Origin of the sequence: Mycobacterium sp. OTB74, assembly GCF_029892685.1 — a bacterium.
Classification (GTDB): Bacteria; Actinomycetota; Actinomycetes; order Mycobacteriales; family Mycobacteriaceae; genus Mycobacterium.
Map to the genome: position 1 here is coordinate 1 of NZ_JARXVD010000007.1, position 114242 is coordinate 114242.

Annotated in this window: 115 protein-coding genes and 2 pseudogenes (1 of these 117 running past the window's edge); 30 read left to right on the top strand and 87 right to left on the bottom strand. The window is 65.1% G+C overall.

Annotated features, from left to right (window positions below; translation table 11 throughout):
- Positions 1–139 precede the first annotated feature (139 nt).
- The 15 genes and pseudogenes from M2432_RS11495 to glmS form a co-directional block, all read right to left on the bottom strand.
- On the bottom strand, positions 140–412 hold the full coding sequence (locus M2432_RS11495) for a hypothetical protein (RefSeq protein ID WP_280826948.1): 273 nt from the start codon (positions 410–412) through the stop codon (positions 140–142).
- A 197-nt stretch (positions 413–609) separates the two neighbouring features.
- Complete coding sequence (locus tag M2432_RS11500) at positions 610–2112, bottom strand: adenylate/guanylate cyclase domain-containing protein (protein ID WP_280826949.1); 1503 nt, start codon at positions 2110–2112, stop codon at positions 610–612.
- A 78-nt stretch (positions 2113–2190) separates the two neighbouring features.
- A complete protein-coding gene (locus M2432_RS11505; RefSeq protein ID WP_280826950.1) occupies positions 2191–2778 on the bottom strand; it encodes an HD domain-containing protein in 588 nt (195 codons plus the stop codon).
- Positions 2779–2953: 175 nt separating this feature from the next.
- Complete coding sequence (gene groL / locus M2432_RS11510) at positions 2954–4573, bottom strand: chaperonin GroEL (RefSeq protein ID WP_280826951.1); 1620 nt, start codon at positions 4571–4573, stop codon at positions 2954–2956.
- A 137-nt stretch (positions 4574–4710) separates the two neighbouring features.
- Positions 4711–5013, bottom strand: a complete 303-nt coding sequence (gene groES / locus M2432_RS11515) for a co-chaperone GroES (RefSeq protein ID WP_280827132.1) — start codon at positions 5011–5013, stop codon at positions 4711–4713.
- 240 nt (positions 5014–5253) lie between these two features.
- Positions 5254–5379, bottom strand: a pseudogene (locus M2432_RS11520) (nuclear transport factor 2 family protein); the annotation flags it as partial.
- Entirely contained in the window at positions 5376–6401 is a 1026-nt protein-coding gene (tsaD, locus tag M2432_RS11525; protein ID WP_280826952.1) for a tRNA (adenosine(37)-N6)-threonylcarbamoyltransferase complex transferase subunit TsaD, read from the bottom strand. The gene tsaD and the pseudogene M2432_RS11520, both read right to left, overlap by 4 nt.
- The gene (gene rimI / locus M2432_RS11530) at positions 6398–6850 is read right to left on the bottom strand and encodes a ribosomal protein S18-alanine N-acetyltransferase (protein ID WP_280826953.1); all 453 of its coding nucleotides are present in this window, start codon (positions 6848–6850) and stop codon (positions 6398–6400) included. The genes tsaD and rimI overlap by 4 nt, the downstream gene beginning before the upstream one ends.
- Positions 6847–7479 carry a tRNA (adenosine(37)-N6)-threonylcarbamoyltransferase complex dimerization subunit type 1 TsaB gene (tsaB, locus tag M2432_RS11535; protein WP_280826954.1) on the bottom strand — a complete coding sequence of 211 codons (633 nt, stop codon included), beginning with the start codon at positions 7477–7479 and terminating at the stop codon, positions 6847–6849. The genes rimI and tsaB overlap by 4 nt, the downstream gene beginning before the upstream one ends.
- Positions 7476–7967: a tRNA (adenosine(37)-N6)-threonylcarbamoyltransferase complex ATPase subunit type 1 TsaE gene (gene tsaE / locus M2432_RS11540; RefSeq protein ID WP_280826955.1), complete on the bottom strand. Its 492-nt coding sequence runs from the start codon at positions 7965–7967 to the stop codon at positions 7476–7478. Before tsaE ends, tsaB begins: the two co-directional genes overlap by 4 nt.
- On the bottom strand, positions 7960–9093 hold the full coding sequence (locus M2432_RS11545) for an alpha/beta hydrolase (protein ID WP_280826956.1): 1134 nt from the start codon (positions 9091–9093) through the stop codon (positions 7960–7962). Before M2432_RS11545 ends, tsaE begins: the two co-directional genes overlap by 8 nt.
- Before the next feature lie 5 nt (positions 9094–9098).
- Positions 9099–10265, bottom strand: a complete 1167-nt coding sequence (alr, locus tag M2432_RS11550; protein ID WP_280826957.1) for an alanine racemase — start codon at positions 10263–10265, stop codon at positions 9099–9101.
- Positions 10266–10342: 77 nt separating this feature from the next.
- Entirely contained in the window at positions 10343–11722 is a 1380-nt protein-coding gene (locus tag M2432_RS11555) for a glutamate decarboxylase (protein WP_280826958.1), read from the bottom strand.
- Between the two features lie 15 nt (positions 11723–11737).
- Positions 11738–13150 (bottom strand): NAD(P)H-hydrate dehydratase, encoded by a 1413-nt coding sequence (locus M2432_RS11560; RefSeq protein ID WP_280826959.1) that lies wholly within the window; start codon positions 13148–13150, stop codon positions 11738–11740.
- Between the two features lie 132 nt (positions 13151–13282).
- Entirely contained in the window at positions 13283–15151 is a 1869-nt protein-coding gene (gene glmS / locus M2432_RS11565) for a glutamine--fructose-6-phosphate transaminase (isomerizing) (RefSeq protein ID WP_280826960.1), read from the bottom strand.
- Positions 15152–15236: 85 nt separating this feature from the next.
- Between glmS and M2432_RS11570 the strand changes: the two genes are divergently transcribed.
- The 3 genes from M2432_RS11570 (at position 15237) to M2432_RS11580 (ending at position 20639) form a co-directional block, all read left to right on the top strand.
- Complete coding sequence (locus tag M2432_RS11570; protein WP_280826961.1) at positions 15237–16088, top strand: hypothetical protein; 852 nt, start codon at positions 15237–15239, stop codon at positions 16086–16088.
- A 64-nt stretch (positions 16089–16152) separates the two neighbouring features.
- The gene (locus M2432_RS11575; protein WP_280826962.1) at positions 16153–18771 is read left to right on the top strand and encodes a LuxR family transcriptional regulator; all 2619 of its coding nucleotides are present in this window, start codon (positions 16153–16155) and stop codon (positions 18769–18771) included.
- Positions 18772–19079: 308 nt separating this feature from the next.
- Entirely contained in the window at positions 19080–20639 is a 1560-nt protein-coding gene (locus tag M2432_RS11580; RefSeq protein WP_280826963.1) for a hypothetical protein, read from the top strand.
- A 19-nt stretch (positions 20640–20658) separates the two neighbouring features.
- On the opposite strand, the gene M2432_RS11585 is transcribed toward M2432_RS11580, so the two are convergent.
- Positions 20659–21084, bottom strand: coding sequence for a hypothetical protein (locus tag M2432_RS11585; protein ID WP_280826964.1), 426 nt, complete (start codon positions 21082–21084; stop codon positions 20659–20661).
- A gap of 30 nt (positions 21085–21114) precedes the next feature.
- On the opposite strand from M2432_RS11585, the gene M2432_RS11590 reads away from it, so the two are divergent.
- Positions 21115–22539 carry a PLP-dependent aminotransferase family protein gene (locus tag M2432_RS11590; RefSeq protein ID WP_280826965.1) on the top strand — a complete coding sequence of 475 codons (1425 nt, stop codon included), beginning with the start codon at positions 21115–21117 and terminating at the stop codon, positions 22537–22539.
- On the opposite strand, the gene M2432_RS11595 is transcribed toward M2432_RS11590, so the two are convergent.
- From M2432_RS11595 to eccCa, 14 genes are all read right to left on the bottom strand, one after another.
- Positions 22519–24012, bottom strand: a complete 1494-nt coding sequence (locus M2432_RS11595; RefSeq protein ID WP_280826966.1) for a hypothetical protein — start codon at positions 24010–24012, stop codon at positions 22519–22521. The genes M2432_RS11590 and M2432_RS11595 overlap by 21 nt on opposite strands.
- Positions 24012–24314, bottom strand: coding sequence for a type VII secretion target (locus M2432_RS11600; protein ID WP_280826967.1), 303 nt, complete (start codon positions 24312–24314; stop codon positions 24012–24014). The genes M2432_RS11595 and M2432_RS11600 overlap by 1 nt, the downstream gene beginning before the upstream one ends.
- Before the next feature lie 55 nt (positions 24315–24369).
- Positions 24370–25707, bottom strand: a complete 1338-nt coding sequence (gene glmM / locus M2432_RS11605; RefSeq protein WP_280826968.1) for a phosphoglucosamine mutase — start codon at positions 25705–25707, stop codon at positions 24370–24372.
- A 148-nt stretch (positions 25708–25855) separates the two neighbouring features.
- Entirely contained in the window at positions 25856–26305 is a 450-nt protein-coding gene (rpsI, locus tag M2432_RS11610) for a 30S ribosomal protein S9 (RefSeq protein ID WP_280827133.1), read from the bottom strand.
- Positions 26306–26328: 23 nt separating this feature from the next.
- Positions 26329–26772: a 50S ribosomal protein L13 gene (gene rplM / locus M2432_RS11615; RefSeq protein WP_280826969.1), complete on the bottom strand. Its 444-nt coding sequence runs from the start codon at positions 26770–26772 to the stop codon at positions 26329–26331.
- A gap of 265 nt (positions 26773–27037) precedes the next feature.
- The gene (eutC, locus tag M2432_RS11620) at positions 27038–27808 is read right to left on the bottom strand and encodes an ethanolamine ammonia-lyase subunit EutC (protein ID WP_280826970.1); all 771 of its coding nucleotides are present in this window, start codon (positions 27806–27808) and stop codon (positions 27038–27040) included.
- Between the two features lie 2 nt (positions 27809–27810).
- Positions 27811–29220 (bottom strand): ethanolamine ammonia-lyase subunit EutB, encoded by a 1410-nt coding sequence (locus M2432_RS11625; RefSeq protein ID WP_280826971.1) that lies wholly within the window; start codon positions 29218–29220, stop codon positions 27811–27813.
- Positions 29217–30665: an ethanolamine permease gene (eat, locus tag M2432_RS11630; protein ID WP_280826972.1), complete on the bottom strand. Its 1449-nt coding sequence runs from the start codon at positions 30663–30665 to the stop codon at positions 29217–29219. The genes M2432_RS11625 and eat overlap by 4 nt, the downstream gene beginning before the upstream one ends.
- Positions 30666–30856: 191 nt before the next feature.
- Positions 30857–32380, bottom strand: coding sequence for an aldehyde dehydrogenase (gene adh / locus M2432_RS11635; RefSeq protein WP_280826973.1), 1524 nt, complete (start codon positions 32378–32380; stop codon positions 30857–30859).
- Positions 32381–32494: 114 nt separating this feature from the next.
- Complete coding sequence (locus M2432_RS11640; RefSeq protein ID WP_280826974.1) at positions 32495–33778, bottom strand: transcriptional regulator; 1284 nt, start codon at positions 33776–33778, stop codon at positions 32495–32497.
- A gap of 154 nt (positions 33779–33932) precedes the next feature.
- On the bottom strand, positions 33933–34229 hold the full coding sequence (locus tag M2432_RS11645) for a WXG100 family type VII secretion target (RefSeq protein ID WP_280826975.1): 297 nt from the start codon (positions 34227–34229) through the stop codon (positions 33933–33935).
- Between the two features lie 13 nt (positions 34230–34242).
- Positions 34243–34566, bottom strand: a complete 324-nt coding sequence (locus tag M2432_RS11650; RefSeq protein WP_280826976.1) for a WXG100 family type VII secretion target — start codon at positions 34564–34566, stop codon at positions 34243–34245.
- A 73-nt stretch (positions 34567–34639) separates the two neighbouring features.
- Positions 34640–35821 carry a type VII secretion-associated protein gene (locus tag M2432_RS11655; RefSeq protein WP_280826977.1) on the bottom strand — a complete coding sequence of 394 codons (1182 nt, stop codon included), beginning with the start codon at positions 35819–35821 and terminating at the stop codon, positions 34640–34642.
- A complete protein-coding gene (gene eccCa, locus M2432_RS11660) occupies positions 35803–39468 on the bottom strand; it encodes a type VII secretion protein EccCa (protein WP_280826978.1) in 3666 nt (1221 codons plus the stop codon). Before eccCa ends, M2432_RS11655 begins: the two co-directional genes overlap by 19 nt.
- A 122-nt stretch (positions 39469–39590) precedes the next feature.
- Between eccCa and eccD the strand changes: the two genes are divergently transcribed.
- Both eccD and mycP read left to right on the top strand, forming a co-directional pair.
- On the top strand, positions 39591–40868 hold the full coding sequence (gene eccD, locus M2432_RS11665; RefSeq protein WP_280826979.1) for a type VII secretion integral membrane protein EccD: 1278 nt from the start codon (positions 39591–39593) through the stop codon (positions 40866–40868).
- A 38-nt stretch (positions 40869–40906) separates the two neighbouring features.
- The gene (gene mycP, locus M2432_RS11670) at positions 40907–42208 is read left to right on the top strand and encodes a type VII secretion-associated serine protease mycosin (protein ID WP_280826980.1); all 1302 of its coding nucleotides are present in this window, start codon (positions 40907–40909) and stop codon (positions 42206–42208) included.
- On the opposite strand, the gene eccB is transcribed toward mycP, so the two are convergent.
- The 3 genes from eccB to M2432_RS11685 all read right to left on the bottom strand — a co-directional run bounded on the left by eccB (position 42197) and on the right by M2432_RS11685 (position 45827).
- Positions 42197–43576: a type VII secretion protein EccB gene (gene eccB, locus M2432_RS11675; RefSeq protein ID WP_280826981.1), complete on the bottom strand. Its 1380-nt coding sequence runs from the start codon at positions 43574–43576 to the stop codon at positions 42197–42199. The two genes, mycP and eccB, sit on opposite strands and share 12 nt — an antisense overlap.
- Positions 43577–43641: 65 nt before the next feature.
- On the bottom strand, positions 43642–45159 hold the full coding sequence (glpK, locus tag M2432_RS11680; RefSeq protein ID WP_280826982.1) for a glycerol kinase GlpK: 1518 nt from the start codon (positions 45157–45159) through the stop codon (positions 43642–43644).
- Between the two features lie 119 nt (positions 45160–45278).
- Entirely contained in the window at positions 45279–45827 is a 549-nt protein-coding gene (locus tag M2432_RS11685) for a CGNR zinc finger domain-containing protein (RefSeq protein WP_280826983.1), read from the bottom strand.
- 114 nt (positions 45828–45941) lie between these two features.
- Here M2432_RS11685 and M2432_RS11690 point away from each other — a divergent pair, with 114 nt between their 5' ends.
- From M2432_RS11690 to M2432_RS11705, 4 genes are all read left to right on the top strand, one after another.
- The gene (locus M2432_RS11690; RefSeq protein ID WP_280826984.1) at positions 45942–46928 is read left to right on the top strand and encodes an EamA family transporter; all 987 of its coding nucleotides are present in this window, start codon (positions 45942–45944) and stop codon (positions 46926–46928) included.
- A gap of 29 nt (positions 46929–46957) precedes the next feature.
- Complete coding sequence (locus M2432_RS11695; protein ID WP_280827134.1) at positions 46958–47614, top strand: cutinase family protein; 657 nt, start codon at positions 46958–46960, stop codon at positions 47612–47614.
- Positions 47615–47718: 104 nt separating this feature from the next.
- The gene (locus M2432_RS11700) at positions 47719–48324 is read left to right on the top strand and encodes a cutinase family protein (protein WP_280827136.1); all 606 of its coding nucleotides are present in this window, start codon (positions 47719–47721) and stop codon (positions 48322–48324) included.
- Positions 48325–48436: 112 nt separating this feature from the next.
- The gene (locus tag M2432_RS11705) at positions 48437–49039 is read left to right on the top strand and encodes a cutinase family protein (RefSeq protein ID WP_280827137.1); all 603 of its coding nucleotides are present in this window, start codon (positions 48437–48439) and stop codon (positions 49037–49039) included.
- Positions 49040–49114: 75 nt separating this feature from the next.
- Here the strand turns inward: M2432_RS11705 and truA are convergent, their stop codons facing one another.
- The 8 genes from truA to infA all read right to left on the bottom strand — a co-directional run bounded on the left by truA (position 49115) and on the right by infA (position 53707).
- Entirely contained in the window at positions 49115–49975 is an 861-nt protein-coding gene (gene truA / locus M2432_RS11710; RefSeq protein WP_280827138.1) for a tRNA pseudouridine(38-40) synthase TruA, read from the bottom strand.
- 16 nt (positions 49976–49991) lie between these two features.
- Positions 49992–50555 carry a 50S ribosomal protein L17 gene (gene rplQ, locus M2432_RS11715; protein WP_280826985.1) on the bottom strand — a complete coding sequence of 188 codons (564 nt, stop codon included), beginning with the start codon at positions 50553–50555 and terminating at the stop codon, positions 49992–49994.
- 58 nt (positions 50556–50613) lie between these two features.
- Entirely contained in the window at positions 50614–51666 is a 1053-nt protein-coding gene (locus M2432_RS11720) for a DNA-directed RNA polymerase subunit alpha (protein WP_280826986.1), read from the bottom strand.
- Positions 51667–51744: 78 nt separating this feature from the next.
- On the bottom strand, positions 51745–52350 hold the full coding sequence (gene rpsD, locus M2432_RS11725) for a 30S ribosomal protein S4 (RefSeq protein WP_280826987.1): 606 nt from the start codon (positions 52348–52350) through the stop codon (positions 51745–51747).
- 14 nt (positions 52351–52364) lie between these two features.
- Positions 52365–52787: a 30S ribosomal protein S11 gene (rpsK, locus tag M2432_RS11730; RefSeq protein WP_280826988.1), complete on the bottom strand. Its 423-nt coding sequence runs from the start codon at positions 52785–52787 to the stop codon at positions 52365–52367.
- A 4-nt stretch (positions 52788–52791) separates the two neighbouring features.
- Positions 52792–53166 (bottom strand): 30S ribosomal protein S13, encoded by a 375-nt coding sequence (gene rpsM / locus M2432_RS11735; RefSeq protein ID WP_280826989.1) that lies wholly within the window; start codon positions 53164–53166, stop codon positions 52792–52794.
- A gap of 159 nt (positions 53167–53325) precedes the next feature.
- On the bottom strand, positions 53326–53439 hold the full coding sequence (gene rpmJ / locus M2432_RS11740) for a 50S ribosomal protein L36 (RefSeq protein ID WP_003879483.1): 114 nt from the start codon (positions 53437–53439) through the stop codon (positions 53326–53328).
- A 46-nt stretch (positions 53440–53485) separates the two neighbouring features.
- The gene (infA, locus tag M2432_RS11745; RefSeq protein WP_003886926.1) at positions 53486–53707 is read right to left on the bottom strand and encodes a translation initiation factor IF-1; all 222 of its coding nucleotides are present in this window, start codon (positions 53705–53707) and stop codon (positions 53486–53488) included.
- A 264-nt stretch (positions 53708–53971) separates the two neighbouring features.
- Between infA and M2432_RS11750 the strand changes: the two genes are divergently transcribed.
- The 6 genes from M2432_RS11750 (at position 53972) to rfbC (ending at position 60559) form a co-directional block, all read left to right on the top strand.
- Positions 53972–55672, top strand: a complete 1701-nt coding sequence (locus M2432_RS11750; RefSeq protein ID WP_280826990.1) for an FAD-dependent oxidoreductase — start codon at positions 53972–53974, stop codon at positions 55670–55672.
- Between the two features lie 9 nt (positions 55673–55681).
- Positions 55682–57151, top strand: a complete 1470-nt coding sequence (locus M2432_RS11755) for an ATP-binding protein (protein ID WP_280826991.1) — start codon at positions 55682–55684, stop codon at positions 57149–57151.
- Positions 57152–57242: 91 nt separating this feature from the next.
- Positions 57243–58079, top strand: coding sequence for an LLM class F420-dependent oxidoreductase (locus M2432_RS11760; RefSeq protein WP_280826992.1), 837 nt, complete (start codon positions 57243–57245; stop codon positions 58077–58079).
- An 18-nt stretch (positions 58080–58097) separates the two neighbouring features.
- Complete coding sequence (locus M2432_RS11765) at positions 58098–58943, top strand: LLM class F420-dependent oxidoreductase (protein ID WP_280826993.1); 846 nt, start codon at positions 58098–58100, stop codon at positions 58941–58943.
- An 18-nt stretch (positions 58944–58961) separates the two neighbouring features.
- Complete coding sequence (gene rfbB, locus M2432_RS11770; protein WP_280826994.1) at positions 58962–59963, top strand: dTDP-glucose 4,6-dehydratase; 1002 nt, start codon at positions 58962–58964, stop codon at positions 59961–59963.
- Positions 59960–60559 (top strand): dTDP-4-dehydrorhamnose 3,5-epimerase, encoded by a 600-nt coding sequence (gene rfbC / locus M2432_RS11775; protein WP_280826995.1) that lies wholly within the window; start codon positions 59960–59962, stop codon positions 60557–60559. The genes rfbB and rfbC overlap by 4 nt, the downstream gene beginning before the upstream one ends.
- A gap of 21 nt (positions 60560–60580) precedes the next feature.
- On the opposite strand, the gene M2432_RS11780 is transcribed toward rfbC, so the two are convergent.
- Both M2432_RS11780 and M2432_RS11785 read right to left on the bottom strand, forming a co-directional pair.
- A complete protein-coding gene (locus M2432_RS11780; RefSeq protein ID WP_280826996.1) occupies positions 60581–60910 on the bottom strand; it encodes a metalloregulator ArsR/SmtB family transcription factor in 330 nt (109 codons plus the stop codon).
- Between the two features lie 294 nt (positions 60911–61204).
- On the bottom strand, positions 61205–61696 hold the full coding sequence (locus tag M2432_RS11785) for a universal stress protein (protein ID WP_280826997.1): 492 nt from the start codon (positions 61694–61696) through the stop codon (positions 61205–61207).
- Between the two features lie 235 nt (positions 61697–61931).
- Here M2432_RS11785 and M2432_RS11790 point away from each other — a divergent pair, with 235 nt between their 5' ends.
- Genes M2432_RS11790 through mmsB form a run of 3 tightly spaced genes read left to right on the top strand, consistent with a single transcriptional unit; the run spans position 61932 to position 65523 of the window.
- Positions 61932–63449 (top strand): CoA-acylating methylmalonate-semialdehyde dehydrogenase, encoded by a 1518-nt coding sequence (locus M2432_RS11790; protein WP_280826998.1) that lies wholly within the window; start codon positions 61932–61934, stop codon positions 63447–63449.
- Positions 63450–63464: 15 nt separating this feature from the next.
- A complete protein-coding gene (locus tag M2432_RS11795; RefSeq protein ID WP_280827139.1) occupies positions 63465–64628 on the top strand; it encodes an acyl-CoA dehydrogenase family protein in 1164 nt (387 codons plus the stop codon).
- Positions 64629–64647: 19 nt separating this feature from the next.
- A complete protein-coding gene (gene mmsB, locus M2432_RS11800; protein WP_280826999.1) occupies positions 64648–65523 on the top strand; it encodes a 3-hydroxyisobutyrate dehydrogenase in 876 nt (291 codons plus the stop codon).
- A gap of 14 nt (positions 65524–65537) precedes the next feature.
- Here the strand turns inward: mmsB and M2432_RS11805 are convergent, their stop codons facing one another.
- Entirely contained in the window at positions 65538–66344 is an 807-nt protein-coding gene (locus tag M2432_RS11805; protein WP_280827000.1) for an HAD-IA family hydrolase, read from the bottom strand.
- A 127-nt stretch (positions 66345–66471) separates the two neighbouring features.
- Between M2432_RS11805 and M2432_RS11810 the strand changes: the two genes are divergently transcribed.
- Together M2432_RS11810 and M2432_RS11815 are read left to right on the top strand one after the other, a co-directional pair.
- Positions 66472–67140 carry a response regulator transcription factor gene (locus M2432_RS11810; RefSeq protein WP_280827001.1) on the top strand — a complete coding sequence of 223 codons (669 nt, stop codon included), beginning with the start codon at positions 66472–66474 and terminating at the stop codon, positions 67138–67140.
- Positions 67137–68363, top strand: a complete 1227-nt coding sequence (locus M2432_RS11815; protein WP_280827002.1) for a GAF domain-containing sensor histidine kinase — start codon at positions 67137–67139, stop codon at positions 68361–68363. Before M2432_RS11810 ends, M2432_RS11815 begins: the two co-directional genes overlap by 4 nt.
- On the opposite strand, the gene M2432_RS11820 is transcribed toward M2432_RS11815, so the two are convergent.
- The 10 genes from M2432_RS11820 to secY form a co-directional block, all read right to left on the bottom strand.
- Positions 68360–68866, bottom strand: a complete 507-nt coding sequence (locus tag M2432_RS11820; protein WP_280827003.1) for a MarR family transcriptional regulator — start codon at positions 68864–68866, stop codon at positions 68360–68362. The genes M2432_RS11815 and M2432_RS11820 overlap by 4 nt on opposite strands.
- A gap of 27 nt (positions 68867–68893) precedes the next feature.
- The gene (locus M2432_RS11825; protein WP_280827004.1) at positions 68894–69919 is read right to left on the bottom strand and encodes an aminotransferase class I/II-fold pyridoxal phosphate-dependent enzyme; all 1026 of its coding nucleotides are present in this window, start codon (positions 69917–69919) and stop codon (positions 68894–68896) included.
- On the bottom strand, positions 69916–70926 hold the full coding sequence (locus tag M2432_RS11830; RefSeq protein WP_280827005.1) for a 3-oxoacyl-ACP synthase III family protein: 1011 nt from the start codon (positions 70924–70926) through the stop codon (positions 69916–69918). Before M2432_RS11830 ends, M2432_RS11825 begins: the two co-directional genes overlap by 4 nt.
- Before the next feature lie 7 nt (positions 70927–70933).
- On the bottom strand, positions 70934–71581 hold the full coding sequence (locus M2432_RS11835; protein WP_280827006.1) for an SRPBCC family protein: 648 nt from the start codon (positions 71579–71581) through the stop codon (positions 70934–70936).
- Positions 71562–73274 carry a thiamine pyrophosphate-dependent enzyme gene (locus tag M2432_RS11840; RefSeq protein ID WP_280827007.1) on the bottom strand — a complete coding sequence of 571 codons (1713 nt, stop codon included), beginning with the start codon at positions 73272–73274 and terminating at the stop codon, positions 71562–71564. Before M2432_RS11840 ends, M2432_RS11835 begins: the two co-directional genes overlap by 20 nt.
- A 72-nt stretch (positions 73275–73346) precedes the next feature.
- A complete protein-coding gene (locus M2432_RS11845; RefSeq protein WP_280827008.1) occupies positions 73347–74087 on the bottom strand; it encodes a zf-HC2 domain-containing protein in 741 nt (246 codons plus the stop codon).
- Entirely contained in the window at positions 74084–74599 is a 516-nt protein-coding gene (locus M2432_RS11850) for a sigma-70 family RNA polymerase sigma factor (RefSeq protein WP_280827009.1), read from the bottom strand. Before M2432_RS11850 ends, M2432_RS11845 begins: the two co-directional genes overlap by 4 nt.
- A 52-nt stretch (positions 74600–74651) precedes the next feature.
- A complete protein-coding gene (map, locus tag M2432_RS11855; protein ID WP_280827010.1) occupies positions 74652–75455 on the bottom strand; it encodes a type I methionyl aminopeptidase in 804 nt (267 codons plus the stop codon).
- Positions 75456–75485: 30 nt separating this feature from the next.
- Positions 75486–76031 carry an adenylate kinase gene (locus M2432_RS11860; protein WP_280827011.1) on the bottom strand — a complete coding sequence of 182 codons (546 nt, stop codon included), beginning with the start codon at positions 76029–76031 and terminating at the stop codon, positions 75486–75488.
- Positions 76028–77353 carry a preprotein translocase subunit SecY gene (gene secY / locus M2432_RS11865; protein ID WP_280827012.1) on the bottom strand — a complete coding sequence of 442 codons (1326 nt, stop codon included), beginning with the start codon at positions 77351–77353 and terminating at the stop codon, positions 76028–76030. Before secY ends, M2432_RS11860 begins: the two co-directional genes overlap by 4 nt.
- A gap of 292 nt (positions 77354–77645) precedes the next feature.
- On the opposite strand from secY, the gene M2432_RS11870 reads away from it, so the two are divergent.
- The 4 genes from M2432_RS11870 (at position 77646) to M2432_RS11885 (ending at position 81408) form a co-directional block, all read left to right on the top strand.
- On the top strand, positions 77646–78575 hold the full coding sequence (locus M2432_RS11870; RefSeq protein ID WP_280827013.1) for a class I SAM-dependent methyltransferase: 930 nt from the start codon (positions 77646–77648) through the stop codon (positions 78573–78575).
- Between the two features lie 12 nt (positions 78576–78587).
- On the top strand, positions 78588–79490 hold the full coding sequence (locus tag M2432_RS11875) for a class I SAM-dependent methyltransferase (RefSeq protein WP_280827014.1): 903 nt from the start codon (positions 78588–78590) through the stop codon (positions 79488–79490).
- A 27-nt stretch (positions 79491–79517) separates the two neighbouring features.
- Entirely contained in the window at positions 79518–80426 is a 909-nt protein-coding gene (locus M2432_RS11880) for a class I SAM-dependent methyltransferase (RefSeq protein ID WP_280827015.1), read from the top strand.
- Between the two features lie 61 nt (positions 80427–80487).
- Positions 80488–81408: a class I SAM-dependent methyltransferase gene (locus tag M2432_RS11885; RefSeq protein WP_280827016.1), complete on the top strand. Its 921-nt coding sequence runs from the start codon at positions 80488–80490 to the stop codon at positions 81406–81408.
- Between the two features lie 174 nt (positions 81409–81582).
- Here the strand turns inward: M2432_RS11885 and sppA are convergent, their stop codons facing one another.
- From sppA to M2432_RS11965, 16 genes and pseudogenes are all read right to left on the bottom strand, one after another.
- Complete coding sequence (gene sppA / locus M2432_RS11890; RefSeq protein ID WP_280827017.1) at positions 81583–83361, bottom strand: signal peptide peptidase SppA; 1779 nt, start codon at positions 83359–83361, stop codon at positions 81583–81585.
- 555 nt (positions 83362–83916) lie between these two features.
- Positions 83917–84360 (bottom strand): 50S ribosomal protein L15, encoded by a 444-nt coding sequence (gene rplO, locus M2432_RS11895; RefSeq protein WP_280827018.1) that lies wholly within the window; start codon positions 84358–84360, stop codon positions 83917–83919.
- Positions 84361–84540: a 50S ribosomal protein L30 gene (gene rpmD / locus M2432_RS11900; RefSeq protein ID WP_280827019.1), complete on the bottom strand. Its 180-nt coding sequence runs from the start codon at positions 84538–84540 to the stop codon at positions 84361–84363.
- A 3-nt stretch (positions 84541–84543) separates the two neighbouring features.
- Positions 84544–85215 (bottom strand): 30S ribosomal protein S5, encoded by a 672-nt coding sequence (gene rpsE, locus M2432_RS11905; RefSeq protein ID WP_280827020.1) that lies wholly within the window; start codon positions 85213–85215, stop codon positions 84544–84546.
- Between the two features lie 31 nt (positions 85216–85246).
- Positions 85247–85615: a 50S ribosomal protein L18 gene (gene rplR, locus M2432_RS11910; RefSeq protein ID WP_280827140.1), complete on the bottom strand. Its 369-nt coding sequence runs from the start codon at positions 85613–85615 to the stop codon at positions 85247–85249.
- 35 nt (positions 85616–85650) lie between these two features.
- Positions 85651–86190 carry a 50S ribosomal protein L6 gene (gene rplF, locus M2432_RS11915; protein ID WP_280827021.1) on the bottom strand — a complete coding sequence of 180 codons (540 nt, stop codon included), beginning with the start codon at positions 86188–86190 and terminating at the stop codon, positions 85651–85653.
- Between the two features lie 12 nt (positions 86191–86202).
- Complete coding sequence (gene rpsH / locus M2432_RS11920; protein ID WP_020101424.1) at positions 86203–86601, bottom strand: 30S ribosomal protein S8; 399 nt, start codon at positions 86599–86601, stop codon at positions 86203–86205.
- Positions 86602–86975: 374 nt separating this feature from the next.
- Positions 86976–87161 carry a type Z 30S ribosomal protein S14 gene (locus M2432_RS11925; RefSeq protein ID WP_074854126.1) on the bottom strand — a complete coding sequence of 62 codons (186 nt, stop codon included), beginning with the start codon at positions 87159–87161 and terminating at the stop codon, positions 86976–86978.
- 2 nt (positions 87162–87163) lie between these two features.
- Positions 87164–87727 carry a 50S ribosomal protein L5 gene (gene rplE / locus M2432_RS11930; protein ID WP_138232192.1) on the bottom strand — a complete coding sequence of 188 codons (564 nt, stop codon included), beginning with the start codon at positions 87725–87727 and terminating at the stop codon, positions 87164–87166.
- A 1-nt stretch (position 87728) separates the two neighbouring features.
- On the bottom strand, positions 87729–88046 hold the full coding sequence (rplX, locus tag M2432_RS11935; RefSeq protein WP_020101421.1) for a 50S ribosomal protein L24: 318 nt from the start codon (positions 88044–88046) through the stop codon (positions 87729–87731).
- Positions 88046–88414 carry a 50S ribosomal protein L14 gene (gene rplN / locus M2432_RS11940; RefSeq protein ID WP_020101420.1) on the bottom strand — a complete coding sequence of 123 codons (369 nt, stop codon included), beginning with the start codon at positions 88412–88414 and terminating at the stop codon, positions 88046–88048. The genes rplX and rplN overlap by 1 nt, the downstream gene beginning before the upstream one ends.
- Before the next feature lie 187 nt (positions 88415–88601).
- Positions 88602–88946, bottom strand: coding sequence for an RNA polymerase-binding protein RbpA (locus M2432_RS11945; protein WP_280827022.1), 345 nt, complete (start codon positions 88944–88946; stop codon positions 88602–88604).
- Between the two features lie 371 nt (positions 88947–89317).
- A pseudogene (locus M2432_RS11950) lies at positions 89318–90382 on the bottom strand (YeiH family protein); the annotation flags it as partial.
- 376 nt (positions 90383–90758) lie between these two features.
- Entirely contained in the window at positions 90759–91631 is an 873-nt protein-coding gene (locus tag M2432_RS11955) for a formylglycine-generating enzyme family protein (protein WP_280827023.1), read from the bottom strand.
- 8 nt (positions 91632–91639) lie between these two features.
- Positions 91640–93988 (bottom strand): arylsulfatase, encoded by a 2349-nt coding sequence (locus tag M2432_RS11960; RefSeq protein WP_280827024.1) that lies wholly within the window; start codon positions 93986–93988, stop codon positions 91640–91642.
- Between the two features lie 141 nt (positions 93989–94129).
- On the bottom strand, positions 94130–94258 hold the full coding sequence (locus M2432_RS11965; RefSeq protein ID WP_280827025.1) for a LuxR C-terminal-related transcriptional regulator: 129 nt from the start codon (positions 94256–94258) through the stop codon (positions 94130–94132).
- A gap of 755 nt (positions 94259–95013) precedes the next feature.
- On the opposite strand from M2432_RS11965, the gene M2432_RS11970 reads away from it, so the two are divergent.
- The 3 genes from M2432_RS11970 (at position 95014) to M2432_RS11980 (ending at position 100449) form a co-directional block, all read left to right on the top strand.
- Entirely contained in the window at positions 95014–97533 is a 2520-nt protein-coding gene (locus M2432_RS11970; RefSeq protein ID WP_280827026.1) for an arylsulfatase, read from the top strand.
- Positions 97534–97880: 347 nt separating this feature from the next.
- Positions 97881–99068, top strand: a complete 1188-nt coding sequence (locus M2432_RS11975) for a lipase family protein (protein ID WP_280827027.1) — start codon at positions 97881–97883, stop codon at positions 99066–99068.
- A gap of 19 nt (positions 99069–99087) precedes the next feature.
- Positions 99088–100449: an alpha/beta hydrolase-fold protein gene (locus M2432_RS11980; RefSeq protein ID WP_280827028.1), complete on the top strand. Its 1362-nt coding sequence runs from the start codon at positions 99088–99090 to the stop codon at positions 100447–100449.
- A 12-nt stretch (positions 100450–100461) separates the two neighbouring features.
- On the opposite strand, the gene M2432_RS11985 is transcribed toward M2432_RS11980, so the two are convergent.
- From M2432_RS11985 to rpsJ, 15 genes are all read right to left on the bottom strand, one after another.
- Positions 100462–102147: an ABC transporter gene (locus M2432_RS11985; RefSeq protein ID WP_280827029.1), complete on the bottom strand. Its 1686-nt coding sequence runs from the start codon at positions 102145–102147 to the stop codon at positions 100462–100464.
- The gene (locus M2432_RS11990) at positions 102144–103622 is read right to left on the bottom strand and encodes a glycosyltransferase (RefSeq protein WP_280827030.1); all 1479 of its coding nucleotides are present in this window, start codon (positions 103620–103622) and stop codon (positions 102144–102146) included. Before M2432_RS11990 ends, M2432_RS11985 begins: the two co-directional genes overlap by 4 nt.
- Positions 103619–105151, bottom strand: coding sequence for a hypothetical protein (locus M2432_RS11995; protein WP_280827031.1), 1533 nt, complete (start codon positions 105149–105151; stop codon positions 103619–103621). The genes M2432_RS11990 and M2432_RS11995 overlap by 4 nt, the downstream gene beginning before the upstream one ends.
- The gene (locus M2432_RS12000; protein ID WP_280827032.1) at positions 105148–107073 is read right to left on the bottom strand and encodes a hypothetical protein; all 1926 of its coding nucleotides are present in this window, start codon (positions 107071–107073) and stop codon (positions 105148–105150) included. Before M2432_RS12000 ends, M2432_RS11995 begins: the two co-directional genes overlap by 4 nt.
- A 168-nt stretch (positions 107074–107241) precedes the next feature.
- Positions 107242–107538: a 30S ribosomal protein S17 gene (gene rpsQ, locus M2432_RS12005; protein ID WP_280827033.1), complete on the bottom strand. Its 297-nt coding sequence runs from the start codon at positions 107536–107538 to the stop codon at positions 107242–107244.
- Between the two features lie 2 nt (positions 107539–107540).
- Complete coding sequence (rpmC, locus tag M2432_RS12010) at positions 107541–107771, bottom strand: 50S ribosomal protein L29 (protein ID WP_280827034.1); 231 nt, start codon at positions 107769–107771, stop codon at positions 107541–107543.
- The gene (gene rplP / locus M2432_RS12015; protein ID WP_020101406.1) at positions 107771–108187 is read right to left on the bottom strand and encodes a 50S ribosomal protein L16; all 417 of its coding nucleotides are present in this window, start codon (positions 108185–108187) and stop codon (positions 107771–107773) included. Before rplP ends, rpmC begins: the two co-directional genes overlap by 1 nt.
- Before the next feature lie 2 nt (positions 108188–108189).
- On the bottom strand, positions 108190–109011 hold the full coding sequence (gene rpsC, locus M2432_RS12020; protein WP_280827035.1) for a 30S ribosomal protein S3: 822 nt from the start codon (positions 109009–109011) through the stop codon (positions 108190–108192).
- Positions 109011–109487, bottom strand: a complete 477-nt coding sequence (gene rplV, locus M2432_RS12025) for a 50S ribosomal protein L22 (RefSeq protein WP_280827036.1) — start codon at positions 109485–109487, stop codon at positions 109011–109013. Before rplV ends, rpsC begins: the two co-directional genes overlap by 1 nt.
- Positions 109487–109768 carry a 30S ribosomal protein S19 gene (gene rpsS / locus M2432_RS12030; protein WP_020101403.1) on the bottom strand — a complete coding sequence of 94 codons (282 nt, stop codon included), beginning with the start codon at positions 109766–109768 and terminating at the stop codon, positions 109487–109489. Before rpsS ends, rplV begins: the two co-directional genes overlap by 1 nt.
- Positions 109769–109786: 18 nt before the next feature.
- The gene (gene rplB / locus M2432_RS12035) at positions 109787–110623 is read right to left on the bottom strand and encodes a 50S ribosomal protein L2 (RefSeq protein WP_280827037.1); all 837 of its coding nucleotides are present in this window, start codon (positions 110621–110623) and stop codon (positions 109787–109789) included.
- A 29-nt stretch (positions 110624–110652) separates the two neighbouring features.
- On the bottom strand, positions 110653–110955 hold the full coding sequence (rplW, locus tag M2432_RS12040; protein ID WP_280827038.1) for a 50S ribosomal protein L23: 303 nt from the start codon (positions 110953–110955) through the stop codon (positions 110653–110655).
- Complete coding sequence (gene rplD / locus M2432_RS12045) at positions 110955–111602, bottom strand: 50S ribosomal protein L4 (RefSeq protein ID WP_280827039.1); 648 nt, start codon at positions 111600–111602, stop codon at positions 110955–110957. Before rplD ends, rplW begins: the two co-directional genes overlap by 1 nt.
- Positions 111602–112255, bottom strand: a complete 654-nt coding sequence (gene rplC, locus M2432_RS12050; RefSeq protein ID WP_280827040.1) for a 50S ribosomal protein L3 — start codon at positions 112253–112255, stop codon at positions 111602–111604. Before rplC ends, rplD begins: the two co-directional genes overlap by 1 nt.
- 13 nt (positions 112256–112268) lie before the next feature.
- Entirely contained in the window at positions 112269–112574 is a 306-nt protein-coding gene (rpsJ, locus tag M2432_RS12055; RefSeq protein ID WP_003883485.1) for a 30S ribosomal protein S10, read from the bottom strand.
- Between the two features lie 409 nt (positions 112575–112983).
- Between rpsJ and M2432_RS12060 the strand changes: the two genes are divergently transcribed.
- Both M2432_RS12060 and M2432_RS12065 read left to right on the top strand, forming a co-directional pair.
- A complete protein-coding gene (locus tag M2432_RS12060) occupies positions 112984–113457 on the top strand; it encodes a hotdog fold domain-containing protein (RefSeq protein ID WP_280827041.1) in 474 nt (157 codons plus the stop codon).
- A 74-nt stretch (positions 113458–113531) separates the two neighbouring features.
- Complete coding sequence (locus M2432_RS12065) at positions 113532–113759, top strand: hypothetical protein (protein WP_280827042.1); 228 nt, start codon at positions 113532–113534, stop codon at positions 113757–113759.
- On the opposite strand, the gene M2432_RS12070 is transcribed toward M2432_RS12065, so the two are convergent.
- Positions 113756–114109, bottom strand: coding sequence for a nuclear transport factor 2 family protein (locus M2432_RS12070; protein ID WP_280827043.1), 354 nt, complete (start codon positions 114107–114109; stop codon positions 113756–113758). The genes M2432_RS12065 and M2432_RS12070 overlap by 4 nt on opposite strands.
- 90 nt (positions 114110–114199) lie before the next feature.
- Positions 114200–114242: the 3' portion of a carboxylesterase family protein gene (locus tag M2432_RS12075; protein ID WP_280827044.1), read on the bottom strand. Its footprint extends 1580 nt past the window's final position; only the last 43 of its 1623 coding nucleotides appear in the window; its start codon lies off the right edge, out of view; the stop codon is at positions 114200–114202.

Here is a 114242-nt window from a genome sequence, read left to right on the forward strand (position 1 = left end):
TCCAAAACGTCCGCATCCGCGCACGCAAACCCGGTCGAGAACCCACAACACTCCTCAATCAGAAGGGGTGTTGCATCGATCCCTTGAACCCGCCGACGAATTCTCGTACACAGCCCTCACATTCGAGCGCGGGAACTACCTACTGGTCGTCTTCCTCGTCCTCATCTTCGTCTTCGTCCTCTTCTTCCTCGTCCTCGTCCTCGTCCTCATCGAAGTCCAGGTCGAGCGGGTCATCACTGTGGGGATCCACGGAGTACTGCTGCCAGTAGGACGGGCTGAAGTAGATCGTGTCTGAATGGTCGGCATCCTCCCCGACCTGGACCCAAAGAACCTGGTCCGAAATCCCAAAGCTCAGTGCATTGGAGTACCGGATGCTGCTGTCGGCGGTGCGGATGTGAATGTCGTGTGTCACGCCAAAAGTCTTGCACCCGAACACGTCCGCGTCTGTTTGAGAATTACGCCCACAGCGTATCGACACACAACAAAGACAGAACTTGTCCGAATCCGCACGCAGATGTCACGCGTAGTTGGGCGAGGTGTTACGCGGCCTCCTTCCGGCCTGCCGACGGGGCCGCCGCCCCGACCTGATCCGCCTGGGTTTGCATGTCTCTACGAAGCCGGGTCGAGGCCGAAGACTTGCACCTGAGTTGACTTGCCTTTCAACACATGCGATCCGCGGTCGGTGAGCCCGGCCCGCCGCGAAGCCAGCGCCTCAACAGTCTGCTGGGTGAGAAGTATCGCGTCGCCGGTGACCTTGGTGAGCTGCTCGACACGCGAGGCAACGTTGACGGCGTCACCGATCAAGGCGAATTCGAAGTGGCCTGAGCAGCCGACTGTACCGGCGATCACTTCGCCGGTGTTGATCCCGATACCGATTCGAAGCGCGTCTTCGAATCGTTCCGCTGTCAGACGCTGGATCTCCACGGCAGTACGCAGGGCAACATCGGCGTGGTCAGCAAGGTCGTTCGGCGCACCGAAAACAACCATCGCCCCGTCGCCGAGGAACTTGTTGACGTGTCCGCCGGCCTTGACGACGGCAGGCACCACGATGTCGAACAGCTCGTTGAGCCGAGCGACCGTGTCCTCCGCAGTGTTCGCCTCCGCGAACGGCGTGAAATCTCGGACGTCGATGAACATCACCGTCAACTCTCGACGCTCGCCGGTGAACACGTCGTCGCCCTGCGCCAGCAGACGCGACGCCAGGACTGGATCGACGTACGTCCCGAACGCTGCCTGAAGTCGTTGTCGCTCGGCCAAACCCGCCTGCATGCGGTTGAACGACGCCGCCAACGCACCCAGGTCGTCGTCCTGCACCACCGGCAGACGTCGGCTGTAGTCGCCCGAAGCGACCCGTTCAGTCCCCTCGGTGAGGTCGCGAATCGGTCGCAAGAACGGCGACATCGTCATAACCGCAATCGGGCCCGAGATCAGCGTCAACGCAAGCCCGATCACAACGGAGACACCGGGGTCCTCGCGGGCGCGCTCGAAAACGGACGCCGTAAGAGCGGCCCCAGTGGCGAATCCGAACGCCACCCCGACCGTGGTGATGTTGGACCACGTGGCGAAAGTCGGGTGAGAGCGTGGCAGTGCGTCGCCAATACCGGTGTCACCGGCGATGGCGGTTCGCGCTGGACGCAGCCCTCCTTCGGTGAAGCTGTATATGGCGATCACCCCGATGGCCGCTCCGTATGTGAGGCCGATGATCGCGTATTGGACGAGTCGCCATTCACTTGCGCCCACGATCGTGCCGACAACGATCCCAAGGCACGGCCCCCACACCACATCGATGACGAACACGCGGCGACATGCCCTCCGCGCGTAGCGGAACGTGCCGTATAGCGCCGTCAACGGATCAACCTCGTAACCTGCTGCCCACTTTTCGATCAGCCGCAGCGGCGGCGAGCCAGGAAGAACCTGAAGGTAAGCCCGCACCAACATGCCAACGCACACGATGACGGTCGCCTCGATGTAGCGATCGGAGTGCTCGAAGGCGACGATGAGCCACGGAAAGACAAGGTAGACCGACAAACCAATGAGGTACACCAGGGCATAGATCACCCACGAATACCTCGGTCCGTACCGGTCCCACATCCATTGGAAGAAACGGTCCATTCGGCGAGACTAAACGTCAATAACGGTTGAGCTGCGGTTATTGGTATTCGTGGTATTCGTCGCGCCGAGTGTGAGGCCTCATCCGTCGAGCGGATTGTTCTTGATGCGTTCGGCGGCATTGTTGGCAACAGATGCGGCGGCGGCTCCAGTTGGCTTGCGGCGCGCTTGGTCTTCGAAGCAAGCCAGAAATTCGCTTCCGAACCCCAGCCGGGGATAGCGAGCGAGTACCTCTGCTCTCACCTCGGCCGAGAACTCCTCCGGCCGCTGCCCGACAACGTCCCAGCTCGTTGCAACCTGCAGCAGGTGTGACTCCGGATCCTCGGCCGCCGAGACGTCGTCGCGCATGTGCAAGACGATGATCTCCATCGCCCTGGCCGCGCGATCAGCAGTCCAACCGGCCGCCAGCCCGAACACCCATGCCAGTTCCCCGCCCGCCTCTTCAAAGGGGACTCGGTGGCTGTCGAACGGTCTGGTAAGGCCGGTGTCGTGCAGCATCGCCGCGACGTAGTAGAGCTCGTCATCGAAGACGATCCCGTGCGCAGGGCCGTACGCCGTCCCCCACAGGTACGAACGGACACAGTGGTTGAGCAGAGCGGGCGAGTGCAAGCGGGTGGCCACTGAAAGTGCAGCAGCGCTCGCCGGGGTCTGCGGGCACATCCAGTCCATCGCACCTCATCTCCTCGATCGCCAAATCAAGATAGCGCCGCGCCGCGCACACCCGACACATGAAAACGCCCCCGACCGTCTAGCCGGGGGCGTTCGTCGTGGCACCGACTGTGTGGTTTAGCACGGAATTCGATGAATCTTCGTACATAGCCCACACAGTCGGGCACGGAACTACTTAGTGGCCGTGACCGTGGTGGCCGTGCCCGTGGTCGGCCTCTTCAGCCGGCTTGTCCACAACTGCGGTCTCCGTGGTCAGGATCATCCGAGCCACCGACGCGGCATTGAGCACCGCGGAGCGGGTCACCTTGGCCGGGTCGACGACGCCGTCGGCCTGCAGGTCACCGTAGGTGAGGGTGGCGGCGTTGAAGCCCTGCCCGGCGGGCAGCTCGGACACCTTGTTCACCACGACCGGGCCATCGAGGCCGGCGTTGGTGGCGATCCAGTACAGTGGGGCCGACAGCGCCGAGGCGAAGACCTCGACGCCGGTCAGCTCGTCACCGGTCAGCGAACCGCGTAGCGCGTCCAGGGCGCTGCCGGCCTGCACCAGCGCAGCACCACCACCGGTGACGATGCCCTCTTCCACCGCGGCCTTGGCTGCGGCGACGGCGTCCTCGACGGCTTCCTTGCGCTTCTTCAGGTCAGTCTCGGTGGCCGCGCCGACCTTGATGACGGCCACGCCGCCGGCCAGCTTGGCCAGCCGCTCTTCGAGCTTCTCGCGGTCCCAATCAGAATCGGTGGCCTCGATCTCAGCGCGAAGCTGCGACTTGCGGCCGTCGATGGCCTCAGCGGTGCCGCCACCATCGATGATCACCGTGCTGTCCTTGGTGACGATGACGCGGCGCGCAGTGCCCAGCACCTCAAGGCCGACCTCACGCAGCAGCAGGCCCACGTCCGGGTTGACGACCTGACCGCCGGTGACAACGGCCAAGTCATCCAGGAACGCCTTGCGCCGGTCACCGAAGAACGGCGCCTTCACCGCAACGGCCTTGAGGGTCTTACGAATGGCATTGACCACCAGGGTGGACAGCGCCTCGCCCTCGATGTCCTCGGCGACGATCAGTAGCGGCTTACCGGCCTGGGCAACCTTCTCGAGCAGCGGCAGCAGGTCGGGCAGCGAGCTGATCTTGTCGCGGTGCAGCAGCACCAGCGCGTCCTCGAGCACCGCTTCCTGCGAATCGAAGTCGGTGACGAAGTACGCCGACAGGAAGCCCTTGTCGAAGCCCACACCCTCGGTGACGTCCAGCTCGGTGTTCAGCGTCGAGGACTCCTCGACAGTGACCACACCGTCGGCGCCCACACGGGTCATGGCCTCGCCGACCAGCTCGCCGACCAGCTCGTCGCGCGACGAGACGGTGGCAACCTGCGCGATGGCGGTCTTGTCCGAGACCGGCTTGGCCACGGCCAGCAGCGCCTCGGAAACCGCGTCGGCGGCCTTCGAGATGCCCGAGCCCAGCTCGATCGGGTTGGCGCCGGCGGCGACATTGCGCAGGCCGGCCTTGACGATCGCCTGAGCCAGCACGGTCGCGGTGGTGGTGCCGTCACCGGCAACGTCGTTGGTCTTGGTCGCTACGGACTTGACCAGCTGGGCACCCAGGTTCTCGAACGGGTCTTCCAGGTCGATGTCGCGCGCGATGGTGACACCGTCGTTGGTGACCTGCGGTCCACCAAAGGCCTTGGCCAGCACGACATTCCGGCCACGCGGGCCGAGCGTGACGCGTACCGCGTCGGCGAGCTTGTCGACGCCCGCCTCCATGGCCCGGCGTGCAGTCTCGTTGAATTCAATCTGCTTGCTCATAAAAGTCTTTCTCTTGGATTTTCCCCGTCGCTTCGCTCGCCCTGACCAAATGCCAACAGGGCAGAACGCATACCGCCCCGGACATCACCCGCACATGCGGGGATGACCGGGGCGGGTTACACAAGGTCCTTACAGGACTACTTTGCGACGACAGCCAGCACGTCGCGAGCCGAGAGGATCAGGTACTCCTCGCCGCCGTACTTGATCTCGGTGCCGCCGTACTTGCTGTAGATGACGGTGTCGCCCTCGGCAACGTCCAGGGGGATCCGCTTCTCGCCGTCCTCGTCCCAGCGGCCGGGGCCAACTGCGACGACGGTGCCTTCCTGCGGCTTTTCCTTGGCGGTATCGGGGATGACCAGACCCGAAGCGGTCGTGGTCTCGGCCTCGTTGGCCTGAACGAGGATCTTGTCCTCGAGTGGCTTGATGTTGACTGCCACGATGGAAGCCCTCCACTTGTTGGGGTTTCGATCCAGGGCCAATCCCCGGATGTCAGGTGTTCGGCAAGCGCCCTGACCACGCACCGTCGTCGCGGGTGCCGGAGCGGGGTTGGCCGCATGCCACCTAGCACTCTATACAGGCGAGTGCTAGCACTCAAGGGTGGGTCAGTGCCCGCTCATCCGAACTCGCTGAGGGCTGAAACCGGACTTCACCGGCACCTTCGGCAACGGAACGTGACCAACCCCCATGAAGGTGCCGCGCCCCAACAATTCCCCGACCCCGTCGAAGTCGCCGGCATCGATAAGCTCGGCGTAGCGGTAGAGCAATTCGGCAATGGCCACCTTGTCGCCCACATCCTGACCGGTCATGCCACCTGACCCTTCAACACGGGCAATCCCGGGTCACTGGGCACATCCAGCGGTGACGGCTTGGCACCGGCTGCAATCAGGTGCGCGGCGAAGGAAGCGATCATGGCCCCATTGTCGGTGCACAGCCGGGGTCGGGGGACCCGTAGCGTCAAACCTACTGCTGCGCAACGTTCTTCAGCCAGTTCACGCAGCCGGGAATTGGCCGCAACTCCCCCGGCAATCAACAGAGTCGAGACACCGAGATCCGTGGCAGCACGAACAGCCTTGCGGGTCAACACATCTGCAACGGCCTCCTGGAAGCCAGCCGCCACATCGGCGTGCGAAGCATCAGGATGATGTTCCATGTGCCGGGCCACCGCAGTCTTGAGCCCCGAGAAGCTGAACACGTACAGATCATCGCGCGGGCCGGTCATGCCGCGCGGGAAGACGATGGCATCGCGATCACCGGTACGCGCCAGCTCATCGAGCACCCGACCACCCGGATACCCCAGTCCGAGCAATCGGGCCACCTTGTCATACGCCTCGCCCGCCGCGTCATCGACGGTACTGCCGAGTTCCTCAATCGGTTCACCCAGCGATCGCACATGCAGCAGATGGGTGTGCCCGCCGGAAACCAGCAGACCCACGCTTTCCGGTAACCGACCATGCTCATAGACGTCGGCCGCCAGGTGCCCGCCCAGATGGTTGACGCCGTAGAACGGCACCCCCCACGCAGCCGAATAGGCCTTGGCCGCAGCCACTCCCACCAACAGCGCCCCAGCCAGACCAGGGCCGATAGTGGCCGCGACCACGTCAGGCCGCTCGATGCCGGCGACGGACAAAGCACGACGCATGGTGGGCCCCAAGGCTTCCAGGTGGGCCCGCGAAGCGATCTCGGGTACCACGCCGCCGTACCGTGTGTGCTCGTCGACGCTGGAGGCCACCTCGTCAGCCAGTAACGTGACGGCTCCGTCGTCAGCGAGTTCGCAGATGCCGACTCCTGTTTCGTCACAAGAACTTTCGATCGCCAGGATGATCGTCACGAGATCTCCCTTCGCATGGTGTAAGCATCCGCCCCACTGATCCGGTAATACCGTTTGCGCACACCCATTTTCACGAATCCGACGCTCTCGTACAGACCGATCGCAGGTTCATTGTCTGTGCGGACTTCCAGGTAGATGGTGTCACTGCCGGCGATGGCCAGTAACCGGTCCAGCAATTCCCGGCCGATGCCCCGACCCTGATACGACGGATCGACACCGATCGTGTGAATCTCGTACTCATACGGCGCGTTACGGCCCAAGCGACTGATTCCGCCATAACCGACCAATACCCGGCCATCGCGGGCCGCGACGTAATAGTTGTGCGCAGAGTCCAATTCGCGGATGAAGGCCACGGCCGGCCACGGATCATCCCCGGGGAACAGGGTCGATTCCAATTCTGCACAGCGATCAGCATCACCGGCAACCAGCGGACCGTACTCGGTACTCACGACTTCCCTCGCTCCGCAAGGGTTTTCGCATCGGGCCGACGTAGGTATAGCGGCACCAGAGCACCCGGCGGTTGATCCCAGTCCACGGCAGCGACCAGGCCGGACACCGTGGGAAACTCAGCATCCAGCCGCGGCAGATCGAACAGCGCCGCCTGCGCCGCAGGACCGGCCACCACACCCGAGCCCGGCTCCACGTCGGACGGAGCATCGACGGCCGGGCCTGCCACCCGAACACCGTCGCGGTAGCGCGCCCAATACACCTCACGCCGACGAGCGTCGGTGACTACCAACAGTTCTCCCGGGACAGCGCCGGCAACGGCGTCCAGGCTGCACACCCCGTACACCGGGATGCCCAGGGCGTGACCATAGGCCGCAGCGGTGGCCATGCCGACCCGCAGCCCGGTGAACGGACCCGGGCCGCAACCGACCACCACGGCCGCCAGATCGTCGAATGCGGCACCCGCATCAGCCACGGCCCCAACCACATTGGGCGTCAACTGCTCGGCATGCGCACGCGCGTCAACGGTGATCCGGGAGGCCAGCACCTCGATCCCGCAATCTGTGCGACGCGTAATACCCGCGGTGACCGCCGGTGTAGCGGTGTCGATGGCCAGAATCAAACCAGTCACGCGCGGCTCCAGTGCCAGACGGCGGTGCGTGTGTCATTGTCGGCACGCTCCAACCGGATATCGAGATGGCTGTCGGACAATCTCTCTGCGAGCCCCTCGCCCCACTCCACGACAACCACCGCGTCATCCAGGTCGGTATCCAGGTCCAGCGAGTCGAGTTCACCGATGAGGTCCGTGCTTCCGGAGTCCAGCAGCCGGTACATGTCGACGTGGACCATCGCGGGCCGACCCAGACGCCGGGCCGCATGCACCCGCGCCAGCACGTACGACGGTGAGGTCACCGGCCCATCGACATCCATACCTACGGCAATCCCCTTGGCCAGCATGGTCTTTCCAGCGCCGAGCGGTCCGCTCAGTACCACCACGTCGCCTGCGTTCAACTGCTCGCCGAAGCGTGCGCCCAGCTCCCTGGTGTCGGCCTCGGTGGCCAGTTCGGCGCTGCCGCGCAGGAGGCTGTCTTCAGGGCGCCGTTCTTGTGAATCATCCATCGCTACGTGCCCTTTTTCGCAGTCGCCGGGTGAGGGCCACCAACCGGGAAGGCGTCGCCCGCTCGACGAACCGCACCAGTGCGTCGTTGATCAACTCGGGTTGTTCCATATGCACCATGTGCCCGGCACCCTCTGCTATCACGAGTTCGGACTTCGGCAACTGGCGCGCCATCGCCTTCGACTTGGCCAGTGGCGTCAGCAGATCCTGGTCGCCGCAGGCGATCAGCGCCGGCAGCTTCGCCAGCACCGGCAGCGCGCCCGCTTCGTCGTGTACCTCAAGTGCGTGCAGAAACTCCACCATGGTCCGAACCGGAGTGTCGTGCATCATCTTTTCGGCGTAGGCCACCACCGCGGGGCTGACCAGCGTGTCACCGAATGACGCGGCCTTGAGCACCGGACTGATCACCGCACGCGCCGCACCGCGCCCTCTGGTCACCGCACCAGGCGCGAACCGAACAGCGGCTTTGGCCGCCTCCAGCGCGGGGTTCTGCAGCACCTCGCCCAGTGGAGACCGCGAAACACCTTGCGCGGCAGAGGCGATGATCGCCACACCGCACACCCGGGAGGGATAGCGCTGAGGGAACTGGCGGGCATGGGACAACACAGTCATGCCACCCATCGAGTGCCCGACCAGCACCACCGGACCGCGCGGAACCATCACCCGCAGTATCGATTCCAGATCCTGACCGAGCTGCGGCACGTTGTAGGAGCGTGCCGGCCCCGACGACGAGCGGCCGTGCCCCCGCTGGTCGTAGAACACCATGCGAACCTGATCACCCCACCGCTCAGCCAACCGATCTCGCTGAAAGTGAAAGGACCCCATGCTGTTACAGAAGCCATGCGCGAACACGACGGTCAATCGGGCATCGCTGGGACCGACCTCACGTACCGCCAGCGGCACACCATCATTGGCAGTGATGACACAACCACGATCGGCGTCCAACAGCGTGAAATCCTCACCGGCGTAAGGATCCTCGCCAATCCGACGTCGGATCGATCGTGCCAGGCTGACCCCGGCGACCGACCCGACTGTCGTGATGCCGGCCACCCCGGCCAACCAACGAACATCTTTGCGGTCGTCACGTCGCCCTGAGATCTTGTTGGCGCCTATCTTGTTGTCGCTCATCGCATTTAGCCCGCCGACCCGCGATATGTGCGCGTCACTCTGCCCTTCGGACTGGTGACAATCTCGTAGTTGATGGTGCCGAGCGCATCGGCCCAATCCTGCGCGGTCGGCTCTCCGTCGGCTCCGGACCCGAACAGAATCGCCTCGTCGCCCACGTTCACGCCACCACCACCGGGACCGAGCTCGATGACGAACTGGTCCATACAGATTCGGCCGACGTTGCGGAAGCGGGCACCGTTGATCATCACCTCGATGCGGCCGCTGAGGTTACGGAACACCCCGTCGGCGTAGCCCATGGGGATCAGCGCGACGGTGGTGTCCCGGTCAGCGACCCAGGTCAGCCCATATGAGACCCCGTCACCAGCATGGATCGAACGCACGGCTGCGACCGGAGCTTTCAACGTCATGGCCGGCCGCAGTCCCATGTCACCGAGATGCGGTATGGGCGTCTGCCCGTACACCGCGATGCCGGGTCGGACCATGTCGAATGCCAGGTCGGGTCGAGTCAGGGCGGACGGCGAGTTGCTCAAGTGGGCCACCTCGAATCTCACCCCGGCCTTTGACGCCTGCTGACGGGCCGCAGTCAGTCGCGCTGCCTGCAGGTCGTTCATCGGGTGGTCGGGCTCGTCGCCGCAGGCCAGGTGGCTCATGATGCCGCGGGGTCGCACAGCTCCCTCGGCCGCCGCCCGACCAAGTGCCACCAGCAGATCGGGGTACTCGGCGGGACTGACACCATTGCGGCTCAGACCGGTGTCGATCTTGACGCTGACGACTGCGCTGACGCCGGTGCGTCGCACGGCGTCGAGGAGGTCCTCGAACTGGCGTACCGATGACACCGCGATCTGGACATCGGCGGTCAGCGCCTCGGCGAAATCCGTCCCGGGCACGTTCATCCAGGACAACACCGGCGCCGTGATGCCGGCCCGGCGCAGGGCCAGCGCTTCGGTCACGCTCGTGACGCCCAATTCGGCCGCGCCTGCCGCCACTGCGGCGCGTGCCACTTCCGCTGCGCCGTGCCCGTAGCCGTCCGCCTTGACCACGGCTATCACCTCTGCGCTACCGGCCCGCTCCCGCAGCAGTCGCACATTGTGCACAATGGCACCTAGGTCGACCAGCGCTTGCGTGGTCAGAGCGGGGGCCAGCAAATGATCTGGGTCGAAGTGCGCGGTCATGTTGGCACGATTCTCCCAGACGCCGCCGCACCTGCGTCGGCATCAGTGCCGTGGCACGCCCCACCCGGGCTGGCAGATCAGTGCGCAAACGGCTGCTGTTTGTCGAAGTGACCCTGCGGTTTGAGCTCATCCAGGCCGGTCAGGACGGTGATCAAGTCGTCGCGCAGGGCCCGCGCCAGGTCGGCGGAGAACCCTTCGCGCACCACAATCCGCAGTACCGCGATATCGGTCACATCGTCGGGCATTGTGTAGGCGGGCACCTGCCAGCCGTATGCCCGCAACGCGTGCGACACGTCGAACTCGGTGTAGGGACGTTTGCCTTTGAGCCGGCAGGCCACCACCGGGATGGCCGAGCCGTCGGTGATGACCTCGAAATGTTCGCTGGTGCGCAGCTCATCGCCGATCCACCGGGCGGTGTTGGACAGACAGTGCATGATCTGGGTGTAGCCGGCCCGGCCCAGCCGTAGGAAGTTGTAGTACTGACCGACCACCTGATTGCCGGGCCGGGAGAAGTTCAGCGTGAAGGTCGGCATGTCGCCGCCCAGGTAATTGACCCGGAACACCAGGTCCTCAGGCAGGTGCTCCTTGCTGCGCCAGACCACGAAACCGATGCCGGGATAGGTCAGCCCGTACTTGTGGCCGCTGACGTTGATCGACACCACCCGCGGCAGCCGGAAGTCCCACTCCAGGTCCGGATGCAGGAACGGCACGACGAAGCCGCCACTCGCACCATCGACATGCACCGGGACGTCCACGCCACCGTCAGCCGCCAGCTTGTCCAACGCTGCACAGATTTCGGCGATGGGTTCCAGCTCGCCGGTGAACGTGGTGCCGAGGATGCCGACCACACCGATGGTGTCCTCGTCGACGGCGGCCAGCACCTGCTCGGGGGTGATGACGTAGCGCCCTTCGGCCATCGCTAGGTAGCGCGGCTCGACATCGAAGTAGCGGCAGAACTTCTCCCACACCACCTGGACGTTGGAGCCCATGATCAGGTTGGGTGTCCGGCCTTTGTGGTCGCCAACCTTCTCGCGCCAGCGCCACTTGAGTGCGAGGCCGGCCAGCATCACCGCCTCACTGGAACCGATGGTGGACACCCCGGTTGCCGATGACGAGTCGTCATCACGCAGATCCTCGGCATGGAACAAGTCGGCCACCATGGCCACACAACGGGCCTCGATCGCTGCGGTGGCCGGGTACTCGTCCTTGTCGATCATGTTCTTGTCGAACGTCTCGGCCATCAGCTTCTCGGCCTCTGGGTCCATCCAGGTGGTGACGAAGGTAGCGAGGTTGAGCCGCGAGCTGCCGTCCAGCATCAGCTCGTCGTGGATGAAGCGATACGCAGCCTGCGGGTCCATAGGATCGTCGGGCAAGCGCAGTGATGGCACCGGCGCGGTGGACAGCCGTCCGGTGTACGCGGGGGTGATGGTCGGTGTATGAACGTACCTGCGCGGCATGGGAATTCCTTTCCTCTAGAGCGATGCGATGGCGGCCCGGATATGGGCCAGGATGCGTAATGCCGAGGTAGGGGCGGGACGGGGCCCGGGATCTTCTGCGGAGAGCGCGGCGGCACGGGCGTGCACGAAGGCGGCCATCGCGGCGGCCTCCCCCGGCGCAAGGCCGGATGCCAGCAGGGCACCGATAACTCCGGAGAGCACATCACCCGAACCTGCTGTGGCGGCCCAGGATTGGCCTGACGGGTTCAGGTAGGTGGGGCCATCTAATTCGGCGACGATGGTCACGTTGCCCTTCAAGAGGACCGTGGTTCCGAGGCGCTGTGCCAGCGCCCGGGTGGCGGCCACGCGATCACTTCCCGGCGGATGGCCTGCCAGCCGGGCGAATTCACCGGCGTGCGGGGTCAGTACGGTCGGCGCCGCCCGGTCGATGACCAGGTCGGGCTCTCTGGCCAGCACCGTCAACGCGTCGGCGTCGACGATCACCGGTAGTTCGGTGCCCAGCGCGAAGCGCAAGGCTTCGTCACATGCCTCGTCGACTCCCAGACCCGGACCGACCACCCAGGCCTGAACCCGGCCGGCCGTCGAAGCCAATGCTGCCACAACAACTTCCGGCCAGTGCGACACCACTTCTGCGTGCGCGGCACCGGCGTAGCGGACCATGCCAGACGTGGCGGCGACTGCTGCCCCGGTGCTCAGCAGCGCCGCACCCGGGTAGGTCGACGACCCGGCCAGCACCCCGGTGACGCCCTGACTGTATTTGTCGTCATGCGGACCGGGTACCGGCCATCGGGCGTGGATATCCGCCGCCTCGAACCCCAGCATCGCCGGTTGCGGTAGGTCCAGGCCGATGTCGATGAGTTCGACCCGACCGCAATCCCCCAGCGCGTGAACGGGTTTGAGGCCGCCGAAGGTGACGGTGACAGCGGCCTGGACGTGCGGGCCGTCAGCGGAGCCGGTTTGGACGTCGATACCGCTGGGGATGTCGACGGCGACGACCGGCGCGGTGTTGGTCTCGAATACCGCAGCGGCATCGGGGCGTAGTGGCCCGGTAGCGCCGATGCCGACCACCCCGTCGACAACCAAATCTGTTGTCGGCGGGATGGATTCGACGACCCGACCGCCGGAACGGCGGAATGCGGCCAGCGCCTTGGCGTGCGCGTGTTCCGGATTGAGCAACACCGCCGATGCCGCGGCGCCACGGCGGCGCAGGAACGTGGCGGCCCAGAGCGCGTCACCGCCATTGTCACCGGAGCCGACGACCGCACACACCTGACGGCCGGCTACACCTCCGGTCCGAGCCCGCAACTCAGCGGCGATCGCGCCGGCCAGCCCATAGGCGGCCCGACGCATCAGTACTCCGTCTGGCAGGGACGCGAGCAGTGGCGCCTCGGCCGTGCGAATTTGCTCGGCAGTGTAGTAGTGCCGCATCGGTCCCCGTCCGCTCGTTAGACGCGCGCCAACAGGTTACGCGGATCCGGCCGACCAGTGTCGGCTTGTGCGCGAGATTCGCCCTGGCGGTCTCGCACACAAGCGCACACTCGGCAGATAAACGTCGAGCCTCTACTCGACGGTGACCGACTTCGCCAGGTTCCGCGGCTTGTCTACGTCGTAACCCCGCTCCCGGGCCACCGACGCGGCGAAAACCTGCAGCGGGATGGTCGACAGCAACGGCTGGAAAAGCGTTGAGGTCGAAGGGATTTCGAAGATGTGGTCAGCGTACGGCCGAACCGCCTCGTCGCCCTCTTCAGCGATCACGATGGTCACCGCACCGCGGGCCTGGATCTCCCGGATGTTCGACAGCAGCTTGGCGTGCAGCATCGAGGCACCCTTGGGCGAGGGCATCACCACGATCACCGGCAGCCCGTCCTCGATCAGCGCGATCGGACCGTGCTTGAGCTCGCCGGCTGCGAAACCCTCGGCGTGCATGTACGCCAATTCCTTGAGTTTGAGCGCTCCTTCGAGCGCCACCGGGTAACCGACATGGCGGCCCAGGAACAGCACGGTCGGCGACGCCGCGAATTGACGACCCAGGTCAGCGACGGGCTCAAGGTGGGCCAGCACCTGGCTGACCAGGTCCGGCATGGCCTCCAGCTCGCGGTATTCGCGGGCTACCTCGTCCGGGTACTTGGTGCCGCGGGCCTGCGCCAGCGCCAGCCCGACCAGATAGTTGGCAGCCACCTGAGCAAGGAAGGTCTTGGTTGCCGCGACACCGATCTCCGGCCCGGCCCGGGTATAGAGCACGGCGTCAGCCTCGCGCGGAATCTGCGAGCCGTTGGTGTTACAGATCGCCAGAACCTTGGCCTTCTGGTCCTTGGCGTGCCGGACGGCCTCCAGGGTGTCCGCAGTCTCACCGGACTGCGAGATGGCGATCACCAGGGTGCTGCGGTCCAAAACCGGGTCGCGGTAACGGAATTCGCTGGCCAGTTCAACCTCGACCGGCAGTCGCGTCCAGTGCTCGATGGCGTACTTGGCCAGCAGTCCCGAATGGTAGGCCGTACCGCACGCGACGATGAAAACCTTATCGACATCACGCAATTCGCCGTCGGACAGCCGCTGCTCGTCAAGCACGATGCTGCCGTCGACGAAGTGACCCAGCAGGGTGTCGGAGACTGCCGTGGGCTGCTCGGCGATCTCCTTGTACATGAAGTAGTCGTAGCCGCCCTTCTCGGCGGCAGACAGGTCCCAGTCGATATGAAAAGGCCGAGCATGGGCGGTCGCATCATTGCCATGGAAGTCCATGACCCGGTAGCTGTCGGCCGTGATGATCACAGCCTGGTCCTGGCCTAGTTCGACCGCCTCGCGGGTGTGCTCGATGAAGGCCGCGACATCCGAGCCGACGAACATCTCGCCCTCGCCGACACCGACGACCAGCGGCGTGGACCGGCGCGCCGCAATGATGGTGCCGGGCTCGTCCGCGTTGGCGAACACCAGCGTGAAATGGCCCTCCAACCGGCGGAGCACCGCCAGCACCGAGGCCTCGAAATTGCCCGCGGTCGGCCCGTGCCGATACCGCTCGGACACCAGGTGCACCGCCACCTCGGTGTCGGTGTCGCTGTGGAACTCGACGCCCACGGCTTCCAGTTCGGCACGCAGCATCGAGAAGTTCTCGATGATGCCGTTGTGGACCACGGCGATCTTGCCCGTGGAGTCCCGGTGCGGGTGGGCATTGCGGTCAGTGGGACGGCCGTGGGTCGCCCACCGGGTGTGCCCCATGCCAGTGCTGCCGCCGAGCAATGCGTCATCGGTCTCGACGAGCGCTTCTTCCAGATTGGCCAGACGCCCGGCGCGCCGCCGGATGGTCAGGCCGCCGTTACCGTCGACCAGTGCGACACCAGCGGAGTCATAACCGCGGTATTCCATCCGGCGCAGCGCGTCGACCACGATGTCGCGGGCAGGCCGCTGCCCGACATAGCCGACGATTCCACACATAGCCCCTCAGCGTAGTGCAGTAATCGAATGCGCCCGGCGCACGCGACTGCCCTACGAACAACCGGCGCTGCGCTACGGTCATCGGGTGGCCAAGACCAAGCAGCTCTTCGCTGCCCTGACTCGACGGGGTCCGCACCGCGCTCTACGCGGTGACCTGGGATTTGCAGGGCTGCCGGGCGTTGTCTATACCCCCGAGTCGGGGATGAACCTGCCCGGCGTGGCATTCGGTCACGACTGGCTCGCGGGTGTCGCACGTTACAACGGCACGCTGGAGCATCTGGCGTCGTGGGGCATCGTGGCAGCCGCGCCCGACACCGAGACCGGTATCGCGCCATCGGTACTCAATCTGGGCTTCGATCTGGGCACCACCCTGGACATCATCACCGGCGTGCGCCTGGGGCCCGGCAAGATCAGCGTGCACCCGACCAAGCTGGGCCTGGTCGGCCACGGTTTCGGCGGGTCAGCGGCCGTCGTCGCCGCCGCCGGCTTGCGGTCAGCCCCCAACGCGCCGAAGGCGGTCGCCGCGCTGTTCCCCACAGCCAGCAAGCCCGACGCCGATCAGCCCGCCGCAGGTCTGAGCACACCAGGGCTGATTCTCACCGCACCCGGCGCCGACCTGACCATCCATTCCAACGCCGACAAACTTGCCGCGGCGTGGAAGTCGGCCACCGTACGCACCGTCGTCAAGGCCGAGCCCGGTGGTTTGGCCGAGGGCTTCCGGCTCGGCCGTATCGTCGGGTTGCCGGGCCCCGATCGCCGCACCCAGAAGACCGTGCGGGCCCTGCTGACTGGGTATCTGCTGTACCAGCTGACCGGCGACAAGACATATCAGGACTTCGCGAACGCCGATGTTGTGCTGCCCAAGACGCTCGCCGCCGCGGCCGACGCGGAGCGGCCAGCATTAGAGGACAAGGTCACAACATTGTTGAAGGGCTGAATTTTTCGCCATTTTTCGGCAATTTTTTCAGTATTTTTCGGCCGGACACTTCTAAGATTTGGCGATGCGATTGACGTGGCCACTGACCGGTCGCACAAAGGAGATGAACGTCATCGAGGCCGCGCTGTCGGCTTCAGGTGTGTCCGGGATTCTCCTTTGCGGAGCAGCAGGTGTGGGCAAGAGCCGGATCGCGCGTGAAACGTTGGCGACCGCCGCGTCCCGGGGATACGAATGCCGATGGGTGGTGGGCACGGCCACTGCGCAGTCCATCCCGCTCGGGGCCTTCACCGCATGGGCGACGTCGGGTGCCACCGACACCATCCAGTTACTTCAGGACGTGGTCAAGTCACTGACGTCGACGCCGTCCGGAGCCCCGGTTGTAGTGGGCGTGGACGATGCCCACTTGCTCGATGAACTGTCGATCTTCGTCGTGCAGCAGATCGTCCAGCGAGGTGCGGCGAAGGTCATTCTCACCGTACGCGATGAGCCGAATTCGGCTGCCCTACTGGACATGTTGAAGGTTGGCCAGTTCGACCGGCTGGACATTCAGCCACTGACCGTCGAAGAAACAAAGCGCCTGCTGTCGAGCACTCTAGGCGGACCCGTAGACCCCCATTCTGCGCGGCGCCTGTGGGCATTGGCCCAGGGCAACGCGCTGTACCTGAGGAACATTGTCGAACGCGAGGTCATCGACGACCGGCTGGTGAAACTGCGTGAGTGCTGGCAGTGGACCGGCGATCCGGTCATGCCACCCGGTCTCGTCGAGCTGATCGAATCCCGAATCGGAGATCTTCCAGAGACCGTCGGCGATGTGGTCGACACGGTGGCTGTCGGAGAACCCATCGGACTTGCTGCGCTGCAACGCATCACCGAACCATCGGCCGTCGAGGAAGCAGATCTCCGGGGTCTGATCACGCTCGAACCGGTCGCCGACGGCGTTCAGGTGCGGGTGGCGCATCCGCTCTACGGTGAGGTGCGCCGCAGACGCACACCCACTACCCGCCTTCGCCGCCTGCGCGGACTGGTCGCAACCGAGCTCGGCGCAGCCGATGACCACGACGACATCCGGGTCGTGGTGCGGCGGGCGACCCTCAGCATCGATTCCGACCTTGCACCCGACGGCGACCTACTGGTCAGGGCAGCCCATGGCGCTATCTGGCTGGCCGACCTGCAACTCGCCGACCGCCTCGCCAAGGCAGCAATCCTCGCTGACGCGGTACCCGAAGCGAATTTCATTCGTGCACACGCTCTTTCCTGGTTGGGCCACGGCGAGCAGGCTGAAGCGGTACTCGCCCGGGTTAATCCGGGCTCGCTGAGCGAAACCGAACGGGCCAGGCTCGCCTTCTTGCGGGCCAGCAACATGCTGTGGGCGCTCGGCTCCCCCACAGAAGCCAAGCGCCTGATCGACGACGCTGCGCGCGGCCTGTCACCACAGGCCCGCACCTACACCGATGCCTTCCTCACGGTGCTTTCGTTCGCGACAGACGAACCCCATGCAGCGATGAAATATTCGGACCACCTTGCGCTCGAACAACTTCCCGCAATCGTCGGCGCAGAGGTCGCCTGGGTTCTCTCTGCAATAACCGCAGACGCAGGACGCACCAGCGCTGCCATCGCTCATGCCGAAACCGGCTACACCGTCGCAGACCGATCCTTTGACGCACCTCAGATGCGGTTCAACATCGTCGATGCCCACGTCAGCGCGCTGGTGCTGTCCGGCGACCTCGGGGATGCGCTCCGGGTAAGCGGGCAGGTGCGTGAACAGGCAGCCAATCTCCCGGGCACCGCCCCGTTGTTGGGAGCCGCCGTCGCCGGACGAGCGGCCCTCGGTGCAGGTGACCTTGCCACCGCATCTTTGCTTTTGGAGCAGGCGACAACGGGTTTGACCAACGCGGGGTACTCGACCGGCTGGGGATTCCGGTACCAGGTCGCACACGCGACCGCGCTGGCTGTACGCGGTGCAACGGCCGAGGCCGCCACCCAACTGGACGCCCTGGACGGGCGACCGCGGACGTTCCGATCGTTGGATTACGAACGCAGCATCGCCCAGGCCTGGGTCGCGGCGGGCCAGGGCGTCATCAGCGAGGCTATTTCCCTGGCCCGAGCGGCAGCCGAACGTGCTTGCACCAAAGGACAATTCGCTGCCGAGGTGCTATGTCTGCAAACCGCCGCCCAATTCGGCGACCGCACCTGCACCGCGCGGTTACGAGAGCTCGAATCGATCGTCGAGGGGCCTCGCGTCGCCGTCGCAGCCCGTTTCGCCCACGCCCTGCACCGGTCCGATGCAGCGAAACTGGCCACCTTGACAAGGGAATTCGAGAACATAGGCGATCTTGTCGCCGCTACCGACTGTGCCGCCCACGCGGCTCTGATCTATCGCGGTCAGGGTCTGCGAGGGTCGGCCCTCGCATGCTCGACGCGCGCAACCACCCTTGCCGAGAAAGGCGGCGGCATCAGCACTCCCGCATTGCTCGCGGCTACCGAAACCCTCCCGCTGACCAATCGAGAACGAGAGATCGTGATGCTGATAGCCAGCGGTCTGTCCAACCAGGCGATCGCGGCACGGCTGACGTTGTCGGTGCGCACCGTAGAGAGCCACATCTACCGGGCGATGCTCAAGACCGAAACCACCAGTCGTGAGGAACTTGCAGGCCTACTGTCCGACAAGAAGGCCGACAGCTGAACGGGGTCGCGAGAGCACACTGGTCGCAGAACTTGACCTTCGGCCGCAACACAGTGCCACAGGACCCGCACACCACGCCCACTGCCGTCTCAATCCACCGATCCCGGGTACCCGCAGGCCCAGACTATGGCGGTAGTCAGCAAATGACAGCGATTTCTCAGCAAATAACAGCGATATTGACAGCTGCGTAATAGCATCCAGGAATCGGGCCAGGACTGCAGTACCGCTTACTGAACTCATCACGCCGCGTTGGGATCACCCTTGTTCCGGCACCGCGCTGATTTCGCCAGCAGCCCGTGGGAGGAGCAATGATGATTCGGTCTCGCCTCAATGCCGGTGGCGCGCTCGCAAGCGCAGGCATGGTCGCTGTCGCATTGACAGTGGTTCCGCCACCGGACTCCGGCAGCCCGAGCACCACTACTTGGTCGGTGCCGATCAAGCCTGTCGCATATTCCTCGGCGATGCCTTCGGTTGGGGCCATGCAGGTGTACCGCATCGGCGATCACCTCGCATACGTCCTGCCGCTCAATGCATCCTTGCCCACCAAGCCAGCTGCCAGCACCACAGCCGGTCAACCGGTGACCGCTGCCGCACTGGCAACGACCTCGACATCTCCCAGCCTGGATTCGACCTGGTGGGATGACTTGACTGCGCAATTCTGGCAGGCGGTCGCCCCTGTCGTCGGCCCGGTGATATTGGTTGGCGCACTGCTGTTCGGCGTCCTCGTCGTGGCCCCGGTGGAGTGGGTAATCGAGACCATCTATGAAGCGATTGCCGGTCCTCTGAGCCTCCCGCCGACGCTGCTGTCAGCCACCGCTCCCGCAGCCGCGACCGCCCGTACCCTGGCCGCAACACCACCCGACCCGGTGACGTACTTGAGCGAGAACGCTCAAATCCTTTCGGACGGACTTCAGAAGTCGTCTACCCAAGCCGGTATCGCCCTGCAAGGAGTGCTGCCGTTGCTGTTCTCGGTGACTTTCTTGTCCCTGCTCTCGCCGCCGCGAATCCCAACGGTTCTGGAACTGGGGGCAGAGTCGTTGGACTCCATCTGGACCGGAACGCTGAACCGCGCCTGGGGTTTGGGCTATGACCAAGTTGTTCCCGGCTTCTACATTCCGACCGACGTCAAGCCCACAGGCAATCCCGCCGATGCCCACGACGTTGCCCTTCAGCATGTCGTCGATGGTTCAGTTCTGCCCGCAACTGTTGCCGCTGTCAACCAGGTGGCAAACAACCTCACCAACGCTGGTCTGCCGAGGTTCTTCGAACAAACGCTACTGTCGTCGGAGAAGGTCGGCGTGGCGCTCTGGCAGGCTGGCACATTGGCCCGAGCTGGATTAGTGGCTGCAATTCAGGAGCCCATCCTGGCTGCTGCAGAGGGCGGCGACGTGGGCGCCGCCATCCAAACCGGTGCCACGCTGTTGCAGAAGGCGGTGTTCGGCGATCCACAAGCGCCCGATGTCCACGTGGACCCGTATGACAACACGAGCCCGATGGCCCCGTCGATGGCGAAACTCGGCGGCCTCGGTTCAGTGGGCACCGCCGTCCAGCAGGCGTTCACGGACGTGATCAGTTCAATCACTCCCGCCGCCTCAGTTCAGCGCACGGCGCTCACCGCAACGACCCAACAGCCCTCAGCAACAAAGGGTTTGGTGAAGAACTCTGCCAGTGCGGCGCAATCAACGCTCGGCAATGGCACGACGACCCTGCGTTCGGCCGGCGTTGACAAGTCGACCCCCAAGACCACCGAGCCCACCGGGAAAAAGTCCGCGTATGCGTCGTCAGCCAAGAACCGCAAAGCCGTCACGCGCGTCGGCGGCAATCTGAAGAAGAAGTCGAACGGCGACAACAACAACGGAACGCCATAGCGTGACGAGACTTACCCCGTCACGAGCGCTCGACGATCCAGTCCTGCGCTCGCCGCAGAGTCTCGCCGGGGATGAACATTTCGGCTTCCCAACTGGTCGACCGCACGCTGCCGCGGTCTCGGTAACGCGCCATGATGTCGAGGTGGCGCGGCAGGGTGATGAACTGCTGCAAGGCATCTGAGCTGGTCCAGACTGAGATCGAGCCGCAGCGGCCATCCGCCGGCAGACTCCACAACCACATCCCGACGGCCCCGGGCATGGCGTACCAGCCTTCCCGCATCCGCAGCCCGCGGTAGGCGATACCGGGGAGGTCTCGCCGCTGGGACGACGTGTAGTCGGTCACGCTGACCATCACCGGGCGCTCGCCGGGGTCCACCGACCCCGGCATCCAGCCAGTGACGACGGGCTGAGCCCATGGAGTCGCGACATGATTCAAAGCGGTCATGACACTCAGGGTGCCGTCTACGATTGGTATGTGTCATGGTCCAATTCTGAAGATTCAGAGCAGACCAATCCTGCTGGCTTCCCGGCCGATATCCTGCTGGACCTCGATCGGTCGGCGCGCAGCGGCCTGGCCGCCCAACTGCAGCACCAATTGCGCACCGCCATCCAACAAGGTCGGCTCGCTGAGGGCACATTGCTGCCGGCCTCCCGAATCCTGGCCCAGCAGTTGGGTGTTTCGCGCAGTGTCGTGGTCGCCGCCTACGAGAACCTGACCGCGGACGGCTACCTCACCGGGCAGCAGGGTTCGGGTACCAGGGTCCGGCAGTCAGGCCACACAGTGCCCCCACCACAGCCGGCCGTGCGAGCTGGCAAGGCCATTCGGCTGATCGGTGGACTGCCCGACCCGGCATTGTTTCCACGCGCCGAGTGGCTGCGGCACTACCGCGCCGCACTCAACACCGTGCCCAATGATGACCTGAGCTACCCCGGCCCACTCGGCGCAGCGGAGTTACGCCAGACCCTCACCGATTATCTGGCCCGAGTCCGCGGAGTGGCCACCAGCGCCGAATACGTCCAAGTGACAACAGGAATCACCCAGGCGGTGGCCCTTCTGGTGCGGGCGCTACGAGCCCGAGGAGACCGAACCATCGCGGTGGAAGACCCGTGCTTCGGGTTCCACCGTGACGCCATCACCAATGCCGGGTTGGTTGCGGTTCCCGTGCCGGTCGACGACGACGGACTCGACGTGGAGATACTGGCTGACCTCGACGCCGACGCGGTCCTGGTCGCACCGGCCCATTCCTACCCTACCGGTGTAGTGCTCAGCCCTAGCCGACGCGCGGCCCTCATCGCCTGGGCCCTGCGCCGGCAAGCCCTGATCATCGAGGACGATTACGACGCCGAGTTCCGCTATGACAAACGTCCGATCGGCGCCCTACAGGGTCTGGCGCCCGATCTTGTCGCATACACCGGTTGCGCCAGCAAGACCCTGACCCCGGCGCTGCGACTCGGCTGGATTACCGTGCCGCCCTGGCTGATCCACGACATGACGCAGCAGAAGCTCTACGACGACATGGGCAGCACGCTGCTCGAGCAGTTGGCGTTCGCCCGTTTCGTGTCCAATGGCGGGATGGCCCGCCACCTGCGGCGAGTCCGCCCGACGTACCGACGACGCCGGGACGCCCTGCTGGCCGCACTGGCGGTTTGGTTTCCCGGCACCAACCCAACGGGCATCGCCGCGGGGCTGCACCTACACCTACAACTGCCCGACCATTGCGATGAGGACGCCATGGTCGACGCCGCATTCCACCGTGGTGTCCTGGTCGGCGGTGCGCGCTGGAACTGGGCCGACCCATCGACGGCACGCCCGGCGCTGGTGATCGGCTACGGTTCGGCCACCGAATCCGATATCGGCCGCGCCGTCGCGGTACTGGGCTCACTCGCCGACTTGAGGTAGCTGGTCGGCGGCGATCTGACACGGTGTCTTTTCGGTCGAAGGTTGCTGCGCGGCAACCGATTCCGCGGACTGCTCCGCGGCCGGTGCGTGATCGACCGGCGGTGCCGCAGCCACCGGCTCAGGTGGCGGTGCGGGTGTCGGTGCCTCAGACTGCGCAGGCGCCTGGCCGGCTACATCCTCTGCGGGCCGGACGCCCTCGGTCCCGGATTTATCGTCGGCCGGTTCAGCATCGTCGTCTTTGGTGTCCTCGCCGCCCTTTGCCTCCTCGCCGTCCTTGTCCGCTTCATCCTTCTTGTCATCGAGATCACTTGTGGTGTCAGTATTTTCACCGGCAGTATCGGGTCTCAACTCGTCGGCAGCGTCAGCGCCAAGCTCGCCCAATCCACCGATGCCGTCCGCGCCGAGGCCTGATCTGCCGGACACCAAGTTCCCGACCGCACCCAGCATCCCACCAACCACGTCGGACAGCTGTTGGCCGAGACCGCCCATCCCCGAACCGAATCCGAGACCGTCAGGCAGGCCGGCCGATGTCGCGGGAGGGGCTGCAGCTGGCGGCTCGGCGGCCGAGAGTGGCGCCGCAGTGGACGCATCTGATGCCACGCCAGAGGCCGGTGGTGCCGCAGGGCTGCCGGTCGGCTGCGCGACCCCCAACGCCGCGGCCGGCCAGGCCGACATATCCGCGGGGCCCCAGGATGGCACCGCGGCAACCGACCCGGGTGTCTGGGTTGCCGAAAATACCACTGCGGGAAGCCTTTCCGCGCTCGACGGCCATGCATCGGGGTGGTAACCACCAGGGGACAGCAAGGGCGATCCTGGCGTCCCGAACTCCAACGGAGTCGACGTCACCGCGGCCAGCGCCGAATCATATTCCGCAACAACAGCATCCGATGCTGCCTGTAAGGCGGGCAGCACCTGGCCGCAGATGACCTGGTCCACGAACGGCCACACCTGTTGGTCGACGACTTCACTGGCAGCAGCTAGATCGCCTGCGCCACCGATGACCACCCGCGCGGCAGCTGTCCACTCCGCCCGATGACCCACAGCCTGGTCGTCCGCCCACAGCACCGCCTCGACCTTGGCGTCGACCGCGCGGGACAGCCCGTCGCGCAAACCAGCGACCGCTGCAGCAGACCGGCACAATTGCGCCACCGCCGATCGCGCGTCGGCGCCGTGGCGGTCCAGATAGCCTGACGCCGCCTCCCCGCCTGCACCCGACCAGTCGGCGTTCACCGCGTGAGCACCGTTGTCCTGCAAGGACAATGCTTCCTTCGCAACTCGGGCGGCCGCGGCCAGGGACCGTGCGTCGGCATCCAATGCCGCCAGGTCCAGCCCCTTCTCGGCGTTGTACAGCTCCCCCAGCGAGGCCGCCCGATACTGATGCCCCAGGCACTGACAGGCCTCGACGTAGGTCTGGAAGGTGCTGACCGCTAGTTCCCCGGCGGCAAGACGGCCAGCGCCGTCGACGGTCATCATCAGACCAGCCGCCGTGAGAAGTCGGCATCGACACCGGTGTACCGATCGGCCGAGACCCGCAGAGTCGATGCGACCTCGGCAGACGTCTGGGCCCACGCCCGGATCTGGTCAGCCGACTGGTCCAGTGCGGCGCGCAGCGCCGAGGCCCGCGCAGCATGGTCACGGCCGCCGCAGTAGCCGTCGAAGTACCAGGTCAGCAGTGGTATCACGCCGGAACCGAGGGCATCGGCAACCGATTCGTAGCGCCGGGCGACCTCACGCACAACCAGTGGATCTATTCGAGCGGTGTCAGCTTCTCCCATGCCCAGTTTTGACGCACGGGAAGGCGGTTCGGTTCCACCTAGTTCCGAGAAATTCTCAGCGTTGCCTGCTGACCGACTCGGCCACCCGCACCGCCACCATGCGGGCGGTGTCCTCATCGGCGGCTTCCACCATGATGCGCACCACCTGCTCAGTTCCGGAGGGGCGCAACAGGATTCGGCCGGCATCACCCAGTTCGGCTTCGGCTTCGGCCACCGCCGTCTGCACAGCTGGGGCCTGGGCCACCGTCGCCTTGTTCGCCACCGCGACGTTGATCAGCACTTGAGGCAGCGTCCTCATGGGCTCGGCCAGCTCAGCCAGTGACTTCCGGGTTTGCGCCATCCGGGACATCAGCCGCAGACCCGTGACCACCCCGTCGCCGGTGGTGCCCAGGTCAGGCATGACGATGTGGCCGGACTGCTCGCCACCCAACGAATACTTGCCGGCCCGCAGCTCCTCCAAGACATAGCGGTCGCCGACGCCGGTGGTCCGCACGTCGATGCCGGCTTCGCGCATGGCCAGGTGTAGCCCCATGTTGCTCATCACCGTCGCCACCAAGGTGTTGGAGGCCAACTCCCCGGCGTCCTTCATGGCCAGCGCCAGCACCACCATGATCGCATCGCCGTCGACCAGCGTTCCGGAGGAGTCGACAGCGAGGCAGCGATCAGCATCGCCGTCGTGGGCCAGTCCCAGGTCCGCACCATGCTCAACGACGGCCCGCTGCAGCTGGGCCATGTGGGTGGAGCCGCACTCGTCGTTGATGTTCAACCCATTGGGCTCGGCGTTGATGGCGACGACATTCGCGCCCGCAGCCCGATAGGCCTGAGGAGCAGCAGCCGACGCGGCGCCATGCGCGCAGTCGACGACGACGGTCAACCCGTCCAACGGCGCGACGGCAGCCTTGGTGGCATGGGTGAGGTAGCGATCCACAGCGTCGGCCGCATCGATAACCCGGCCGATACCCGATCCGGTGGGACGAGCGCCCGGCCCGCCAGAGACCAGCTCGGCGATGCGGTCCTCGGTGTCGTCGTCGAGCTTGTGCCCGCCGGCCCCGAAAATCTTGATGCCGTTGTCCGGCATGGGGTTGTGCGACGCGGAGATCATCACGCCGAGATTGGCGTCGTAAGAGCCGGTCAAGTAGGCCACCGCGGGGGTCGGCAGTACGCCGACCCGCAGTACGTCGACACCCTCGCTGGTGATACCGGCGATGACCGCAGCTTCCAGCATCTCGCCGCTGGCTCGCGGGTCGCGTCCGACCACCGCGATGCGGCGTCCGTTGCCTGCCGTGGCGCACAACCGGCGGGCCGCAGCGGACCCCAGCGCCAGCGCCAGTTCAGCGGTTAGGTCACGGTTTGCGACGCCACGGACTCCATCGGTGCCGAACAGCCGACTCATCGACCTGCTTTCCTCCTCCTGCCCAGACTGCACGTCCGGACCACACGCGTGCTTGAAATGCCCCAAAAAGATGGCGGGGATAGTCCCCATGAAACGCCGAAGGCGGGCGTGTCCATACTGCGACACGCCCGCCCACGAGCGGAAACGATCAGCGCTTGCTGTACTGAGGCGCCTTGCGGGCCTTCTTGAGGCCGTACTTCTTGCGCTCGATGGCACGCGGGTCACGGGTCAGGAACCCGGCCTTCTTGAGTGCCGGACGATCCTCGGGCTGAACCAGGATCAGCGCACGGGCGATGGCCAGACGCAGCGCGCCAGCCTGCCCGGACGGGCCGCCACCATCGAGGTGGGCGTAGATGTCCACGGTGTCGACCCGGTCAACGGTCACCAGCGGAGCCTTGATCAGCTGCTGGTGCACCTTGTTCGGGAAGTAGTCCTCCAGGCTGCGGCCGTCCAGGTTGAACTTGCCGGTGCCGGGCACCAGACGAACGCGGACGACGGCTTCCTTGCGGCGGCCAACGGTCTGGATGGGACGGTCGATGTGCACGGGCTCGCGCGGTGCCGACTCTTCGGTCACCTCGACCGCAGAATCTTCAGCCACTTCAGCCGCTTCAACGATTTCAGTCACTGGGCCACCTGCTTGATCTCGTAAGGAATCGGCTGCTGAGCGGCGTGCGGATGATCGGGACCCGCGTACACCTTCAGCTTCTTCTGCACCTGGCGCGACAGCTTGTTGTGCGGGAGCATGCCGACGATCGCGTTCTCAACGGTGCGAGTCGGGTGCTTCACCAGCTGCTCGGCGATGGACCGCTTGCTCAGACCGCCCGGGAAACCCGAGTGACGGTAAGCAAACTTGTCGGTGAGCTTCTTGCCCGACAGGGCAATCTTCTCGGCATTGATGACGATGACGAAGTCACCTTCATCGGAATTGGGCGTGAACGTCGGCTTGTGCTTGCCGCGCAGCAGGTTGGCTGCTGCAACGGCGAGCCGGCCGAGCACCACGTCTTCGGCGTCGATGACGTACCACTGACGCGTGGTGTCACCCGCCTTCGGCGTGAATGTAGGCACAGCTATACCTCTTCTTCTCGGGTGGTTCCCGGAGCTACCGGGTGCCGGTCAAGTACGCGACCTGCTATTTCCCGGCGACCGACGGTGACCCGGGAACCACTGACCTCTCGGCCTGCAGCGCACCAACGAAGCAGCTTACCTGCGGGCGTCGCCGCAGGTCAAAACGCGTGGACGACCGCCCCCACCCTCGCCCAAATGGACAAACGGGCCGGAAAGTGCGAGTAGAACCGGCCAGAACGTAGATCGAGGCGCGGTAGCGCGGAACTCAGGTCAGCTCAGTGACGCCGGGGGCAGTCAACGCAGTGTCGCGCGAGGTGTCCTTCAGGTCGACGCCTGACCGGCCCAACGCCCGAGCCCCGGCCACCAGCCCCGCGGCAACCCGCGCGGCCTCGGCGTAGCCCAACCCTTCCGGCGGGTGGATGTTCGAGATGCAGTTGCGGTCGGCGTCGGTTCGTCCCGGCATCGGCAAATGCGTGAGGTAGATGCCCAGACTGTCCGCGACGGACAAGCCTGGCCGCTCCCCAATGATCACCAGGAGCGTCCGCACCCGTGCGGCTGCGCCGATGTGGTCCCCCAATGCGACCCGGGCCTGGGTCGCGATCACCGGCGGAGCAAGGGTGTAGTCGTCACGCAGTGCAGCGACAAGTTCGGCCAGCAGCGCGGGTCCGTGTTTGGCCAGGGCGTACGGCGATAGTCCGTCGGCGAGCACAAACCCGATGTCGGCGGGGGTTTCCGGGACCTCGAGCGGTTCGTCCGGTATCCGGCCCAGGTCAGGGCGGCGCAGGTACTCACTGCGGGACTCGGCCCGGCTACGCACCGCGGCCGGCTCGCCGATACCGACCTCGCGTACCCGGGTAATCATGTCCTCGACGTCCAGCGGTTCGTGCACGGCATCGCGGGCTGCCGCGTGGGCCGCGGCCAGTTCCAGAACCTGCCGCGTCGGCAGGGCGTTGCCCGCCCGCCCCAATCCAATCCGGGCCTGGGTGGTCTTGCGCAATTCGTCCCAAAACTCTTGGACCGCAACATCTTCAGTCATGTTCACCCTGCCTGGGTCAGTGCCCGCAGCGGCGAGTGCCGCAGGTCGAATTGGGTCAGGCGCCCGGCCTGGTCCATCATGCCGGTCTGCTGCAGCCAGACCTCGAACTCGGGCGCCGGGCGCAGCCCCAGAGTGCGCCGGACCGCGAGCACGTCGTGGAAGGACAGGCTCTGGTAGCCCAGCATCACGTCGTCGGCACCGGGGACGGTGATCACGAAGGCGCACTGCGCGGCCGCCAACAGGGTCAGCAGGGTGTCCATGTCGTTCTGGTCGGCCTCGGCGTGGTTGGTGTAGCAGACGTCGACACCCATCGGCAGGCCCAGCAGCTTGCCGCAGAAGTGGTCTTCTAACCCGGCCCGGATGATCTGCCGTCCGTCGTAGAGGTATTCCGGGCCGATGAACCCGACGACGGTGTTGACCAGCAATGGGTCCAGCGCGCGACCCACTCCATAGGCGCGGGCTTCCAAGGTCTGCTGGTCGACGGGCCTGCCTCCGGTACCCAGGTGGCCACCGGAGCTCAAGGCCGAACCCTGCCCGGTCTCCAGGTACATCACGTTGTTGCCGACGGTGCCACGGTTCAGCGACCGGCCTGCCTCGTTGCCTTCGAGCAGCAGTGCCATGTCGACGCCGAAGGCCTTGTTCGCGCTCTCGGTGCCGGCCACCGACTGGAACACCAGATCCACCGGTGCGCCGGCCTCGATCAGTCCGATGGTGGTGGTGATGTGCGACAGCACGCAGGACTGCGCCGGGATGTCGTAGCGGCTGCGGATGTTGTCCAGCAGGTGCAGCAGGTCCGCGGTGGCCTGCGGCGAATCGGTGGCCGGGTTGATGCCGATGACGGCGTCGCCGCACCCCATCAGCAGACCGTCCAGTACCGCAGCCGCGATGCCGCGCGGGTCGTCCGTCGGGTGGTTGGGCTGCAGCCGGGTGGCCAGGGTGCCCGGCAGACCCACGGTGGTGCGGAAGGCGGCCCGAACCTGGGTAGCCGCGGTGACGGCGATCAGGTCCTGGTTGCGCATGATCTTCGAGACGGCAGCGGCCATCTCCGGGGTGATGCCCGGGGCGACGGCCGCAATGCGGGCCGCCGCGTCGTCCCGGGCCACGGTGTCCAGCAGCCAGTCCCGGAAACCTCCGACGGTCAGGTGAGAGATTTCCGAAAATGCCTGCCGGTCATGGGAATCCATGATCAGCCGAGTGACCTCGTCGGTCTCGTACGGCACCACCGCATCGTTGAGGAAGGTGTCCAGCGGGAGCTCTGCCAGTGCCCAGGCCGCCGCCGCGCGCTCGGCGTCGCTGCCCGCGGCGCATCCGGCGAGCTCGTCGCCCGAGCGCAGCGGCGTGGCCTTGGCCATCAGGTCCACGAGCCCGTCGAAGGTGTAATTCACCCCCGAAATCCGCTGGTGGTATTTCATTTCAGCTCGTCCTCGGCTTCCGCGAGCATTGCGAACTCCTCATCAGGCGAGTTTGCCACCAAACGGTGCCTGCTGTAGAGCGCGAAGTACAGCATGAAGGCGGCGAACACCGCCAGGCACAGGCCTGCAGCGACGGGGTTGACCACGAAGGTCGAGATCACTGCCACCACCGCAACCACCAGCGCGAAGCCCGTGGTGACAATGCCGCCCGGCGTGCGGTACGGCCGGTGCATACCGGGCTCGCGGACCCGCAGCACGATGTGGCTGACCATCATCAGGACGTAGCTCAACGCAGCACCGAAAACAGCCATGTTGAGGATCAGGTCACCGTGACCGGTCAGCGACAGCAGGAAGGCGACGACGCCCGGAACGATCAGGGCCAGTGTCGGGGCTTTTCGCGAGTTGGTGACCGACAGCCGCGTCGGCAGGTAGCCGGCCCGGGACAGCGCGAAGGTCTGCCGCGAGTACGCGTAGATGATCGAGAAAAAGCTGGCGATCAGACCGAACAAGCCGATGTAGTTGACTGCCTTGGCCGCCATGCCGTGTCCACCGAGCGCCTGCACCAGCGGGTCGTCGACATGTGACATCGCCTCCGCGCCAGTGGCGCCGGTAGCCAGGAACAGCACAGCCGCACAGGTGACGATCAGCACCAACATCGCCGCGATGATGCCGCGGGGCACATTCTTTTCCGGGTTGGCAGTTTCCTCGGCAGCCAGCGGCACACCCTCGACCGCCAGGAAGAACCAGATCGCGAACGGAATCGCGGCCCAGATGCCCAGGTATCCGTGCGGCAGGAAGGACGATGCTCCGGCCGCAGCGGCGTCGGGCGCGATGTTGGTCAGGTTCGCGACGTCGAAGCTGCCAATGGCGTTGACCGAGAAGATGACCAGGCCCAGCAGCGCGACGGCGGTGATCACGAACATCAGCCGCAGCGCTTCACCGACGCCGGCGAGGTGGATGCCGATGAAGATGACGAACGCCGCCAGGTACACCCACCAGCCTTTGTGAATCCCGAAGAGCCCCAACGATTCGACGTAGCCGCCGATGAACGTGGCAATGGCCGCCGGGGCGATCGAGTACTCGATGAGAATCGCAGTGCCGGTGGCGAAACCACCCCATGGACCCAATGCACGGCGGGCGAAGGTGTAGCCGCCGCCGGCCGCGGGCAATGCCGAGGACAGTTCAGCCAGGCCCAGCACCATGCAGAAGTACATGGCGGCGATGATCACCACGGCGATCAGCAGGCCGCCGAAACCGCCTTGCGCGAGGCCGAAATTCCAGCCGGAGAAGTCGCCGGAGATGACGTAGCTGACGCCGAGGCCGGCGAGCAGCAGCCAGCCCGCGGTGCCCTTCTTCAGCTGGCGCTTCCGGAGGTATTCGTCGCTCTCGATGTGCTCTTCGACACCGTGAGCGGCGTGCTCACTCGGTGGATTGGTAATTGACACTTCAAACTCCTATGGGAATGGCGGAACGCCACGGTCGCCTGCCCCCAGAAATGCCTGGTGCCGACGTGGATTGATTTGTCGCCGAACGCTTTAGGGCAGCGCCGACCAAAGTGCCCGGTGTGAGCGCCCGCCCCCAGGGGGGCGCTCGTCACAGGGAGATCAGAAATCTCGCTTCCTCGCGCGAGCGCCTGTCAGAAGAACCCTTGGGCCTTGGTCGAATACGACACCAGCAGGTTCTTGGTCTGCTGGTAGTGATCCAGCATCATCTTGTGGTTTTCCCGGCCGATGCCGGACTGCTTGTAGCCGCCGAACGCCGCGTGTGCGGGATACATGTGGTAGCAGTTGGTCCACACCCGACCGGCCTTGATGTCGCGTCCGGCCCGGTACGCGGTGTTGCCGTCGCGGCTCCACACCCCGGCACCCAGGCCGTACAGGGTGTTGTTGGCGATCGAGATGGCGTCGTCGTAGTCCTTGAATGACGTCACCGAGACCACGGGGCCGAAAATCTCCTCCTGGAAAATCCGCATGCCGTTGTTGCCGGCGAAGATGGTCGGGCTGACGTAGTAGCCGCCGTTGAGGTCGCCACCGAGCTGAGCCCGCTCGCCACCGGTAATCAGCTGCGCCCCTTCGGATTTGCCAATCTCGATGTAGGACAGGATCTTCTCCAGCTGGTCATTGGACGCCTGGGCGCCGACCATGGTCTCGGTGTCCAGCGGGTCGCCCTGGCGCACTGCCTTGGTCCGGACCGCGGCAAGTGCCAGGAACTCGTCGTAGATGTCGGCCTGGATCAGGCTGCGCGACGGGCAGGTGCACACCTCACCCTGATTCAGGGCGAACATGGTGAACCCTTCCAGAGCCTTGTCCTGGAAGTCGTCGGCGGCGGCCAGCACGTCGTTGAAGAAGATGTTGGGGCTCTTGCCGCCCAGCTCGAGCGTGACCGGAATCAGGTTCTGGCTGGCGTACTGCATGATCAACCGGCCGGTGGTGGTCTCACCGGTGAACGCAATCTTGGCGATCCGGTTGCTCGACGCCAGCGGCTTACCAGCCTCGACGCCAAAACCGTTGACCACGTTGACAGTACCCGGCGGCAGCAGGTCGCCGATCACCGAGAACAGGAACATGATCGAGGCCGGGGTCTGCTCGGCCGGCTTGAGCACAATCGCGTTGCCTGCGGCCAGGGCCGGTGCCAGCTTCCAGACCGCCATCAGGATCGGGAAGTTCCACGGGATGATCTGTCCGACCACGCCGAGCGGCTCATGGAAGTGGTAGGCGACGGTATCGTCGTCGATCTCAGAGATCGAGCCTTCCTGAGCCCGCAGCACGCCGGCGAAATACCGGAAGTGGTCAACCGCCAACGGAATATCGGCGGCCAGGGCCTCACGCACCGGCTTGCCGTTGTCCCACGACTCGGCGACGGCGATAGCCTCGAGGTTCTGTTCCATCCGGTCGGCGATCAGGTTCAGCACCCGGGCGCGGGCGGCCGGCGCGGTCTTGCCCCAGGCGGGGGCGGCGGCATGGGCGGCATCGAGTGCCTTCTCGATGTCGGACTCGTCCGAACGGGCGATCTCGCAGAACACCTCACCGGTCACCGGGGTGCGGTTTTCGAAGTACCGGCCCGCATTGGGAGCCACCCACTCGCCGTTGATGTAGTTGTCGTAGCGAGCCGGATACGTCATCACCGAGCCCTCAGCTCCGGGACGCGCGTAAACAGTCATGGGTCTCACTCCTAGCCGTATTGATGACACTGCCGTTTAGCCGACACTGTGTTGCTGATCACCAACGGTAGTCCGTCATGCGTTGCATCACAGTTGCATCGTTTCGGCCCGTCGTCAGGCCAGTTCTGCATCCAACCCGGCCAGGTGCCCGACGGCCTGCGCACGGACCACCGCATCAGCCGACGGGTGGTTCTGCAACAGCTGCCAGCCGTGCCGGTCGTCGCGGCCGTCAGGCAGAGCTAACCAACGGCGAAGCAACCCAACGTGTCCGGCAGCCGAAGCCGAGAGCACTGCGCTTCTCATGCTCTCGCCCAACTCGGTACGCAACCGGGCGACCGCAGGAGAGGCCGACTGCGGCAGCAGTGCACCCGAGTAGTACGTCAACGCGGCGTCGACATCGCCACGTTGCAACGCCGCGAACACGTCCGCCAGATCACTGTCCACCGGGGCCAGCAGCCGGTAGGGCCGCGACGCGACAAACTGCGCGCCGATCACCCGCCGCAACCGCGACATCTCGACTCTGATGGTCACCGCGTCAAGATCGTTGTCGTCCAACAACATTGCCAGGTGGTCGGCTGTCAGTCCTTCCGGATGCCGAGTCAGTAGCACCAGGATGTCGGCGTGACGGCCAGTGAGCGCGTGCTGTCTGGGCTGGCCGTCGTCACCAGTCACGACCCAGCACGGCCGGTTTGCGCCCAGCACCGTGAGCCGGGGTTGCGCGGAGACGGCAACTGGCTGGATCAGGCGCTGCAGCGCCAGGTGGTTCTCGATGGCCATCACCGTGGCACGCAGCAGGGCAAGTGTCTGAGTCGAGGCAACCTCACTGTCCCCGGTCAGATCTATGCAGCCGATCTGCGCACCACTGACCGGATCGTGCACCGGCACCGCGGTACAGGTCCAGGGTTGCACCAGCCGGGAGAAATGTTCGGACCCGCAGATCTGTAGCTCCCGGTCCAGCGCCAGTGCGGTACCCGGCGCATTGGTGCCCGCGCCGCGTTCGCTCCAGTCGGCACCTGGCACGAAGTTCATCGTCTCGGCCTTCGCGATGGCTTCCGAGTCGCCCTCCACCCACAGCAGCGTGCCGTCGGCGCCGGTGACCGCAACCACGACACCGGTGTCCTTGGCATCGTCGACCAGGAGCTTGCGGATCACCGGCAGCGCCGGGGCTAGCGGCTGAGCAGCCCGGATCTGATCCAGCGCGACCGCAGTTGATGCGGTCTGTGCGCCGCCGCGGTCCGGATCCACGCCGGTTGCCAGGCTCCGCCGCCAACTCTCGGCAATGATCGGGCGGACAGCGGAATCGAGGTGGTCGGCGTCCAGTTCACCGGTGATGAACCGTTGGTGCACAGCCACCAATTCTGAGCCGGCCGACGGCTCCGTGAACCGGCTGGTTACCACGGCAATCACACTCCTCGCGGGCCCAGTATGGCCACCCACGTCGCCGTTAGGGTAGTCGACCTGGCGGGCAGATCAGCGGGAGTTCGCCCTGACTGTGTGGTCTTGCCCCCAGCTCTCCTTCCAGGGGCAAGACCACACAGAGCTCGTGGTGGGCCTAGAAGGCCCAGTCGCCGGCAGCCCGACGATCAGTGGCCGCGACGTCGTCGGCGCCGTCCCGCACCGCGTTTCCCAGGCTGTGCAGGATGTCATTGAGCGCCGCCGCCGACTGATTCCAGCGCGCCTGCTCGGCACTGAATGCCTCGGCGGCCTCGCGCGTCCAGGTGGCCTGCAGCGGAGCGACCAGTTGGCGCAACTCCTCTAGAGCGGTGTTAAGCCGCGACGAGGTTGTGTGAATCTGCTGACGAACGGTGAACTCGATCTCGCCAAAGTTGTACGAAAGTACCGATGCCATGACCGCCTCGACTTCAGATGGTGTGTCCGGTGGCGCCAATGCGCTGCGAATGCGCCTCCGCCGAGTATCGAAGCGACTCGGCGTTGGCTCGGATGGTCTCGGCGATGCGCTGCAACGAGGCATGCAGCCTGATCGACTCGGTGTTCCAGCGATTGACCACGTCCTGAAACCGCGTGGCCGCTGCGCCACCCCAGACGGTCGGCGGAATCGCGGTCATCTGGCCGATGAAGCTGCCCAGCATGGCCCGAATCTCCTCGTTGCGCCCATCGATCTTGGTCGAGACACCCGCCATCTGATCGAAATCGGCATTCAGGGCGCCACTTTCCGGTGCTGTCATGGTGTTCCTCTCTGTTGTTTGATTGATTGGACGCACCGGTCGGCGATTCGGTTCCATCTTTTTCGGGGACTCTTCAGCCGACCCGGTGCGCCGAGCGCACGGCCGTCTCGCAGTGCGGGCGTGCAGCGGCGCCCTGGCAGCCGATGGCGATCCGCACTGGCCCGTCGAGCACCACCGACCAGTCGACGACCTTGCCGGCCCGTACCTCGCGATAGGTGACGGCGGATCGGCCTGCGCTGGTGCCGCCGCCATTGAAGTCGACGACGACGCCGACCGGCAGCCCGGAGGCGGCATCGCGCAGCGACCGCGCGGCCTGCTCCAATGTGTGCCCTGGCGGAACCAGCGTCTGGGTGATGTGAAGGGCTTGCGCTGGATCCGTGGGTGAAATCACCTGCACCCGTGCCGAACCCGAGCCTGACGCCACCCGGTCCACCGCCCACTGCGCCGGAACCTGGACGGCCACCCGGCCCTCCACCATCCAGGTCAGTTCGGTCGGAGTGGCGACGGCCACCGGGTCTGGGTGAGCACCGCCATCATGTGGCACCGCGAGCACCAATGACCCGGCCACTGATATGACACCGACACCGATCACCGCGGTTCGGGTCCAGAATCGACGCCTGGAAATGTCGGTGTCAGGCGGTGTCGTGGACTCCATATCGACATGCTCCAAGAGGTCGGGGCATCGCAGAATCCGAGCCTGCACTCCCCTATTCCTCAGTTGCTCAGCGATTTCCGACGCCAGCTCGGCAGCTCCTGGAACCGCCGCAGGCGCATCGACCACCACGTCATCGGTGGCCCGCACATGGGCGAGGACCGCGTCGGACATACTCATCGTCCTGCGCAGCGGCACCGCCGCCACCCCTGGCCGTGCGATCCGCACCAGGTCCTGCCCCACCTCTACCACCACGCACGTCGGCCAGCCAGCTACCGCACGGAGCACATCATCACGCTGCTGTGCAATGACATTCGCTGCGCAATGCTGCGCGGACCGCTGCACTCGGCGTATCCGCACCGATGTCCACCACGTCGGGAACACCACGGTCACGGCGCCGGCCTCGCCACCGACAGCCGCGGATATCACCGCACACCAAATCCGGTCAGAATCGACCACTGCCCTACCCTGTAGCCCCAACGGGTCATCGATGCAGTCGAGGGCTTGCGAAACCAACTCGCCGTCAACGCTTTCCGGACCCGTGATGGTCGCCGGCCCCACAACCACCGTCGCGTGCGACCGCATCACGGCGGATCGGTCCATGCGAGCTGGACCAGTCGATCAGGCTGGCCGTGCCGCACCACAACAGCGCGCCCAGGAGGCAACGGCATCGGGCGGGCAGCGCCCAGCAGCACCCCTTCCTCGGGACCCGCGCTCATCATCAGCCCGGCGGCACCCAGATCACGCAGGCGCGCCAGAATCGGGTCGAACATGGCGCGCGCAGCACCCCCTGAACGCCGTGCCACCACCACATGCAGTCCGATGTCTTGGGCATGTGGCAGTAGGTCCAGAAGCGGGTTCAGCGGATTGACTGCCGACCCCGCAACCAGGTCGTAATCATCCACCACGACATAGATTTCGGGGCCTGACCACCACGATCTGTCCCGAAGCTGCCGTTGGGTGACACCCGGGCCGGGCATCCGTGCCGCCAGTTCCTCCAGCACCAGTGCCAGCTCAGTCTGCACGGTGGAAGTCGACATCGCATAGCCATACAGGTGCGCGGTCTCGACGACTCCCAGCAATGTCCGCCGGAAGTCGACGATCAGCAGTCGGGCCTGGGTCGGATCGGCCTGGTCGGCAATCACTCGGCATAACAGGCGTAGTGCCGCGGTTTTACCGCAACCGGTCTCACCCAGCACGATCAGATTCGACTCGGTGGCCAGATTCACCGCAAACGGCCGTAATTCCTCCTCGGACACACCGATGACCAGGCCCGGCGGCTGGTCGTCGGGGCCGGCGCGCAACTCGTCGAGGCCGACCCGCAACGGCAGCAGCTCGATCGCCGGTGCGCACACGTCGCCCGGAAGGCGCCGGGGACAGGCGTTGAGCTCAGGTAAGGCAACAGCGAATTCCTTTCCATCGCCGGTTATTCCGCGACCGGGTGGACTTCCGCTCAACAGCTGCGCGCGGCGGCGGTCCATCTCGGATTCCGAAGGGTCACCGAGCCGAAGCTCGATCCGCGTGCCGAGGTGGTCCTTCAACATGGGCCGCAATTCGGCCCAGCGACCGGCCGTCAACACCAGGTGAAGACCAACCGAAAGTCCCTGTGCCGCCATGGCAGTGATGCTGTCTTCGAGAATCTCGAACTCACGACGCAGCGCACCCCAACCGTCGACGGCAAGCACCACCTCCCCGTAGCCATCTTGGAACGGAGTCTGGGGCCCGTATCGCTGCCGGAAGTCCAATCGACGCCGACACAGCGCGGACAGCTGAGACACGATCCGCCGCACAAGTTCCGGTTCATGCCGTCCCGCCACGGTCCCAACGTGCGGCATCTCTGACAGCGCCATCAGTGCACCTTCACTCAAATCCAGACCATAGATGCTCAAGTTACCGGGCTGCTGGGTGCGGGCCAGCCCCATCAGCAAGGTCTGCGCGACCGTCGATTTGCCTGAGCGCGGACCCCCGACAATCGCTACGTGTCCACCGGCACCGTTGAGGTCGACCGTCAGCAGGTCGTGTCTCTGGTGAAACGGGTTGTCCACCAACCCGATCGGAATACGCAACCCAGCCCAGCCGGATCTGCCTCCCAGCAACTCTGACAACGCAGGCGGCTTGTCCAACGGCGGCAGCCACACCCGGTGGGCCGGCGTGCCGCGCCCGGCCACGGCTTGTAGCACGGTGTTCAGCAGTGTCGGTCCGGGACGCGCATCGCTGTCTGCTTGAACCGGCGGCGACGTGGTGAACAGGCAGGGCACGTGCGCCTCGTCCTCGGCACGCGGGAGACCGCCGGAGACGAACGCCGTGCGGAACCGGAGCAATCTTCCGTCTGCTGTCTTGAGGTAGCCGGCACCCGGTGTGCCCGGCAACTCGTGAGCGTCAGCAACACCGAGCACGGCTCGCGACTCGGATGCCGAGAAGGTCTTGAGGCAGACCCGGTAGGACAGATGAGTTTCCAAACCACGAAGTCGACCCTCGTCCAACCGCTGACTGGCCAGGAGCAGGTGGATACCCAGTGACCGGCCGAGCCGCCCGATCGCCACGAACAACTCGGCGAAATCCGGATGCTGACTGAGCAATTCGGAAAACTCGTCGATCACGATGAACAAGGTCGGCAGCGGCGGCAGGTCGGCGCCGATCGCCCGTGCTCGACGATAATCAGCTATACCGGCCAGGTTCCCGGCGGCCCGCAACACCGCCTGTCGGCGGGTCATCTCTCCGGAAAGGGCATCGCGCATACGAGCCACCAGAGGAGCCTCCTGCGCCAGATTGGTGATCACAGCCGCAACATGGCTGGCCTTCTCGAATCCGAGAAATGTTGCACCCCCCTTGAAGTCGACCAAGATCAGGTTCAGATCATCCGGCGAGTGCGTGGCGATCAGGCCGAGCGTAAGCGTTCTCAGGAACTCTGATTTTCCCGAACCTGTTGCACCGATGCATAATCCGTGCGGACCCATACCGTGTTCGGCCGGCTCCTTCAAATCGAGATCGACCGGCTCCCCGCTTTCCGTCGTCCCGATCGGAACTCGCAACCGCGCCCCCTCAGCCCGTCGCCGCCACATCAGCTCCAGTTCGACCGCTATCTGTGCGTCAAAGCCCAACAACGCCGGCCAATCCCGGGACGCATCCGCGGATCCCGCGGCCAACCGGAATCGGGCCAGCCTGCGGGCGCAATTCTCTGCTTGCAGCACCGTGAGTTGATCTGCCCGGGTGTCAGCGGATACCTCAGCGCATCCCAGTGCTCTCAGCTCGCCTGATTGCACCACCATTGATGGTTCTCCGAGGGCCGAATCCGGTTCGGCCACAACGAGCACCGTCACGCTGTCGCAATCGTCCACACCGTTCATGGGAACCCCATCCACCACCATCACGAGGTGACAGCCGGCTGCCAGCGCATCACCGGATGCGACGGCCCTGCCAGGATCTTCAAACCGCAGTAGTGGACCGCCGAGACGTCCAGAATGGTGATGGTGCGGCAGCCATTTCAGCCACTCCCACTCTGCTGACCCAGTCGCAGCCGCAACCCTCACCTGGTCAGGGCCGTGCAGCACCGCCAGCTGACAGATCATCGCGCGCAGCAGCCCGCGGGCTCCGTCACCGCCGATATGCATCTCGCGGTACCGATTCAGTGCGATGGTGACCGGCGCGTCGGGCACGGTGGCACAGTCCCGCAACAGCCGTTGCAAGGCTTGTTCTGTCACCGGATCTCGTACTTCCCCACCGGTGCGCGGTCCGGTGACGAGGCGGGTGCTCAGCGTCTGACTGCCCAGACCGACCCGGATCTCGGTGAAATCTCGGTCACTGCAAAGGCGTTCCCACATCCGCGGGCTGCCGACCAGCGTCCACAGGGCGCCCGGAGCCGGATGGTCCTCATGCAGTCGACGGTATTGCTCCGCCGCAGTCAGCTCCGCGCAGTCTCCGATCGCGTCGAGGTACACCAGGTAATCGCGGCGATCGGCATCGATCTCGCCGGACCGTTGCACACCGCGCGAGCCATAGACCAGGCTGCCGACCATCGACAGCGCCATCGTCGCCGGGAACAGTAGGAACACCGGACTGCGTCCGGCTGCGGCTCCAGACCGGAAGTAGAAGACGAACATTCCAGCCATGGCAAGCAGCATCAGTATTGGCAGCACACGGCTGACCATGCTGCCTGAAGCGGCCTGCGGTATGGCCGGCGGCAGGCGCAACTCGATGTCGTCCGTTGCGGGCATGACCACCGGACGTCGCACAACCCTGGTGAACTCCATCGACTATCAGACGCGGCACGCGGCCGTTCGGTTCCATGATTTTGCCGTGAATTTTGCCGTCCGAGGCCCGGTTCGACTGCGGTTAGGGTGATGGCGGGCTCGTCGATTCGGGGGGTGGTGCGATGCCCGATGCAGTTTGCCGACTGTCCGTACAGGCCGCTGGTACTCATACCGAGCGGGCCGTCGACCTGGTATTACCCGCGGACACCGCGCTGGAGTTGCTGCTGCCCATGGTCGTCACGCTGGCCCACGATGAGGTGGACGCCACCGGCCATGACTGGCGACTCGATGACGCCGCCGGTACGCCGATCGACCGGTCACAGTCATTGGTGCAGAACGGTATCCATGATGGTGCCCTGCTGTTCCTGCGGCGTGCGCCCGCACCGATCTTCGGGGGGCTCCGATCGCGGCCCGTCACCGATGCTGCCGACGCCGACGCGGCTGCCGCACCGAACCGACTGCTGACCCACGTGTTGTGCGCATGGGCGGTAGCCCTGGCCTGCGCCGTTCTAGCCTGGTCTGGCGCCCGCGCTGACAAGCCGACGACGGCCGCAATCGCCTGCGGCACCGCACTTGTTGCCTTGGGCCTGGCGCTGCGGCAGGGGCACCACCGCACCATCGCCTTCGGCGGCACTGCGCTGGCCCTGGGCGGGGTTACCGGATTCCTGGCTGTGCCTGCTGGACCAGCGGCAGCCAACGTCCTGCTCGGGTGTTCGGTGGTGCTTTCCGTCGCCGTGGTGTTGTTGCGAACGGGTGAGCTCCTGTTACCGGTTGCCGCAGTGGCCTTTTCGGTTCCATTGGCGCTGTCGGCCGCGTTGGCAACATGTCTGACGCTGTCGCTGTCCGCCATAGGAGCCGCGGTCGCGGCCCTGGCGTTGGCCGGATTGACCCTGGCACCGCGAATCGCGATCACCATTGCCGGGCTGGCACCGGAGTCCGCAGATCCGCTCGATAGCGACACAGCACATACGGACCTCGCCCAGTCGGTACTGACCGGAACCGTGTTCGGATCAGCTGCCGCCGCCGCAGTCGGCGCGTGCACTGTCGCCGTCGGAAGCCCGCATGCGCGATTGGCCAGCCTGGCGTTCATTTGGGCGCTGGCCGCCGCACTATTACTCCGGGTACCTTCATACCACGACCCGGGCCGCCGATGGGCGGTTTTACTCTCTGGAATATGCTGCACCACTACAGCTTTCGCAGTCTCCGCCGCGGGTGCTCCGCAGAGCGCTCCGTGGCTTGGTCTGACGCTTATCCTCGCGACACTGGCCGCACTGCGGACGGGGCCGCCCGGTGCCGTCAGAGCGCGGTGGCTGGTCCGCGCCGAATATGTTGCGCTGGTTGCGGTTATACCTACAGCGTTATGGGTTTGCGGAGTCTATTCACTGGCGCAGGGCCAGTGAACCGGCCTTCTTTGCGGCCAGCTCACCGGGCGAGGCAAATGGCGGCCATCGCCTTGACCGTAGCGGCCACGGGTTCGATTCCGGCCGCAGGCGCAGTGGCACCGGCACCGGTCGATCACGCTCAGCTCCCCGGACCCGCGGCCCCGTCACCACCCGGCAGGACCGAGCAGAGCGACCGCTGCGCGGCAACCGCGACGCGGACCGTCCAAACCCGCAAAACTCATCTGGAAGCGCTGAAACTTGAGCAGGTTTGGCCACTGTCGCGCGGCAGCGGCCAATCGGTAGCCGTCATCGACACCGGTGTCGCACGGCATCGCCTGCTACCGCACCTGAGACCCGGCGGCGATTTCGTCTCTTCGGGAGACGGGACGCAGGACTGCGACGGGCACGGCACCGCGATCGCCGGGCTGATCGGGGCCAGCCCCGCCGAGGGCACACCGGACGCATTCAGCGGCGTGGCACCTGAGGCCACGATCATCGCTATCCGTCAGTCCAGCAACAAGTTCCGGCTGATCGATGATCCCGCCGTATCCGGTGTCGGTGACGTGGCGACCCTGGCCCGGGCTGTGCGCTTGGCCGCCGACGCCGGCGCCACCGTCATCAACATCTCCTCGGTGGCCTGTATGCAGGCACCCGATCCATTGGACGACCGGGCACTGGGGGCGGCCCTGGCCTACGCCGTCGACGTCCGCAACGTCGTCGTAGTGTCAGCGGCCGGGAACGCCAGTGGCGATTGTTCGCAGCAGAATCCACTTGGCGACCCAAAACGTCCTGGCATACCCGATTGGGACACCGTACGCACGGTGGTCAGCCCGGCCTGGTACGACGACTACGTGCTCACGGTCGGTTCGGTCGGTCCCGACGGCGCGCCCTCACCGTTCAGTTTGGCCGGGCCATGGGTGGACGTCGCGGCTCCGGCAGAGGCCGTGGTGTCGCTGGGCATCCAGGGTGACGGTCTGGTCGGCGAGCACCCCGACGGTCGCCCACTATCCGGCACTAGTTACGCCGCACCAGTAGTCAGTGGTGTTGCGGCACTGGTTCGTTCACGTTTACCCCAGTTGTCAGCCCGCCAGGTGATGGCCCGCATCAAAAACACTGCCCACCATCCGGCAGGCGACTGGAACCCCCAGGTCGGCCACGGCGTCGTCGATCCGCTGGCCGCGGTCAGCGCTGACAGTCCGGTTGCGGCCGCGGCCTCGACATCGGCAGCGTCGGTGGTCCCGGCAGCGGCACCGCCAGAAGATCACCGGCGTGCCCGCAGGATCGCATTCATGGGTACCGCCGTCTGCGTTACCGTGGCAGCCATCGCAGTCACCGGCGGACGTCGGCTACGGCGCTAAGCCATCGCGCAACACCGATGCTGCCTCCACGCTCAGCTCCGGTCCACGCGGTAGTCGCGCCAGCATAGGCCATGGGACGGGAATCGGATCACCCTGCACACCAAGATATTTCCCCGCCTCTGCATCGTGCACCCCATACCGCACGCCGGCATCGCTGATCAGGTACAACGGCCCTATCGCAGCTACGCCGGTAAGTCCGGTGGCCCGCACGTAAGCATGTCGCCCAGGCGGAATCTCGACGGTATCGACGTTCGGCCCTACGCCGTCGGCCTGCACCATGTCCGCTGCATTCCGGTTACTACCCCGCAGATTGCCCGACCGCACAACGGTTTTCGCGTCAACGCCCGCCGCTTCCGGGCTCCAGTGCGCACACACCGACCCGCCGAATTCGTCACCCAGCGGTGGCCGAGCCCTATCCGGAAAGCTCGACACCGCAAGCTCAGTGACCGCCGATAGGCCCGCAATGACCGAAGGCGCTACGACCGGCAGGTCACCACCTCCCACACCGTAGGAAAACCGGATCAGGTCGGCGGCCACGTCGCCCACCCGCTGCACCCCGGTGCCGAGCACCACGTAATGGTCCACGGTGTCGGCGCGGGTCACCCGCAATACCTGGCCGATGCGGTAACCGCCCTGGCCGCGCGCACCCGACCCTGCCAGCGGCGGAGGCGCTATCGCCGGTAATTCGGGCAGCATGTCGAGCACTGCCTGCGAAATCTCGCGTGGCACAACACCGTCGATACGCAACGCTCGCACTGTCGCCATATTGCGCAGGTCTACCTCGGCACGTCTACCGTCGTACAGCAGATAGGTGACAGCACGGTTTTCGCCGGCTGCGGTGGCCAGGATCGCCCGCGACGAGTCGAGGCCTTCAACATCCCCTGAATCTGGGCCGGCGGTCAACGTGGTGCGGTCCGCGTCGCAGATCATCCACGAGGTCGCTGCCATCGAGGTACCGATTTCCGAAGGCGCACCGGGTATTCCGACCAAAGGACCACGTGATGCGGCGGCTATTGCAGCGGCTCGGACCACAGTCGGGTCAGCCGCGGTCCGTGCGATCAGCCGGGCCGAGGCTAGATTCAGCACCGGGTGCAGCGTCGGGCCCATCCGTACATAGAGTGCGCCGGTTTCGCGTGCCATCACGATGGGGGCGTCGCCCAGCGAGCCCGACGGCGAAGCGACTGCCACCAGCACGCAGACCGCGGTCAGCAACAACCCGGCCGCACCGCCCAGCAGATACGAAATCGTTTGTGCACGAACGGGTTCGTCGACCATGGCGGAATCACCGCGCACCAGGACGTGGATCAGCCGACGCATCTGGAAACGGCGGCCACTGGCCTGCAGCTGTGCTTCGATCCCCCGCGCCATGAACATCCCCCGACAAGCAGCCTAACCAAGGCCGCGCCGGCGCCCCGACACCAATTCACTACGCCTCAGTCGACGTCGACCCAGTCCAGGGTCCGACTCACGGCCTTCTGCCACCCGGTGTACCCCGCCGTCCGCTGGGCGTCGTCCCACGACGGCGTCCAGCGTTTGCCCTCCTGCCAGTTGGCGCGCAGCTCGTCCGGATCAGACCAGAAGCCGACGCCCAGCCCGGCCGCGTATGCCGCACCGAGCGCAGTAGTCTCGGCAACAACGGGTTTGACCACCTCGACCCCCAGCACGTCGGCCTGAATCTGCATGCACAGTTCGTTCACGGTGATACCGCCGTCGACTTTGAGGACCTCCAGGTGCACACCGGAGTCGGCTTCCATCGCGTCGACGACATCACGGCTCTGGTAGCAGATGGCCTCCAACGTCGCCCGCGCCACGTGGGCGTTGGTGTTGAAGCGAGACAAGCCGACGATGGCGCCGCGGGCATCCGAACGCCAGTACGGCGCAAACAATCCCGAGAATGCCGGCACGAAGTACACGCCACCGTTGTCGGCGACCTGCCGGGCCAGCGTCTCACTGTCGGCGGCGCCAGAGATGATGCCCAGCTGATCCCGCAGCCACTGCACCGCCGAACCGGTGACGGCGATCGAACCCTCCAGCGCGTAAACGGGTTTTGCGTCCCCGAACCGGTAGCACACCGTGGTCAGCAGGCCATGTTCGGAGCGCACGATCTTCTCGCCGGTGTTCAGCAGCAGGAAATTGCCTGTGCCATAGGTATTTTTGGCCTCCCCAGCGGACAGGCACACCTGCCCCACCATGGCGGCCTGTTGATCGCCCAGAATTCCCGTGACCGGCACCGCACAACTCAGCGGGCCGTCGACACCGGTCACGCCGTAGGGCTCGGATACCGACGACGACGCTATGGTCGGCAGCATCTGCCGCGGAATCCCGAAGAACGACAACAACTCGTCGTCCCAATCCAGGGTCTCGAGGTTCATCAGCATGGTGCGACTGGCGTTGGTGACGTCCGTGACGTGTACGCCGCCGCGGGTGCCACCGGTGAGGTTCCACAGCACCCAGGTGTCGCAGGTTCCGAAAATGGCCTCACCGCGCTCGGCGGCTTCCCGGACACCGGGCACGTTCTCCAGAATCCACTGAATCTTGCCGCCGGAGAAGTACGTCGCCGGCGGCAGCCCGGCCTTGCGCCGGATGACGTCGCCGTGTCCGTCGCGTTCCAGGGCGGCGGCGATCCGGTCTGTGCGGGTGTCCTGCCAGACGATGGCGTTGTAGTACGGGCGACCGGTGTCGCGGTTCCACACCACGGTCGTCTCACGCTGGTTGGTTATCCCCAGCGCAACCAGATCGGACGCCGACAGTCCGGTGTTGATCAGAGCGCTCTGCAACACCACGCCGGTGCGCTCCCAGATTTCCACCGGGTTGTGCTCGACCCAGCCCGCCTGCGGCAGGACCTGCTCGTGCTCCAGTTGATGACGCCCGACCTCGCTACCTGAGTGGTCGAAGATCATCGCCCGGGTGCTGGTGGTGCCCTGGTCGATAGCCGCTACGAATTCAGCCATGTGCCTTACCCTTTCACGCGCACCGTGCGTCTTGCCCGCACCCGTCGATAGCATGTCACCGTCGGCGCTCTCACACGTAGGGTATGAGTGAGCGCAACGATCCGGGCCAGACGCGCAGATCAGTGGCGGCGACGCTCGCGGTAAGCGGCGACGTGCTGCCGGTTGCCGCAGTTTCCGGTGTCGCAGAAAATGCGAGATCGGTTGCGCGACAGGTCGATCAGCGCCGCATCACAGTCCGGTGCCGCGCAGATTTTGAGCCGACGCAGCTCGCCCGCCCGAATGAGGTCAGCCAGTGCCATCGCCATCTCGGCGCCCATCCGCTGCCACAGCGGATCTTCGCGGGAAGCCAGATGAAGGTGCCATTCGGGCATCTCCGGGTGACGGGTGAGCCAGGGCGAGGCCTTCGTGTCACTCAGCAGGGCGTTGACCGCTTCGACCACTTGCTCCTCGTCGCCGGCAAGGGCCCACAGCTCGCCTAGCCGTTTGCGCAGCCGGTGCACCGAGCGCAACTCCGCTGCATCCCCGTCGCGCCGTCCGGTCCACCCGAAACTGTCCAGATACGCGTCGAGGGCACCTAGGTCCGCAAGTCGCTCGCCGTCCGCGCGATCGCTATTGACCAGCACGCACGCTGCTCGCAGTGTGAGTTCCGTGTCATTACTGAAAATCATTTGACTCGTTACACCCGAACTTCATAGGGTCATTACCGATATCTCTTTTACTCATTACACCATCGGGGGTGAACTGTGCGTGCGACGAGTGGATCCGACCATTTCCGGGTCGGCATGCTTTTTGCCGTCGCATCGGCGTTCACCTTCGGGATGTCCGGGTCGCTGGCTAAATCGCTGATCGAAGCGGGTTGGAGCCCCACGGCCGCGGTCGTCGCCCGGTTGGCTGGTGGCGCCTTGGCGCTGGCCGCAGTCGCAACCGTCATCCGCCCTGGCTGGTTCCAGGAAGCGCGCCAGCACGCCGGCACTGTGGTCCTCTACGGCCTCATCCCGATAGCGGGCTCCCAACTGTGCTTCTTCAACGCCGTCGCTCATCTTTCGGTCGGCGTAGCGTTGCTGCTCGAATACACCTCACCCGTTCTGGTCGTCGGCTGGTTCTGGGCGACCACCCGACTCCGTCCCGGCACCCTCACCCTCGGCGGGGTCGCGCTTGCCGTCGCGGGCATCACCCTGGTGCTGGGGCTCATCGGACCGCACGGACCATCAAACGCCAGCGTCAATCTGATCGGCATCGGCTGGGGCTTGGGCGCTGCGGTCTGTGCGGTCTGCTACTTCGTGATGTCCGACAAAGCCAGCGCCGACGGCACGGGCCTGCATTCGATCACCCTGGCGACCGGCGGCCTGATCATCGGCGCCGTCGCGGTCGGCCTGTTCGCCGCTACCGGGGCCATGCCGATGACCTTTACCGGGCAGAACGCCGTTTTCGCGCACGCGACGGTGCCGTGGATCGTTCCGGTGATCGCGCTGGCGATCATCCCGACCGCATTGGCATACACCCTGGGCGTCATGGCCATTGCGCGGCTGCAGCCCCGATTCGCGTCGTTGGTCGGCCTGGCCGAGGTTATGTTCGCGGTACTGACCGCCTGGGCGCTGCTCGGAGAGGCCATCACCCCGACCCAGGCCCTCGGCGGGGCCGTGGTACTGGCCGGTCTGGCCCTGGCCCGGCTCGGCGACCGCAGCGAGCGCCCTACCGAGCCCTCGACGCAGCAAGAACCCACGCCACCACAGGCGAGCGCCGACGCACAAACGATTGGCCGCGGCTGAGTGCGGTATGTGAAGATTGCGCGGTGAGCCTGCTCAGCACGTCGGTCCGTGTGGCCGCAATCGCCGCCGCCGTGATCTCCGGAACGACCCTGTTGGCCGCCGCCCCGGCCTCTGCTGACGATGCCTGCCCGGGTGTCGAGGTGGTGTTCGCCCGCGGTACCAGCGAGGACCCGGGAATCGGACGGGTTGGCGATGCCCTGGTCAACGCGCTGCAGCCGCTTGTCGGGGGCCGCACCGTCGGCAGCTATGGCGTCGACTACCCGGCGACGTATGACTTTCTGATGGCCCAGGACGGCGCCACCGATGCCGCGAGCCACATCGCCGCCATGGCGCAGCAGTGCCCACACACCCGCTTTGTGCTGGGCGGCTACTCGCAAGGCGCCGCGGTGGTCGACATGCTGGCCGGTGTTCCGCCGTTGGGTGACAAGGTCGGCGAGGTCGGCTCGGCGCCTCCGCTGCCCGCCAACCTCGCCAACAAGGTCGCGGCCGTCGCGGTGTTCGGCAATCCCTCGAGCAAGTTCAGCCACCCGCTCACTTCCTCGGGCCAGTTCGCGAGCCGCTCGATCGACGCGTGCGCCGACGGTGACCCGATCTGCTCCCGCGGCCGAAACCCCTTCGCCCACACCCACTACGAGACGTCCGATTGGGTACCTCAGGCGGCGGCATTCGCTGCCCGGTTCCTCTGACGTCGGGCGAGATGGGCTGCTGCCGCCGCTGACCGGCGCTAGGATTCGGTGTGATCTTTGAACTTCTGCGCCGGACCCTGAGCGGCGCCGCAACCACCGTCGTCATGGCCGGAGCGGCCATCACAACCCCCGCCCTGGGCACTTTGGCTGTGGCCAACGCAGCCTGCCCCGATATCGAGGTGACGTTCGCCCGCGGCACCGGCGAAGCGCCCGGCCTGGGCTTGGTCGGCGGCACCTTCGTCGATCAGCTTCGAGGGAAGGTCGGCGGTCGCTCCGTGGGCGCCTACGGCGTCAACTACCCGGCGACCTACGACTTCCTCGCTGCCGCCGACGGCGCGAACGACGCCAGCGCGCACATCCAGTGGATGGCCGACAACTGTCCGGATACCCGGCAGGTGCTCGGCGGCTATTCGCAGGGCGCGGCGGTCATGGATGTGATCGGCGCCGTACCGGTGCCGGGCGTCGGATTCAGCAACCCGCTACCGCCGGACGCGGCCGGACATGTGGCCGCAATCGCTGTGTTCGGTAATCCGTCGGCAAAGCTCGGCCTGCCGCTGACGGCCAGCCCTGTGTGGGGTGGCAAGGTGATTGACCTGTGCAACGGTGGCGACCCGATCTGCCAGACTGACGGCAGGGACGTGCCGGCGCACAGCGCTTATGCGGGCGCACAGACCAACAACGCGGCCAACTTCGTCGCCGGATTGTTGTAGCACTGACGCCAATTCGTCTTCGGAGCCGTTAATTTGTTGGGCTAGCCTCGAATTCGTGGTCCGTCGTCTGTTCGCCGCGATCATCGTCGCTCTGGCCGCCGCCGTCGTACCGATGACGGCGGCGCCCAGTGTGATCGGTGCCGCCCACGCCGCCGGGTGCCCACCTGCCGAAGTTGTGTTCGCCCGCGGCCGGATGGAGCCACCCGGGCCAGGTCAGGTCGGCGCCGCGTTCGTCAACTCGCTACGCAGCCTCCGTGGCCCGAACATCGGCTTGTATCCGGTGAACTACCCCGCGGATACCCAGGTCGACATGGGGGCCAACGACATGAGTCGTCATGTGCAATGGATGACCCGCAACTGCCCCAATACCAAGCTGGTCCTCGGCGGATATTCGCTGGGCGCTGCAGCAACCGATCTGGTTCTGGCAGTGCCCATTTCAGCATTCACCTTCAACAGTCCGCTGCCCAAAGGAACTGACCAGCACATTGCGGCCGTCGCGCTGTTCGGTAACGGTTCCAACTGGGCAATGCCCATCACCGCATTGAATCCCGTCTATCAGGACCGCACCATCGACCTGTGCCACACCGACGATCCGATCTGCAATCCGAGCAGCCCCTACAAGTGGCGCTCAGAATGGCAGGACCATCTGGCGCCGGGCTACATCCAGTCGGGCATGGTCGCCCAGGCGGCCAAGTTCGTCTCGGCACGCCTGTAATTTGTCGCCCAGATCGACGAAAAAGCCGGCTTCACTCGCACTTTCCGGCCCATATATCCGTATCGGCGGGAGGGATCAAAGGGTGCGGAGGTCTCGGGTGACCGCGATGCGGGCCTGCAGTTGGTCATCAGGCGGGTAGTCCACCGCCACCAGAGTCAGGCCCCGCGCCGGTGCGGCAGCGAAGTCGCTGGACCGCTGATCGGCCGCCAAAAGCCCAGCGATCCACGAGGGTTCGCGCCGCCCCTCACCCACCGCCAAGAGCGCCCCGACCAAAGAGCGCACCATGTTCCAGCAGAACGCATCTGCGGTGACATGAGCCGTCACCAGATCGCCTGTGCGGTCCCACTCCAGCCGCTGCAAGTCCCGAATGGTGGTCGCACCCTCACGGAACCGGCAGAACGCGGCAAAGTCCTGCAACCCCAACAGCTCTCGTGATGCTGCGGTCATCGCAGACAAGTCCAGCGGCCGCGGCCATGGCATGACGAAGCGGGACTGTTGCGGGTCCACCCCGTAGGGCGCCAACGACAGCCGGTACTCGTAGTGCCTGCGCAGCGCCGAGAATCGGGCATCGAAACCGGCCGGCGCCCTGATGATCTCGCGCACCCGCACGTCCGCGGGCAAGAACCGTGCCAGCCGACGTACCAACGGCAAGAATTCGGGGTCGTCAGGACGCGGCGTCCGCGGAAAGGCGTAACCCAGTGCGTCACAAGGCACATCGACGTGCGCCACCTGACCGGTGGCGTGCACACCGGTGTCGGTGCGCCCGGCTGTCACCAATCGCACCGGCTCACGGAACACTGTCGACAGCGTCTCCTCGATGACCCCGGCCACCGTGCGTTGTCCGGCTTGCGGTGCCCAGCCGGCGAAGTCGGTGCCGTCGTAGGAGATGTCCAGCCGCAAACGAACATGCCCGCCACCGGATTCGGTGGCGGGCATGTCGTTCACAGCCTGATTATGACTTGGCGTCATCCTCGGTCGCCTCAGCCTCGGCGGCAGGAGCCTCAGCTTCAGTGGCCTCAGCTTCAGGAGCCTCGACCTCAGCAGCCGCTTCCTCCGCCGGAGCTTCCTCCGCCGGAGCTTCCTCGACAACCTCAGCCTCGGCAGCCTTGGCCTGAGCCGCGGCGGCACGACGAGCGCGGTCGGCCTCGGAAACGACGGTCTTCTCCCGGACCAGCTCGATGACCGCCATCGGAGCGTTGTCGCCCTTGCGGTTCTCGACCTTGATGATCCGGGTGTAGCCACCGTCGCGGTCCGCGAAGAACGGCGCGATCTCGGCGAACAGGGTGTGGACCACGTCCTTGTCGCGGATCTTCTTCATCACCTCGCGCCGGTTGTGCAGCGCACCCTTCTTGGCGTGGGTGATGAGCTTCTCCGCGTACGGCCGCAACGCCCGGGCCTTGGGCTCGGTCGTCGTGATCCGGCCGTGCTCGAACAGCGAGGTGGCCAGGTTGGCCAAGATCGCCTTCTGGTGCGAGGACGAACCGCCGAGGCGGGCACCCTTTGTGGGCTTGGGCATTGCACTATCTCCTAATTGGGGCCGGCCCCCGTGTCAGGTAGGGCCGGGACGGAATTCTTTACAGCTGTTCGGTTTCGGCGTAGTCCTGGTCAGCGTCGAGGTCGTAGTTGGCGTCGCTGTTCCAGGTGCCGGTGGCCACGTCGTAGCCGGCAACCTGAGACGGATCAAACGTGGCCGGGCTGTCCTTCAGCGACAGACCCAGCTGGTGCAGCTTGATCTTGACCTCGTCGATGGACTTCTGGCCGAAGTTGCGGATGTCCAGCAGGTCGGACTCGGTACGCGAGACCAACTCGCCGACGGTGTGCACACCCTCGCGCTTGAGGCAGTTGTACGACCGCACGGTCAGTTCCAGATCGTCGATCGGCAGTGCGAACGAAGCGATGTGGTCGGCCTCGGCCGGCGACGGGCCGATCTCGATGCCCTCGGCCTCGACATTGAGCTCCCGGGCCAGACCGAACAGCTCGACCAGCGTCTTACCGGCAGAAGCCAGCGCGTCACGCGGGGCGATCGAGTTCTTGGTCTCGACATCCAGGATCAGCTTGTCGAAGTCGGTGCGCTGCTCGACGCGGGTGGCCTCCACCTTGTAGGTGACCTTGAGGACCGGCGAGTAGATCGAGTCGACCGGGATACGGCCGATTTCAGCACCCGAGGCCTTGTTCTGCACAGCCGGGACGTAACCGCGGCCGCGCTCGACGACGAGCTCGACCTCCAGCTTGCCCTTGTCGTTGAGGGTGGCGATGTGCATGTCCGGGTTGTGCACCGTCACACCGGCCGGGGGCACGATGTCACCGGCGGTGACGGCACCGGGGCCCTGCTTGCGCAGGTACATGGTGACCGGCTCGTCCTCTTCCGAGGAAACGACCAGGCCCTTGAGGTTCAGGATGATGTCGGTGACGTCTTCCTTGACCCCGGGGACGGTGGTGAACTCGTGCAGCACACCATCGATGCGGATGCTGGTCACCGCTGCGCCCGGGATGGACGACAGCAGCGTGCGCCGCAGCGAGTTGCCCAGTGTGTAACCGAAGCCCGGCTCCAGCGGTTCGATGGTGAACCGGGACCGGTTGTCGGCCAGCACGTCCTCGGACAGTGTGGGTCGCTGAGAGATCAGCATGATTTCTATCTCCTTCTCGGCACCCGCTATTTGATGCCGGTTTGGTGGTGCTGGGCCCTGATGGCCCAGCAACCGGTGTTACTTCGAGTAGAACTCGACGATGAGCTGCTCGGTGAGCGGCACGACGATCTGAGCGCGCTCGGGCAGCTGGTGCACGAGGATGCGCTGACGCTCGCCGACAACCTGCAGCCAGGACGGCACCGGACGATCGCCTGCGACCTCGCGGGCGAGCTGGAACGGCAGCGTGTTCAGCGACTTCGGCCGGATGTCGATGATGTCGTACTGGGACACCCGGTAGCTCGGGACGTCCACCTTGACACCGTTGACAGTGAAGTGACCGTGGCTGACCAGCTGACGGGCCATGCGGCGGGTACGGGCCAGGCCGGCGCGGTACACGACGTTGTCCAGGCGGCTTTCCAGGATCTGCAGCAAGTTCTCACCGGTCTTGCCAGCCTTGCGGTTGGCTTCCTCGTAGTACTTGCGGAACTGCTTCTCCATGACGCCGTAGGTGAAGCGAGCCTTCTGCTTCTCCTGCAGCTGGGTGCGGTATTCGCTCTCCTTGATCCGCGCGCGACCGTGCTGGCCGGGCGGGTAGGGGCGCTTCTCGAACGACTGATCGTCACCGACGAGATCGACGCCGAGGCGGCGCGACTTGCGGGTGGCGGGTCCGGTATAACGAGCCATTAGTCAGATCCTCCCTAGACCCGGCGCCGCTTGGGCGGACGGCAGCCGTTGTGCGGCTGCGGAGTGACATCGGAAATGGCGCCAACCTCGAGGCCGGCAGCCTGCAGCGAACGGATCGCGGTCTCGCGGCCCGAGCCCGGGCCCTTCACGAAGACGTCGACCTTCTTGACACCGTGCTCCTGCGCTTTGCGGGCAGCGTTCTCGGCAGCGAGCTGCGCGGCGAACGGGGTGCTCTTGCGTGAACCCTTGAAGCCGACGTGACCCGACGAGGCCCAGGCGATGACGTTGCCCTGCGGATCGGTGATCGAGACGATGGTGTTGTTGAACGTGCTCTTGATGTGAGCGGCGCCGTGCGGGACGTTCTTCTTTTCCCGGCGACGAGTGGGCTTGCCGCGCTTCGAGGCGGCGGCTTGCCCTGACTTCTTGGTGGGTGCCATTTACTTACCTGGCCTTCTTCTTGCCGGCGATGGTGCGCTTCGGGCCCTTGCGGGTACGCGCGTTGGTCTTGGTGCGCTGGCCACGCACGGGCAGGCCACGACGGTGGCGCAGGCCCTGGTAGCAACCGATCTCGATCTTGCGACGGATGTCAGCCTGAACCTCGCGGCGCAGGTCACCCTCGACCTTGATGTTGCCTTCGATGTAGTCGCGCAGCTGGGTCACCTGGTCGTCGGTGAGGTCCTTGGTACGCAGGTCCCGGTCGATGCCGGTAGCAGACAGGATCTCCTGGCTGCGGGTACGGCCGATGCCGTAGATGTAGGTCAGCGCGATCTCCATGCGCTTGTCGCGCGGGAGATCAACGCCCATGAGACGTGCCATCAGGCAGTGTTCCTTTTCGTTGCGGAGGTCTGTTCCCAGTCCGTTCCCCGTCTATCGGGGTCCGGCCTCCGTGCCGGACGTGGTTGAACGACGTATTCGCTCATTGGTACTGGGAGGTCTGCATTCAGTTGTGGGTGTTGCCTACTGCTTGAGCTGGGGCTAGCCCTGCCGCTGCTTGTGCCGCGGATCAGAGCAGATCACCATGACCCGCCCGTGCCGGCGGATCACCCTGCACTTGTCGCAGATCGGCTTGACGCTCGGGTTCACCTTCACGGCTTCGCGATCCTTTTCTCGGTTCTGAATTGGTGTTGCTGGGCGCTTACTTGTAGCGGTAAACGATGCGACCACGGGACAGGTCGTATGGAGACAGCTCCACCACGACACGGTCCTCGGGCAGGATGCGGATGTAGTGCTGCCGCATCTTGCCGCTGATGTGGGCGAGAACCTTGTGACCGTTCTCCAGCTCAATGCGGAACATCGCATTGGGCAGAGGCTCGATCACGCGACCCTCGACCTCGATGGCGCCGTCTTTCTTTGCCATACTCTTCGGTAATCCTCTGGTTCTTCGGTTTCGTATCTCGTACGCCCGTGCATGACACAGCGTCTGCCCCGACTACAAACGAACCGAGAGTCATGAGAAATTCCGGAGAACTTCAAAACAGGGCACGCGAGAAGCCGGCACGGATGCCGCACCGTTGTTCCACGATACCCGCTCTGCGGCCAGGCTCCAAAACCGCGGGGGTGACCGGGCGAACAACGGGTTCGCCACACAGTATGCGCAAGTCAGGGCGCATAATTGCAGGCGATGACTGGACCAGCCCCGCAGGCCCGCAATCCTGTGATTCTCACCGTCGACGACGATCCGGCGGTTTCCCGAGCAGTCGCCCGTGACCTGCGCAAACACTACGGCAATCGATACCGGATCGTGCGCGCCGAATCCGGGCAGGACGGCTTGCTCGCGGTCAACGAGCTGCAGCTCCGCGGCGACACCGTTGCGGTGTTCATCGCGGACTACCAGATGCCCGAGATGAGTGGCATCGACTTCCTCGAGGAAGCGATGGCCGTGTTCCCGCTGGCTCGCCGCGTGTTGTTGACCGCATACGCCGACACCCACGCCGCGATCAACGCCATCAACCTGGTCGACCTGGACCACTATCTGCTCAAGCCGTGGGACCCGCCCGAGGAGAAGCTGTACCCCATCCTCGACGGTCTACTGACCCAGTGGCACGCCGTCGGCGACCGCGGCATTCCGCACACCAAGGTAATCGGCCACCGCTGGAATGCCCGATCCTGGGAAGTCCGGCAGTTCCTGGCCCGCAATCAGCACTACTACCGGGCGTTCTCCTCTGACGACGTCAAAGGCGGGCAACTGCTGGCGGCAGCCGGGCTGGACGGGCTGCAGCTGCCGGTCGTGATCACCGAGCAGGGTGAGGTGCTGGTCGAACCGACCGATGCACAGCTGGCCGAGATGCTCGGGCTGTCCACCAACCCGTCACTGGACATGTACGACTTGGCGGTCATCGGCGGTGGCCCGGCCGGACTGGCGGCCGCCGTGTACGGCGCCTCGGAGGGCCTGCACACAATCCTTATCGACCGCACGGCCACCGGTGGGCAGGCGGGCCGCAGCTCACGGATCGAGAACTATCTCGGGTTCGAGACCGGCATCTCGGGCGCGGAGCTGACCACCGCGGCGCGTCGGCAGGCCGAACGCTTCGAAGCCGAGGTCATCACCACGCGCGAGGTGGTCGGGCTCGAGATCAACGGACTGGCCGCCAAAACACTGACGTTCGATAACGGCCACACCGTGGCCGCCCGCGCGGTCATCCTGGCCACCGGCGTCGACTACCGGCACCTGCAGGTCAGCGGGTGCTGGGAGAACCCCGACGACGTCGGCAATCACTACGTCGGCAACGGGGTGTACTACGGCGCTTCGGTGTCCGATGCCTCCGAGTGCGCCGGCGAGAACGTCTACATCGTCGGCGGCGCGAACTCGGCCGGCCAAGCTGCCATGTTCATGTCGCAACAGGCCAAGTCGGTGACGCTGCTGGTACGGGGACCGTCGCTGGAAGCGTCGATGTCCTACTACCTGATTCAGCAGATCGAAAACAACCCGAAAATCGAGGTTCGCACCTGCACCGAGGTGGTCGACACCTGCGGCGAGGATGGGCACCTGACCGGATTGTGGTTGGTGGACCGCAGGACCGATGAACGCGAGTACGTCGAGTCGTCAAGGCTGTGCTGCTTCATCGGCGCCACGCCACGCACCACATGGCTGGAGAACGCCGGCATCGCCCGGGACGATCACGGTTTCATCCTGACCGGCCCGGATCTGAAGGACGTGTGCGGCTGGACGCTGGACCGGCCACCGCATCACCTGGAAACAAGTGTGCCCGGAGTTTTTGTTGCAGGAGACGTACGGGCCGACTCCGCCAAACGGGTGGCTGCAGCCGTGGGCGAGGGCGCGATGGCAGTGATGCTGGTGCACCGCTATCTGGCGGAGACGTAAGGAGCTGTAGTGGGCGAGAAGTGCGTACGCGAGGAATTGCGGACCCTGTTCCTGTTCGAGTCGTTGACCGACGAACAGCTGGACACCTTGTGCGCCAACGGCCATATCGCGACTTTCGAGCCCGGCCCGGTGTGCATCGAAGGTCAACCCGCGAGCTGCTTCTACGTGATGCTCGAAGGCGAGCTGGTGATGTCGCAGAAGTCCGGAGGTATCGACATCGAGACCAACCGGACGTCGATGCGCGGCGTGTACTGCGGCGCCTGGTCGGCGTACATCCCCGACCAACAACCGGTCTACGAGGCTTCGGTGCGGGTGACCAAACAGTCGCGATTCTTCGTGCTGGACGCCGACGCCTACCGGGACTTCATGCAGACCGAGTTCCCGATGGCTGTGCACCTGCTCGAAGGACACAAGGTCGGCGGCATGCGGCGTCGCCAGATCGTCGGCCAGCGCGAGAAACTGCTTGCCCTGGGCCAACTTTCGGCCGGTCTGACCCATCAGCTGAACAATCCGGCGGCCGCCACCGCCCGTGCCGTGGCAGACCTGCACGAGCGGATCGGCAAGATGCGGCACAAGCTGGCGATGCTGGCCGACGGCAAGCTCTCGGTGGAGTCCCTGCGGGTGCTGGTCAGCATCCAGGACGGCATCCCCGAACAGGTGGCCAAGTCCCGGGGCCAGGAGCTGACTGCCATGGAGACCTCCGACCGCGAGGACTCAATCGGTGAGTGGCTCGAAGACCATGACGTCGCCAGTGCGTGGGAATATGCACCGACATTCGTCGAAGCCGGCCTGGATATCGATTGGCTGGAACGTGTCTCCACCCTGGTCGGTGACAGCAACGAGCCCGAGATGCTGCCAGGCGCGGTGGGCTGGCTGAAATACACCATCGACACCGAACTGCTGATGTGCGAGATTTCCGAAGCCAGCAAACGGATTTCGTCGCTGCTGGCAGATGCCAAACGGTACTCCCAGATGGACCGGGCGCCGTATCAGAGCGCCAATCTGCATGAGCTTCTTCGCAGCACTTTCATGATGTTCGGTGACCGGATCGGCAAGGACGGCACCACGGGCGTCAAGGTGGTCAAGGAATACGACCCGGCCCTACCCGAATTGCAGTGCTACCCGGCCGATCTCAACCAGGTGTGGACCAACATCATCGACAACGCGCTGCAGGCGATGAAGGGCTCGGGCGTGTTGACGGTGCGCACCATGCGGGTCGACGATGACACCGTGCGCGTTGAGATCAACGACACCGGCCCGGGCATTCCCCCGGACGTCATCGAGCGGATCTTCACCCCGTTCTTCACCACCAAGCCGTTCGGCGAGGGCACCGGCCTGGGGCTGGACCTGGCCTGGCGGATCGTATGCGAAAAGCACCACGGCAACCTCTATGTCGAGTCGGTGCCGGGCAATACGACGTTCATCGTGACGCTGCCTGTGAATGCACCGGCGCCCGACGAGACTGCGGTTTCCAGCTGATTCCAGGTATGCCCGCGCGGGCGACTGCGCGAGTTCGGTTCACGGCGAACCGAACGGAATAGCGACGGCCACCGATGTGGTTGACCTCACCATGACGGACTCCTCCCCCGATCTCGGACGTTTTGGTGTATTCGGCCGCGGCGCCACCCCCGAACAAGCCCAACAAATCGAAGCGCTCGGTTACGGCGCCCTGTGGGTCGGCGGTTCTCCGCCGGCTGAATTGGATTGGGTCGAGCCGATCCTCGCCGCGACCACGACGTTGCAGGTGGCCACTGGCATCGTCAATATCTGGACCGCGCCGGCCGATGCCGTCGCCAAATCGTTCCACCGCATCGATGCCGCATACCCCGGGCGATTCCTGCTCGGTATCGGCGTCGGACACCCCGAAGCGCATACGGAGTACCGCAAGCCCATGGACGCGCTGTCCGAATACCTCGACAAGCTCGATGAGCACGGCGTCCCGAAGAACCGCCGCGTGGTGGCGGCGCTGGGTCCGCAGGTGCTCAAGCTGTCGGCTCGGCGCAGCGCCGGCGCACATCCGTATCTGACCACCCCGGAGCACACCGCGCAGGCCCGCGAGATCATCGGCCCCGACGCTTTCCTGGCCCCGGAACACAAGGCTGTACTCACCACCGACGCCGAGCGCGCCCGGGCGATAGGTCGCAAGGCCCTGGAGATTTACCTCAATCTGAACAATTACCTCAACAGCTGGAAGCGGTTGGGGTTCACTGACTCTGACGTCGCCAAGCCGGGCAGTGACCGACTCGTCGATGCCGTGGTCGCCTACGGCGCCGTGGACGCGATCGCTGCCCACCTGCGGCAGCACCTCGATGCCGGCGCCAACCACGTGCCGGTGCAGGTGCTGACGTCGCCGGACAAGTTGATACCCGCACTGACCGAACTCGCGGGTCCCCTGGGCCTGCGCTAGCCGAGAGGGATTAAGCACATGACCCTGAATCTGGGTCGCTTTGGGGTGTGGACGTTTGGCGCCCCCAAACCCGAACAGGCCGCCGAGATCGAGAAGCTGGGCTACGGCGCTGTCTGGCCGGGCGGCTCGCCGGCCGCCGACCTGGCGTTTGTCGAACCGATCCTGGCCGCGACCGAGCATCTGACGGTGACCACCGGCATCGTCAACGTCTGGACTGCGCCGGCGGCAGAAGTCGCCGAGTCCTACCACCGCATCGAGGCCGCGTATCCGGGCCGGTTCGTACTGGGGGTCGGCATCGGTCACCCCGAGCACACCCAGGAGTACCGCAAGCCGTACGACGTGCTGGTGGAATATCTCGACGAGCTGGACGCAGCCAATGTCCCAGTCGCCCGCCGAGTGCTGGCCGCGCTGGGCCCCAAGGTCCTGCGGTTGGCCGCCGATCGCAGCGCCGGTGCACACCCGTACCTGACCACCCCGGAGCACACCGCGTCAGCGCGCAAGCTGATCGGACCGGACGTGTTCCTGGCGCCCGAGCACAAGGTGGTGCTCACAGATGGATCTGCTGAGGGTGCCGAGCAGGCCCGCGCCATCGGCCGCAAGACCGTCGACTTCTACCTGAATCTCAGCAACTACCTGAACAACTGGCGTCGGCTGGGCTTTGCCGAAGAGGACATCGCCAAGCCGGGCAGCGACCGACTGATCGACGCGGTGGTGGCACACGGGACCCCGGAAAACGTCGCCACCCGACTGACCCAGCATCTGGACGCGGGTGCTGATCACGTGACCATTCAGGTGCTCGGCGGCTGGGACAAGCTGGTGCCGACCCTGACAGCACTGGCCGGGCCGCTGAGTTTGAAGGGGTAGCCCGTTAGAGTTGGACCCATGCGGTTGCTGGTCACCGGTGGGGCGGGCTTCATCGGGTCGAATTTTGTGCACAGTGCGGTGCATGACGGCATTGCCGTCACTGTGCTCGATGCGCTGACCTACGCGGGCAGCCGAGAGTCGCTTGCCCCTGTCGCGGACGCCGTCGAGCTGGTGCATGGCGACATTGCCGATGCCGATCTCGTCGACGAATTGGTCGCCGGTCTGGACCCGGAACGCGACGCAGTCGTGCACTTCGCCGCGGAGAGCCATGTCGACAATGGGTTGGCCGACCCGGGACCGTTTGTACAGACCAATGTCGTGGGTACGTTCACCATCCTGGAGGCCGTGCGCCGCAACGGAATCCGACTGCACCACGTATCCACCGACGAGGTGTACGGCGACCTGGAACTCAACGACCCCGCCCGGTTCACCATGGCCACTCCTTACAACCCGTCGAGCCCGTACTCGTCGACCAAAGCCGCAGCCGATCTGCTGGTGCGGTCCTGGGTTCGGTCCTACGGGGTGCGCGCGACGCTGTCGAACTGCTCCAACAACTACGGCCCGTATCAGCACGTGGAGAAGTTCATTCCACGACAGATCACCAACCTGCTGACCGGCCGTCGCGCCAAGCTGTACGGCACCGGGGCCAACGTGCGGGATTGGATCCACGTGCACGACCACAACCGGGCAGTGCGCCGCATCCTCGAGCAGGGCACCATCGGCCGCACGTACCTGATCGGCGCCGATGGCGAGCGGGACAATCTGTCGGTGCTGCGTACGCTGCTGCGCTTGATGGACCACGATCCGGACGACTTCGACCACGTCACCGACCGGGTTGGCCACGACCTGCGGTACGCGATCGACCCGAGCGCACTGCGGGACGAATTGGGTTGGCGCCCCGAGCACACCGATTTCGAGGCCGGGTTGTCGGCCACCATCGACTGGTATCGCAACAACGAATCCTGGTGGTTCCCAATGAAAGACGCAGCCGAAGCAACCTACGACCGGCGCTGCCGGTGACGGTACGCGAACTCGCCGTGCCGGGCGCGTGGGAGATCACTCCCCGCGTGCTCACTGACGACCGCGGGCTGTTCTTCGAGTGGTTCAACGACTCGGAGTTCACCGAGATGACCGGACACCGCCTGGACCTACGGCAGGCCAATGTGTCGGTGTCCGCCAGAGGTGTCCTGCGTGGCCTGCACTTCGCGCAACTGCCGCCGAGCCAGGCCAAGTATGTGACGTGCCTGCGCGGCGAGGTGTTCGACGTGGTGGCCGATGTCCGGGTCGGCTCACCGACCTTCGGGAGCTGGGACGCCGTAGTACTGGACGACAAGCACCGTCGCTCGGTGTACCTGTCCGAGGGCTTGGCCCACGGTTTCCTTGCGCTGCAAGATGATTCGACGGTGGCCTACATGTGCTCGGCCGGTTACGACCCGCTGCGTGAGCACACCATCAATGCCGCCGATCCGGCCATCGGTATCGAGTGGCCGGGCGGCACGACCACGCTGTCCGAGCGCGACGCGGCGGCACCGAACCTGGCCGAGGTTGCCGCCGCCGGGCTGCTGCCCAGCTGGGACGAGGCCACGGCTTTCGTCGCGCAGCTGCGCCAACACTGAGTTAGTGATCCCGTAACAGTTTCAGCGTGCCAGTCGGGCCACCACCGGCTGGCCCATGTGCGCGACCAGCGAGCCTCGCACCATGTCGACAACCTTGCTGTCAGTGACGACATAGACCCGCCGCTTGCCATGCCGACTGTCCCGCACCAGACCGGCGAGCTTGAGCTTGCTCAGGTGGTGACTCACGGTCGCGACGGACTGCTCGGTCTCCTCGGCCAGGGTGCTGACATCGCGGGCACCTTCGGACAGCAGCCACAGGATGTGTAGGCGCACCGTCGCCGCGAGCAGCCCGAACGTCGAGGCCGCCTCCTGCAGGTCCAGCGCCGACGGACCCACGGGGTTGGGCTCCATGCTGCGCAGCGTCACAACCCCTCCGATTCCCCACGTGACAAACCGTTAGCACGCCAGCCTGATACCCATAGGGATCACTGTGAGCTGACTGAGTGTCGAGCATACTTGCACAACCGTTTGACGGTCCATCGATCCCCGCTGCGGACCGCAGCCCAACACCACGCGCGCGCTCGTATTCCCAACCCGACAGCCGTGTTCTCAACGGCGAAAAACCGTGGCTGCGAATATCTTTCGAAATCGCCCGCCAGGCGGTCTTGCCCATCCACGCACTGGTCGTACGTGCAAGCGGCTCGGTCAGCTGACGGTGTGCACGATCAGGATGTCGATCTTGGCCTTGCGCGCGACGTCTGCGGGCACCGAACCCAGCAGCCGTCCAGCCGCTGAGTCCAACCCGACGTCGCCGACCACCAGCAGATCAGCCTCGACTTCCTTGGCCAGCTTTATCAGCGCTTCGACGGGCGCCCCGACAACCGCCCGTTCTTCGATATCTTTGGCACCGGCGACGCCGGCGCGGTCACGGGCCTCGCGCAGGATTTCGTATACGCTCGCGTCGCCGTGCATCCGGTAGCCGCTCTCGCGTCCGAGGGCGTCCTCAGCGCGGCGATCGGCCGACGGGTCCGGTGACGGTGGCCGTGACCAGCTGCCCTTCTCGGTTTGATGGAAATGCGCAGTCGCGACTATGAGCTTCGCACCCTGCCGCGCCGCGAACACGCCGGCCCGCTCGACCGCCTTCATTGACGAGTCCGAGCCGTCGGTCCCCACAAGGACCGTCCGATAGGCACCCATGGCGTCTCCTTACAGTCGTGGCGGGCATCAAGACATTAGCGTGCGCTAGGCGCTCAACGCTGCGATTTGAAGCCCGCGTTAGCCGCGCGGGTTCCAGATTGCGCCAGCGTCTCACCGAAACCTCGGTCCGCAGCCCGGGGTCTTGCGCGGATCGATCCCCTATTACTAGGATGTCCTAGTAATGTCTGGGCGGTCGCCCAGCGCTCATCACATCGCTTTCGCCAAGGGACTCCCAATGACCACCATCCCGCACTTCATCAACGGCCAGCGCACCACCGGGCAGTCCACCCGTACCGCTGACGTGCTCAACCCCAGCACCGGGGCAGCCCAGGCCCAGGTGGCCATGGGCGGGGCCGCCGACATCGATGCCGCTGTGGCCGGCGCTGTTGTGGCACAACGAGAGTGGGCTGCCTGGAACCCGCAGCGCCGGTCCCGGGTGCTGATGAAGTTCGTGGAACTGGTCAATCAGAACAAAGATGAATTGGCCCAGATGCTCAGCCTGGAGCACGGCAAGACCTTCGAGGACTCGCTCGGCGACATCCAGCGTGGTGTCGAGGTCATCGAGTTCGCCATCGGCATCCCCCACCTGATGAAGGGTGAATACACCGAGAGCGCCGGCACGGGCATCGACGTGTACTCCCTGCGCCAGCCGCTCGGCGTCGTCGCCGGCATCACGCCGTTCAACTTCCCGGCCATGATCCCGCTGTGGAAAGCCGGCCCGGCGCTGGCGTGTGGCAACGCCATCATCATCAAGCCCTCCGAGCGCGACCCCTCGGTGCCGCTGCGACTGGCGGAACTGTTCATCGAGGCCGGGTTGCCCGCCGGTGTGCTGCAGATCGTCAATGGCGACAAGGAAGCCGTCGACGCCATCCTGCACCACCCGGACATCCAGGCTGTCGGCTTCGTCGGCAGCTCGGACATCGCGCAGTACATCTATTCGACCGCCGCGGCCAACGGAAAGCGCTCGCAGTGCTTCGGCGGCGCCAAGAACCACATGATCGTGATGCCCGACGCCGACCTGGACCAGGCCGTCGACGCGCTGATCGGCGCCGGCTACGGCAGCGCCGGCGAACGCTGCATGGCCATCAGCGTCGCGGTTCCCGTCGGCGAAGAGACCGCAAACCGGTTGCGCAACAAGCTCGTTGAGCGCATCAACCAGCTGCGGGTCGGGCACAGCCTGGACCCGAAGGCCGACTACGGCCCACTGGTCACCGGCGCAGCGCTGGAACGCGTGCGCAACTACATCGGCCAGGGCGTGGACGCCGGTGCCGAGCTCGTCGTCGACGGCCGCGAGCGCGCCAGCGACGATCTCACTTTTGATGACGCCGATCTGTCCAACGGTTACTTCATTGGGCCCACTCTGTTCGACCACGTCACCCCCGAGATGTCGATCTACACCGACGAGATCTTCGGCCCGGTGCTGGTCATGGTGCGGGCGCACGACTACGAGGAAGCCCTGCGGCTGCCGTCGGAGCACGAGTACGGCAACGGCGTCGCGGTGTTCACCCGCGATGGCGACACCGCACGCGACTTCGTCTCCCGGGTGCAGGTGGGCATGGTGGGCGTCAACGTCCCGATCCCGGTTCCGGTGTCCTACCACAGCTTTGGCGGTTGGAAGCGGTCCGGATTCGGTGACCTGAACCAGTACGGAACGGCCTCGATCCAGTTCTACACCAAGGTCAAGACCGTCACCTCACGGTGGCCTTCGGGCATCAAGGATGGCGCAGAGTTCTCCATCCCCACCATGCAGTAGGGACCGGCCTTGAGCATCGACCTCTTCGGGCTGGATGACGACGAACGCGTGATCGCCGAGACGGCGGCCGCGTTCGCCGAAAAGCGGCTGGCGCCAAACGCATTGGAGTGGGACGCTGAGGAGCACTTCCCCACCGATGTGCTGCGGGAGTCCGCCGAGCTGGGCATGGCGGCCATCTACTGCAGCGACGACGTCGGCGGCACCGGCCTGCGCCGGCTGGACGGAGTGCGGATCTTCGAGCAGCTGGCCACCGCCGATCCGACCATCGCGGCCTTCATGTCGATCCACAATATGTGCGCATGGATGGTGGACAGCTACGGAACCCCCGAGCAGCGCAAGAACTGGCTGCCCAAACTGGCTTCGATGGAGGCCATCGCCAGCTACTGCCTGACCGAGCCGGGCGCCGGCAGTGACGCGGCGGCCTTGCGCACCAAGGCCGTTCGGGATGGCGACCACTACGTGCTGGACGGGGTGAAACAGTTCATCTCCGGCGCAGGCGTTTCGGACGTCTACGTGGTGATGGCCCGCACCGGTGCCGAAGGACCCCGGGGCATCTCGGCGTTCATCGTTGAAAAGGGCACGCCTGGACTGAGTTTCGGCACGAACGAGGAGAAGATGGGCTGGCATGCTCAGCCCACCGCGCAGGTGATCCTGGAAGGCGTGCGCGTGCCGGCCGAGGCCATGCTCGGCGGCCCCGAGGGTGAGGGCACCGGGTTCTCCATCGCGATGAACGGCCTCAACGGCGGCCGGATCAACATCGCGGCGTGCTCGCTGGGCGGGGCGCAAGCGGCCTACGACAAGACGGTGCGCTACCTGGCCGACCGGCAGGCGTTCGGCGGTGCGCTGATCGATGAGCCCACCATCCGGTTCACCCTCGCCGACATGGCCACCGCGTTGGAGACCTCGCGAAACATGTTGTGGCGTGCGGCAATTGCGCTGGACACCAACAATCCGCGCAAGGTCGAGCTGTGCGCCATGGCCAAGCTGCATGTCACCGAGGCCTGCTTCACCGTGGCCGACCAGGCGCTGCAACTGCACGGCGGCTACGGGTATCTGCGTGAGTACGGATTGGAAAAGATCGTCCGCGACCTGCGGGTGCACCGCATCCTGGAGGGGACGAACGAGATCATGCGTGTGGTGATCGGGCGGGCCGCCTCGGCCGCCGGTAAGACCGCATAGCGCACAAGGAAGGACTTCGATGTCGACTATCGCGTTCCTGGGCCTGGGCAACATGGGTGGTCCCATGGCCGCCAACCTGATCGCCGCCGGGCACACCGTGCACGGCTTCGACCCGGTGCCGGCCGCGGCTCAGGCAGCACGTGACACCGGCGTGGTGACCTTCGATTCCGGTACCCAGGCCGTCGCGGGAGCCGACGTCGTCATCACCATGCTGCCCAACGGCGAGCTGGTGAAACGCTGCTACGCGGACATCCTGCCCGCGGCCGAGCCCGGTGCGCTGCTGATCGACTCGTCCACCATCTCGGTCGACGATGCCCGTGAGGTACACCGGCAGGCCCTCGAACACGGCTTCGCCCAACTGGACGCCCCGGTGTCAGGCGGGGTGAAAGGCGCAGTGGCCGGGACGCTGGCGTTCATGGTCGGTGGCGAGACCGACGCCTTCGAGAAGGGCCGCGCGGTGCTCGAACCGATGGCCGGCAAGATCATCCACTGCGGCGACCCGGGGGCCGGCCAGGCCGCCAAGGTGTGCAACAACATGGTGCTGGCGGTGCAGCAGATCGCCGTCGGTGAAGCCTTCGTGCTCGCCGAGAAATTGGGCCTGCCGGCGCAATCACTCTTTGATGTCATCACCGGCGCAACGGGCAACTGCTGGGCGGTGCACACCAACTGTCCGGTGCCTGGACCGGTGCCGACGTCGCCGGCCAACAACGACTTCAAGCCCGGTTTCGCCACCGCGTTGATGAACAAGGACCTGGGCCTGGCCATGGCCGCGGTGAACTCAACCGGGTCGAAGGCACCGCTGGGCAGGCACGCCGCGGAGATCTATGCCAAGTTCGCGGACGAGCACGCCGACAAGGACTTCAGCGCCGTGATCGAGACGCTGCGCGCGGACTGAACGGCCGCAATCGGTCAGGCAGCAGGCCTGCTGTGGGCGGCCCACCAATGCCCGTGCAGGCGTTGGCATTCGGCGATACCGAACGGGTCGGTGCCGGCGAAGTCCGCCCGAACCCCGACGGCCGCCGGGATGTGTGGCGTGCCGTCTCCGGTGACGACGACGGTCGCCAGACCGGCCGCTGTGGCAGCCCGCAGCCCCGACGCCGATCCGGTGATGGCGAGGGCATTCTCAGCGCGAATCCCGAACTCCCCCAGGGCATGATTGAATGCCTCGCGATTCGGCATCGGCTTCTTCACATCGTCAGCGGTGACAACCGTCTCGACCAACCCGTCGCCGACCAGTTGGCGGACCAACGGCTGGGCCCAGCTACGCGGGCCACTGGTCACGACGCCGACACCTACGCCGGCGACGAAGGCGTCCATCACCAGATCCAGCAGACCGGGGCGCGGCGCAAGATCGGCACCAAGGATCGTCTCCTCGGCAAGCATCGCCTTGGTCCGGCAGATTTGGGCGGCAAGCCGTTCGGTCAGCACATCGCACTCGGTGTCGATGCAACGCTTGCGCAGTTCCGCCAGGACCCGCTGGTGTTCCTCGCGCAGTGCCAGCAGCTGCCGGTAGCGAGCTACGGTCCAGCTGACGTTCAAGCCGTGCGCGGCGAAAGCGGCATTGAACGCCACCCGATGGCCGTCGCATTCGATGTCAGCTAGGGCGTCGAGGTCGAAGATCACCGCGCGCAATGGATACAGCTCGGGTTTCATCGACGTGGCGGCGTCCCACCAGAAGCGTCCTGCGCGCCACGTACTCTCTTGCGTTGTTGACACCCCAACAGAGTGGCCCGCGTCACTCCGCGTGGTCTTCCCCCAATTGGGGGATTGGCGAGGCCAAAATGTGGAGCCGGCCCCGCGCGGTTCCTCTACCTCGCAAAATGACCGGTCTTAAGGTGGTGATATGACGGCTGGAACCAGTCCTCCGGTACGTCTCGTGCTTGTCGATGACCACGAGATGGTCATCGAGGGCCTCAAAGCGATGCTGGCAGCCTTCGCCGAGCGGGTCACGGTCGTCGGCCAGGCGGTCGGCGCCGAACGCGCGCTGGCAGTTATCGACGACCTCGACCCGGACATCGTGCTGTGCGACGTCCGCATGCAGGGGTTCAGCGGGTTGGACCTGTGCCAGGAACTGCGCAAGCGGACCCCGCAGCGCAAGGTCGTGATGCTGTCGGTCTACGACGACGAGCAGTACCTCTTCCAGGCCCTCCGAGTCGGCGCCGCGGGTTACCTGCTGAAGAGCATCAGCAGTGACGAACTCGTGCGCCAACTGGAGTTCGCGCACAGTGGGAAAACCGCGATCGACCCGGGGATGGCCGCCCGGGCCGCCGATACCGCGGCACGCATGCAGCGCGACGAGTTCTGGCCCGGCGCGCGCCAGGGACTCACCCAGCGGGAGAGCGAGATCCTGTCGTTTGTCGTCAATGGGCTGTCCAACCGCGCCATCGCGGGCAAGCTCGTCATCGGCGATGAGACGGTCAAGAGCCACCTCAGCTCGATCTACCGCAAGCTCGGCGTCAGTGACCGCACCGGCGCCGTCGCCACCGCACTGCGGGAAGGCATCTACCAATGAAACCGGGAGCTAATCAGCCCAACGCCGTTCGTGACCTGGTCAGCGCCGACCGCGAACTCGTGCTGCTGCGCGAGCTGATCCAGGCGGCGTCCAGCGGACCAGGCGTCGAACCATTGGCCGCGGCGGCAGCCAGAATGATCACCGAAGCCACCGGCACCGACGTGTGCTTCGTGCACGTGCTCGACGACACCGAACGATCGCTGACGTTGACCGGCGCCACCCCGCCGTTCGATCAGGAGGTCGGCAAGATCCGACTGCCGCTGGGCGAAGGGGTGTCGGGTTGGGTGGCCAGCCACCGCGAGCCCGTCGTGATCAGCCACGACAAGGAATCAGACCCGCGGTACCGCCCGTTCGAGTCGCTGCGCGGCTCCGATTTCACCTCGATGGTGTCCGTACCGATGGAAACCGACCCGGGCGGTCTGGTCGGGGTGCTCAACGTGCACACCGTGGCGCGTCGCGAGTTCAGCTCCGGTGATGTGGAGCTGTTGCTGGTGATCGGGCGGCTGATCGCGGGGGCCCTGCATCAGGCCCGGCTGCACCGCCAGGTGGTGGCCCGCGAACGCGCCCATGAGAACTTCGTCGAGCAGGTGATTCAGGCGCAGGAGATCGAACGGCGACGGTTGGCAGGCGACATCCATGACGGCATCTCACAACGGCTGGTGACGCTGTCCTACCGGCTGGACGCGGCCAGTCGTGCGGTCGGCTCGGACCCGGCCATCGTCGCGGAGCAACTCGCCATGGCCCGCGAGTTGGTGGACCTGACCCTCGGCGAGGCGCGGGCGGCCATCAGCGGGCTGCGGCCGCCAGTGCTCGACGATCTCGGTCTGGCCGGTGGGTTGGCCAGCCTGGCCCGTTCCATCCCGAGCCCCGACGTCGACGTCGACCTCGACGACGTGCGGTTGCCCGACCACATCGAACTGGCACTGTACCGGATCGCCCAGGAGTGCCTGCAGAACGTCGTCAAGCATGCGCAGGCGACCAACGCACGGTTGGCCTTCACGGCCGATGCCGAGCGTGCGAAGCTCGAAATCATCGACAATGGAATCGGTTTCGATACGTTCGAGCATCCGCTTGGCGCTGACGAGATGGGTGGTTACGGGTTGCTGTCCATGGCCGAGCGGGCCGAGATCGTCGGCGGACGGTTGAACATCCGGTCCCGGCCGGGGTCGGGCACCATCGTCACCGCGACCATTCCGCTCACCACCGTCCGCGAGCAGACCTAGAAATCGCCGGCATTGCGGCGGAGCGTCTCGATCGCTTTCACCAGCGCCGCGGCCTGGGCGTGCGGCATCCCGACATCGGCGAACACCTCTTTGTTGAGGGTGACCGTGGCGTCTTCGACGGTGGACCGGCCCAGCGAGGTCAATTGCACCAGCGTGGTACGGCCGTCGGTGGGGTGCGGGACCCGCTCGACCAGGCCGTCCGCCTCCAATCGACGGATGGCGTGGGTGACGCTGGTGACGTGTACCTGCAGGCGATCCGAGGCTTTGGTGATGGGGAGTGCGCCGCTGCCACTGAAGGCCAGTAATCGCAGGAGTTCGTAGCGCGAGAAAGTCAAATCGTATGGGCGCAGCGAATTTTCGACTCGAGCCAGCAGGATTTGATGAGCCCGCATCACCGAGGTCACGGCAACCATGCCGTCGGCGACATCACCCCAGCCGGCGCGCTCCCAGTTGACACGGGCCCGCGCGATCGGGTCGCGCGAAGTCCCTGGGTCAGTGCTCACGCCCTAATTCTTACCGCATGGGCCGCGTTAACCCCGGGCAATCGCCGCCAGCACCGCCCGCGACGACTGAGCGTCCCCCACAGTGATCCGGACCCCACCGTTGGCGTAGGTCCGCACTCGTGGACCGCCCTCGGCGAACACCTCACCCCACGCGCGCGCACCGGCCGGCAGATAGACGAAGTTGGCATGGCTGTCGGTGCAGTACACCCCCATCGCCCGTAGCCGCGTCCGAAGCCGTGCGGCCTCGGTGTTGATCATCCGAATACGTTGCTGCAGTTGATTTTCTGCGTCATAGGACGCCGCGACCGCAACCAGACCGGTGCTACCGACTCCGAACGGCAACTGCATGCTCCACAACGGCCGGGCCAGCGCAGGCGCGCACAGACCATAACCGATGCGCAAACCAGCCAACCCGTAAGCCTTCGAAAATGTCCGAACTACAACAAGATTCGGGAATCTGTCCAGTAGCGCCGGAACGTCGACCTGCAACGCCGGCGACAGGAACTCGACATATGCCTCGTCGAGCACTACCACGGTGTCCGACGGCACCCGGCGCAGGAAGCGGATCAGGTCGGCCGCCGGTGCGACGGTGCCGGTCGGATTGTGTGGACGGCACACCACCACCACCCGAGCCCGCGCCGCGGCGTCGGCCATGGCATCGAGGTCATGGTGACCATGCCGGTCGAGCGCCACTGTCACCGACCGCAATCGGGCCAGATGAGCAAAGATCGGGTAGCCGTCGAACGTGGGCGTGGCCATCACCATGACATCGCCCGGGCTGGTGACAGCCTGCAGCGCTTGCACTATCACGCCGCTGGCCCCGGCCCCGATGAACACCTGCTCGTCGGAGACTCCGACGCGCCGCGCGATCAGTGCGCGCAACCGCTGCGGCAAGAACTCCGGATAACGGTTCGCAGAGCCTATCGAGGCCGCCAGAGCCGCCCGTACCGCGGGCAGCGGCGGGAAGGGATTCTCGTTGAGCGACAACGCCAATGGGTCGACCGCGGCCGGCAGTGACTCGACAGCTTCGGACAATGCGTAGCTGGCGGTCATCGCCGCCCACCCCATCGCACCGCGGCGGCACCGGCGAAATCACCGGCGTGCGCGAAAGCGGCCATCATGATCAGATCGCCCTCTGCGACCTGACCTTCGGAGATGGCGCGGTCCAGGTTCACCGGGATGCCCGCAGCGAACAAGTTGCCGCATTCGTCAAAGGTGTCACGGTGCTTCTCTGCCGGTATTTCCAGCGCGTCACGCCAGTTACGCAGGAACGCCCGGTTCGGCTGGTTGGTGACCAGTAGGTCAATATCCTTGGGCTGCACACCGATCCGGTCGCACACCGCATAGGACACCTCCGGGACCTGGCGGTTACCGCGAGCCAGGACCTTGGTGATCTTGCTGTCGGTGAACCCGATGCTGGCTTCCCCCGGCCCCGGCTGCCACCACTTGCGTGGCGGGTCGATGGCAATGGTCATGTCTCCGGCGTACTCGCCGTAAGTGCGGCACTCGATGTCCAGGATCGGTGAAACATCTGATACCGCAACCAGTCCGACGGCTGCGCCATCGCCGGGCACGGACGCTTGAGCCTTGCGCCGTATGGTCGGCTGGTCGAAAACCTGTCCTGCGGAGTTCTGTGCGACCGCGATCAGTGCGGTCCGTCCCTCACCTGAGGCCAGCAGCTGCCGAGCCAGCTTCAGCCCGAGCACGAATGCCGCACAGCCACCGTTGTGCAGGTCGATCACCCAATTCGGCTTCATCCCAAGCCGATTCGCCATGCCGCCGCCTCCGCCGTAGAACGGCATGTCCGGCAGCTGGGTGTGGGTGATCAGCACATCAACCTCAGCCAGCACGTCGGGACCATGCCGTTGCACCAGACGTTCGGCCGCACGCTGCACCATGTCGATGGCGGTTTCATCGGCGCCGACATGGTGCCGGAACCGCGGTGCACGAAACATCACGTTGTCCCGCAGATCGTCGGTGTCGGCGAACTGCGCGTAATAATCGGCACCGACCGGTTGGCCCGGCAGGTAGGTCGATACATCTAGAAGGCTCACGGTCATGAGTTGCTCATTTCATCCAGGCCGGGGTAACCGGCAGGCCATTGTGGTGCCGGTATTCGGCAATCGCTTTGAGGTTGTCCAGTTCCAGGCGATGGCCGGCCCCGAACATGTCCCAGAAGTCCCCGACCCACACTGGGCGCTTCGGCGGTGCAGTCTCGGGATATGGGTTGTCGTCGTAGAACGGGTGGTGGCAGTTGGTCCACAGGACTACCGACCCCGGCTTGTTCAGCACGGTCTGCGCATCGACCACGCGCATCAGGTAGATCATCCACAAGTGCTTGCCCTGGTCCCAGGCGCAGTGGTAATCGACGGTCATGGCCTCGCGGTTTGCGATTGTGCGCGTGTATATTTCGGTTTCCGAGCCGAGCCTGTCGTAGGCCAGCCACAGGCCCGGCTCGTCGGTGGGGGTGAACCCGCGCAGGCTGTAGGTCCATTCCTCCAGGCTGCGCGTGTCGGACAGGTAGTCGAACAGCTCGTCCGGCGGGCAGTCGACGTAGTCGTTGACGGTGCAGTATTCACCGAAGACCACGTCGTGCGGATAGACCGACCGCATCATGTCCATGATGATCGGGGTGGCCTTCTCCCTCGGTGCGTTTTCGATACGGACAACGCCGTCGAGTGGCACGGCGATATCGTCAAGCGCGGGCAGCGACATGTTCGGGACTCTCTTTCTGTGCGATCTGGGCAGGTGCGAGAAATGGTGCGAACGGCGGGATTTCGTCGGCCGAGCATTCGACACTGACCACCGACGGGCCGTCCAGGCTGAGTGCTTCGACCAATGCACCTGGCAGCCGGTGGAATTCACTGACATCGACCGAATGCAGGCCCGGGAACATCGCCGACAACCCGGCTCCGAGCCGGCTCGGAGCGAACCGGTTGTAGCTGTACCGATCGCCGTAGAACAACTGCTCGCGGGTGACACACATGGCGTGCGCGTTGTTGTTGAACAGCACCACGGTGATGGGCAGTCGGTACTGCACCGCGGTGTGCAGTTCCATACCGTGCATGAAGAATGAGCCGTCACCAGCCACCACCACGGTGCGATATTGCGCCCCTGCGTCTTTCGCACGCGCCAGGCACATCCCGATGCCGGCTCCGAAGCTGTAGCCCATGCCACCCATGCCGAGCGCCACCACGAAGCGGCCGGCCCGGCGCACGGGCAACTGGTGGATGGCGGCCGCACCAGTGTTGCCGGCATCCACCACCACGTCCGAGCCGATGGGCAGGACATCATCGAGCACAGTCATCGCATCGCGGTATCGGATCCCCGCCCCATGATGGGCCGGTGGCTGCAATTCATGCTGCGGGAGTGGTTCCAGTACCCGCAGGCCGTGTGGCCGTCCCGCCCCGCTGAGTTGGGCGGTGAGCAGTGACAATGACTGCCGCAGATCCGTCGAATCCACATGTGCGCATGGCACATACGGCGGTGCCGCGCCGAGCGACAGGGTCTGTACGCCGGCCAGCGCATCGTCCAGGCCCGCCCGGGCGGTCACCGACAGCCGGGTGCCGACCAGCAGGCACACCGCGCTTCGCGACACCGCGTCGGCGACGCGTGGATGGCCCATCACGCCGGTGACTCCCAGCCATGACGACTGCCCCTGACCGGGTGAACCGCTGACGTCCTTGGCGTCGGGCACGGTGGCGACCCAGGCCCGCAGCACGGCCCGCAACTGTTCGAGCTCGCGGCGCGCATCATCGCGCGCCACCTGCTCACCGGCGATGATCGTCACCGGGCCGAGTGCGCGGCGTACCGCGTCGGCGATCACCCGAGGATCGGTGACCATCGAACTGTGCACGGCTGCAACAGGTTCGACGGGTTCTGCGGTGTCAATCTCCGCCTGCTGGATGTCCTTGGGCAACAGCAGCACAGCCGGTCCGCCGGCCCGCGCCGCAGCCAGTGCCTCTCGCAACGCCCCGACGATATCCCCGGGCCGGGTTACCCGGCGGCAGTACACAGATACCGCCGAGAACACCGCGAACGCATCCAGGGAACCGCTCATGCCGCTGGTGTCCTGGAAGCTGCCACGTCCGTCGAGCGCCATCGGCGGCTGCCCAACCAGCGCCAACACCGGAACCCGACTGGTCAGCGACTCCCCCAGCGCGGCAACGAGATTCAGGCTGCCGCCGCCGGAGGTCGCCGCCACCACGCCAACCTCCGAGCTGGCCCGGCTGTACCCGTCGGCCATGGTGGCCGCAGAGAACTCGTGCTTGGCCAGTATCGCGGTGACGTCCGCGGACAGGAACGCCGCATCAAATAGATCCTCTATGTTGGCGCCGTCGACGCCGAAGATGTATTCGATACCCGACGCCGCCAACTGCCCGACGATGTGGTCCACCACCCGGTCCATCTGTCACCCGCTTCCGCTCGTCTTGCAAGTGACACGAGACGGATCGGTGCACGGTTCACCGTGACAGCAGATTTACAGGTTGCGCTCCAGCAATACCTTGCCGTTGTCCGTGGAAACCAGTTGCACTGCAGCGATTTCCGAGACCTGCATCGGGGTGTTTCCGCTGGGTAGAGCCGTTGCGCCGGACATACCCAACCAGGTGGCGATCTGCTGGTGGCTACCGTCGTGGCCCACCACGACCATGCCCAGGTTGCTCGGCGGGGCGGCCGGGCCGCTGGACCAGTCACCGTAGCTGCAGGCCATGTCGATCCGGGTGCCCCAGCTGTAGGCGCTCAATGCGATGGTGGCGTTGAACGGGGTCGGCACCACCTGCTTCATGGGCAACTGCTGCGCCTCGACCTGGGTTGTTCCACCGAAGCCGAACACCTCGGGCCGGACGGCGACTACCGCCCCCACCGCAAGTACCGCCGCTGCGATGCTCGCGCCCGTGACTGTCACCCACCGGGTCCGGCGACGCCGCCAGCGCACCTTGGCCAGCAGCGTGTCCAGTACCTCGGGCCGAAGCGGCGGATCGGAGTTCTCGTCCGCCTGCGCCGACATGGCCTCCACATCTGCAGCGTCTACCATGGCCAGCAGCGCCGGGATATCGCCGATCTCGGCCGTTGCCGACCGGCAACCGAGGCACGTCTGTAGGTGCGCCTCGTACTCTCGGTGCTCGTCATCGGACAATGCGCCCAGTACGTACGCGGCATCCCAGGTGGCATACCGGTCGTCGTCGGCGCGCCCGATGGGAACGGCATCGTAGGCGTTCATCGAGTCACCCCCATTTCCTGCAAGTTCAGGCGCAGAGCGCGCACTGCATAGTGCAGGCGCGACTTCACTGTGCCCTCGGCGATCTGCAATTCGGTCGCGATCTGCGCGACACCCTGCCCCCGGTAGTAGGCCCGTTCGATAACTGCGCGGTGGTCGACCGACAGTTGGCTCAGCGCCTCGGTGATCAGCATCTGGTCCAACCTGGCGTCGATCTCGTCGGGCCCAGGTCGGTCGGCGGCGGTCTCCACCTGGGGCGACGCGGTCTCATGGCGCCGGCGGGCGCTGCGTTGTTCGTCGATAATCAGGTTGCGGGCGACGGTGTACAACCATGCCCGCGGGGACTGCTCGGAGTCGGTGAGGACGGACGGGTGCTGCCATGCGCGCAGCAACGTTTCCTGCACGACGTCTTCGGCTCGCGCCGCGTCGCTGGTGAGCCGCAGGGCATATCTCCACAGTGCTCCGGCGTGCTCGTCATACAGGACCCGCATCATCGCGGCCTCCGGATCGCTCATTCACCTACCCTCCGTCGAGATAACGACGTAGAAGGCGATCCGGTTCATCATCTCAGCTTTGCGGCAGAGTGAGTACCCTTGGTCCGTTTTCGGTGACTGCCACCGTGTGTTCCCAATGCGCGGCCCGTGAACCATCGGCTGTCACCACGGTCCATTCGTCGTCCAGAATGACTGTCTTTGTGGTGCCCAGAGTCAACATCGGCTCGATGGCCAACACCGAACCTACCTCCAGGTAAGGACCGCGGCCGGGAGATCCCTCGTTGGGCAGAAAAGGATCCATGTGCATCTCACGGCCAATGCCGTGACCGCCGTAATTGGCCACGATCCCGAACTTGCGGTCGTAGCGCGCCTCGGCTGCGTGGGTGCCCTTCTCGATGGCATGCGAGACGTCGGTCAGCCGGTTGCCCGGCAGCATCGCAGCAATGCCGGCCTCCATGGACTCCCGGGTGGCAGCCGACAGGTTTTCATCGGCATCGATCAGCGGTCCGACACCGAACGTGACCGCTGAGTCTCCGTGCCATTCGTCCAGAATTGCGCCGCAGTCGATGGACACCAGGTCGCCACTCGCCAGCACCTCACCGACGGTGGGAATGCCATGCACCACACGGTCATTCACCGACGAGCAGATGCTGGCCGGAAACCCGTGATAGCCCAGGAACGACGGGATGCCGCCGCCGTCACGGATGACGGATTCGGCGATCTTGTCCAGGTCCAGGGTGGAGACCCCGGGGACAGCGGCTGCGCGGACGGCGGCCAGAGCCGCGGCCACCAGCCCACCGGCGGCTGCCATCGCGTCAAGCTCACCAGAGGTGCGCTGGGCGACGACCTTGCGGCCACGCCGAGGCAGTCCGATCACGGCTTTACCGACCTTGTTCCAATCGCGGCGTTACCGACCGAGCGCGTGCAGCGCCCGGCTGAACACCTCATCGAGTTCACCGACGGCGTCGACACTGCGGAGCTCGTCGCGGTAGTAGTCCAGCAGCGGGGCGGTCTCGTCCCGGTACACCTTCATCCGGTTCAGGATGACCTCTTCGGTGTCGTCGGCGCGACCGCGGCCCTTGAGCCGGTTGAGCAACTCAGACTCCGAGACCCGAAATTCCAGGACGGCGTCCAGCTTGAGGCTGCGCTTGGCCAGCATCTCCCGCAGCGCCTCGGCCTGCTCCACCGAGCGCGGGAAGCCGTCGAGGATGAATCCGCCCGCGACATCGGGCGCATTGAGCCGGTCGTCGACCAGCTCGTTGGTCAGCTTGGCCGGCACCAGTTCCCCGGCGTCCAGGTATTTCTTGGCCTCTACACCGAGCGCAGTGCCATTGCTGATGTTGCTGCGGAACAAGTCTCCGGTGGAAATCTGCGGGATCCCGAGCTTCTCGGCCAGCTTCTCCGCCTGGGTACCTTTGCCCGCGCCGGGCGGTCCGAGCAGCACAATTCTCACTTAAGGAACCCTTCGTAGTTGCGTTGCATCAGCTGGCTCTCGATCTGCTTGACCGTATCCAGGCCCACGCCGATCATGATCAGCACCGCGGTACCGCCGAACGGCAAGTTCTGCACGCTACCGGAGTTGCCCATCTGCAGGAACAAGTTCGGCAAGACCGCGATGACACCGAGGTAGATCGATCCCGGCAAGGTGATCCGGTTCAGCACATAGCGCAGATAATCCGCGGTCGGCTTGCCCGGCCGGATACCGGGGATGAAGCCACCGAACTTCTTCATCTCGTCGGCCCGCTCGTCCGGGTTGAACGTGATGGACACGTAGAAGTAGGTGAAGAAGATGATCAGCCCGAAGTAGATCGCGATGTAGACCGGATCGGCGGGGTTGGTCAGGTACTTCGCGACGGCCTTGTCCCACCAGCCGTTGCCCGGGGTGGACCGGCCCGACTCGACCAGCTGGGTGATCAGGTGCGGTATGTAGATCAGCGACGAAGCGAAGATGACCGGGATGACGCCGGCCTGGTTGACCTTCAGCGGCAGGTACGTGGAGGTACCCCCGTACATGCGGCGGCCGACCATGCGCTTGGCGTACTGCACGGGGATGCGCCGCTGGCCCTGCTCGACGAAGACCACACCGACGATGATCGCCAGCGCCGAGACGCACACAGCGGCCAACACCAGGCCGCCGCGGCTCTGCAGGATGGTCTGGCCTTCAGACGGGATACGGGCGGCGATACCGGCGAAGATCATCAGCGACATGCCGTTGCCGATGCCACGCTCGGTGACCAGCTCACCCATCCACATGACCAGAGCTGCCCCGGCCGTCATCACCAGCACGATCACGACCAGCGAGAAGATGGCGGTGTCCTGGATGATGTTCAGCGAGCAGCCCTGCAACAGACCGCCGTTGGCGGCAAGCGCCACGATCGAAGTGGCCTGCAGGACCGCCAGGGCGATGGCCAGATAACGCGTGTACTGCGTCATCTTGACCTGGCCGGCCTGGCCTTCCTTGCGCAGCTCCTCGAAGCGCGGAATGACCACGGTCAGTAGCTGCACGATGATGCTGGCGGTGATGTAGGGCATGACGCCGACCGCGAACACCGTCAGGTGCAGCAGCGCACCACCGGAGAACAGGTTGATCAGCGAGTAGACCTGGGCTGAGTCACCACCACTGACCTGCTCGACGCACTTCTGCACGTTCTGGTAGTTCACCCCGGGGGAAGGCAGCGAAGCCCCGACCCGATACAGGATGACGACACCCAGCGTGAAGAGGATCTTGCGTCTGAGATCGGCCGTCCGCAGCGACGAGATGAAAGCCGAAAGCACTCTTCCTCCTGCGCAGCCGAGCTCTGGCCGCGGCGTGCTAATGGGGCTGGTCAGGTCCAGCGTTTGGTTAAGTCGTGCGCGACCGACCGTCAAGCTCATGGCCTGCGCGGGCGCGCCGTCAAATCAGTCTACGAGAGTAACAGTTACTACTTGCACGGCCCGCATCCGAGGGATGTGAGGAGGGCGGAACCGGCGTCACCGGCACTTTCAGACTTGAGGCGTACAGTCGCTAGCAGGTTGTTACACAAGCTAACTACCGACTTGAGAGCCATGCCCAGCACAAGGAGAGACGATGCCACGCACTGATAACGACACCTGGGATCTGGCCTCTAGCGTGGGCGCCACCGCCACTGCCGTGGCCGCCGCCCGCGCGCTGGCCACCCACGCCCAGGACCCGATCATCGACGACCCATTCGCCGCGCCACTGGTGCGCGCCGTTGGCGTCGAGTTCTTCACCAGCCTGGTTGACGGCACCGCGGACTTCGAGAAGCTGGACGGCGACGACGGCGTCGGCATCTCACAGTTCGCCAACGGTATGGCCGCCCGCACCCGATTCTTCGACGACTTCTTCCACGACGCCACCCACGCTGGAATCCGGCAGGCCGTCATCCTGGCCTCCGGCCTGGATTCCCGCGCCTACCGGTTGTCCTGGCCGGCCGGCACCGTCGTCTACGAGATCGACCAGCCCGAGGTCATCGCGTTCAAGACCAAGACGCTGTCCGAACTGGGCGCAGGCCCGACCACCACGCGTCGGACGGTGGCGATCGACCTGCGCGAGGACTGGCCGTCGGCACTGAAGGCCGCCGGTTTCGATCCGACCCAACCGACCGCCTGGATCGCCGAGGGGCTGTTCGGCTATCTGCCGCCAGATGCCCAGGACCGGCTGTTGGACCAGGTGTCCGAATTGAGCGCCCCGGGCAGCCGGATCGGCGCAGAGGGAGTTGCCTCCGCACAAGCCCTCGACGTAGACGCCGCACGTGAGCGCATGAAGGCGGTGTCCGACCGCTGGCAGGCAAGCGGCTTCGACCTGGACTTCACCGATCTGGTCTTCCTGGGCGACCGCGCCGACGTCACCACCTACCTGCAGGGCCACGGCTGGGGCACCACCGCGGTGAGCTCCAACGACCTGCTGGTCCGTAACGGGCTGCCGCCCATCGTGATCGACCCGGACCGTGAGCCGGCCTCCTTCGACGGCGTTTCCTACATCACTGCCACGAAATAAGAGGGGTATCCCATGGCACGAACCGAAGGTGATAGCTGGGACCTGGCCTCGAGCGTGGGGGCGACCGCCACCATGGTGGCCACCGCCCGAGCGCTGGCCAGCCGGGAAGCCGATCCGTTGATTCGCGATCCATACGCCGATCCGCTGGTGCGGGCAGTGGGCTTGGACTTCTTCACCAACCTGCTGGATGGGCAGATCGATGCCACCGACGAGGTCGGCGACGTCGCGACCATGATGACCTCGCTGATGGCGGTCCGTACCAAGTTCTTCGACGACTTCTTTCTCGGTGCGGCCGACGCAGGTGTCCGGCAGGCCGTCATCCTGGCCTCGGGACTGGACTCGCGGGCCTACCGGCTGCCCTGGCCCGCCGGCACCGTGGTCTACGAAATCGACCAGCCCGAGGTGATCGGCGCCAAGACCGCGGCCATGACGCAGATCGGCGCCTCGGCCACCTGCGAACGCCGCACGGTGGCCGTCGATCTTCGCGACGACTGGCCTGCCGCACTCAAGGCCGCCGGCTTCGACGCGTCGGCACCCACCGCGTGGAGCGCGGAGGGACTGTTGATCTACCTGCCGCCGGAAGCACAGGACAAGCTCTTCGACAACATCACTGCACTGTCGGCACCCGGCAGCCGGCTGGCCACCGAATACCACACCGACCACGGCGCCGGCATGCGTCGGCGCAGCGAGTCGATGAGCGGTCGCTGGCGTGACCACGGGCTGGACCTGAACCTGACCGATCTCTGGTATCAGGGGGAGCGCAATTCCGTGATCGATTACCTGGACGGTCACGGCTGGCAGAGCACCGCACGACCTCGGCCCGAGATGTTCGCCGCCTACGGTCGCGCTTTTCCCGACACCGATGACGACGCGGCCCTACGTAATTCGCTCGCCGTCATCGCGAACAAGAAATAACGCCTGAGAAATAAGGAGATTACCGACATGGCACGTACTGATGGCGATTCCTGGGACCTGGCTTCCAGCGTCGGCGCCACCGCAACCATGGTGGCCGGGCAGCGCGCCCTGGCTCACCGTGAACATCTGATCGACGACCCCTACGCCGAGCCTCTGGTCCGCGCCGTAGGCCTGGACTTCTTCATCAAGGCCCTCGACGGTGAGCTCAAGCTCGACGACATCAACGCGAATTACACCCCGCGGCGCGCGGCCGAGGGCATGACGGTGCGCACCCGGTTCTTCGACCAGGTATTCATCGATGCCGCGGCCGCCGGCGTCCGGCAGGCCGTCATCCTGGCCGCGGGCCTGGACGCCCGCGCCTACCGGTTGTCCTGGCCGGCCGGCACCGTCGTCTTCGAGGTCGACCAGCCCGAGGTCATCGAGTTCAAGACGACGACCATGTCCGGACTGGGTGCGGCGCCCACCGCCGAGCGCCACACCGTGTCCATCGATCTGCGCGAAGACTGGGTTACGGCGTTGAAGGACAACGGCTTTGACCCCTCCGCACCGACCGCATGGATCGCCGAGGGCCTGTTGATCTACCTGCCGCCGGAGGCTCAGGACAAGCTGTTCGACAACATCACCGCACTGTCGGCGCGGGGCAGCTTCGTGGCCTGCGAGCAGATCGGCGACATGTCGAGCTTCGACGACGAACGGCACAAGGTGATGAGCGAGCGGATGAAGGCCCTCGGCTCGAACATCGAGATGACCGACCTGATCTACCAGGGTGAGCGCAACCACGTGGTCGACTATCTGGGCGAGCACGGCTGGGACGTCACCGCGACCTCGATGGAAGACGCCTACGCCGCCAACGGTTTTGAGTACCCCGACGACGAGATGTCCCGGGCCTTCAGCGACCTCAAGTACGTTCGCGCAAGGCTGACTCAGAAGAAGTAGTCGAGATGGCCACCGTCGTCGGTGGTCCGGTTACCTGTTCGCACGGCTGAAAGAGGCGGTAATGGCACGGGTGGCCGGCGACAGTTGGGATCTGGCATCGAGTGTGGGCGCGACGGCCACACTGGTGGCGACCGGTCGGGCCATAGCTAGCACCGCACCGCACGGGTTGATCAATGACCCGTTTGCGGCGCCGCTGGTGCGGGCCGTCGGGATAGATGCGTTCACCAAGATGGTCGACGGTGAACTGGATTTTGACGCCATCGAGGCCGTCGCCCCGCAGGCGGCGGCCCGGGCTCGGGCCAATATCGACGAGATGGCGGTTCGGACAAGGTTTTTCGACGACTACTTCATGACGTCTACCGATGGCGGTATCCGGCAGGCGGTGATCCTGGCCTCCGGCCTGGATGCCCGCGCCTACCGGCTGCCGTGGCCGGACAGCACTGTTGTCTACGAGATCGACCAGCCTGAAGTCATCGAGTTCAAGACGCGGACTTTGGCCGACATCGGCGCGTCGCCGACGGCAAATCGCCGGACAGTGCAGATCGATCTGCGGGAAGACTGGCCGACGGCGCTGCAGGAAGCGGGCTTTGATCCCGGCTTGCCGACAGCGTGGTGCGCCGAGGGTCTACTGATCTACCTGCCGCCGGAAGCCCAGGACCGGCTGTTCGACAACATCAACGACCTCAGTGCCCCCGGCAGTACCCTGGCAACCGAATTCGTGCCGGGGCTCGAGGATTTCGACCCGGACAAGGCTCGGGCCGCATCCGTCGGGTTCAGCCAGATCGGGTTGAACATGGACATGCCATCGTTGATCTATCACGGCGAAAGGCATTCCGCCGCAGACTATCTAGGAGCCAAAGGCTGGCAGATGAACGGCATCGCCCGATCAAATCTGTTCGCCCGCTACGGGTTACCCGTGCCCGATACGGGCGATGACGACCCGATGGGCGAAATCGTCTACATCAGCGGCGCTTTGGGCTGACCGGTTAGCTGCCGGCGACTGGGAGTACCGCCTCCGCGGTGACCGTGGGGCGATAGTCCAGCTCGTAGGCGATCGCAGAGCCCGCGTAGCGGACCTGCGTGGGCAACATCGCGGGAGTCTGACGTTACCGGTCCCGACCCAGGTGGACATCGACGGGTCACCGCGGCCTGAGCGTCAGAAGCGGTAGTCCCCCAACCAGAGCGCACTGACCCCCGTCACCGATCGCTCAACCTGGCCGAGCGCGCCCGCCAGCGAGCGGCCCATCAGTGCGGCGACGGCGTCCGGCAGTGACGCCGCCGCAGGCTGAGACGAAGCCTTGGGCCGGATGTAGTCCAGCAGCGCCGAACCCGGGTAACTGACCAATCGAACCTGCGTATCAACGTCCAATCCGGCCAGCACCTTGGCTCGTCTCACTGCAGTGCGCAACCCGCCCAGTTCATCGACCAAGCCGTGTTCCTGCGCGTCCGCACCGGTCCAGATCCGGCCCCGGGCCACCTTGTCGACGGCCGCCACAGCCATACCGCGGCCCTCGGCAACCCGCTGTACGAAGTCGGTGTAGAACAGGTCGGCTTCGGCGGTCACCTGTGCGTGCTGAGCCTCGGTGAACGGCTGGTTGGCCGACCAGGCGTCCGCATTGTCGTTGGTACGCACCGAATCCGAGCCGACGCCGAGACGTTCCTTGAGCCCGCGGGTGACCAACTTACCGGTCAGCACTCCGATCGACCCGGTGATGGTGCCGGGGTTGGCGACAATGTGGTCCGCGGCCATCGAGACGTAATAGCCGCCCGACGCCGCGACCGCACCCATCGAGGCCACCACGGGCTTACCGGACTCGCGCAGCCGCACCACCTCACGCCAGATGGTCTCCGAACCGGTCACCGCGCCGCCCGGGCTGTCCACCCGCAGTACGACAGCCTGCACGTCGTCGTCGGCTGCAGCCTCACGCAGCGCGGCGGCGACGGTGTCCCCGCCGGCACTGGACGGGCCGGGCGGAAAGACCGACGGGCCACCGCGGCCGCTGACGATGGCGCCATGCACGGTGACCACAGCGATGGTCGGCTTGTGTTTGCGTCCCGGAATCGACGACAGGTCCGGGAGGGAGCGGCCCGCCGTGGCGTGCGCGTAGCGCGTCAGGTACAGCCGGTCCGGCGCGTCATCACCATCGGGTTCTGTTGTGCCGCTGGTCAATTCGTTGATCCTGGCGTAGGCCTCGTCGCGGAAGCCGATCCGGTCCAGCAATTTGGCGCCGAGCGCATCGTCACGCAACAGCGGGGCGCGGTCGACCAGTTCGTCGAGTTCCTGCGCGTCGATGTCCCGGGATTCGGCGATGGCAGTCAGCACCTGCGCGTGCAGGCTCTCGATCAGCCTGCCGTCGGCCTCGCGGTGCTGCTCGGTGTAGCCGTCCTGAGTGAACATGTTGGCCGCCGACTTGTACTCGCCACGGGCCACGAACTGAGCTTCGATGCCGGCCTTGTCCAAAGCCCCGCGCAGGAACATGGCATTGGTGGCGAACCCGACCAACGCCACCGTGCCCGCCGGCTGCATCCAGACCTCGCCGAACGCCGAAGCCAAGTAATACGACAGAGTGCCGGGATACGTTTCGGCCCAGGCGATCGACGGCTTGACCGCGCTGAAAGCGGCGACGGCCTCACGCAGTTCCTGCACCGGACCGGCTGCCGCAGCAGGCAACTGGACACGGGCGATCAGCCCGGCCACCCGGTCGTCCTTGGCCGCACGGTGGATGGCGGCGACGGCGTCACCCAACAGCAGCGGCCGGTCCCGCCCGGTGACGAAGGCGATCGGATCGAATCCGCCTGTCTCCGGCGGTACCGAATGCAGGTCGAGTTCCAGCACGCAACCATTCGGCACGCCGTGGTGGCGGGCGGTGTCCACTTTGCGGACGATCGCGCGCAACTCGTCACTACCGGGCACGCTGGGCAGAAAGGAACGCATCCCCCGAGCCTACCTACCGCCGAGACGGACAGAGCGGCCGGAAAATACGAGTGAGAGCAGCCAATACGTCGATCTCGGTGATCGCCGCAACGGTATGCGGCGAGCAGTCATCGGCGTTATGCTCACCGTCTAATCAGCAGCCTCTGCTCACCCGGGAGCGAAATCGTGGCGAAGTTCAAATATGTTGCACCAGTGATCATCGCGGCATCGCTGCTTGCCGCAGCGCCTGCGCAAGCACAAACCTCGGGCAATACCAATTGTCGATTCTCTGGAGGGCTCGGGCCCAACGCCGCTTGTGCTACTGGACCTGTGGATGACGACTATTACGACGTCGTCTGGCCAGGCCGGTGGGGCTGGGGCTTCCACGGCGATGACGCTCTGCCCGGCATTTCGGCCGGCTTAGGCTGATTCAGCGACCTTCCGTCGATTCGCGCCTCCGGCGCGGAGCCAATTCGCGCCTCCGGCGCCGAGCCAATTCGCGCCTCCGGCGCGGCGGCACCGCATACGCAGAAGTGCCCCTGCCTAAATCGACAGGGGCACTTCCACTTTGGAGCTTTAGAGCTCGGTTGCGCTACCACCGGCAGCGGTGATCGCCTCACGGGCGCTACCGCTGAACTTGTTGGCGGTGACGTCAACCTTGACGCCCAGCTTGCCGTCGCCCAGAACCTTCACCAGAACGTTCTTACGGACCAGGCCCTTGGCCACCAGCTCGTCCAGACCGACGGTGCCGCCCTGCGGGAACGCCTTGGCGATATCGCCGACGTTCACCACCGCGTACTCCGTGCGGAAGCGGTTGCGGAAGCCCTTGAGCTTCGGCAGCCGCATGTGGATCGGCATCTGGCCACCCTCGAACGTCACCGGGACGTTCTTGCGGGCCTTGGTGCCCTTGGTACCGCGACCGGCGGTCTTCCCCTTGGAGCCCTCACCACGGCCGAGACGGGTCTTGTCCTTCTTGGACCCGGGAGCCGGCTTGAGGTCGTGCAGCTTGATGACGCTCATTTACGCCTCCTCAACAGTGACGAGGTGGGCAACCACCGCGAGCAGACCACGGGTCTGCGCGTTGTCCTCGCGAACGACGGACTGGCGGATCTTGCGCAGTCCCAGTGTCCGCAGGCTTTCGCGCTGCTTCCACCGGGCACCCACGGTGCCACGCACCTGGGTGATCTTCAGTTCAGCCATGAGTTATGCCGATCCTTCACGCGCTGCCGATGCGGCCAACGCTTCTGCCTCACGCCGGGCCCGCAGCATGCCGGCCGGCGCAACATCTTCGATGGGCAGGCCACGACGGGCTGCCACTTCCTCGGGACGCTGCAGCTGCTTCAGCGCGGCAACGGTGGCATGCACCACGTTGATCGCGTTGTCACTGCCCAGCGACTTGGCCAGGATGTCGTGCACGCCAGCGCATTCCAGCACCGCACGCGCTGCGCCACCGGCGATGACACCGGTACCCGGGCTGGCCGGACGCAGCATGACGACACCGGCAGCGGCCTCGCCCTGCACCGGGTGCACGATGGTGCCCCCGATCAGCGGAACGCGGAAGAAGCCCTTGCGAGCCTCCTCAACGCCCTTGGCGATGGCGGCCGGAACTTCCTTGGCCTTGCCGTAGCCCACACCGACCATGCCGTGGCCGTCGCCGACGATGACCAGAGCGGTGAAGCTGAAGCGCCGACCACCCTTGACCACCTTGGAGACGCGGTTGATGGTCACCACGCGCTCGATGTAGTTGCTCTTCTCGCCACGATCATCGCCGCGGCCACCACGGCCACCACGGTCGTCACGACGACCCCGACGATCGTCGGAGCGTCCGCCCCGGGACTCGCTGTTGGCCCCGGCTCCATTAGCCTGATCGGCCATCATGCAGTCCTTCCATTAGTCAAGTAAGTCATCAGAACGCCAACCCGCCTTCGCGCGCGGCGTCGGCGAGAGCGGCGATCCGGCCACCGTAGGTGTACCCACCGCGGTCGAACACCACCTCGGAGATGCCGGCGGCCTGGGCGCGGGCAGCGATCAGCTGACCGACCTTGGTGCTGGCTGCCTTCTTGTCGCCGTCGACGGCACGCACGTCGGCCTCGATGGACGACGCGGCGGCGATGGTGACACCGGCCAGGTCGTCGATCAGCTGGACGTGGATGTGCCGTGCACTCCGGTTGACCATGAGGCGCGGACGCTCGGCAGTGCCGGCGACCTTCTTGCGCAGCCGGGCGTGACGGCGCAGCCGCGCCACCCGACGGGTCTCAGAGATGTTCTGGCCCAACGGCTTACGCTTGTCAGTCTCAGTGTTAGCCATTGCTACTTACCTGTCTTTCCGACCTTGCGGCGGATCTGCTCACCCTCGTAGCGAATGCCCTTGCCCTTGTACGGGTCGGGGCGACGCAGGCGGCGGATGACTGCCGAGATCTGGCCGACTTTCTGCTTATCGATGCCGGACACCGAGAACTTGGTCGGGGTCTCGACTGCGAACGTGATGCCCTCGGGGGCTTCGATCAGCACCGGGTGGCTGTAGCCGAGCGCGAACTCCAGGTTCGAGCCCTTGGCCTGCACGCGGTAACCGACGCCGAAGATTTCCATCTTGGTGGTGTAACCCTGGGTCACACCGGTCACCAGGTTGGCGATCAGGGTGCGGGACAGCCCGTGCAGCGAGCGGTTGCGACGCTCGTCGTTCGGACGGGTCACCACGACGGCGCCGTCGTCGTTGCGAGACACCTCGATGGGCTCGGCGACGTCCAGCGTCAGGGTGCCCTTGGGGCCCTTCACCGCGACGTTCTGGCCATCGATGGTCACATCGACGCCGGCCGGAATCTGAACCGGCTGCTTTCCAATACGCGACATGTTCTCTGCCCCCTACCAGACGTAAGCGAGGACTTCGCCGCCCACGCCCTGTCGAGCTGCCTGGCGGTCGGTGAGCAGGCCGGAGGACGTGGAGATGATCGCCACACCCAGGCCACCCAGAACCCGCGGCAGGTTGGTGGATTTCGCGTACACCCGCAGACCGGGCTTGGACACCCGGCGGAGGCCGGCGATGCTGCGCTCGCGGCTCGGGCCGTACTTCAGGGACACAACGAGGCTCTTGCCCACGCGGGCGTCCTCGGTGCGGTAGTCAGTGATGTAACCCTCCTTCTTGAGGATCTCGGCGATATTCGCCTTGATCTTCGAGTGGGGCAGGGTCACCTCGTCGTGGTACGCCGAGTTGGCGTTGCGCAGACGTGTCAAGAAGTCTGCGATCGGATCCGTCATTGTCATGACAGCTTTGATCAACCTTTCTCGCTGCGGTTCCCATACAGCACGCGCGGGCCGGTTCCACCTTGCGGTGGCTTGGCACGTCACGTAGTGGGCCTACTACGAAGTAATTAATCCTGACCGGCAGGTGCCGGTTAGGGGCCTCGCTTCACCTGCAATTCCGTGTAGGCACTGCAGGCAAGTTACTGCCACCAAGGCACGACAGTGCCAAGGCAACCTGCCCAGTATAGGAACTCCGGCGCCATCCAGCCAAATCGGTGCTGATCGGGGGCGCAGTTGGACGCCATCCGGCGACTCCGCACAGCGCACAGAAACGTGAAAGCCGCCTCGGCCACAAGGACCGAGGCGGCTTCTAGAGCGTCATGAGACGGGCCGAGTCACCAGCTGGACTTCTGCACACCCGGCAGTTCGCCGGCGTGCGCCATGTCCCGCAGGCAGATTCGGCACAGGCCGAACTTGCGGAACACCGAGTGCGGGCGACCGCACTTGTTGCAGCGGGTGTAACCACGCACCGCGAACTTCGGCTTCTTGTTGGCCTTGTTGACCAGAGCCTTCTTTGCCATTGTCAGTTCTCCTTGAACGGGAAGCCCAGGGCCCGCAGCAACGCACGGCCTTCGTCGTCGGTGGTCGCCGAGGTGACGACCGTGATGTCCATGCCGCGGGGGCGGTCGATCGAGTCCACGTCGATCTCGTGGAACATCGACTGCTCGTTGAGGCCGAAGGTGTAGTTGCCGCTACCGTCGAACTGCTTGGCCGACAGACCGCGGAAGTCGCGGATACGGGGCAGTGCGATCGAGATCAGACGGTCCAGGAACTCCCACATGCGGTCGCCACGCAGGGTGACCCGGCAACCGATGGGCATGCCCTCACGCAGCTTGAACTGCGCGATGGACTTGCGGGCCTTGCGGATTTCCGGCTTCTGGCCGGTGATCAGCGTCAGGTCGTTGACCGCGCCGTTGATCAGCTTGGCGTCGCGGGCGGCGTCACCGACACCCATGTTGACGACAACCTTGACCACGCCCGGGATCTGCATGACGTTGGCGTAATTGAATTCATTGTTGAGCGCGTCGCGGATCTCTTCGCGGTAGCGCGTCTTCAGCCGGGGCTGAGTCTTTTCCACTGTGGTCATCTCAGATGTCCTTGCCGTTGCGCTTCGAGATACGGACCTTCTTGCCGCTTTCCTCATCGACGCGGTAGCCGATGCGGGTCGCGTTGCCGTCGGAGTCGACCACCATCACGTTGGAAACGTGGATCGGCGCCTCCTGGGTGACGATGCCACCCGACGAAGCACCGCGCTCGTTCTGCGACTGCGCAGTGTGCTTCTTGATCCGGTTGACGCCCTCAACGAGCACCTTGTTGCGGGTCGGGTAGGCCTCGATGACCTTGCCCTTGGCACCCTTGTCCTTGCCGGCAATAACCAGCACGGTGTCGCCCTTGTGCACCTTCATCACAAAACCTCCGGGGCCAGCGAGACGATCTTCATGAACTTCTTCTCGCGCAGTTCGCGACCGACCGGCCCGAAGATGCGGGTACCGCGGGGGTCGTTGTCGTTCTTGATGATGACGGCGGCGTTCTCATCGAACTTGATGTAGCTGCCGTCCGGCCGGCGGCGCTCCTTGACGGTGCGCACGACGACGGCCTTGACCACGTCACCACGCTTGACGTTGCCACCGGGGATGGCGTCCTTGACGGTCGCCACAATGATGTCGCCGATGCCGGCGTAGCGCCGCGACGAGCCACCGAGCACGCGGATGCAAAGGATTTCCTTTGCGCCCGTGTTGTCGGCGACCTTGAGTCGCGATTCCTGCTGAATCACTCGATCTCCTGACCTGGGTTTTGTATGCACGCCAGATACCGACCTGGACGTGCGCGGTCTTGTTGTCCATGGGCACGCAAAGTCACGTGATGACCGAGGTCTGCCCTGGGCAACCCCTACATACTAGGCGAGCAGGGACAACGCTCCAAATCGCTGCACAGTCCGGTGGTGGTCAGTTTGACGGGATCTATTTTCCGCGCCGCGACTTGATGACCGCGAGGCGCTCATCGAGCAGTTTGTCGAGGTCTTCGATCGAACGGCGCTCCAGCAGCATGTCCCAGTGTGTGCGCGCCGGTTTTCCAACCTTCACCGGTCCGGGCGCCTCCACGTCGATCCGGGTGCCCTCGTGGCCGTTGCGGCACGACCACACGCCAGGTATTTCGGCATCGTCGGCGAACGGTACGTCGAATTCCTCGCCATTGGCGGTGCGATAGCGCGCGATCTGCCGTGGTGCGAGGTCGTGATTGCGCTCGGTCTCATAGCTGACAGCTCCGAGCCGACTGCCCCGCATAACACGATGATTTGACGCCATACGTCCACGCTACGCCACGCCGGCATAGGTGACCTGCACGGACAATGACGCCCCTGGGTGGGTGGGTGGAGATTTAATCCAGTAGCGCGGCGATCTCGTGGCATGTCCACACGTGGTTTGAGACGCCAGCTGCCTTCGCGGGGGTGGTTTACGGCCATTGCTCTGCGTGGTGAGGGTCGCGTGCGGGCGTGCGAAGTTGTAGTACATGTAGTGCAAGCTCACAGCGTGCGTCGCCCACGCCTGGTAAATCAAACTGACCCACTACCCACAGGCCGCGATCAGGTCACTCGGACAAGGACCTCGAAAACGACGACATGGTCGCTGCCAGTCAATGGCAGCGACCATGTCGTCGATCTCGTGGGGTATCCCGCTCAGGCCCCTGCGCCCCAACCGAGAACCCGGGACGTCAGCAGCACCAGTCCGAGCGACACCACGGCCACGACCACCAGACCGATGACGGCAACCACCAACGGCCGCCAGCCGGTGCGAGCGATCTGCCGGAAGTCGGTGGACAGGCCCACCCCGGCGAAGGTCAGCAAGAACGCCCACTTGGAGATGCTGGCCAGATTGCTCACCTGCCCCTTGCTGAGCAGCCCGGCGGTGACGACCGCCGACACAGCCAGGAAGCCGAGGACGAACTTGGGGAACTTCTCCCAGACGAACGCGGCCCGGGCACGCACCCCGGTTGCGACGGCGTCGGCCTCACCCCGGGCGGCCCAGTAGATGGCGAAGCCGAGCACCACGAATCCGATCAGGGCATTGCGCACCGACTTGACCAGAACCGCGATCTTGCCCGCGGCGTCGGAGTAAAGGTATCCGGTCGCAGTGGTCTCGGCCGTGTTATCGACGGCAAGGCCCGCCCACAGTCCGAACTCGTGATCGGTCAGCCCGATCAGGTGACCCAGCGGTGGTAGCACAAACAACGCCACTGCGCCGAGCGCCAGAATCGAGGCAATCGCGTAGCTCACGTCCGAATTACGTGCTCGGATAGCACCTTTGGCCGCGATGATCGCCGATACCCCGCAGATCGACGTGCCGATAGCCAGCAGCGAACCGAGCTTGCCGGACAGTCCGAACCAACGCGCTGCGGCAATGATGATCGCGCCCGCGACGGTCATGTCCACGAGGATCTGAACCAGGCTGGTGGCGCCGAGTTTGAGGACGTCGCCCAGTACGAACCGGGACCCAAGCAGCACGATGCCGATCTTGAGCCAGAACTCGTAGGTCGCGATGCCCGGCCGGAAAACCCGGTGCAGGCCAACGGTATTGGTGATCACCAGCCCGATCACGATGGCCCACAGCACGTATTCGATGTCCGGCACCCGCCAGTGCTGATGCTTGGCGAGGGAGAGCCAACCGATCTCGGCATACTTTCCGGCCAACCCGACCGCCACCAGCAACAGCAGGCCCGGCAGGTAGTCGAGGAATCGTCGTGCGCCGGGTTGTTCCGCGGGGTCGGACTCAGCCTCCCGCTCGCTCTGGCCGGCGGTATCGGCTGCTTCGACACTCATCGCGTCACCAGCCGATCTTCGGCAGGGCGCCGGCGACCGCCAACGCCGTTATCGCAAGACCGAGAATTGTTGCCCACCAATCGGTCCCGACTCGGGTTAGCCAACCCGTAGCCGTCGCTTCCTTCGTCACCGCAGTCTCCTGTCGCCTGGTTTCCGCTCATGGTGCGGCAGCGGCGCACTTCGGCACAGAGATCAAATCGCGCTGAATCTGGATATAGGCCAGCGCCGAAATCGACAAAAAGGCCGGATCTACTCGCACAAATCGGCCCGTTTGTCCGTTTGGGCGGTATGGGGGCGGGCGCTAGACGACGCAGCGAAAGCCGATGTGGGTCGTCGCGCTGTCCTGCGATTGCGGTGACCGTGCGGCAGGCCGGTACCGGTGGCAGTACTCCGGCGCGCACAAGTGCGACCCGCCTTTGAGTGCGTGGGTGACGCTCGGATCCGGATCGGGCGGCGGACAGCAGGCCGGCGCACCGGGTACCACTACGCCCGGCTGGAACGGCGTGACAGTCCACTCCCACACATTGCCGATCATGTCGGCGAGGCCAAAACCGTTGCGCGGGAAGGTACTTACCGGGGAGGTGCCAACCCAACCGAGAGCGCCGTCGTTCTGATAGGGGAAGTGCCCCTGCCAGGTGTTGGCCATCAGTTCGCCGTTGGGCATCACCTCGTCACCCCAGGCGTAGGTGGTCGTGGTGCCACCGCGGGCGGCGTACTCCCACTGCGCCTCGGTGGGTAGCCGGCGCCCGGCCCACTGCGCATATGCCGCGGCGTCGGTGTATGCCACCTGGACAACTGGATGATCGGGGTGATCCTGCCACGTGCTGTCCGGGCCGAAAGGCGCGTGCCAGCACGCACCCGGTGCCCAGTCCCACCACTGGCGCCAGTCCCGGAGATTCACCGGACCGGTGGTCGGCCGGAAAACCAGGGCGCCCGGGGCCAGGTCCTCCTCGGCGACACCGGGATAGAGCGCTGGATCCATCGGCCGCTCCGCGACGGTCAAATAACCTGTGTCCGAGACGAATTCGGCGAACTGAGCGTTGGTCACCGGATGTTCTTCGATGGCGAACGCCGCCACCTCGGCGGTGTGCTCGGGCCGTTCCTCCGGATAGAAGTAGTTGCTCCCCATCACGAATTCACCGCCGGGCAGTTCGACGAGTCGGGTCAGTGTCACGACGTCATTCAGTCTTTCGAAAAAGCTTGGGCGAGTTCCCGTTCGACGTCCAGATACGGCGTACCAGAAACGTCGACGACTACTTTCGCGATGGTACCGCCGGTGAATGGGTACGGTGCCGCATACCGGTTGGAGACAGCCTGACCCGAGTTGCGGCCGACCGCGACTCCCCCGCCGGACAGCCCGAACGTTCCCGGGTGGGTGCGCACATCGGCACGGGTCGCCACCACGGCGTCGTCGACGTGTAACTCAATGGTTCCGAGCGGCGTGTGGCTTCCCTCGACCGTTCCGGTGCGGTCGTAGCGCACGCCCAGCACGTGCCGGCCCAGTGGCAGCGGGTCGGACGCGGACACCTCCTGCTCGTCCTCGCCCATGAAGTTGTAGACGTAGTGCAGCCGGCCGTCGCGGACGAACAGCACGTGCCCGCCGTGCCCGCCGCCGTGTTTGAACACCACTCCTTCGGCGCCTGATTCGACGTCAACCTCAGCCAGGATCGAGAACGGTTGTCCACGCAAGTCCACACACGCCCCGATGCCCACCTCGGCGGTTCCCGGGTAGTAAGTGAAGCTCTGCCGGTCGCGGGACAGGTACGGCCGTTCGCGCATGAGAGTCTCGAGGATGTTGAGGTCGGCCAGCGGCAAGCCGTCGTACTTTGCCGCTTCAGCGGACCACAACTGTTGCAGCTCGGCTAGTTTCGTCGGGTTTTCGGCGGCCAGATCATGGCATTGACTCCGGTCGGACTCGATGTGGAACAGCTCCCATCGGTCCTTGTCGAAGTTTGACCAGCCCGACGGTGTCGCGGCGTGCACCGTGTTTGCGAACCAGCCGTCGTGCCAGATGCCGCGGGTGCCGAGCATGGTGTAGAACTGGGTGGTCTTACCACTCCCTGCGCTCGGATCATCCAGGGCCGCTTTGAAACTCACGCCTTCCAGCGGTCTCTGCGGGACACCGCGCACCTCCGCCGGAGGCTCGATACCCAGCAGGTCGTAGACCGTCGGAGTGATGTCACAGACGTTGACGTAGTTGTCCCGGACTTCGCCATGTGCACGAATTCCGTTGGGCCAGCTGATGACCGCGGTATCGGCGATACCACCTTCGTGCGATGCGTACCGCTTGAACAACTTGTAGGGCGTGTTGAAAGCCATCGCCCAGCCGATCGGATAGTGGTTGTAGGTCGCCGGCGACCCGACACTGTCGAAATAGCGCATGTTCTCTTCGACCGTATCGATGTAGCCGTTGAAGAACTTGACCTCATTGACCGAGCCGTTGGGCCCGCCTTCGCCACTGGCCCCGTTGTCGGAGATGACCACGATGATGGTGTTGTCGAGTTGCCCGGATTCCTCCAGGTAATCCAGGACCCTGCCGATCTGGGCATCTGTGTAGGACAGGAACCCGGCGAACACCTCCGCCATCCGAGCGAACAGCCGCTTCTCGTCGTCGTTCAGCGAGTCCCACGGCCGCACAGTGTCCTGCAGCGGCCAGGGCTCGCCATTGGGCCCCTTGGTGTCCAGATAGGGATTCGTCGGAGACAGTTCGGTATCGGGTGGCACGATCCCGAGGCGCTTCTGGTTCTCCAGCACGATCTCGCGGTAGGCCTCGTAGCCCATATCGAACTTGCCGGCGTACTTGTCGGCCCACTCTTTGAACACATGATGCGGTGCGTGCCCGGCGCCAGGACACACATAGGAGAACCACGGCTTGTCCGGGGCGATCACCTTGGCATCGCGGATGAACTCGATAGTCTTGTCCGCCAAGTCTTTTGACAGGTGGTAGCCATCCTCGGGCGTGGCCGGCGGGGCAACCGGGTGGTTGTCGTAGACCAGGTCCGGGTACCACTGGTCGGTCTCGCCGCCCATGAAGCCGTAGAACCGTTCGAACCCGCGGGACAGCGGCCAGTGCCGCCGGGTGGACGCCTGGTTGGACTCTTCCAAGGGAGTCAGGTGCCACTTGCCGATGCAATAGGTGTTCCAGCCTCGTTCGGCCAGGACCTCCGACAGCAGCGCCGTCTCAAAAGGTATGCGCCCGTTGCAGTTCGGGAATCCGTCGGTGAACTCCTCAATGGTGGCCATACCGACGGATGTGGCGTTGCGGCCGGTAAGCAGGGATGCGCGCGTGGGCGAACACAGTGCGGTGGTATGGAACTGGGACAGTCGCACGCCTTTGTCGGCGATCCGGCGCATGGCCGGCATCTCGACCAAGCCACCAAAGCTGTCCCAGGTGGCGATGCCGGTGTCGTCCCACACCAGGTAGAGGACGTTGGGCGAGTCGGGCGGTGCGGTCGGCGCGGCATACGGACCCCAATCGGGCTCCGAATCGCGAATGTCGAGTTCGATCCGGCCTGCAAATTCTGTCGCCATGGCGCCTCGCTCCATCGTGCCGGCCACCGATGGGCCGGTCGGCATGAGGCTACTCGGCAAAGGTGAGCCGTAGCTGAGAAGCAAAAGGCGATTTTGGCGCAGCTGAAGGCGCCCGGCGTGCACAGCCACACCGAAACCACGCTAGGGCGCGACAGCCCTGATCGCCTCCCGCCGATTGGCCACGGCAAGCTTGCGGTAGATGGACCGCTGCTGCGTCTTCAGAGTGTTCAGCGATACCGCCATCCGGTCGGCGATCTCCTGTGATGTCATGGGTGGTCCGCAGGTAGGCCAGCACTTCCAGTTCGCGCGGAGTCAGCACCGACGCTGGAGATACCGAATTGCACGGCTCCCCCAGCACCAACGCTTCGCTGAGGAAGTCTCGATGCCTCGTAGTTGACATGTGCGCTGCGAGCAATTCACGAGAGACCGAATCAGCGTTGTCGACGAATTGGTATCGCACGCACTGCTCACGCGCGAGGCCGAGCGCATGCTCCAGGCGCCGGTGCGCGCACAGTTGCCCATCGCAGTCAACAGCCCGCGCAGCACGTCCTCACGATCGGCAACGCGAGAAGTCAGCGTCAACCAGGCGACCGAGCCCGGCACCGCCGCCGCGCGGCCCATTGCGCCAAGGCGACCGTTTTGCCGTAGCCGGAGGGCGCTGCGACCAGGACCGCCCGTTTGCACTCACGCCCAGCAGCGAGTAACCGAATCACCGATGCGCGGGCGAGCATGTCTGGCCGCGCAAGAGGAACACTCGCCAGAAACCACGGAGCGGGACGCATTCCACAGGTTCCAGCAGGCGCCACTACCCAAAACTACAGGAGCTTCCCCCCACAATGGATATCACCCGAAAAGGGTGCTATCCATTGCCGATAGTTTTGCCGTTCTGCCCCAACAGAATTCGCTGAAATTCGCATAAGCGAAACGAATCCGTTGGCAGACAACGGAATATATCAACGGCCGACACGCCAGTCCGACCAGCCGAATGGCTGCGGGCAATGCGAATTGTCCTAATAATGGGTGCCATGGCATCTGATACCGAGTCATCGTCCGAATCGACGCCGGAACCCGGCGGCCCGAAACTCTCGCGACGCTCCATGATCGGTGGCGTGGCCGCCGCAGCCGGCGTCGCAGCGGGGTCGTCGTTGATCGCCGGCTGTGACAACAAGAACGGCGGCGGCAGCGCCAGCGAGGGTGACGGTAGTGCCGCCGCCAACGAAGTCATGAAGAACTTCAAAGGCGACATCAAACTGGATGTCCGCGACTCCAAGTCCGATTGGGGGCCGTGGGAACTCAAACACGCGCCCGAGGGCGCCCCCAACGTCCTAGTGGTGCTGTACGACGACACCGGATTGGCATCCTGGTCACCCTACGGTGGCCGGATCAACATGCCGACGCTGCAGAAACTCGCCGACAGCGGGCTGATCTATTCGCAGTGGCACACCACGGCTCTGTGCTCGCCGACTCGGTCCTGCATGCTGACCGGACGCAACCACCACGTCAACAATTTCGCATCGATCGCCGAGACCACCGACGGATTTCCGGGCGCGTCCGGTCGGTTGCCCGCCGAGTGCGCCACCATCGGACAGGTCCTGCAGGAGAACGGCTACAGCACATTCTGGGTCGGCAAGGACCACAACGTCCCCGAGCAGGATCTGGCGAGCGGCGGCAGCAAGTCGGAATGGCCCGTGCAGAAGGGTTTTGACCGGTTCTACGGCTATCTGGGCGGCGAGACCAATCAGTGGTACCCCGACCTGGTTGAGGACAACCGCTACATCGAGCAGCCCTATTCGCCGGAGCAGGGCTATCACCTCTCGAAAGACCTTGCCGATCAAGCACTTCGGATGCTGCGCGACCAACGGGCAACCAACCCGTCCAAGCCCTGGTACATGTGGTTCTGCCCAGGTGCCAACCACGCGCCGCACCACAGCCCCACCGAGTACGCGGCTAAGTACAAGGGCCAGTTCGACGACGGTTACGAGGCCTACCGCGACTGGGTTCTGGCACGCATGATCGACAAGGGCATCCTGCCCAAGGACACCAAGATGACCCCCATCAACCCGCTGCCGAAAGACGTTGCGTTGGACGCGGATATGGTGCGGCCCTGGAATACGCTCAACCCCGACGAGAAGCGCCTGTTCTCCCGGATGGCCGAGGTGTTCGCCGGGTTCTCCGAGTACACCGATGCCCAGGTCGGCCGGATAGTCGACTATCTGGATCAGACCGGCCAGATGGGCAACACCCTGATCTTCTATTGCGCCGACAACGGCGCTTCGGGTGAAGGTTCGCCGAATGGGTCGGTCAACGAGAACAAGTTCTTCAACGGGTACCCCGATGACCTGGCCGAGAACATGGCGATGATCGACAAGCTGGGTACCCCGGCCACCTACAACCACTATCCGACCGGCTGGGCGGTGGCGTTCTCCACCCCGTTCCAGATGTTCAAACGGTACTCGCAGTTCTCCGGCGGCACCTGCGACCCGATGGTCATCCACTGGCCCAAGGGCATCAAGGCCAAAGGCGAGGTCCGCCACCAGTACCACCACGCCACCGACGTCGTGGCGACCATCTTGGACGTGGCCGGCATTCCGATGCCCGAGACCTATCGCGGGGTGCCGCAGTTCCCGCTCAACGGGGTCTCGATGAAGTACACCTTCGACGCCAAACCGGACGACCCCACCAAAAAGAAGAACCAGTACTACGCCATGCTGGGCACCCGCGGCATCTGGCAGGACGGCTGGAAGGCTGCGGCGCTGCACGCCCCGATCAGCGGCCACGGGCACTTCGATCAGGACAAGTGGGAACTGTTCCATGTCGACGAAGACCGTTCGGAATCAACGGATCTCGCGGACAAGTACCCCGACAAACTCAAGGAACTCAAGGACGCGTGGTTCGACGAGGCCAAGAAGAACTTCGTCCTGCCCCTCGACGACCGGACGCCGGTCGAACTGACCAGCATCGAGCGCCCCCAGTTCGAGCCCCCGCGCGACCGCTACCTCTACTACCCGGATGCCTCACCGGTGCCAGAGTCGGTGGCGGCCAACATCCGCGGCCGCAACTACAAGATCATCGCCGATGTCGACATCACCCCGCAGGCCCGAGGCGTGATCTTCGCGCACGGCTCCCGGTTCGGCGGCCATGCCTTGTTCATCAAGGACAACAAACTGTTCTACGTCTACAACTTCCTGGGCATCCCGCCCGAGCAGGTGTTCACTTCTCCACCACTGCCCCCGGGCAAGCACGCACTGGGCATGGAGTTCACCCGGGAGAACAGCGGCAAATACGGCGAATCCCTTGGCACCACAAAGCTTTACATCGATGGGAACACCGTGGCGCAGGGCCCGATGCGGGCGCAGGTCGGCAAGTTCACCCTCTGCGGTGACGGTCTGTGCGTAGGCTTCGACAGTGGTGACAACGTAACCAACCTGTATCAGAGCCCCGGGCGGTTCACCGGCGGCACCATCAAGGGCGTAGCGGTAGACGTCAGCGGCAAGAGCTACATCGACCTGAACCAGGAGGCGATGGGCGCATTCGCGCGAGACTGATCGAATTAGGAATGGGGGTATCGGTGCGCCTGCGTGCGCCATGCCAGGAACTTGAGCTGGCGGGTGCCAGCCCATGGCATAGACGACGGCGAGTGAATCGGCACCGGCCGTCCGTGGGACCGTTCATTGGCTGACTCCGGCCAGGCGGTCACGTCGCACCTTCACGCCTACATATTCAATTGCGTAAATTCTGCTTTGCGAGAGTCGATCTCGCACAACCAATTCGGATCAGCATTGCCGCGATGGGCGGCCGGCGAGGTTGCGCATATGCCATACAACCGGGATGCTCCGATGACAGGATGAGTTTGCCCACTGGCCACTGATCACTCCGGAGCTAGGAATATTCAATGGTGCGATTCACCGCGCTGCTGTCGGTAGTTCTTATTTGCCTGACTGCTTGCTCGGCGGCACCAAAACCCGGTAGCCAGCCGGACAGCCCAGGTCAAATTGTCGCCGACGCACCGCTGGATCGGCTGGATCCGGCACTGCGTGAGGCAGCCTCGACAGCCAAAGTCATGACCTATGCGTCGCGCAACGGCGTCAACGAGGCTGTATCGCACGTGACGGGAACGGTATTTGTGCCCAAAGGCAATCCGCCACCCGACGGGTTCCCGATTGTGGCCCTGGGGCACTCGACCGCCGGTACCACCCCTGACTGCGCCCCTTCACTGTCCCCCGATCTGCGCGGTGGAGCAGCCACGGTCGTCGCGCTGTTGAACGCCGGTTTCGTGGTGGCCGCGCCGGACTATCAAGGTCTGGGCAAGCCGACCAAACCCGATGACCATGACTTCCACCCCTATCTGGACTCCACCACAGCCGGTTACAACATGATCGACGCGGTGCGCGCAGCGCACAAAATGGTGCCCCAGACCTCGACTTCGTGGGCCTCGATCGGCGCGGCCGAGGGCGGCCAAGCGGCGTGGGCTGCCAACGAGTTGGCCGACAACTACGCTCATGACCTGAAACTGGTTGCCACGGCAGCACTTGCACCGATGGCAGACTTCGGCGGCCTCGCCGATGCCGCCATGGCCGGCACGCTGAACACCGACCAGAAACTGGTCTACATCGCCTACCTGGCCGCGTTGAAGGACCAGTACTACTACGAGTTCGAACTCGACAACTACCGGCGCGGTGCCGCCCAACAGAATTGGGATGCACTGCTGGGCTGCACGGACCCCGTGCAACGAAAAGCGCTGGCCGACAACATCCCTCCGCAAGACCTACGTCCCGCCGACGCCGCCGCCCTGCAGAAGCTGCGTGGGTACCTCCAGAAGACCACCCTGCCTCAGGGTCCCACGCAGGCGCCCATGTACATCATCTACGGCGGTCAGGATGCGGTGATCCCGGCCGCGTGGACCGAGCACGCGATCTCACGAGCTTGCACCATGGGCGATGTGATTCAGCTCGTCTACTGGCCGGACAAGGGGCGTGAACAGATTCAGCCGGTCGCCGCGTTGGGGTGGCTCACCGACCGGATGAAGCTACTGCCGTCGGCCAACGATTGCCCCATGTTCATGGCGGGCCATAAGCCGTAATCCCGGGATAGGAGTGGTCGTGTCACTGGTCAGCGGAGTTGTACCGATCGCCCTGGAAGTGTTGGCGATCACAGCTTTACTACTGGGCATCGGACCTCGAAGCCGACCCTGGCTGCTGCGAGCGGTCACCATCGCACTGCTCACCGGTGTGCTGCTCGCAATACTCACCCGGACATTCGTCAAGTACCAGGGCTGGGCCTCGAGAGCCGCCTCGCTGCCCAGCGTGCTGTGGGTGGTGATCACCGGATTCGCGGCCGCCATGGCGGTTTTGGCGTGGCGCGGCGGTCGCTGGTGGCGCCGAATCGTGTCCGTACTGGCTGTCGTGCTTGCGGTGCTGTGCGGATTTGTGGAGTTGAACATCGCCACCGGCTACTTCCCGACGGTGCAGTCCGCCTGGCAGCGGATAACAGGATCCGGGCCTGCGCAATGGATCGACGAAACCGCGTTGGCGGCGATGCGCCACGCTGGTGAGCAGCCCACCCGCGGCACCATGGTGTGGGTGGACATCCCCAGGGACGCCTCAGGATTCGGCCACCGGCGCGAGCTGGTGTACCTGCCGCCCTCCTGGTTCCGCTCTGATCCCCCGCCGACACTGCCGGCCGTCATGGCCATCGGTGCTGAATTCAGCCATCCCTCCGACTGGCCGCAGTCCGGTGGGGCCCTCAAGACCCTCGATGAGTTCGCGGCCTTTCACCACGGCAACACGCCCGTAGTGGTCTTCCCTGACTCGACCGGGACATTCAACAACGACACCGAGTGCGTCAACGGGCCGCGCGGCAACGCGGCGGATCACCTGACCAAAGATGTTCGGTCCTATCTGATCTCGCATTTCGGCGTCAGCCCGGACCGCGCCAAATGGGGACTGGTCGGGTGGTCATCAGGCGGCACCTGCGCGCTGGTGCTGGCGATGAGGAACCCGGAACTGTTCAGCGCGTTCGTCGCCTTGGATGGACAACTCGGACCGAACACCGGCACCAAAACGCAGACCATCGCGAGGTTGTTCGGCGGGGATGCCGATGCGTGGGCGGCGTTTGACCCAAAGACGGTGATCGAGAAGACGGGCCGATACCCCGACATAGCGGCCTGGTTGGGAGTGGCGGAGAAGACGCCGACGGTGCACCGTCGGGCCAGCGACACGCCTGTAGACCCGCAAGCCCTGGCCGGTTGGGATCAGTACTCGGAAGCGCATGCGGCCAACGCCAACCGGCTGTGCCTGTTGTTGAGCGCCCACAATATGGAATGTTCTGTGGTCAGCTACCCCGGCTCTCACACATTCGCCGCGGCCGGCGCCGGATTCGAGGCCGCCCTACCCTGGCTGGCCGGCAAGCTGGGCACCCCAGGGACCAAGCCACTCCCCCTGCCGGGGACTACCACCAACTAGCGCCGCGACCGACTAGCGCCGACCACCGACAGGTTCGTTGACCCGGTACAGTCGCCAGTCCGGTTGGCCATCACCGTCATTGGGAATCTCTAGGGCCAGTGTCGCCACATCGGCCCCCGTGTCATACAACGTCGGGTAGCGCACGTTGAGCGCATCTGCCGTGCCGCGTCCGACCCGCGGCACGGCAAGTAAGTACTTGATGCCGTAGGCCGACGGATCGTTGAGGAGCTGAGTAAAATCTGGGTCCGACGGGATCACGAACATCCTTGGCCGCTTTGACGCCGCCAATATGCCGAACCCGTACACGGTATCGGTGATGACCGAGCTGTCCGGAAGGTTGAGTTTCTCCAGAAACGAAGCGATCTCACGCTCAGTGGCGAATGTCCGCACGATACGCCGTTCCCGCGCGCTGCGCTCACTGACATCGTCAGGTCGGGGAAAGACGACAGCCCGCAACGCGAACTCCTGCGGCGCATACTCCGGTTGCCCCATGCCCCACATCGCAACCGGCAGGGTGACCGCGAAAGCCACTGCGACAGCGGCGTATTGAGCCCACCCCCTGGTGGGGATCACAGGAGCGATCGGTGGTGCGTACCTGCCGCGGCGTTTCGGAGAAACCAGTACACCATCCGGGACAGCCAGCAGAGCCAGACATGCGGCGAGCGGTATCACCGTGATGTAGAAACGCAGGAACCCAAAGGTGGAGCCCGTCGCATAGTTGTAGGCCTGAAATGCCAGCACCACACCGAACAGCGCCAACGGCACCACCAGCATCTGCCAGTTCGGACGGCCCCACCGCCGCACGATCGCCCACAGCGCTATCGGAACCAGCGTCGGCGCCAGCACCAGCATGCACATCATGGAAAAATGCACGCCGCCAAGGAAAGTTGGTGCGGTCTGCCCGGACTGCGCCAGGATCGCGGTATTCCCGTACTGCGAGGTGAACTGTGCGAACGCTTCGCCGGTGATCAGCCACCCTGCCACGGCCCATCCGATGAAAGCCAGCACGCCCGGGCCACTGACGGTCAGCGTGTCGAGCACCGCGCGCCGCAGTCGTGGCGCCGGCCGGGCACGCAGATAGGTCGTGACACCCACCAGCAGACCGGACACACCCACGGACGCCAGGGCGTCATAGCGGGTCAGATATGCCAGCCCCATCGCAATACCGCCTGCGGTGACCAGGTGGTGCACATCGTCGTCGGCCGTCCACATGACGAGCCGGCGCACCGCCCATGTCATGAAGAAGACGAACGGCGCTTCACTCATGCCGTTGGACCCGTAGAAGATGATCATCGGGTTGAGTGCGAACAATGTTGTGATGGTCAGTGAGTAGGCGCGCGGCAGCCCGCGGTCGTTGCCCATGGTGAACAGCTGAACGGCAGCGCCCGCCATGAACAAACCGGACATCAATGTGCCCGCAAATGCCCGCTCGGACAGCACCGAGAAATAGGGACTGAGCAGAATCTCCGGTATCTGCAACATCGCAGTGACCGGCGTGAAGATAAAACCGATCGCGGCCAGGTGGGGGTCCCGACTGAACAGCACCGATTGCGTTGCGGCTATCCGAGACAGGGTGTCACCCATCAAGAAACCGTGACGCACCTGCAACCAATAACCGACGCCGATGTACAACGCCGCGCCCGTACCGAAGATGACCCACTTGATGGCGCGGTCCGACAGCCGACCAGGAGCCGTCATATCACACCGACCGACGCCTCAGCGGATTCCTGCTCCGAAGGTTCGGTGAGGCCGTGAAAGGTCTTTTCCCAGTATGACGGTTGCCGGATCAGCTGATAACAGCCCTTGGCCGCGGCGATGCTCATCATCACCCAGAACAGTGGCACGCTCAGACCGGCCAGCAAGAGGTCGGAACGATCATCCTCGCGGAGCGCGATCATGTTCATGTACATCACGGTCGCGTTGCCGATGATCATCGCGATCAACGCCGGAAAGTAGATATACCAAGGGAATACCGCACCCACCACCGCGGGCTGCCCGAGAAACCACAGCACGGTGATGAGCCAGAACAACAGGTTGAGCACCGAGATGACCGGGGTCCCGGCGAGGACAAGGTTGAACCGCAGAAAACTGCGAAAACCGATGGTGCGGTACAACTTCAGCGGTTGCCGGATATGGACAAGCCAGGTCTGCAGGTATCCCTTGTACCAACGGGAACGCTGCCGGATCCAGTTGATCACGTCACTGTTGGCCTCTTCGAGGGTGTACGAATCGATGACCGCGGTGTGATATCCGTTGGCGGCGATCCGCAGGCCCAGATCAGCATCTTCGGTGACGTTAAAGGGATCCCACGCGCCGATGCGTCTCAGGACATCGCGGCGCAGATGATTCGACGTGCCGCCCAACGGAATCGGTGACGTGCTGACCATCATGCCCGGCAGCAGGAATCCGAACCACAGCGCGTACTCGGCGGTGAACCAGGCGGTCAAGAGGTTCTGATGTCCGTTGTGATAGACGAGTTTGGCTTGCACACATGCGACATCGTCCGGCAGCTGCCGAAATCCGGCCACCACCCGGCGCAGCTGCAACGGCTCCGGAAGGTCCTCCGCATCGAAGATTGTGACGATCTCACCGGTCGCGAAGTGCAGGCCGTAATTGCACGCCTTGGGTTTGGTACGCGGGTTCGCCGGCGGCACAAGCACAATGGTGACCTTGTCCGACACGCCGCAGGCGTTCGCCGCGTCGATGGTCACCTGGTCGTCGGCTTCCAGCAGCAGCAGCACCTGCAACCGGTCCGCCGGATACTCCAGCGCGTCCATCGCAGCGATGAGGTTGCCTACCACTTCTGGCTCGTTGTAGGCCGGTACCAGGATCGTGTACAGCGGCAGGTCCTCGTCGGGAACGGCGCGGGCCGCCTCGTCGGAGATGCCGATGGGACGGGTTGCCAAGCCTTGGCGGAAGATCAACACGCGGTCACCCAACGTCAGCAGGTAGCCGAAGGTACACAAACCGATCAGCGTCGCAGCGGTCGCTATCGGTCGCCACACCCCGCAGACGATGACAATCGCCAACAGGCCCCACAGCACCGGCTTCTGCCAGCCCAGGATCGGGGTAGACGCGGAGTTAATGGGATCGTCATCGCGCAGACCGTTGATCGCGCGATGCAAGGCGAATCGGCGGTCATCCGCGCTGTCCAGATCAAGGGTGTCTGTCATGAGTGCGCCGCCGCACCGTGCTCGAACTGCGCGGCCACCAGCTGGCGGCCGAACTCGGTCAACAACTCAGCGTCCTTGAATGTCGGGCGGTTTTGCTCCGTGACTGCGTTACCGCGGAACAGCACGGTGAACAGGTCTCGCAACGTCGACACCAGGCCCGACCGCGGGTCCGGGAAGGGAGCGTCGTTCTCGTGATTGTCCACCGCGAAAACACCCACGATCTGGTCCTGCTCATCGTCCCCCCAGGCGAATCGCAACACATCCCAGGTGACCAGCAGCCGGTCATCGATCACCGACAGGATGCGCCCATGCACACCGTGCCCCAGATCTACGGGCTGAGACCGGCTCAACCGGGCGCCGGTGGTGTCGTAGAGCACCCGGCCCGTATAGGCATCGAAAGAGTAGGGCAGTGAACTGACGATGCTGTCCACCATCAGGGTCCGCGGCCTGGCGAACTTGTCGAACCGTGCGTCTCCCGACAGTGCGGTCATCCGCTGACGCACCAGGACGGCATCTTCGCCGTAGTACCGGCGGACGTCATCGACGTTGGTCTCCACCTTGGTCACAGCCCAGCCCGACGGTACGACCAACGCCAATCCCGGGACCAGATCGTAAGGCGCACTGCGACTGATGACGAGTGCGGACTGCTGCTTGGGCAGCGGGATGAAGGCCAGCACCACCGCTACGGCGACCACAAGCGGCACGGCGGCCCAGACCTGTTTGGCGGCAAGCGGTTCCACTTTCCGGTCGAGGACACGCAGCGGCTTTCCCCGACGCAGCCGGAAGAACGCGACGCCACCCACCAGGACGATCGGCGCCAGCGAGGGCACCAGCTGATAGGCCAACAGGGGCGCCCCCGGCACCAAATAATGCATGAGCAACAGCACCATCAGACCCAAGGCGAACGCGGCAACCGCCCCTACGAACGCCCGACGATGAGTACCGCCCACTGCAACGGCAGTCGCCGGTGCGGCGATGAACAGCGAGGCCACGGCGGCGGCCAAGGTGCCACCGCCCAGCACGATCACCATCACCTGGTACGGCAACGAGAACACCATTGACGTCAACAGCCAGACCCAGCCGAACCGCGCCACCGGTCGCACTCCGAACAACACGATGGCGGAACTCAACACGAAAATCCACATCGCGAACAGGTCCAGTCGCAGCAGATGGAAGTACTCCGCGTAACGACGCAGCAGCACCCCCTGGAACATCAGTGCCAGAACCAGGCCCATGGTCCCGACAATGATGTCGGTCTGCCTATCGTGGATCGGCAGTTCGGTGCGCCGACGAATAGCGACACCCACCGCCGCCAGCAGGGCTGCAAACGGAATCACCCACACATAACCAACCAGGCCACCCTCCCGGGTGGTCACAACCAAGTTGGACAGGCTCGCCCGGAACGCCACTACGGTCAGCACTGCGATGAGTATCCATCGCAGAATCAGCCGGATCGTGGGATTTAGACCGTAATACCACGAGACCAGGGCTTCCCACGAGTTGCGCCTGGTGTCGGTGGCAATGCTCATTGACTTCCCCGGGAACGCCTGCCGCGCAACGCAATCAGGCCACCGGCGAGCACAGCCAGGACCAGGCCACCGATCGTCCAGTACAGCGCGGACCGGTCAGCGGGCTGCGGAGCCTCGGGCGCGGCCACATCGGTCGTGACCATGACAGGTGCACGGCCCGGAAACGCGAGCACGGCGCTCGAAGTGAGACCGGACCAGTGCGCAATATCGGCATCGAGCCAACCAATCAGACGATCCAACTCCTGCGGTGCATTGTTCGACGTGGCGATCAAGACCGTCCGCCCACCGACATACGTCGTCTGCAGGGACCCGAACGGCTGCGCGGGGTCCAGCGTGACCGTGCCGGACTGGCCGACACCGTTGGCAGTCTGCACCGTGATGGTGCCCTTGTCGCCCGCCGTAACGGGCAGGGCGATGCTGCCGTTGTTCCAGCCGTTGGCACTGATCAAGAGCGCGGGATTCGGCGACGCCACCGCATCCTGCAGAGAAGTCACCGCGGTGTCGAACGGACGCGAGCTCAGCCGCTGCAGCCCGGACAGGATCAGCACCGCCCGCCTCAGGTTGTCGAAGCCGTCCTCCAGGCCCACCTCCATCCGCGGCATGAGCGCCTGTGGCAACGCCTGGAATCCACCTGGCACAGGCGGTTTGGCCAGGCTGGTCTGCACGGCGGACTCGCCGTCGATGGTGAGGGTGATCGGCTGGAATTCACCGCAGCGGCCGGTATTACCGGCGGCGTTCACAGATACGTCCAGACTTGTGTAGCGCTGCAGCAGACGGTCCGGCACGTCGACCCAGGTATCGATGCGCCCGGTGGCGTCAGTCGTCCAGCGCGACAAGGTCTCACCACCGACCTTGACCAGAACCTGACCGGAAATACTCGCCGGCAACGGTGTGTACGAGCCCTGCAGATGTACCCGCAAGCCACGCACCGAACGACCCAATCTGGACTGATCCAACGGAATGGTCACTTGTGGATTGACCAGTGCGGTGGCATTGACCCCCGGCTGCCCGAGTTTGCGAATGGTGGTCAGGTCAGGCGGAAGCTGCGGTGTGCTGGACAACGGACCCGCAACGGCTTTAGAACTCACCGCCAACTTCGAGATGTCGCTGGACACCAACCGAGCCTGATTGGTGAGCTCTCCGCCCTCACCCGAAACCAGAAGTGCCGGAACAGTATTCGGCCCCTGCAGCGAAAGGCCTGGGCCGGGACGCTCGCGCACGATGATCTGGCGTTCCAGCGGCTGCGGGGGCGCCACGCTGTCCCCGGCGAGCGGGACAACATCGATGGCCGGCCGTTGTTGGCCGTACCGCGCGATCGTCGCCGTGGCCAGGCGGATCGCGGCATCCGATTCTGATCTCGAGGGTTTGCCCGGGACGAAAACCGTCAGCTTGCTCAGCACCGGGGGAAGGAAGTCGGCGATCGTCGCCGGCGGCAGTTCCTGACCGGTGAAGCGCACCGATGTGGCGACCAACCGCAGGGGGTTGGTCGGGTCGAAGGCGCAGTAGCCCTCGGGCGGAACCAGGTAGCTGCGCAGCAGCACTGTCAGTGAATTGTCGACAATTCGCGCTCCCACCAAGGGAATCACGATCGGAGCTTGGTCGGTCAACGGCAGCGGAGTACGGGATACCGCGCGGTCATCCTGAACGACCTCGAGTATCCCGCCGTGCATATTGACCGGCATTTGGATGGTCGCGGTCAGCTCGGCTGGTACCAAGCCCGGGGGCACGGGAAAGGTCAGCGTCTGGCTGCCCGCGATGCCGTACAAAGCGATGGGCGCACCGGCGCCCAACGTCATCAAACTCAGCGTGGGTGCGCTGACCAGCGACGGATCATTGTCTGGAGCCGCTATGGCATTGCCGGGCAATGCGATTGTGACGGCCAACGCCGTCGCGGCCAATACCGACATTATGCGCGGCGTCACGATTTGCCAGCCTAAGCGGCGTGCTTGGACCGCGCCCGCGTTCCTCCGAAATCGTTATCGGCACACGATTAACCAGCGATGTTCACTCCGACAGGTTGAGTAATCGCGTGGTAAATGCAGAAACACCCGGAACAAGATGTTCCGGGTGTTTCGACGATGCGCGAAGGCTTACTTGGCCTTCTCCAACACCTCAATCAGACGCCACCGCTTGGTGGCTGAGGTCGGACGGGTCTCCATCAGCGAGACGCGGTCGCCGATACCGGCCGACTCGTTCTCGTCGTGTGCCTTGACCTTCTTGGTGGTCCGGATGATCTTCCCGTACAGCGGGTGCATCTTGCGATCTTCCAGCTCGACCACGATGGTCTTCTGCATCTTGTCCGACACCACGTAACCGATGACGGTCTTGCGGCTGCCACGCGGCTTCTCGGTGCGCGGGGTGTGCTTGGGTCCCTTAGTTTCTGCCATGATCAATCCTTACCAACCGGCCCGGACGCCAGGCCCAACTCACGTTCACGCAGGATGGTGTACACCCGCGCGATCTCCTGACGCACGGTACGCAGCCGGCGATTGTTTGCCAGCTGACCGGTGGCCATCTGGAAGCGAAGGTTGAACAGCTCTTCCTTCGACTCGCGCAGACGGGTGGTCAGCTCTTCCTCGGTCAGCTCACGCAGCTCGCCGGGCGAAGTTCCAACTGCCATCAGAACTGCTCCTCTCGGGTCACGATGCGTGCCTTGATCGGCAGCTTGTGGATGGCACGGGTGAGCGCCTCGCGGGCGATCTTCTCGTCGGGGTAGCTGAGCTCGAAGAGCACGCGGCCCGGCTTGACGTTGGCAACCCACCACTCCGGCGAACCCTTACCCGAACCCATGCGGGTTTCGGCAGGCTTCTTGGTCAGCGGGCGGTCCGGGAAGATGTTGATCCACACCTTGCCGCCACGCTTGATGTGCCGGTTGATGGCGATACGAGCGGACTCGATCTGCCGGTTGGTGATGTAGGCATGGCCCAGTGCCTGGATGCCGTAGTCACCGAAGCTGACCGAGGTGCCGCCACTGGCGATACCGCGCTGCTCTGGGTGGTGCTGCTTGCGGTGCTTGACCTTGCGGGGAATCAGCATGCTTAGCTCTCCGTTGCTTCCGTGGCAGCTTCGGCGGCGGGAGCGGTCTCAACAGCGGCATCCACGGCACGACCGGCCTCGGTGCTCGTCGCCGTGGTGCCCGACGAGCCGCTGCGGCGCGGGCGGGTACCCGACGGACGATCCCGACGCGGACGGTCGGAACCGGCCGGTGCGGCGGCGGTGAGCTCACGCTTACCACCGACGATGTCGCCCTTGTAGATCCACACCTTCACGCCGATACGGCCGAATGTGGTCTTGGCCTCGTACAGGCCGTAGTCGATGTCGGCGCGCAGCGTGTGCAGCGGCACTCGACCTTCGCGGTAGAACTCCGAGCGGCTCATCTCAGCACCGCCGAGGCGGCCCGAGCACTGCACCCGGATGCCCTTGACGTTGGGCTGACGCATAGCGGACTGGATCGCCTTGCGCATGGCGCGACGGAACGCGACACGGTTGCTCAGCTGCTCGGCCACACCCTGGGCCACCAACTGCGCGACCGCCTCGGGGTTCTTGACCTCGAGGATGTTCAGCTGGACCTGCTTGCCGGTCAGCTTCTCCAGGTCGGCGCGAATGCGGTCGGCCTCGGTGCCGCGGCGACCGATCACGATGCCCGGACGAGCCGTGTGGATGTCCACGCGGACCCGGTCGCGGGTGCGTTCGATCTGCACATCGGCAATGCCGGCGCGCTCGAGGCCGGTGGCCAGCAGGCGACGGATGGCGACGTCTTCCTTGACGTAGTCCGCGTACTGCTTGTCGGCGTACCAACGGGACTTCCATTCGGTGGTGATACCGAGGCGGAAGCCGTGCGGGTTAATCTTCTGGCCCACTACTCCGAGCCTCCCTTCGTCTCGGCCTTGGCCGTCTTCTGGGCGGCGGCCTTGCTGCCCTGGGCACGGCGGGCACGAGCCGCACCTGCCGAGGCAGATGCCTTGGCGCCCTTGTCCTTAGCCGGCCGGCTTTCCACGATCACGGTGATGTGGCTGGTGCGCTTGCGGATTCGGTACGCACGCCCCTGGGCGCGCGGCCGGATGCGCTTGGCGGTCGGGCCTTCGTCGGCGAAGACCGTGGCGACCACCAGGGTCGTCGGGTCCAGGCCCTCGTTGTTCTGCGCGTTGGCGGCAGCGCTGGCGATCACCTTGGCTACCGGCTCGCTGGCAGCCTGCGGTGCCCACCGCAGGATGTCGAGCGCCTCTTCGACGCTCTTGCCACGGACCAGGTCGATGACCCGGCGGGCCTTGCTGGCCGACACACGCACGAAGCGCGCTTTGGCGCTCGCGGACGGGTATTCAGTAACGGTTGTCATTAGCGGCGCTTGCTCTTCCGGTCGTCCTTGATGTGACCCTTGAAGGTCCGCGTCGGGGCGAACTCGCCGAGCTTGTGCCCGACCATCGCCTCACTGACGAACACCGGCACGTGCTTGCGACCGTCGTGGACGGCGAAGGTGTGACCGATGAAGTCGGGGATGATGGTGGACCGACGGGACCAGGTCTTGATGACCTGCTTGGTGTTCTTCTCGTTCTGCGCGTCGACCTTCTTCAACAGATGGTCGTCGACGAACGGACCCTTTTTGAGGCTACGAGGCATCGTCTATTCCTTTCCGGCCTAGCGCTTCTTGCCGGTGCGCCGGCGGCGGACGATGAGCTTGTCGCTCGGCTTGTTGGGCTTGCGGGTACGACCCTCGGGCTTGCCCCACGGGCTGACCGGGTGGCGACCACCGGAGGTCTTACCCTCACCACCACCGTGCGGGTGGTCGACCGGGTTCATGACGACACCACGGACGGTCGGGCGCTTGCCCTTCCACCGCATACGGCCAGCTTTACCCCAGTTGATGTTGGCCTGCTCGGCGTTGCCGACCTCGCCGACGGTGGCGCGGCAGCGCACGTCGACGCGACGGATTTCGCCGGAGGGCATACGCAGCGTGGCGTAGGCGCCTTCCTTACCGAGCAGCTGGATGCTGACACCGGCCGAGCGGGCCAGCTTGGCACCGCCGCCCGGACGCAGCTCAACCGCGTGGATGACGGTACCGGCCGGGATGTTGCGCATCGGCAGGTTGTTGCCCGGCTTGATGTCGGCGTTGGCGCCCGACTCGATCACGTCGCCCTGCTTGAGGTCCTTGGGGGCGAGGATGTAGCGCTTCTCGCCGTCCACGAAGTGCAGCAGTGCGATGTTCGCGGTGCGGTTGGGGTCGTACTCAATGTGCGCGACCTTGGCGTTGACGCCGTCCTTGTCATGGCGACGGAAGTCGATGACGCGGTAGGCACGCTTGTGGCCGCCACCCTTGTGGCGGGTGGTGATGCGGCCGTGGGCATTACGGCCACCAGTGCCGTGCAGCGGACGGACCAGCGACTTCTCCGGAGTCGAACGAGTGATCTCGGCGAAATCGGAGACGCTCGAACCGCGACGACCCGGGGTCGTCGGCTTGTACTTGCGAATTCCCATATCAGTTAAATCCTCTTAGTTCCCGGCGATTACGCCGGGGCTCCGAACAGTTCGATCGGCTTGCTGCCGGCGGCCAAAGTCACGATCGCGCGCTTGGTGCTCTTGCGCTGGCCGTAACCGGTGCGGGTGCGCTTGCGCTTGCCCTTGCGGTTGGCGGTGTTCACCGAGTCGACCTTCACGTCGAAGATCTTTTCGATGGCGATCTTGATCTGGGTCTTGTTCGAGTCCGGACGCACGACGAACGTGTACGTGTTGTCCTCGATCAGCCCATAGGACTTCTCCGAGATGACCGGGGCCAGGATGATGTCGCGAGGATCAGTCACGGTAGCCATCAGGCCGACACCTCCTCTTTCGTGTTGGCGGTGATGTAGGCGTTGAGGGCCTCCACCGAGAACACCAGGTCATCGGCGTTCAGGACGTCGTAGGTGTTCAGCTGATCCGGCGAGATCACGTGCACACCCGGCAGGTTGCGCACGCTCTTTGCGCCGACCTCGTCTGCGCGGCCGATCACCACGAGCACCTTCTTGTTGTCGGTCAGCGACGACAGGAACGACTTGGCGCTCTTGGTCGACGGGTTCTGACCGGCCACCAGCTCGGTGATCGCGTGGATGCGCTCGTTGCGGGCCCGGTCCGACAGCGCGCTGCGCAGGGCAGCAGCGATCATCTTCTTCGGGGTCCGCTGGCTGTAGTCACGCGGCTGCGGGCCGTGCACGACGCCACCACCGGTGAACTGCGGGGCGCGGGTCGAACCCTGACGGGCGCGGCCGGTGCCCTTCTGGCGGTACGGCTTCTTGCCACCACCGGACACCATGGCCCGGGTCTTGGTGGCGTGCGTGCCCTGGCGAGCGGCGGCCAGCTGGGCCGTCACCACCTGGTGCATCAGCGCGATATTGGGCTCGACGTCGAACAGCGCGGCGGGCAGCTCGACAGAGCCGTCCTTCTTGCCGTCCGGGGTCTTGACGTCAATCTTGAAAGTCATTACTTCTCACCTCGTTTGATCGCGGTGCGAACGACGACCAGTCCACCGTTGCGGCCGGGGATGGCGCCCTTGATGAGCAGCACACCGTTCTCGGCGTCAACCTTGTGAACCTTCAGGTTCTGGCTGGTGACGCGATCGCTACCCATACGGCCGGACATGCGCGTGCCCTTGAAAACACGGCCCGGGGTGGCGCAGCCACCGATCGAACCGGGGCGACGGTGCACAGCCTGAGCGCCGTGCGCAGCGCCCTGACCACTGAAGCCGTGACGCTTCATGGTGCCGGCGAAGCCCTTGCCCTTGCTGGTGCCGGTCACGTCGACGTATCCACCGTCGGCGAAGATCTCGGCGGTCAGCTCCTGGCCGACCTCGTACTCGGCGGCCGCGGCCTCGTCATCGAGACGCAGCTCGGCCAGGTGCCGGCGCGGGTTGACGCCCGCAGCGGTGAACTGACCGGTGACCGGCTTGTTCACCTTGCGGGGGCTGATCTCGCCATAGGCGAGCTGGACGGCGCTGTAGCCGTCGCGCTCGGGGGTACGGATGCGGGTCACCACATTGGGGCCGGCCTTGACGACCGTCACCGGGACGACTTTGTTGTTCTCATCGAACACCTGCGTCATGCCCAGCTTGGTGCCCAAAATGCCTTTGCGTGCCATTTTTCTGGGTCTCCTACTGGATGTTGACGTCGACGCTCGCCGGCAGATCGATGCGCATCAAGGCGTCAACGGTCTTCGGCGTGGGGTCGAGGATGTCGATAAGGCGCTTGTGGGTACGCATTTCGAAATGCTCCCGCGAGTCCTTGTACTTATGGGGGGACCGGATAACGCAGTACACGTTCTTCTCGGTCGGCAGCGGCACCGGGCCGACCACGCTTGCCCCCGTACGGGTGACCGTCTCAACGATCTTGCGCGCCGAGGCGTCAATGGCCTCGTGGTCGTAGGCCTTGAGCCTGATGCGGATCTTCTGTCCCGCCACGCTTCTCCTACCTCACTACTCACGGACCCAATGTCTTGGGCCTGGTCTTCGTGCGTACGCCCCGGGACACCCGATGGCGCACGCTGGCTATGCCGCCGCTCTTTACGTTTCTGTGGTTCACCGGTACCCGCGCTCGGGTGTGTCGCCTCTGCGCACAGTCGTCCGCGACGAAAATTCCGTCTCGAGCGATGTTGGCACCGGATACGCCCGTGGTGGGCGTCGGTCGTATGCCTGCAGCGAGCGAACCCGGCGCAAGGCAACCCGAATAGTATGCCCCAGATTCGGGCCTGGTCCAAATCCGGTCTCAACCCCGTCCGACCCAACAAACCGGCCGGTTTTTACGAGTGAAGGCAGCCCCCTCGTCGATTTCGGCGTGGGCACCTAACTTACCGCCAAGTAAGATAGCGTTATGACCGCTTCGAGCACCACCTACCGCGCCTGGAAGCAGCTGTCTGGCCGCCCCGGCGGCAGCCTGGTGTTCTCGGCCGCCGCCATGGTGCGCGTCCCCTATTTCGCGTCGGTCCTGCCACGCGTGGTGACCATGGAACCCGGCTATGCCGAGGTGGCCGTGCCCAAATGGTTCTTCGTCTACAACCACCTGCATACCGTGCACGCCATCGCATCGTGCAACGCCGCGGAAATGGCCATGGGCATGGCGATGGAGGCCACCGTCCCGACCAGCCACCGGTGGATTCCGAAGGCCATGAACGTCCAGTACCTGGCGAAGGCCACGACTTCATTGCGAGCCCACGCCCGGTTGGAGGTGCCGGACCTCTCGGAACTGACGTCGGGTACCGACGTGATCGTGTCGGTCTCGGTGGTCGACACCTATGGCGCCGAGGTCGTACACGCGGACATCACCACCTGGGTCACGCCAGTCTGAAGATGCGTTAGCCGTCCGTCGCACGCACATATCTGGCCCCGGTCGCGCTTCTGGTAGCCGTCGTCACCGGCTTCGTGTCCGCATGGCCTATCGGCGCGGCGTTGTTCGGCCCCGATTTCGCATCGGACTTCGAGGACGGCACGCATACCTACCAAGTCGGAGCCGCACTTGCCTATCTGCTGGAGACCGCGGCCGTCGCGCTGGTGCTGGGGTGTCTCGGCACCGGTCGCGCCGCGGTGTGCTGCCGGGTACTGGCCGCGCTGGGGATCGTGCTGCTCCTGGCCATCAGGATGTCGGCCTAGTCGAGGTACGTGCCGTGACCCTCGCGCACCAGGGCGCCGTCGAAGATGAGCACCTCGTTGACCAGCCGCCCACGCTGGTTGCGGTAGTTGATGACGATGGCCTGCGTGCCGACGTATGTCGCCACCACTTCGAAGTGCAGATCGGGGAAGGCCGCCAAGGCGTCCACCCAATACCGGCGCAGCGCCTGCTTGCCCCGCACCACTCCCCCGGACTCGGGCAGAATGCCGGCGGCCACAGGTGAACTGAAGACGACGTCGTCACGGAAATGCGCGAGCACAGCTTCGACGTCGTGGTCATTCCATGCCTGAACCCAATGCCGTGCAAAAGCTTCTGCGTCAGCAGCCTTCATGTTCACCTCACAGTCATCCGCCGAAATCGACTTAATGGCCGGTTTTTCGTGTACTTTGGCGCCCGTTTGTCCGTTTGGGCGCAAAGAAGATCAGTGTTTGAGGCTTTCCCAGAATGCGCATTGGTGGACGGCC

Bases quoted from the DNA above. Each gene is read 5' to 3' on its own strand.
- M2432_RS11790 (WP_280826998.1), top strand. From the start codon at position 61,932: ATGACCACCATCCCGCACTTCATCAACGGCCAGCGCACCACCGGGCAG.
- rplV (WP_280827036.1), bottom strand. From the start codon at position 109,487: ATGACAACCGTTACTGAATACCCGTCCGCGAGCGCCAAAGCGCGCTTC.
- rplX (WP_020101421.1), bottom strand. From the start codon at position 88,046: ATGAAGGTGCACAAGGGCGACACCGTGCTGGTTATTGCCGGCAAGGAC.
- M2432_RS11960 (WP_280827024.1), bottom strand. From the start codon at position 93,988: ATGGCGACAGAATTTGCAGGCCGGATCGAACTCGACATTCGCGATTCG.
- rplQ (WP_280826985.1), bottom strand. From the start codon at position 50,555: ATGCCCAAGCCCACAAAGGGTGCCCGCCTCGGCGGTTCGTCCTCGCAC.
- tsaE (WP_280826955.1), bottom strand. From the start codon at position 7,967: ATGGATGATTCACAAGAACGGCGCCCTGAAGACAGCCTCCTGCGCGGC.
- M2432_RS11810 (WP_280827001.1), top strand. From the start codon at position 66,472: ATGACGGCTGGAACCAGTCCTCCGGTACGTCTCGTGCTTGTCGATGAC.
- M2432_RS11840 (WP_280827007.1), bottom strand. From the start codon at position 73,274: ATGGACCGGGTGGTGGACCACATCGTCGGGCAGTTGGCGGCGTCGGGT.
- M2432_RS11545 (WP_280826956.1), bottom strand. From the start codon at position 9,093: ATGAGCGACAACAAGATAGGCGCCAACAAGATCTCAGGGCGACGTGAC.
- rpsH (WP_020101424.1), bottom strand. From the start codon at position 86,601: ATGACAATGACGGATCCGATCGCAGACTTCTTGACACGTCTGCGCAAC.
- rpsQ (WP_280827033.1), bottom strand. From the start codon at position 107,538: ATGGCAGAAACTAAGGGACCCAAGCACACCCCGCGCACCGAGAAGCCG.
- M2432_RS11690 (WP_280826984.1), top strand. From the start codon at position 45,942: ATGCTTTTTGCCGTCGCATCGGCGTTCACCTTCGGGATGTCCGGGTCG.
- rpsK (WP_280826988.1), bottom strand. From the start codon at position 52,787: ATGGCACCCACCAAGAAGTCAGGGCAAGCCGCCGCCTCGAAGCGCGGC.
- M2432_RS11700 (WP_280827136.1), top strand. From the start codon at position 47,719: ATGGCCGGAGCGGCCATCACAACCCCCGCCCTGGGCACTTTGGCTGTG.
- rplP (WP_020101406.1), bottom strand. From the start codon at position 108,187: ATGCTGATTCCCCGCAAGGTCAAGCACCGCAAGCAGCACCACCCAGAG.
- glmS (WP_280826960.1), bottom strand. From the start codon at position 15,151: ATGTGTGGAATCGTCGGCTATGTCGGGCAGCGGCCTGCCCGCGACATC.
- rpsE (WP_280827020.1), bottom strand. From the start codon at position 85,215: ATGGCCGATCAGGCTAATGGAGCCGGGGCCAACAGCGAGTCCCGGGGC.
- M2432_RS11765 (WP_280826993.1), top strand. From the start codon at position 58,098: ATGACCCTGAATCTGGGTCGCTTTGGGGTGTGGACGTTTGGCGCCCCC.
- rplW (WP_280827038.1), bottom strand. From the start codon at position 110,955: ATGGCTACCGTGACTGATCCTCGCGACATCATCCTGGCCCCGGTCATC.
- eccCa (WP_280826978.1), bottom strand. From the start codon at position 39,468: ATGGAGTTCACCAGGGTTGTGCGACGTCCGGTGGTCATGCCCGCAACG.
- rfbB (WP_280826994.1), top strand. From the start codon at position 58,962: ATGCGGTTGCTGGTCACCGGTGGGGCGGGCTTCATCGGGTCGAATTTT.
- M2432_RS11685 (WP_280826983.1), bottom strand. From the start codon at position 45,827: ATGATTTTCAGTAATGACACGGAACTCACACTGCGAGCAGCGTGCGTG.
- M2432_RS11970 (WP_280827026.1), top strand. From the start codon at position 95,014: ATGGCATCTGATACCGAGTCATCGTCCGAATCGACGCCGGAACCCGGC.
- M2432_RS12060 (WP_280827041.1), top strand. From the start codon at position 112,984: ATGACCGCTTCGAGCACCACCTACCGCGCCTGGAAGCAGCTGTCTGGC.
- M2432_RS11595 (WP_280826966.1), bottom strand. From the start codon at position 24,012: ATGATGACCGTCGACGGCGCTGGCCGTCTTGCCGCCGGGGAACTAGCG.
- rpsD (WP_280826987.1), bottom strand. From the start codon at position 52,350: ATGGCTCGTTATACCGGACCCGCCACCCGCAAGTCGCGCCGCCTCGGC.
- M2432_RS11825 (WP_280827004.1), bottom strand. From the start codon at position 69,919: ATGACCGCCAGCTACGCATTGTCCGAAGCTGTCGAGTCACTGCCGGCC.
- truA (WP_280827138.1), bottom strand. From the start codon at position 49,975: ATGCCCGCCACCGAATCCGGTGGCGGGCATGTTCGTTTGCGGCTGGAC.
- adh (WP_280826973.1), bottom strand. From the start codon at position 32,380: ATGACTGTTTACGCGCGTCCCGGAGCTGAGGGCTCGGTGATGACGTAT.
- mmsB (WP_280826999.1), top strand. From the start codon at position 64,648: ATGTCGACTATCGCGTTCCTGGGCCTGGGCAACATGGGTGGTCCCATG.
- M2432_RS11850 (WP_280827009.1), bottom strand. From the start codon at position 74,599: ATGAGCGATCCGGAGGCCGCGATGATGCGGGTCCTGTATGACGAGCAC.
- alr (WP_280826957.1), bottom strand. From the start codon at position 10,265: ATGACCGCGCACTTCGACCCAGATCATTTGCTGGCCCCCGCTCTGACC.
- eutC (WP_280826970.1), bottom strand. From the start codon at position 27,808: ATGACTGAAGATGTTGCGGTCCAAGAGTTTTGGGACGAATTGCGCAAG.
- M2432_RS11720 (WP_280826986.1), bottom strand. From the start codon at position 51,666: ATGCTGATCTCTCAGCGACCCACACTGTCCGAGGACGTGCTGGCCGAC.
- M2432_RS11830 (WP_280827005.1), bottom strand. From the start codon at position 70,926: ATGACCGTGAGCCTTCTAGATGTATCGACCTACCTGCCGGGCCAACCG.
- M2432_RS11505 (WP_280826950.1), bottom strand. From the start codon at position 2,778: ATGGACTGGATGTGCCCGCAGACCCCGGCGAGCGCTGCTGCACTTTCA.
- rpmC (WP_280827034.1), bottom strand. From the start codon at position 107,771: ATGGCAGTTGGAACTTCGCCCGGCGAGCTGCGTGAGCTGACCGAGGAA.
- M2432_RS11500 (WP_280826949.1), bottom strand. From the start codon at position 2,112: ATGGACCGTTTCTTCCAATGGATGTGGGACCGGTACGGACCGAGGTAT.
- rplE (WP_138232192.1), bottom strand. From the start codon at position 87,727: ATGACCACAGTGGAAAAGACTCAGCCCCGGCTGAAGACGCGCTACCGC.
- rplF (WP_280827021.1), bottom strand. From the start codon at position 86,190: ATGTCGCGTATTGGAAAGCAGCCGGTTCAGATTCCGGCCGGCGTCGAT.
- rpsM (WP_280826989.1), bottom strand. From the start codon at position 53,166: ATGGCACGTCTCATGGGCGTTGATCTCCCGCGCGACAAGCGCATGGAG.
- M2432_RS11835 (WP_280827006.1), bottom strand. From the start codon at position 71,581: ATGTCGCTGCCCGCGCTTGACGATATCGCCGTGCCACTCGACGGCGTT.
- M2432_RS11945 (WP_280827022.1), bottom strand. From the start codon at position 88,946: ATGGCGTCAAATCATCGTGTTATGCGGGGCAGTCGGCTCGGAGCTGTC.
- M2432_RS11875 (WP_280827014.1), top strand. From the start codon at position 78,588: ATGGCACGAACCGAAGGTGATAGCTGGGACCTGGCCTCGAGCGTGGGG.
- M2432_RS11575 (WP_280826962.1), top strand. From the start codon at position 16,153: ATGCGATTGACGTGGCCACTGACCGGTCGCACAAAGGAGATGAACGTC.
- M2432_RS11650 (WP_280826976.1), bottom strand. From the start codon at position 34,566: ATGACAGCACCGGAAAGTGGCGCCCTGAATGCCGATTTCGATCAGATG.
- infA (WP_003886926.1), bottom strand. From the start codon at position 53,707: ATGGCAAAGAAAGACGGCGCCATCGAGGTCGAGGGTCGCGTGATCGAG.
- M2432_RS11925 (WP_074854126.1), bottom strand. From the start codon at position 87,161: ATGGCAAAGAAGGCTCTGGTCAACAAGGCCAACAAGAAGCCGAAGTTC.
- mycP (WP_280826980.1), top strand. From the start codon at position 40,907: ATGGCGGCCATCGCCTTGACCGTAGCGGCCACGGGTTCGATTCCGGCC.
- M2432_RS11750 (WP_280826990.1), top strand. From the start codon at position 53,972: ATGACTGGACCAGCCCCGCAGGCCCGCAATCCTGTGATTCTCACCGTC.
- M2432_RS12070 (WP_280827043.1), bottom strand. From the start codon at position 114,109: ATGAAGGCTGCTGACGCAGAAGCTTTTGCACGGCATTGGGTTCAGGCA.
- M2432_RS11760 (WP_280826992.1), top strand. From the start codon at position 57,243: ATGACGGACTCCTCCCCCGATCTCGGACGTTTTGGTGTATTCGGCCGC.
- M2432_RS11985 (WP_280827029.1), bottom strand. From the start codon at position 102,147: ATGACGGCTCCTGGTCGGCTGTCGGACCGCGCCATCAAGTGGGTCATC.
- M2432_RS11870 (WP_280827013.1), top strand. From the start codon at position 77,646: ATGCCACGCACTGATAACGACACCTGGGATCTGGCCTCTAGCGTGGGC.
- sppA (WP_280827017.1), bottom strand. From the start codon at position 83,361: ATGCGTTCCTTTCTGCCCAGCGTGCCCGGTAGTGACGAGTTGCGCGCG.
- M2432_RS11965 (WP_280827025.1), bottom strand. From the start codon at position 94,258: ATGACATCACAGGAGATCGCCGACCGGATGGCGGTATCGCTGAACACT.
- glmM (WP_280826968.1), bottom strand. From the start codon at position 25,707: ATGAGTCGGCTGTTCGGCACCGATGGAGTCCGTGGCGTCGCAAACCGT.
- rplO (WP_280827018.1), bottom strand. From the start codon at position 84,360: ATGAGCGTCATCAAGCTGCACGACCTCAAGCCGGCTCCCGGGTCCAAG.
- eccB (WP_280826981.1), bottom strand. From the start codon at position 43,576: ATGGCGCGGGGGATCGAAGCACAGCTGCAGGCCAGTGGCCGCCGTTTC.
- M2432_RS11815 (WP_280827002.1), top strand. From the start codon at position 67,137: ATGAAACCGGGAGCTAATCAGCCCAACGCCGTTCGTGACCTGGTCAGC.
- rplC (WP_280827040.1), bottom strand. From the start codon at position 112,255: ATGGCACGCAAAGGCATTTTGGGCACCAAGCTGGGCATGACGCAGGTG.
- M2432_RS11625 (WP_280826971.1), bottom strand. From the start codon at position 29,220: ATGAAATACCACCAGCGGATTTCGGGGGTGAATTACACCTTCGACGGG.
- M2432_RS11600 (WP_280826967.1), bottom strand. From the start codon at position 24,314: ATGGGAGAAGCTGACACCGCTCGAATAGATCCACTGGTTGTGCGTGAG.
- M2432_RS11560 (WP_280826959.1), bottom strand. From the start codon at position 13,150: ATGCGGCACTACTACACTGCCGAGCAAATTCGCACGGCCGAGGCGCCA.
- rpsS (WP_020101403.1), bottom strand. From the start codon at position 109,768: ATGCCTCGTAGCCTCAAAAAGGGTCCGTTCGTCGACGACCATCTGTTG.
- M2432_RS11785 (WP_280826997.1), bottom strand. From the start codon at position 61,696: ATGGGTGCCTATCGGACGGTCCTTGTGGGGACCGACGGCTCGGACTCG.
- M2432_RS11705 (WP_280827137.1), top strand. From the start codon at position 48,437: ATGACGGCGGCGCCCAGTGTGATCGGTGCCGCCCACGCCGCCGGGTGC.
- eccD (WP_280826979.1), top strand. From the start codon at position 39,591: ATGCCCGATGCAGTTTGCCGACTGTCCGTACAGGCCGCTGGTACTCAT.
- M2432_RS11990 (WP_280827030.1), bottom strand. From the start codon at position 103,622: ATGACAGACACCCTTGATCTGGACAGCGCGGATGACCGCCGATTCGCC.
- M2432_RS11580 (WP_280826963.1), top strand. From the start codon at position 19,080: ATGATGATTCGGTCTCGCCTCAATGCCGGTGGCGCGCTCGCAAGCGCA.
- rplD (WP_280827039.1), bottom strand. From the start codon at position 111,602: ATGACTTTCAAGATTGACGTCAAGACCCCGGACGGCAAGAAGGACGGC.
- glpK (WP_280826982.1), bottom strand. From the start codon at position 45,159: ATGGCTGAATTCGTAGCGGCTATCGACCAGGGCACCACCAGCACCCGG.
- M2432_RS11880 (WP_280827015.1), top strand. From the start codon at position 79,518: ATGGCACGTACTGATGGCGATTCCTGGGACCTGGCTTCCAGCGTCGGC.
- M2432_RS11845 (WP_280827008.1), bottom strand. From the start codon at position 74,087: ATGAACGCCTACGATGCCGTTCCCATCGGGCGCGCCGACGACGACCGG.
- rpmD (WP_280827019.1), bottom strand. From the start codon at position 84,540: ATGGCTGAACTGAAGATCACCCAGGTGCGTGGCACCGTGGGTGCCCGG.
- M2432_RS11645 (WP_280826975.1), bottom strand. From the start codon at position 34,229: ATGGCATCGGTACTTTCGTACAACTTTGGCGAGATCGAGTTCACCGTT.
- M2432_RS11995 (WP_280827031.1), bottom strand. From the start codon at position 105,151: ATGAGCATTGCCACCGACACCAGGCGCAACTCGTGGGAAGCCCTGGTC.
- M2432_RS11780 (WP_280826996.1), bottom strand. From the start codon at position 60,910: ATGGAGCCCAACCCCGTGGGTCCGTCGGCGCTGGACCTGCAGGAGGCG.
- M2432_RS11585 (WP_280826964.1), bottom strand. From the start codon at position 21,084: ATGACCGCTTTGAATCATGTCGCGACTCCATGGGCTCAGCCCGTCGTC.
- groL (WP_280826951.1), bottom strand. From the start codon at position 4,573: ATGAGCAAGCAGATTGAATTCAACGAGACTGCACGCCGGGCCATGGAG.
- M2432_RS11885 (WP_280827016.1), top strand. From the start codon at position 80,488: ATGGCACGGGTGGCCGGCGACAGTTGGGATCTGGCATCGAGTGTGGGC.
- M2432_RS11655 (WP_280826977.1), bottom strand. From the start codon at position 35,821: ATGGACCGATCCGCCGTGATGCGGTCGCACGCGACGGTGGTTGTGGGG.
- M2432_RS11555 (WP_280826958.1), bottom strand. From the start codon at position 11,722: ATGCCGCGCAGGTACGTTCATACACCGACCATCACCCCCGCGTACACC.
- M2432_RS11975 (WP_280827027.1), top strand. From the start codon at position 97,881: ATGGTGCGATTCACCGCGCTGCTGTCGGTAGTTCTTATTTGCCTGACT.
- rplB (WP_280827037.1), bottom strand. From the start codon at position 110,623: ATGGGAATTCGCAAGTACAAGCCGACGACCCCGGGTCGTCGCGGTTCG.